Source organism: Streptomyces flavochromogenes (assembly GCF_000717595.1).
GTDB classification, from domain to species: domain Bacteria; phylum Actinomycetota; class Actinomycetes; order Streptomycetales; family Streptomycetaceae; genus Streptomyces; species Streptomyces flavochromogenes.
The window spans coordinates 1-112823 of record NZ_JNZO01000024.1 but is presented as its reverse complement, the minus strand read 5'-3'; the positions used below and the strand labels follow the sequence as shown (position 1 = coordinate 112823).

The following is a 112823-nucleotide window of genomic DNA, read 5'->3' as shown; positions in this document are numbered from 1 at the left end:
ATCTGGACACCTCGGAGGTCAAGGACGTCCGGAGCAGTCGCATCCCGGGCGGGAAGGCGACCGTCGGCGGCGGCATCATCGGCTTCATCGCCCTGATCCTGGGCCTGTTCCTCGGGGTGGGGCCGGACCAGCTCGGACTCTCCTCGGGCGGCGACGAGCCGGTGGCCAGCTCGTCGGGGGCCGCCCAGGTTGCCCAGACCTGCAAGAAGGGCTCCGACGCCAACACCCGCGAGGACTGCCGGATCGTCGCCGTCGTCAACAGCGTCCAGGACTTCTGGCGGAGCGAGTACGCGCGCCGCGGCGGCACGTACGGGAGCGCCGCCACCGTGATGTTCAGCCGGCAGGTCCCGACCGCCTGCGGCTCCGCGACCTCGGCGGTGGGGCCGTTCTACTGCCCCGGCGACCGGCAGGTCTATCTGGACCTGGACTTCTTCGACGAGCTGCGCACCACGTTCGGTTCGAGCGGCGGCCCCTTCGCCCAGGCGTACGTGGTGGCGCACGAGTACGGCCACCACATCCAGAACCTGATGGGGACCCTGAGCCGCGCCCAGGACGGGCGGACCGGCGCGAACTCCAACGCCGTGCGGGTCGAGCTCCAGGCCGACTGCTACGCGGGCGTGTGGGCCCGGCACGCCACGACCACGCCCGACGACCGCACGGGCAGGCCGCTGCTCACGCGGCTGACGGAAGCGGACATCCGGGACGGCCTGGACGCGGCGGCCGCGGTGGGCGACGACCGGATCCAGGAGAGGTTCCAGGGCCGGGTGACCCCGGAGAACTGGACCCATGGCTCCGCGGCCCAGCGCCGGCAGTGGTTCTCCGAGGGCTACCGGACGGGCGACATGGCCCGGTGCAACACCTTCCGCTGATTGCCGACGGGGACTGCCAGACTGAGACCCGGGTCACATTCGACTGAATCGAGAGGAAGTGATCGGGATGGCTGAGGCTCCCCACATCTGTCCGACGCTGACGTACGAGGACGCGAAGGCGGCGATCAGCCTGCTCACGGAGGGCTTCGGCTTCCGCGCCGACGCCGTGTACGAGGCCGAGGACGGCCGCGTGGCGCACGCCGAGCTGTCCTACGGGAACGGCATGGTGATGCTGGGCAGCAAGGGCACCGGCAGCGAGTTCGACAAGCTGATGGCCGACGCCGGCCCGGTCGGTGTGTTCGTGCACGTGGACGACGTCGACGAGCACCACGCGCGGGCGGTGGCCCACGGCGTCGAGATCGTGATGCCGCCCAAGGACCAGGAGTACGGCTCGCGGGACTACATGGCGCGCGACGCCGAGGGCAACATCTGGAGCTTCGGGACCTACACCCCCGGCGCCGCGGAGTAGCCGGGCGCCGGGGACCTCCCCTTCGGGACCCGGGGTCCCGTCACGCTCCCCCGGTGTGGACCTGGAAGGCGGCCCGGCGGACGGCCTTGGCCAGTGCCGGGTCCGGGTGGGCGGCGGCGAGGGCGACCAGGACCTGCACGGTACGGGGGTGGCCGACGGCCCTGATCTCGTCGAGGAGCGCCGGGACGGTGCCCTGCACGGCGGAGTCGAGGTGCCGGACGAGCAGCTCGCTCTCCCCGTGGTCGGCGACGGCCGCCGCCGTGTCCACCCAGAGCCAGGTGGACTCCTCGCGGGTGAGGACCTCCTGGGCGTCGTCCGGGTCGGCGCCCTCGTACTCGGCGAGCCAGAGCAGCGCGTACGGCCGGAGGGAGGGTTCGGCGACGGTGGCCCGCACCTCGGCCTCGGCGGGGGCGCCGACGACCCGGAGCGCCTCGAAGGCGAGCCCGCGCAGCAGCGCGTCCTCGCCGCGGGCGACGGTGAGGAGTTCGGTCACCGCGCTGGAGAGGGTGCGGGCCGCGAGCCAGGCGCGGTACTCGGCGCGGGCGGGGCCGGGGGTGAGCCGGGCACAGCCCCGGAGCATGTCCTCGGCGGACTGCTCGATGTTCCCGGCGGGGCTCTGCGCGGCGACGCAGATCTGCTCCAGCTTGACCCAGACCGCCCAGTTGCCGAGCGGGGTCAGGGTGGCGTGACGCCCCTCCGCACCGGGGTCCAGGGTGAGCGCGCCGACGGCCGCCAGACCTTCGAGCGCCCAGTCGAGCAGGGCCGGGAGCCCGGCGGTGCCGTTCACATCGGGTGCGCCGGTGGTCTCGGCGGACTCCGTGGCCTCGGTGGCCTGCTCGGCCCCCGGGACCTCGCAGCGTTCCTCGCGGAGCTCCTCGACGCGCTGGCCGAGCAGGTCGAGCAGGGCGGGGACGAGGACCGGGCCCTGGGAGAGCTGCAGCAGCGACAGGACCTGCGGGAGGGCCTCGACGACCTCGGCGACGGCGCTCGGCTCGACCCCCTCGGGAGCCGGGTGCACCAGGGACCAGGCGTCGAAGAGGGCGACCCAGCCGCGCAGTACGGCGGAGTCGTCGCGATCCCAGGCATGCAGCCGCCAGCCGGGGCGGGCGGTGTCGCCGTGGAGCTCGACGAGGCCGGCGAGCCGGGCGCGGTCCCAGCCGGCCCGGATCTGTCCGGGCGTCAGGTTCAGTGCGGCAGCGGCCCGTTCCTGGGCGGGGACGGCTCCGGGGCCGCTGCGGGCTGCCGCTGTGGCGCCGCGTTCGACGGCTGCCCAGCGGGCGATCCGTACGGCGTCGGCGAGGACGTGCCGGGCCTGGCGGGCGAGCTCCGCACGGGGCGGAGTGCCCTCGGGCGGCCGCGGCGCCGGCCGGGTGCGCCGGGTCGTCACGGCCCTTCGGGCGGTGGCCAGCGCCCGCGGGCGGACGAGTCGGAGTCTGGAGTTGCGCGCCAATGGTTCATCGGGCTTTCGAGACGTCACGGGGGCAGTCTTCCCGCTGACGGCCCGAAAGCCCAATCGGAATCGGCCGTGCCGTCCCCGGCCCCCGCCGCCGGGCCCTAGAGGAGCGGGGTGAGGAAGCGGCGGAGGGCCTCCTCGTAGCGGACAGGGTCGGCGTTCCACATGGCCGCGTGCGGGGCGTGCCGGACGGTCTGGAGGGATACCAGATCGGGGCGGCGGGCGGCGAGTGCGACGGACGGTTCCCAGGGGGCGATGGTGTCGTCGGGGCCGTGGAAGAGGAGCACGGGGACGCGCAGCGCGCCCGGCGCGGAGGCCTCCTCGAGGAGGTCGCCGTGCCGTCCGGTCCTGCCCTGGGCCGCGCGGACGGCGAGCGGGAGCAGGGGCGCGGGGACATGGCGGGCCGCCGCGAGGTTGCGGAAGGTGGCCTCCCAGGCCAGGACGGGCGAGTCGAGGACGAGGCCGCTGATCCGGTCGCGGACCCCCGACTCGGCGGCGGCGCGCAGGGCCATCGAGGCCCCGGTCCCCCAGCCGTGGAGCACGATCTTCGACGCACCCCGGTGGACGGCGTAGCGGATGGCGGCGTCGACGTCGCGCCACTCGGAGTCGCCGAGGTGGGCGAGGCCGTCCGGGGAGGCGGGTGCTCCCTCGTCGCCGCGGTAGGCGGGGACGAGGACGGGGATCTTGCGGCGGTTGAAGAAGGGGACGACGTTCAGCGGGTGCTCGCGGGTGGTGCCGAGACCGTGCAGGGCGATCACCCAGGTGGTGCGGGGAGCGGCCACCAGCCAGGCGGGCAGGGGGCCGAGCTCGCCGGGGATCTCGACGTCCTCGTGCGCGAGCCCGAGGGCGCTGATGGGCGTGCCGATGTGCAGCTGGGGGGTGAGGCGGACGCGGGAGCCGGGGCCGAGCACCCCGCGCTCGACGCGTTCGAGCCGCCGGACGACGGTGTCCGCGGTGTGCGGGACCCGGTCGAGGACCGGGCCGACGACGGCGTGCTGGCCGTGTCCTTCGATGCCGTACGTACCGGGGCGCAGCGAGGCGAGGCTGCGGGTGAGGGTGATCCGTTCGGGGCCCGTGGCGTGCACGGTGAGTTTGGGGTCCCCGGGCAGGGGACGTCCGGACGGCGCCCTGAGGGCGACGTCGCTGGCGTACCGGCCGGCCGCGAACGCGGCCGCGCCGACACCGAGCAGGGTGGTGACGGCCGCTGCCGTCGCTGTAGCCGGGCGCACGCTCCCAGTCTCGGCAGGGTGGGAGCGGACTGCCACCGGTGGGACCCGTACGGCCCCGGAGGGGAGGCCGGAGTGAGAGGTGCGGACGGGGGTTCGGCGCGCGTGCCTCCCGGGGCCTCCGGGGCCCTCCGGGGAGTGACATGGGTCTCGTCCGCGGGGTCCCCCGGTCGGATGGTTCCGTCCAGGGACCGGAACCGGGTGAGGGAGGAGGAACCGGGGCAGGTCGCATGTGCCCGTTGATGACCTGGATTACCCGGGGTTGCGGGGTGACCGCATCGTGGACAGCTCGGCGGCCGGAGCCGTAACCGGAATCTCTTGACGCCGAATTGGGACACCACAGCGCCCGACCCAGTTCACCTTCCGTTCACTCAGGTTGCTTACGTTCGTCCAGCCACTGACCTCAAACGATTGCCTGGGTAAATGGAACACATCACGCTGCTGCTCGCCATTGTGGTCGTGACAGCTCTCGTGTTCGATTTCACGAACGGTTTCCACGACACCGCGAACGCGATGGCGACGACCATCTCGACCGGTGCTCTCAAACCGAAGACGGCGGTGGCCATGTCCGCCGTGCTGAACCTCGTCGGCGCGTTCCTGTCCGTGGAGGTCGCCAAGACGATCTCCGGCGGGATCATCAACGAAGAGGGCATTCGTACAGAGGTGATCTTCGCCGCGCTGGTCGGCGCCATCCTCTGGAACCTCCTGACCTGGCTGCTCGGACTCCCGTCCAGCTCCTCCCACGCCCTCTTCGGCGGCCTCATCGGCGCCGCGGTCATGTCGGCCGGCTGGTCGGCCGTGAACGGCCCGACCATCGTCACCAAGGTCCTCATCCCGGCCGTCGCCGCGCCGCTCGTCGCCGGCCTCGCCGCGATGGCCGCCACCAGGCTGACGTACAAGATCAAGGCCAACCCCGAGGCGAAGGCCACGGCCAAGGGCTACCGGGCCGGCCAGATCGCCTCCGCCGGTCTCGTCTCCCTCGCCCACGGCACCAACGACGCCCAGAAGACGATGGGCATCATCACCCTCGCCCTGGTCACCCAGGGGGTCGTCGCCCCCGGCTCGAACCCTCCGCTGTGGGTCATCGTCTGCGCCGGTGTCGCCATCGCCCTCGGCACCTACCTCGGTGGCTGGCGCATCATCCGCACCATGGGCAAGGGCCTCACCGACCTCCAGCCGCAGCAGGGCTTCGCCGCCCAGACCAGCGCCGCGACGGTCATCCTCGCCTCCTCGCACCTCGGCTTCTCCCTCTCCACCACCCAGTCCTGCTCGGGTGCCGTGATGGGCGCAGGTCTCGGCCGCAAGGGCGGTGTCGTCCGCTGGTCGACCGCCACCCGGATGTTCGTCGCCTGGGGTCTGACCCTGCCCGCCGCCGCCGTGGTCGGTGCCGGAGCCGAATTCCTCACCAAGCAGGGCCCCTGGGGCATCGCCGCCGTCGCGGTCCTGCTGGTCGCCGGCTCGGGCGTCATCTGGTCGCTGTCCCGCCGCAAGCCGGTCGATCACAACAACGTCACCGCCGACGACCTCGACGCCGAGCCCGCGGGCGTCGTGACCACCGCCATCGCGGCCGTCACCCCGCCGCCGGCCGCCGGTTCCGTCGCCGCCGTCGCGGACGAGGATCTGAAGGCCACCATCCCCGCGCCGGCCCCCACCGACCCGACCGCTCCCCCGGCCCCCGCCGCCGCGGTCTAAGGAACGAACGACATGAAGATCGACTGGGCAGCTCTCGGCTCCGTCTTCGGAGTCAGCCTCGTGGCGACCGTCGCCCTCGTGGGCCTCTTCAGCCTCGGCATCGTCGGCCTGCGTGACCGGCGGGGCGGTCCGCACCTTCGGGTGCGGGCCGCCCCGCCGCCGTGTCTGTGGTGCTTCGCACAGTGACCCGATGCAGGTCAAGGGTGAGTTGACGGCTGTTCTCGGGCCGTGGTGGACTGCCGAGGCCATTACGGCGGCAGCAGAGGAAGTCCGGTGCGAATCCGGCGCGGTCCCGCCACTGTGACCGGATCCGAAGGGTCCGGGAGCCAGGAACTCTCGCCGCCGGTCACGTCGATCCAGGGCGCGGACCCTGAGTGAGGACATGCGCCATGCCCGGCCGCAGCAGTACCCGCCGCCTTTCTCCGGACGGATTCGCGTACGGAGCGGCCGCGGGTCTCGCCGTCGATCTGCTCGTCGGCGATCCGCGCCGCGGACATCCCGTCGCCGCGTTCGGCCGGGCGGCCGCCGCGGTCGAGAACCGCCTCCACCACGACCACCGCGGCTGGGGTGCCCTGTACACCGCCGTCTGCGCCGGCTCCACCGTCGCCCTCGGAGCGCTCGCCGCCCGGGCCGTACGGAACCGGCCGGCCGTCGCCGTCGCCCTGACCGCCGCCTCCGTCTGGGCCGTCGTCGGGGGTACGACCCTGGGACGGGAGGCCCGCGCGATCGGCGGCGCGCTCGCCGCCGGGGACCTCGACGTCGCCCGGGAGCGGCTGCCCCATCTCTGCGGGCGCGACCCGCAGTCCCTGGACGGACCCGCGATGGCCCGCGCGGTCGTCGAATCGGTCGCCGAGAACACCTCCGACGCCGTGGTCGGCGCCCTCTTCTGGGGCGCGGTCGCGGGCGTACCGGGCCTCGTCGGCTTCCGGGCCGTCAACACCCTCGACGCGATGGTCGGCCACAAGTCGCCGCGTCACCGCCGCTTCGGCTGGGCCTCGGCCCGGCTCGACGACGTGGCCGGCTGGCCCGGGGCACGGCTGACGGCCGTCCTCGCGACCGTGGCCGGCGGAGACCCGCGCGGTGCCCTGAACGCCTGGCGGGCCGACGCGGCGAAGCACCCCAGCCCCAACGCGGGCCCCGTCGAGGCCTCCTTCGCGGGCGCCCTCGGCATCCGCCTCGGGGGCACCCTGTCGTACGGCGGCCGGGTCGAACACCGGCCGGTGCTCAACGGAGAGGGGCGGGCCGTCGAGGTGACCGACATCGACCGGGCCGTACGCCTGTCGCGCCGGGTCACCGGACTCACTCTGGCCGCCTGTGTGGGCGGCCGGCTGATCATCGGCGCCCTGGCGGCGTCGACCCGGAAGCGGAGGAACGCATGAGGGGTGGGGGACTGCTCGTCGCCGGGACCACGTCCGACGCCGGCAAGAGCGTCGTGACGGCCGGCATCTGCCGCTGGCTGGTCCGCAAGGGACTGAAGGTGGCGCCGTTCAAGGGGCAGAACATGTCCCTCAACTCCTTCGTCACGAGGGAGGGGGCCGAGATCGGGCGCGCCCAGGCCATGCAGGCGCAGGCGGCGCGGGTGGAACCCACCGCGCTGATGAACCCCGTCCTGCTCAAGCCCGGCAGCGACCGGTCCAGCCAGGTCGTCCTGATGGGCAAGCCGGTCGGTGAGCTCAGCGCCCGCGGCTTCTTCGGGGGGCCCGGGGGGTCGTCCCCCGGGACAGCACTGCGCGGCGGACGTCAGAAGGAGCTCTTCGAGCCGGTGCTCGCGTGCCTGGAGGAGCTGCGGAGCACGTACGACGCCGTGATCTGCGAGGGCGCCGGCAGCCCGGCCGAGATCAACCTGCGGCGCACCGACATCGTGAACATGGGCATCGCGCGGGCCGCGCGGCTGCCCGTCGTCGTGGTCGGCGACATCGACCGGGGCGGGGTCTTCGCCCAGTTCTTCGGCACGACGGCGCTGCTCGCGCCCGAGGACCAGGAGCTGATCGCGGGCTACCTCGTGAACAAGTTCCGCGGTGACGTGACCCTGCTCGAACCGGGCCTGGACATGCTGCACGGGCTCACCGGGCGGCGGACCTTCGGCGTCCTGCCGTACGCCCACGGCCTCGGCATCGACGAGGAGGACGGCCTCCGGGTCTCCCTGCGGGGTGCGGTGCGTGAGTCCGTCGTCGCGCCGCCGGTCGGTGAGGACGTGCTGCGGGTCGCCGTCTGCGCGGTGCCTCTGATGTCCAACTTCACGGACGTGGACGCGCTGGCCGCCGAGCCGGGTGTCGTCGTGCGGTTCGTGGACCGGGCGGAGGAGCTCGTCGACGCGGACCTGGTCGTCGTGCCGGGCACTCGCGGGACGGTCAAGGCGCTCGCCTGGCTGCGGGAGCGCGGGCTCGCCGACGCGCTGGCGCGACGGGCCGCCGAGGGCCGCCCGGTACTCGGCATCTGCGGCGGCTTCCAGGTGCTCGGCGAACACATCGAGGACGAGGTCGAGTCCCGTGCGGGCTCCGTCGACGGGCTCGGTCTGCTGCCCGTACGGGTGCGGTTCGCGCGGGAGAAGACGCTCGCCCGGCCGGTGGGCTCGGCGCTCGGGGAACCGGTCGAGGGCTACGAGATCCACCACGGCGTCGCGGAGGTACGCGGCGGGGAACCCTTCCTCGACGGGTGTCGGGTGGGGTCCGTGTGGGGTACGCACTGGCACGGCTCCCTGGAGAGCGACGGGTTCCGGCGGGCGTTCCTGAGGGAGGTCGCGACGGCGGCCGGACGGCGGTTCGTGCCGGCGCCGGACACGTCCTTCGGGGCGCTGCGGGAGGAGCAGCTGGACCGGCTGGGGGACCTGATCGAGGAGCACGCGGACACGGACGCGCTGCTGCGGTTGATCGAGGAGGGGGCTCCTTCGGGGCTGCCGTTCGTGCCGCCGGGTGCGCCGTGACGCGAGGCCGTCCCACAGGACATCAGCGAACCGAACCGAAGGAGAGGACCACCCGATGAGCACCCGCTATCCGTTCACCGCCGTCGTCGGCATGGACGACCTGCGGCTCGCGCTGCTGCTCAACGCCGTCAGCCCGGCCGTCGGCGGTGTGCTCGTGCGGGGTGAGAAGGGGACCGCCAAGTCCACCGCCGTACGCGCCCTCGCCGAGCTGCTGCCCGCCGTGCCCGTCGTCGCGGGCTGCCGGTTCAGCTGCGATCCGGCCTCGCCCGACCTCGGCTGCCCCGACGGCCCGCACGGGACGGCGCCGGGCACCGAGCGGCCCGCGCGGATGGTCGAGCTGCCCGTCGGCGCCTCCGAGGACCGGCTCGTCGGCTCCCTCGACATCGAGAAGGCGCTCAGCGAGGGCGTCAAGGCCTTCGAGCCCGGTCTCCTCGCCTCCGCCCATCGCGGGATCCTCTACGTCGACGAGGTCAACCTGCTCAGCGACCACCTCATCGACCATCTCCTCGACGCCGCCGCCATGGGGTCCTCCTACGTCGAGCGGGAGGGCGTCTCCGTACGGCACGCCGCCCGCTTCCTGCTCGTCGGGACCATGAACCCAGAGGAGGGCGAACTGCGGCCCCAGCTGCTCGACCGGTTCGGGCTGACCGTCGAGGTCGCCGCGTCGCGCGACCCGCAGCAGCGCGTCGAGGTCGTCCGGCGGCGGCTCGCCTTCGAGGACGACCCCGCCGTCTTCGCCGACCGCTGGGCCGCGGACGAGGCCGCGCTGCGCGAACGGATCGTCACCGCGCGGGCGTTGCTCCCCCAGGTGACGCTCGGCGACGCCGTGCTGCTCCAGATCGCGGCCACCTGCGCCGCCTTCGAGGTCGACGGCATGCGCGCCGACATCGTCATGGCCCGCACCGCGACCGCGCTCGCCGCCTGGGCCGGCCGCACCGAGGTCACCTCCGAGGACGTGCGGCAGGCCGCCCTGCTCGCCCTCCCGCACCGGCGGCGCCGCTCCCCCTTCGACGCTCCCGGCCTCGACGAGGACAAGCTCGACGAGACCCTGGAGGAGTTCAAGGGCCAGGACCAGGAGCCGGACGAGGACCCCGATCCCGACGGTCCCGGTGACGGCGGTCCGGGTGACGGCGGTCCCGGAGGGGGTGTCCCGCCGCAGAGCGACGGGCCCGCCGCCGAGAACTCCCCCGCGCCCGGGGAGACCTCCCCGCCCGCGCCCGCGCCCTCGCCTTCGCCCGAACCCGCCCCGCAGAGCGCCGGTTCCGGTGAGCGCGCCGCCGTCGCCGCCGCCGAGCCCTTCCGTACGAAGGTGCTCAGCGTCCCCGGCCTCGGCGAGGGCGCGGCCGGGCGCCGCTCCCGGGCCCGCACCGAGCACGGCCGCACCACCGGATCCGTACGCCCCCGGGGCACGCTGACCAAGCTGCACCTGGCCGCCACCGTGCAGGCCGCCGCCCCGCACCAGAAGGCCCGTGGGCGGACCGGCCCCGGGCTCGTGGTCCGCCGGGACGACCTGCGGCAGGCGACGCGGGAGGGGCGCGAGGGGAACCTGGTGCTCTTCGCCGTGGACGCCTCCGGCTCGATGGCGGCCCGGCAGCGGATGAGCGCCGTCAAGGGCGCCGTGCTCTCCCTGCTGCTCGACGCCTACCAGCGCCGCGACAAGGTCGGCCTCATCACCTTCCGGGGCCGCGACGCCGAGGTCGCGCTGCCGCCGACCTCGTCCGTCGACGCGGCCGCCGCCCGGCTGGAGAAGCTCCCGACCGGTGGCCGTACCCCGCTGTCGGCCGGTCTTCTCAAGGCCCACGACGTCCTGCGCGTCGAGCGGTTGCGCGACCCCTCACGCCGCCCGCTGCTCGTCGTCGTCACCGACGGGCGGGCGACCGGCGGCGGCGCCGACCCGGTGGCGCTCGCCGCCCGGGCGGCGCGGCTGCACGCCGCCGACGGCACGGCCTCGGTCGTCGTCGACTGCGAGACGGGACCGGTGCGGCTCGGGCTCGCCCGGGAGCTCGCCCGTGAACTCGGCGGCACCGCCGTCACCCTGGACGAGCTGCGCGCCGACTCGATCGCCGGCCTCGTCCGGGACGTACAGGGAAACCGGAAGACCACTGCCAGGAGGGCCGCTTAATGCCGCAGGGACAGCCGACCGTCGTTCCCGACGACGGTCTCACCACCCGTCAGCGCCGCAACCGCGCGCTGGTGATGGTGCACACGGGCGTCGGCAAGGGGAAGTCGACCGCCGCGTTCGGCATGGCGCTGCGCGCCTGGAACCAGGGCTGGCCGATCGGGGTGTTCCAGTTCGTGAAGTCCGCCAAGTGGAGGGTCGGCGAGGAGAACGCCCTCAAGGCGCTCGGCGAGACCGGCAAGGGCGGCACGGTCACCTGGAACAAGATGGGTGAGGGCTGGTCCTGGATCCAGCGCGAGGTCGCCGAGGGCGAGCAGTCGCACGAGGAGAAGGCCCGCGAGGGCTGGGAGCAGGTCAAGCGGGACCTCGCCGAGGAGAAGTACACGTTCTACGTCCTCGACGAGTTCGCGTACCTGCTGCACTGGGGCTGGATCGACACGGCCGAGGTCGTCCAGGTGCTGCGCGACCGTCCCGGGCACCAGCACGTCGTCATCACGGGCCGCAACGCGCCGCAGGAGCTCGTCGACTTCGCGGATCTCGTCACCGACATGTCCAAGGTCAAGCACCCGATGGACGCCGGTCAGAAGGGCCAGCGGGGCATCGAGTGGTAGCACGTCTCGTCATCGCCGCGCCCTCGTCGGGCGCGGGCAAGACCACGGTCGCGACCGGCCTGATGGCCGCGTTCGCCGGCCGTGGTCTGGCGGTCTCGCCCCACAAGGTCGGACCGGACTACATCGACCCCGGCTACCACGCGCTCGCCACGGGGCGGCCGGGCCGCAACCTCGACGCGTACATGTGCGGTACGGGGCTGATCGCGCCGCTCTTCGAGCACGGGGCGCGCGGGTGCGACCTGGCGGTCGTCGAGGGTGTCATGGGCCTGTACGACGGGGCCGCCGACCAGGGCGAACTCGCCTCCACCGCGCAGGTGTCGAAGCTGCTCAAGGCGCCGGTGGTGCTGGTCGTCGACGCGTCCTCGCAGTCGCGGTCGGTGGCGGCGCTCGTGCACGGGTTCGCGTCCTGGGATCCGGAGGTGCGGATCGGGGGCGTGATCCTGAACAAGGTCGCCACGGACCGGCACGAGCACCTGCTGCGGGAGGCGCTCGGGGAGTCCGGGGTTCCCGTTCTCGGGGTGCTGCGGCGGGCGCCGGCCGTGGCTACGCCGTCGCGGCACCTGGGGCTCGTGCCGGTGGCCGAGCGGCAGGCCGCGGCGGTGGAGGCGGTTGCCGCGCAGGCAGAGCAGGTGCGTGCCGGGTGCGATCTGGAGGCGCTGCTCGCGCTGGCGCGCAGTGCGCCCGAGTTGCACACCGAGGCGTGGTCGCCCGAGGTCGCGGGACGACTGCACGCCGGAGGTCCCGTGGCACCCGCCCTCCCCCGGAGTCCGTCCGGGTGTGCCCCCGTCGCCCCGGCGGAACGCATGCCCCCCGTACGGATCGCCGTCGCCGGTGGGGCTGCGTTCACGTTCTCGTACGCCGAGCACGCCGAACTGCTCACCGCCGCCGGCGCCGAGGTCGTCACCTTCGACCCGCTTCGGGACGAAGCCCTTCCCGAGGGGACGACCGGGCTCGTCATAGGCGGCGGATTCCCCGAGATGTACGGCGCGCAGCTGTCCGCCAACGAGCCGTTGCGGAAGGCCGTCGCCGCGCTCGCCGCCTCCGGCGCGCCCATCGCCGCCGAGTGCGCCGGGCTGCTGTATCTCGCGCGGTCGCTCGACGGCACCCCCATGTGCGGGGTGCTCGACGCGGACGCGCGGATGTCCGAGCGGCTCACCCTCGGGTACCGGGACGCCGTCGCCGTGAGCGACAGCGTCCTCGCGCCCGCCGGGGCGCGGATGCGGGGCCACGAGTTCCACCGGACGGTCATCGAGCCGGGCGCCGGGGCGCGGGCCGCGTGGGGGCTGCGCCTGCCCGAGCGGCGGGTCGAGGGCTTCGTGCAGGACGGGGTGCACGCCAGCTATGTCCACACCCACTGGGCGGGGTCCCCGGACGCCGCCGCGCGTTTCGTGGAGCACTGCAGGTGAGATCAGCCGCCGGAGACTCCCACCACGAGCCAGATGAAGCCGACGCCCCCCACCGTGCACAGCAGGGTGGAGCGGGCGGGGTGGGTGTGGTGGGCTTCCGGCAGGATCTCGGCGGCGGCCAGGTAGAGCAGGGCGCCCCCGAAGAACCCCAGATAGCTGCCGAGGAGTTCCACCGGAAGGGTGAACAGCAGGGTGGAGGCGGCGCCGACCAGGGGCGCGAGGGCGTCGGCGACGAGCATGCCGACGGCCTTGCGGCGGGCGTTCCCGTAGAGGCTGGTGATCGTGTACGTGTTGAAGCCGTCGGCGAAGTCATGGGTGATGACGGCGAGGGCGACGGTGGCGCCCATGCCGCCGCCGACCTGGAAGGCGGCGCCCAGCGCGATGCCGTCCATCAGGCTGTGACCGACCATCGCGGCCGCCGCCGTCATGCCGACCTGCGGGACCCTCTCGTCGGCCGCGACACCGTGTGCGGCCCGGCGTACGGCGAGGAGCCGCTCCACGACGTGGGCGAGGAGGAAGCCTCCGACGAAGAGCAGCAGGGCCTCCGGGACTCCGAAGACCTCGTCGCCCGCCGCCTCCATGGCCTCGGGCAGCAGGTCGAGTCCGACGACGCCGAGCATGAGTCCGCCGGCGAGGCCGAGGACGAGGTGGCGCCGGTCGGTGACGCGTCCCGCGACCCAGCCGCCGAAGAGCGTCATGAGGAACGCGCCGAGCGCGACGACTACAGCCATGGGCCTTTGGTATCGGATGGGGTGGCGTCCGCGCACCTCGGTGTCGGCGCCCGGGCCGGGGTCCCGGTGGACGAGGTCCTCGCCCTGGTCGAGGCGGTGCTGCGGGAGGCGGGGCTGACGCGTGCGGACGTCCGCTCGCTCGGCACGCTCGACGCGCGGGCGGCGGAACCGGGGATCGTGGGGGCGGCGGAGGAGCTCGGCGTCCCGGTGCGGGCGTTCACGGCGGAGGAGCTCGCGGCCGTGCCCGTGCCGCATCCGTCGGCGCGGCCGCTGGCCGCGACGGGTACGGCCTCGGTGGCGGAGGCGGCCGCGCTGCTGGCGGCGGGCGGGGGCACGTCCGTCGGGCTGCTCGTACCGAAGCGGAAAGCCCGCCGCGTAACGTGCGCTCTGGCCGGTTCCGTCCCGGTTCGTCCGAACGAAGACGCCCCAGGCGTACGGTTGTTGCCCCGAACTCACGGGTACATCGCTGGCGAGCCTGGCTCACCCCCCACCATCCCCACCCCCCACACGACGGCGGCCATGGACATGCACCTGCATACCGACGCCCACGACCTGCGCCACCACGGTGACGCCGAGGTACGGGACGAGAAACTCATCGATCTGGCGGTCAACGTCCGGACGAACACCCCACCGGACTGGCTGCGGGAGCGGATCGCCGACTCCCTGACCGGACTCGCCGCCTACCCGGACGGCCGGGCCGCGCGCGCGGCCGTGGCCGAGCGGCACGATCTGCCCTCGAACCGGGTGCTGCTCACGGCCGGTGCGGCCGAGGCCTTCGTGCTGATCGCGCGGGCGCTTCCGGTGCGGCGGCCCGTCGTGGTGCATCCGCAGTTCACCGAGCCGGAGGCGGCGCTGCGCGACGTCGGCCACGAGGTGGGCCGGGTGCTGCTGCGCGAGGAGGACGGTTTCCGGCTGGATCCGGCGGCGGTCCCCGAGGACGCGGACCTGGTGGTCATCGGGAACCCCACGAACCCCACGTCCGTGCTGCACCCGGCCGGCTCGATCGCCGCGCTCGCGAGACCCTGGCGGACCCTGGTGGTCGACGAGGCGTTCCTGGACGCGGTGCCGGGCGAGCGCGAGTCGCTGGCCGGGCGGACCGATGTGCCGGGGCTCGTGGTGCTGCGCAGCCTCACCAAGACGTGGGGGCTCGCCGGACTGCGGATCGGGTACGTGCTGGCCGAGCCGGCGACGATCGCCGCCCTGGAGCGGACGCAGCCCCTGTGGCCGGTGTCGACGCCGGCCCTGGTGGCGGCGGAGGCGTGCATGTCGCGGGCGGCGCTCGCGGAGGCCGAGCACGCGGCGCACCGGATCGGGGTCGAGCGGGCCCATCTGCTCGCCGGGCTCGCGGAGTTCGACGAGGTGCGGACGGTGCCGGGATCGGAGGGCCCCTTCGTGCTGCTGCGGATCGACGGGGCGGACGCGATCCGGGAGCGGCTGCGGTCGCTGGGCTTCGCGGCCCGCCGGGGCGACACCTTCCCGGGGCTCGACCGGAACTGGCTGCGGATCGCGGTCCGGGACCGGGTCACGACGAACCGCTTCCTCCAGGCCCTCGACCAGGCCTTGCTGATGGGCGGCTGAGCGGCCGCCGCCGGGCGCCCGACGCGCACCGCGCCACACAAGGGTCCGGGGAGGGCGACGTCGTCACCGTCGCCCTCCCCGGACCCTTGCTTCCGCCGGAGGATCCCCCCGGAGCCTCCGGCCCCGCCCCCGGCCTCGTGCCCCCGCGCGTCCCCCTCGGACCGTCAGCCTCGGGAGCGGGCGCGCGAGCGGGTCAGCGCGAGCGCACCGCCGCCGGCCACGAGGAGCGCGAGCGCCCCGCCCGCGATGTACGGGGTGGTGGAGCTGCCGCCGGTCTCGGCGAGGTTCTGGGTGGGCGTGGTGCCGCCGTTGTCGGTCTTGATGCCGCCGGCGTCGCTCGGCTCGACCGAGGGCTGCTGAGCGGGCTGCTCCGAGGGGCGCTCGCCGGGCTCCTGGGTGGGCTGCTCGGTCGGCTTCCCGGTGGGCTGCTCCGTCGGGGCCGTGCCCTTGGGCGTCTCGCAGGTGGCCTCGGCGAGCGTCACGGTGCCGTTGACCTCGGCGACGCCGAGCTTCAGCGGGTCGACCTCCACCTTGAGTTCGAGGGCGGTCGCCGCCGCCGTACGCGAGGTGGTGGACGTGCGGGACAGGTCGAGGGTCACCTTTCCGACACCGGGCACGTCGACCTGGGTCCGCCCGGCGGTGGACAGGGTGGTCTTCTTGCCGAAGACGGTCACGTGGCCGAGGACGTTGGACTCGGCGACCGGCTTCTTCCCCACCTCGCACAGCGCCTTGGAGGTCACCTTCTGGACCTCGATGAGCGAGAGCAGCGGGATTCCGGGGACGTGGACCCGGGCCTTGACGAGGTTCACGTACCCCTCGGCCTTCTGCTCGTCCACCGTGGCCTTCGAGGTGGCGACGTCGGCGGCCAGGATGTCGATCGGCTTGCCGCCCTCGGCCCCCCGCACCTTCACGGAGAGCGCGGTCTCGTTCTCGGTCTCCGGCGCCTCGACCTCGTTGAGGGAGGCCCGCAGCGGCACGTCGACCGTCTTGTCGAGGAGGGAGACGTCGAGGCCGGTCCGCAGGACGACGGCGGTGGCGCGCCCTTCGCCGCCCGTGGCCTGTGCCGCCGGGGCCGCGAGGAGCACGGGGCCGACGGCCAGGGCGGCGACGGTCGCGGCGGCGGCGGTACGGCGCACGGGCATGCGGAAGGTGTTGCTGTTCAAGATGGTGGAACCCCCACAAGAGACATGGCGTCGCCGGCCGCTCACCACGGGGACGGTGGGTCGGCGCGGCCTCGGCGACTTGAGACACCGGAATCTTTACGCACGGAGAGTGAACCGACAGTCGCCTGACGTGAGTTCACTCCAAAGGGGGGTTTCCGTGTTCATATTCGATTTTTTTCGACACAACCGTTCCCGGGCGTCCCGCGTCTTTCGCACGCGTGGGCACACAGCGGCACCCCTGGGAAGGGTGTGAACGAGCCGCCGTGCGCCGGGGTAACGGATCGTCAACCCGGCGCGTCAGGAGAGGGCGGTCAGCTCGCGCGCCAGTACCCGAGCGCGTGGACGCGCTCCTTGGGCAGCGCGAGTTCCTTGCGCGCGTACGTGGCGAGGGTCCGGGTGGTCGTGGTGTCGCAGGCGATCCAGACGTACGGGTCGGAGTCCGCGAGGGCGGGGAGCTCCGCCTTCACACGGTCGACGAGGTCGGCCCCGTCGTTCCGGCGCGGCACCCGGCGCAGTTCGTGGTGCTCGGGGTCGAGCCGGACCGGAAGCTCCTCGTCGGAGGCGTGCTGGGTCTCGAACCAGACGGTGGCGGGGACGCCCGGGAGCGCGTCGAGCAGGGAGTTGACGGCGGGCAGCGACGCCGGGTCGCCGACCACGAGGAGCCGTCCGGGGCGCGGCTCCGGGGCGTCGAAGCCGGTCCCCTGGAGGGTCGCCTCGACGGTGTCGCCGGGGGCGCAGGCGCGGGCCCAGCGGCTGGCGACGCCGTCGTGGAGGGCGAACTCCAGACCGAAGGTGCCGGCCTCCTGGTCGGGGTCGACCAGGGTGTACGCGCGCTGGTGCGGCTTGCCCGCGTTCTCGAACCAGATCCGGACCCACATCGTGGGGTGGATTCCGGCGGCGGCGAGCAGACCGCCGTCCGTGAAGCGCACCCTGCGGTAGTCCTCGGTGACCTGCTCGGCCCCCGTCACGGTGAACGTGAAGTCCTTGCCCCGCATCAGCTTGAGAACGGCACCCTGCCAGCCGTGACCCACCGCAATCCCCTCCCCTGAACTCCTGTAGATTAATTTAGGTCAGCCTAACCTAAGAAATTCGTAGAAGACATGGCCGAAGACCATGTCCGGAACATGGACGGGATCGGGGTCTCCGTGAGCATCGAGGTCTACCGGGACGCGTGGGGCGTCCCCCATCTGCGCGCCGCGGACCAGGACGAACTCGCCTTCGCGCAGGGCCGGGTCACCGCCCGCGACCGGGCATGGCAGCTGGAGGTCGAGCGGCACCGCGCCCAGGGCACCACGGCCGCCTTCCTCGGCTCCGCCGAGCTCGGCTGGGACACCTTCGCCCGGCGCTGCCGGCTCACCGACACCGCCCGCCGCTGCTTCGAGCGGCTCGAACGCGAGGACGCGCGGACAGCGGCATGGGTACGCGCGTACGTGGACGGGGTCAACGACGGCCTGGCCGAAGGGGCGGGGCGGGCGCCCGAGTTCGCCGAGACCGGCCTCGCGCCCGGCCGGTGGGAGCCGTGGACCCCGCTCGCCGTCTGGCTGACGACCCACATCCTGTTCGCCGGCTTCCCCACCAAGCTGTGGCGCGAGGAGGTCGCCCGGCGGCTCGGCGAGGAGTGGACGGAGCTCTTCGCGACCGACGGACCCGGGACCTCGGGCTCCAACGGCTGGCTGGTCGCGGGCGGACGGACCGCGAGCGGGGCGGCCCTGGTGGCCGGCGACCCGCACCGCTTCATCGAGGCGCCCGGCGTCTACCAGCAGATCCGGCTCGCCTGCCCCGCGTACGACGTGGTGGGCATCGCCGTGCCCGGCATCCCCGGGCTCGCCCACTTCGGCCACACCGGGCCGGTGGCCTGGGCGATCACCAACGCCATGTCGGACTACCAGGACCTCTACCGGGAGCGGCTGCGGCGGCTCCCGGACGGCGGGGTGGAGGCGTACGGCCCCGAGGGCTGGCGCCCGGCGACGACGCACACCGAGACGATCGAGGTCGCGGGCGGTGAGCCGGTCGTGGTCGAGGTGATCGAGACCGACCGGGGTCCGGTGATCATCGGGGTGGACGACGAGCCCGACGGCGCGGCGTCGGAGGGCGCCGCGGAGGACCCGGCCTCGCAGGACCCGGCCCCGGCCTGGGAGAGCGTCGCTCTGCGGTACCCGCCGCGGGTCACCGGCCGGCTCGGATTCGAGGTGCTGCCCGCGCTGCTGCGCGCCCGGACTGTCGCCGACGTGGACACGGCCCTCGACGGCTGGGTCGAGCCGGTCAACGTCGTCCTGGCCGCCGACACCGAGGGCGGTCTGCTGCACCGGATCGCCGGCCTGGTACCCGTACGGCACCGGGCCAACTCGCTGCGGATCGTGCCCGCCTGGGACCCGGCGCACGCATGGGAGGACGCTCCGGCCCCGCTGCCCCGCGCGGAGGTGGACGGTCACGCCGTGATGGCCAACGCCCGGGGCCTCGCCGCGCCGCTGGGCATCGAATTCGCCCCGCCGCACCGGGCGGACCGGATCGACGCGCTCCTCGGCGCCTCGGCGGACTGGACCCCGGAGAGCATCACCGCCGTCCACCGGGACACCGACAACCGCTCGGCGGCCCGCCTCCTTGCGGCCGTGGCGCGGGTGGGCGGGAGCGGGCAGACCGACTCCGGCCCCTCGCCCGTCGAGCTCTCCCCCGCGGCATCCGCCGTCCGCGGCCGGCTGCTCGCCTGGGACCGGCGGATGGACGCGGACAGCACCGACGCCGGTCTCTACGCCGCCGTACGCGGGGCCGTCGTCCGCCGGTTCGCCGCCCACGAGGCCTTCGCGGCGCTGCGAGAGCCCGCGCCGTACCCCGAGGTGTTCCGGCCCTGGCTGGCCCTCGGGCCGCGCGTCGCGTACGCCCTGGAGACCCTGCTCGTGGCCGGGCCCGTGCCCGCCGCGGACGTCGACCGGATCGTGCGCGAGGCGCTCGACGAGGTCGGCGCCGGTGATCCCCCGGCCGCCTGGGGCGTGACCCACCGGCTCGCGCCCTGGCAGGCGCTGCCCGACCCCGACGACGCGCGGTGGCCGGGGCTCGGCGGGGACCACGACTGCGTGTTCTCCACGTCCAGCGTGCCCGGCTGGACCGACCGCAGCGCCCGGGCCTCCGCCGCCCGGTACGTCTGGGACCTCGCCGACCGCGAACGGAGCGGCTGGATCGTGCCGTTCGGCGCGTCCGGCGTGCCCGGCGACCCGCACCACCGCGATCAGCTTCCGCTGTGGCTGAGGGGCGAACTCGCCCCCGTCACCACCGACTGGCAGAACCTCACCAAGGAGCAGGGATGACCACCGCCACCGCCGTTCACGTCCGGAGCATCGACGGCTTCGGCACCGTCACGGTCCGGCCTGTCGAGCCCGAGCGCGACGCCGCGCTCCTGCACGCCTGGGTCAACGAGGAGCGGTCCCGCTTCTGGGGCATGGTCGGCACCACCGTCGAGCAGGTCCGCGACATCTACGCGCACCTCGACTCGCTCACCACCCACCACGGCTTCCTGGTGAGCCTGGACGACGTTCCCGTCGCCCTGCTCCAGACGTACAACCCCGAGGCCGACCGCGTCAGCGAGTGCTACGAGGTGGAGCCCGGGGACGTCGGCGCCCACTTCCTCATGGCGCCGATCACGTCCCCGCAGCCGGGCTTCACCGGCAGGCTCCTGTCCGTGCTCGTCGCCTTCACCCTGCGGGACCACACCCGTGTGGTCGTGGAGCCGGACGCCTCCAACGAGAAGGCGATCGCCCGCATGGTGCGGGCCGGGTTCGAGCTGGGCCCGGAGGTCGTGCTGCCCGAGGTGGACCTGCCGGAGGTCTTCATCCCGGAGAAGAAGGCCCGGCTGGCCTTCCTGACCCGGCGCTGATCGTCCCGGGCGGGTGGGCGGGCGCTACCCCACCACCCGCCCGTTGACGACGACCCGGCGCGGTGCCGCGAGGACGCGGACGTCCGCGCGCGGGTCCTCGCCGTAAACGACGAGGTCGGCCGGGGCGCCCTCCTCCAGGGAGGGACGCCCCAGCCACGCCCTGGCTCCCCAGGCGGTGGCCGCGAGCGCCTCGATCGGCGGGATGCCGGCCTTCGTCAGCTCCTCGACCTCCTCGGCGACCAGGCCGTGGGCGAGGGAGCCGCCCGCGTCGGTGCCGACGAAGACCGGGACGCCCGCGTCGTAGGCGGCGCGCACGGTGTCGTACCGGCGCTCGTACAGCCTCCGCATATGGGCCGACCAGCGGGGGAACTTCTCCTGGCCGCCGTCGGCGAGGTGCGGGAACGTCGCGATGTTGACCAGGGTCGGGACGATCGCGACACCCCGCTCGGCGAAGAGCGGGATGGTGTCCTCGGTGAGGCCGGTGGCGTGCTCGATGCAGTCGATGCCGGCCTCGACGAGGTCGCGGAGCGAGTCCTCGGCGAAGCAGTGCGCGGTGACGCGGGCGCCGAGCCGGTGGGCCTCGGCGATGGCCGCCTCGACCTCGGCGCGCGGCCAGCAGGCGGTGAGGTCGCCGGCCTCGCGGTCGATCCAGTCGCCGACGAGCTTGACCCAGCCGTCGCCGCGCCGGGCCTCGCGGCCGACGTAGGCGACGAGGTCGGCGGGCTCGATCTCGTGGGCGTAGTTGCGGATGTAGCGGCGGGTGCGGGCGATGTGCCGCCCCGCGCGGATGATCTTCGGCAGATCCTCCCGCTCGTCGATCCAGCTTGTGTCCGAGGGCGAGCCCGCGTCCCGGATCAGCAGGGTGCCCGCGTCCCGGTCGGTGAGGGCCTGCTTCTCGCTGGTCGCCTCGTCGACGGGGCCGTGCCGGTCGAGGCCGACGTGGCAGTGCGCGTCGACCAGTCCGGGCAGCACCCAGCCCTCCACGGTGACCGCCTCGGCGGCGGGCCGGTCGAAGGTGACCCGCCCGTCGACGCACCACAGCTCGTCCCGTACGTCCTCGGGGCCGACGAGCACCCGTCCCTTCACGTGCAGCACCGCGTGATCACTCATGTCTGCACTGTACGAGGACGGGACCCGGGCCGGGGAGGCCCCCTCGGTACCCTGATCCGGAGTTCCGCCCGCACGAATCCGAGTCGAAGAAGGCACCGCCGTGACCGTGACACATCCGCTCCTGGACCTGGCCCCGCTGACCGCCGCGCATTTCGCGTCGATCGAGCGGCGGGTGGCCGCGCTGCTCTCCACGGAGCAGGACGTGGTGATCACCCAGGGCGAGGCGCTGCTCCCCCTTGAGGGGTGCATCCGCAGCGGTGCGCGGGCCGGATCGACCGCCCTGAACGTGGTCACGGGGCCGTACGGGCAGACCTTCGGCAACTGGCTGCGGGACTGCGGCGCGACCGTGATCGACCTGGAGGTGCCCTTCCACACGGCGGTGACGGCGGCGCAGGTGGAGCAGGCGCTCGCCGCGCACCCGGAGATCGACTTCGTGTCCCTGGTGCACGCGGAGGCGGCGACCGGCAACACCAATCCGGTGGCGGAGATCGGCGAGGTCGTGCGTGCGCACGGCGCGCTGTTCTACCTGGACGCGGTGGCGTCGATCGGCGCCGAGCCGGTGCTGCCGGACGCCTGGGGCGTGGACATGTGCATCATCGGCGCGCAGAAGGCGATGGGCGGGCCCGCGGGTGTGTCGGCGGTCTCGGTGAGCGCGCGGGCGTGGGAGCGGTTCGCCGCCAACCCGGCCGCGCCGCGCCGCTCGTACCTCTCCCTCCTGGACTGGAAGGAGCGCTGGATCGACGGCGGCCGGAAGACGCTGCTGCACGCTCCGGCGCAGCTGGAGATGCTGGCCCTGGAGGCCTGTGTGGAGCAGATCGAGGCGGAGGGTCTGGACGCCCTGATGGCGCGGCACGCCGCCGCGGCGGCGGCGACCCGGGCGGGCGCGCTGGCCCTGGGCGGCGGCCTCGCGCCGTACGTGTACGAGGCGAAGGACGCGGCGCCGGTCGCGACGACGCTGCGCGTGCCGGCCGGGGTGGACGCCTCGGAGCTGGTGTCGAAGGCGCTGGCCGCCGATCCGTCGCTGCCGCTGATCGCGGGCGGCGGGGCGCTGGCCAAGGAGATGATCCGGGTCAACCACTACGGGGTGGACGCGACTCCGGGCGCCGTGCAGTCCTCGCTTGCCGCCCTGGGCGCCGCGCTGGGCGAGGCGGGCCGCGCGGTGGATCTGGAGGGCGCGCGCCGGGCGGTCACGGAGACCTGGGCGGCCTGATCGATCCGCGTACGCCCGCCCGCGTACGGGACGGGAAAGGGGCGGGGTCCGGTGTCGGGCCCCGCCCCTTCCTCACGTTTCCGGGTGCCCTGGGTGCCTGGGCACTCCGGCCGCTCCGGTTACAGCGCCGGGTAGTCGGTGTAGCCGCGGTGGTCGCCGCCGAAGAAGGTCGCCGGGTCCGGGGTGTTGTAGGGGCCGCCTGCCCGCAGTCGGGCGGGCAGGTCGGGGTTGGCGAGGAACAGCGCCCCGTACGCGACGAGGTCGGCGGTGCCGTCCTCGATCAGGGCCAGCGCCTCGGCGCCGGTCGGGCCCTCGGTGGAGGGGTTGAGGATGAACGTGCCGGAGAAGGCCTTGCGCAGGGCGAGGGTCAGCTCGCGGATCTCTGGCGCGGGCTCCGTGACGTGCAGGTAGGCGATGCCGACGGGGTCGATCGCGGCGACGAGGGCGGGGTAGAGCTCCTCGGTGTCGGTCTCGGCGATGTCGTTGTAGGTGTTGGCCGGGGAGATCCGCAGACCGGTGCGCTCGGGGCCGATCTCGGCGGCGACGGCCTTGACGACCTCGACGGCGAGGCGGATGCGGTTCTCGACCGGGCCGCCCCACTGGTCGGTGCGGTGGTTGGAGCCGGAGGCGAGGAACTGCTGGATCAGATAGCCGTTGGCGCCGTGGATCTCGACGCCGTCGAAGCCGGCGTCGACGGCGTTGCGGGCGGCCTCGGCGAAGCCGGCGATCGTCTCGCGGATCTCGTCGGAGGTGAGTTCGCGCGGGGCGACGAAGTCGATGAGGCCGGTGCCGGCGAAGAGCCGGCCCTTGGGGGCGACGGCGGACGGGCCGACGGGGTGGAGTCCGTCGCCGAGGACGACGGGGTGGCTGATCCGGCCGGCGTGCATCAGCTGGACGAAGATCTTTCCGCCGCGCTCGTGGACGGCGTCGGTGACCTCGCGCCAGGCGGCGACCTGCTCGGCGCTGTGCAGGCCGGGAGTGTTGGGGTAGCCCTGGCCGACGGCGCTGGGCTGGGTGCCCTCGGTGATGATGAGGCCGGCCGAGGCGCGCTGGGCGTAGTACTCGGCGACGAGCGCGGTGGGGGTCCGGCTGTCCCCCTCGGCGCGGCTGCGGGTCATCGGAGCCATCGCGATGCGGTTGGCGAGCCGGGTCCCTGCGAGGTCGACGGGGTCGAAGGCGGTGGTCATGGCTGTCCCCTTCACAGATTTATGTGGTCGGCCAAGTATCTGGTCCGGATGTCACTGTAACCCATTGCTTGGCCAGCCAAGGTAATCTGTGGGAAGACCTTCACGAGGAGCCCGCGATGTCAGGAACCGACCCCGTCTGTACCGAGACGGCGCCCTCCGCCGCCCACGGCGGACCCGTCAGCGTCGCCCTGGCCCGGGTGGCCCGGATGCACCGGATCGCCGCCGGGCGACGACTGCGGGAGCTCGGCCTCTACCCGGGCCAGGAGATGATGATGATGCGGCTCTGGGACTGCGGGCCGGTCCGCCAGTCCGAGCTGATCCAGTCCCTGGGCCTCGACGCCTCGACGGTGACCAAGATGCTCCAGCGCATGGAGCACTGCGGCCTCGTCCTGCGCCGCCCCGACCCCGCCGACCGGCGTGCGGTCCTGGTCGAGGCGACGGACGAGGGCCGGTCGCTGCGCGCCGGCGTCGAGGGCGTCTGGTCCGACCTGGAGCAGGCCTCCCTGAGTGGCCTCGCCCCGGACGACCGGGCCGAGCTGCAGCGGCTCCTCGGCCTCGTGGCGGACAACCTGCGCGAGGAGGCGGGCGAGGCGGGCGAGTGCCCGGCCCCGCCGCGCGGCTGCTGAGCGGGACACCCCGGGAGGGACGGCGCCCGCGCGTACCGAACCCCACGGGCGTACGGCGCGGCCTTGCGCGTACGCACCCCCGCGGGGGCCGTACCCCGGTGTCAGCCCGCCAGGACCTCCAGGGCGCGGTCCACGTCCGCCGCCGTGTTGTACAGGTGGAAGGACGCGCGCAGATTGCCCGCGCGGACGGAGAGCAGGACGTCGGCCTCGCGCAGCGCGTCCTCGCGGTCCCCGAGGCCGGGGACGGCGACGACCGCCGACTCGTCCGTCACCGGCGCGTGGCCGAGGGCGACGAGTCCGGCGCGGAAGCGGGCCGCGAGTCCCTTGACGTGGGCCTCGATCCGATCGATGCCGATCTCCTCCAGGAGCGCAAGCGAGCGGGCCGCCCCGTGGTACGAGAGGAAGGCCACGGGCTCGTCGAACCGGCGGGCGCTGGCGGCCAGTTCGCGGACCGGGCCGTAGCTGTTCACCCACAGCTCCTCGCCGGTGACCCAGTTGGCGTGGATCGCGAGGAGCGAGTCCTGCGCCTCCTCGGTGACGGTGAGGAAGGACGCCCCGCGCGGGCAGAGCAGGAACTTGTAGCCGCCCGCGACCGTGTAGTCCCACTCCCCCGCGCGCAGCGGCAGCCAGCCGGCCGACTGGGTGGCGTCCAGGAGGGTCCGGGCGCCGTGCGCGGCCGCCGCGGCACGGATCGCCGCGAAGTCCGCGGTCCGGCCGTCCGCCGACTGCACGGCCGAGAAGGCGACGAGCGCGGTGTCGGGGCCGATGGACTCGGCGAGCCGCTCAAGGGGCACGAACCGGGTCTTGAGGTCGCCGCGGATCGTGAAGGGGGTGATGACGGAGGAGAAGTCGCCCTCGGGGAAGAGGACCTCGGACCCGGCGGGCAGCGACTGGGCGATCATGCCGCAGTGCACGGCGACCGAGCTCCCGACGGCGACGCGCTCGGGCGCGACGCCCACGAGCCGGGCGTAGCCGGCGCGGGCCTCGTTCACGATCTCGAAGTCCCCGGCGCCGCCCGGGCGGCCGGCGGCGGTCTCCTCCGCGAGGAGCACGACGGCCTCGATCGCGCGGCGGGGCAGCAGCCCGCAGGCGGAGGTGTTGAGGTAGGTGTTCTTGGGCGCGAACTCGGCGCCCCCGAGAGGCTTTTCCAGGGAGTCCATGCCCTCACCCTGGATTCCCCACGATCACCCGTCAATTGGGGTCAATCGTGGGGAATCCCCAAGCCGCTCTTATCTCCGCAGGTGGGAGGGGGCGCGAGCGATCATGAACCGGTCCGTGTGGGGGCGGTCACGCGCCCGGGACCTCGCAGCTGCCGTCGGTGTCGCAGACCGCCGCGTCGCCGCCGACGGTCTGGAGGGCACGGCCCTGCCAGGCCTGCTCGAGGGCCTGGGTGAAGACCTCGGCGGGCTGGCCGCCGGAGATGCCGTAGCGGCGGTCGAGCACGAAGAACGGCACGCCGTTCGCGCCGAGTTCGGCGGCCTCGCGCTCGTCCTCGCGTACGGCGTCGGCGTAGGCGGAGTCGTCGGCGAGGACGCCCCGCACCTCGGCCTCGTCGAGACCGGCCTCGACGCCCAGCGTCACCAGGGTCTCGGCGTCGAAGACGGAGCGCTCCTCGGCGAAGTTGGCACGGTAGGCCAGGTCCAGGAGCTCGTTCTGCAGCCCGCGGTCCTTGGCGAGGTGGAGCAGCCGGTGGATGTCGAAGGTGTTGCCGTGGTCGCGGCCGTCGGTGCGGTAGCCGAGGCCCTCGGAGTGCGCGTTGGACGCGACGTGCGCCTCCATGGCGCGGGCCTCGTCGAGGGTGCGGCCGTACTTCTCGGCGAGCATCTCCAGGACGGGGCCGGTGTCGGCCTTGGCGCGGTTCGGGTCGAGCTCGAAGGAGCGGTGCACGACCTCGATGTCGTCGCGGTGGGCGAAGGCCTCGAGTCCCTTCTCGAAGCGGGCCTTGCCGATGTAGCACCAGGGGCAGGCGATGTCGCTCCAGATCTCGACGCGCATGTGACTTCTCTCCGGGTTCGGCGGTGGGGGTTCGGGGTGTTCCGTCGCGACAACGAACCCGCCGGCGGATTTCATTCCGTTTCCGGTCCCAGTGTGAGCCGGAGCACGAGGTGGTCGCCGTCACGCGGGTTCTCCGGGTCGGGGGTCCAGCCGTGGGCGGCGTAGAAGGCCTGGGCGCGTTCGTTCTTCTCGAAGACCTCCAGGCGGACCTCGGTCACCCCGGCGGACCGCCAGCCGTCGACGCAGGCCGCGTGGAGCTCGGTGCCGACGCCGCCGCGCCAGCGGGCGGGGAGGACGTGGAGCTGGGTGAGGTGCGTGAGGCCGTCACGCTCCCCGTACGCGGCGATGCCCGCGAGCTCCCCGTCCCGTACGGCGCAGAGGACGGCCCCGCGCCCGACGGCGGCGGCCCAGCCTGCCCGGGAGCGGGCGATCTCCTCGGGGCCGAGGAAGTCGGCGTCGGGAAGGTGCCCGCGGTAGTAGGTGGCGCGGGCCTCGGTGTGGAGGGCGACGACGGCGTCGAGATCGGCGGGGGTGGCGAGTCGGATCATGGTTCTTCAGGACGCACGGGAGGGCGGGGCGGTTGCGGCGGCGGTGAGCGCGGGGGCCGGCGGGGTGGTTGCCGCGGGGGTGAGCGCGGGGGCCGGCGGGGTGGGAGCGGGTGCGTCCGCGGAGCGCGCGTCCGCGGCCGTCAGGCGGCTGAAGGAGGAGCGGTAGGCGCTCGGGGTGAGCCCCGTGCGGCCCAGAAGGTGCCGGCGCAGGGAGTCCCCCGTACCGAGGCCGCTCGCGCGGGCCACCCCGTCCATGGCGAGCGAGGTGGTCTCCAGGAGCTCCTTCGCCCGCTCCACGCGCTGGTGCAGCAGCCACTGGAGCGGGCTGACCCCGGTCTCGGCGTGGAAGCGGCGGGAGAGGGTGCGGACGGAGACGCCGGTGTGCCGGGCGAGGTCGGTGAGACCGAGCGGTTCGTCGAGGTGTTCCATCGCCCACGCGCGCGTGGCGGCGAACGAGACCCCTCGCTCGGGCGGCAGCGGGGTCTGGGTGAACTGGGCCTGGCCGCCGGGCCGCACGGGTGCGACGAGGGCGAGCCGGGCGACCGTGTTGGCGACGGCGGCGCCGTAGTCGGTGCGGATGACGTGCAGGCAGAGGTCGATGCCCGCCGCGTATCCGGAGGAGGTGAGCACGGGCCCGTCCTGGACGAACAGCACGTCGTCCTGGAGGTCGACGGCCGGGTGGCGGGCGGCGAGCAGTGAGCTGTACGCCCAGTACGTCGTCGCGGCCCGTCCGTCGAGCAGTCCGGCCTCGGCGAGCGCGAAGGCGCCGGTGCAGATGGAGGCGATCCGGCTGCCTGCCGTGGCGGCGCCGCGCAGCGCGGCGAGGATGCGCGGGTCGGGGTCGGTGTACGAGCCGCTGCCCGCGAGGACCACGGTGTCGGCCCCGGAGACGGCGTCGAGGCCGTGCGGGACGACGAGGTCGAGACCGCCGGTGGTGGTGACGGGCCCGGGGTCGGGGGCGCAGATGACCGTCTCGTACCCGGGTGCGCCGTCGATCTCGACCTTGCCGAACAGCATCTCGGGGATGGCCAGGTTGAACATCGAGACGGGCGGGGCGGCGATCACGGCGACGCGACGGACGCGGGACGGGGGCGCGGACTCGGCTGTCATGTGGCCAGAACCTCCGGGCATATGGCATTCGGGCCACTACTGTACGGCCCCGCCGATCATGAAGCTGGGGGCATGTCCTCAACAGATCTGGCCGAAGCTCCCGTCGCCGCCCCTTCTCCCGCCCGGAAGTCCCCCGGCCCCGCCCTGGCCGCCGCGATGCTCGGCTTCGCGCTCATCACCCTGGACACCTCCGTCGTGAACGTCGCGCTGCCCGCGATCGGCGCCGATCTGCGGGCCGGGATGTCGGGGCTCCAGTGGGTGGTCGACGCGTACACCCTGGCCTTCGCGGCGCTGCTGCTCTCCAGCGGGGCGCTCGCCGACCGGGTCGGGGCGAGCCGGGCGTACGGGATCGGGGTCGTCGTCTTCGTCCTCGCCTCGGCGGCCTGCGGTCTGGCCCCGGGCCTTCCGGCGCTCCTGGCGGCGCGCGCGGTGCAGGGGGTGACGGCGGCCCTGATGCTGCCGGCCTCGCTCGCGCTCGTACGGGAGGCGTACGGCGATCCGGGGCGGCGGGCGCGGGCGGTGTCGCTGTGGGCGGCGGGCGGCACGATCGCGGTGGCGCTCGGCCCGGTGGCGGGCGGGGCGCTGACCACCGCGTGGAGCTGGCGGGGCATCTTCTTCGTCAACCTGCCGCTGGGGCTGCTGGCGCTCGCGCTGCTGAGCCGGGTCGCACGTTCGGAGCGCAGGCCCGCCCCGCTGGACCTGCCGGGGCAGCTGACGGCGATGACGGCGCTGGGGGCGCTGACCTTCGCCGCCATCGAGGGCGGTACGGAGGCGTGGTGGGCGCTGGGACTGGCGGGGGTCTCGTCCGCCGCCTTCCTGCTGATCGAGACGCGGCGGAGGCACCCGGTGGTGCCGCTGGGCCTGTTCCGGAACACGACGGTGGCGGTCGCGGTGGCGGCGGGCTCGGCGAACAGCGTGGCCTTCTACGGGATGCTGTTCGTCTTCAGTCTCTTCTTCCAGCAGGTGCTGGGGCTCTCGGCGCTGGCCGCCGGGCTGATGTTCCTCCCGATGACGGGTCTGCTCGCCGGGGTGAACCTTCTCTCGGCCAGGGTGGCGGCACGGTACGGGGCGCGGCTGCCGATCGTCCTGGGCCAGACGGTCGCGGTGGCGGGCCTGCTCGGCCTGCTCACGGTCGACGCGCACACCCCACGGCTGGCCCAGGCCCTCCTCCTGGTCCCGCTCGCCCTGGGTGCGGGTTTCTCGCTGCCGCCGCTGATCGCCTCGATGATGGAGGCGGTCCCGGCGGACCGCGCGGGCACGGCGGCGGGCCTCCTGAACGCCGTCCGGCAGACGGCCGGCGCCCTCGCGATCGCGGTCTTCGGCTCCCTGGCGGCCGCGTCGACGGAGTCCGCCCTGCGCACGAGCCTGCTGATCAGCGCGTCCTTCCTCGCCCTGACGACCCTGGCCTCCCTGCGGCTGCCGGGCCGCCGGGGCCGCTGAGCGGCTCAGGCCCCCTTGCGGTACTGCCCCGGGGCCAGCCCGTACTCCCGCTTGAAGGCCTTGACGAAGGCGAACTCCGCGGAGTATCCGGAGCGTTCGGCCACCGCGCGGAGCGGGAGGTCGTCCGTGCGCAGGAGGCGGCCCGCCGTCGTCATGCGCCACCAGGTGAGGTAGGCGAGGGGAGACCGGCCGACGAGGGCGGTGAAGCGGCGCGCGAAGGCCGCGCGGGAGAGGCCGCCGAGGGCGCCGAGTTCCTCGACGGTCCATGCCCTGGCCGGTCGCCGTGCAGGGCCCGGAGGACGCCGGCGACCACCGGGTCGCTCAGGGCGGCCGACCAGCCCGTGGAGCGGTCGGCGCATACGCTGGGCCACCACGTGCGCAGCAGGTAGGAAGCAGGGTGTCGAGCAGGGCGGGCACGATGGCGTCGGATCCCGGCTGGGTTCGGCGAGTTCGGCACCGAGCAGGTCGACGGCGGCCCGCAGCCGTGGGTGGGCGCCGACCCGGGCGGGGAGGTGGACGTACGGGGGCAGCCCGGTGAGGAGCGGGTGGGCGCGGGCCCGGCTGAGCTGGTAGGCGCCGCAGAGGAGCAGGGTCTCCTCGGCGCCGACGGGCCCCCGGTCGGGCGCTGTGGGCCAGGAGCCGTCGGCGGCCGGCAGGGCGTCGACGAGCGGGGTGTCGGGCCGGTCCGCGAGGCCGTGGCCGGTGCCGTGGGCGAGCAGGACGACGTCACCGGGGCCGAGTCCGACGGGGGCGTCTCCGTCCGGGGGGATGAGCCAGGCGGTGCCCTGGAGGACGAGGTGGAACCCGGCGCCGCTGCTCGGGGAGAGGCGGAATCCCCAGGGCACGAAGCGGACCGTGCGGGAGGAGTGGGGACGGCCGCGATCCAGACGGCGCTGCGGATCGGCTCGGTGCCGATCGCCACCACGCGCGGCGAGGGCAAGCGGAAGCGGCTCCTGGAGCTCGGGGCTGCGCGACGGCTCCCTGGCGCCGGTGATCGCCGAGACCTTCGACGGTCTGGAGCGGATCACCGACGCCCATCGGCTGATGGAGTCCAACGCCCACCTCGGGAAGATCGTGGTGCGCGTCGGGGGGTGACTGCCGGTGGCAGGGCTCAGTGGCGGGGCAGGCCCAGGGGGTTGCCGTCGCGGAGCTCCGGCGGGAGCAGGTGGCCGGGGGTCGACTGGTAGGTGACCGGGCGCAGCCAGCGCTCGATCGCGGTCGCGCCGACCGAGGTGGCGGTGGAGGTGGTGGCCGGGTAGGGGCCGCCGTGGTGCTGGGCGGCGGCGACGGCGACGCCGGTGGGCCAGCCGTTGACGAGGACGCGGCCAGCGAGCGGGGTGAGTTCGGCGAGGAGCGGGGCGGCGTCCTCGTCCTGTCCCTGCTCGGCGATGTGCAGGGTGGCGGTGAGGTTGCCGGGCACCCGCGCGAGGGCTTCGGTGATCTCCGTGCGGGAGTCGTAGCGGGCGACGACGGTGACCGGGCCGAAGACCTCCTCCGTCAGGTCCCGGTGGTCGCCGTCGACGAGGGTCCGGACCGTGAGCGCCAGGAAGCCCGCCTTGACCGTGTGCGGGTCGCCGGGCACGGGGTGGACCGGTGCGGTGACGCCGTCGTTCATCGCCATCTCGTAGGTGCGGGTGAGGAAGCTGCCCCGCATCCGGTGGTCGAGCATCACGGCCGGCTGGGTGTCGCGCAGGGCCTCCGTCAGCGCCTCCACGAACCGGTCGCCCGCCTCGCCCGAGGGGGCCAGGACGAAGCCGGGCTTGGTGCAGAACTGGCCCGCGCCCATGGTCATGGAGCCCGCGAGGCCCGCACCGATCTCCTCGGCCCGCTCCTCGACGGCGGCGGGGGTGAGCACCACCGGGTTGAGGGAGCCGAGTTCGCCGTGGAAGGGGATGGGGACGGGCCGGGCGGCGGCCGCGTCGAAGAGGGCCCGTCCGCCGCGCACCGAGCCGGTGAAGCCGGCGGCCGCGACGAGCGGGTGGCGGACGAGTGCGACGCCCGCGTCGAAGCCGTGGACGAGGACGACGACGTCCTCGGGGAGGCCCGCCTTGACGGCGGCCCTGCGCAGCAGCGAGGCGCAGAGTTCGGAGGTGGCCGGGTGGTCGGGGTGGGCCTTGATCACCACGGGGCATCCGGCCGCGAGGGCGCTCGCGGTGTCGCCGCCGGGGACGGAGAAGGCGAGCGGGAAGTTGCTGGCGGCGTAGACGGCGACGACGCCGAGCGGGATCTTCCAGCGGCGGAGGTCGGGCCGGGGCGGGATGGCTCCGGGGTCGGGCAGGTCGATCCGGATGTCGAGGAAGGAGCCCTCGTCGACGACCTCGGCGAATGCTCTCAACTGGGCTGCGGTGCGGGCGAGTTCGCCATTGAGGCGGACCGGGCCCAGGGCGGTCTCGGCGTCCGCGTTCTCGACGATCTGCTCGCCGGCCTCCTGGAGGAGGTCGGCGGCGGTGCGCAGGAAGGCGGCCCGTGCGGTCCGGTCGGCGAGGGCCTCACGGACCTCGTGCGCGGCCCGTACGGCCCGGTCGACGTCCTCCGTCGTGGCCTCCACCGCAACCCGCTCGCGCGGCTTCCCCGTCCGGGGGTCCACACTCCACACTGGTTCTGCCGCCACTGCCACGCCCCTGTTCGCTATTCTGAACACAGTTCCCGTAGATGAACGCATCCGTACGGGACTCTAGGGACGGCCCGGCCGTCTCCACAAGGGGCCCTGTCCGGCCGGACGGCCGGCCGGGGACGACGGCACGAGGGAAAAGGGGCGAGGGTCATGGCGACTGCCGACGTGGGCGGAGCGCAGGTGAAGTCCGCGGTGCGGACCGTGGAGCTGCTCGAATACTTCGCCGGACGCCCGGGGATGCATTCGCTCGCCGCCGTCCAGGAGGCCGTCGGCTACCCCAAGTCCAGCCTGTACATGCTGCTCCGCACCCTGGTCGAGCTGGGCTGGGTGGAGACGGACGCGACCGGCACGCGGTACGGCATCGGGGTACGGGCGCTGCTCGTCGGCACCTCGTACATCGACGGCGACGAGGTGGTGGCCGCCTCCCGGCCCACCCTGGACCGGCTCTCCGACGACACCACCGAGACCATCCACCTGGCACGGCTCGACGGGACCAACGTGGTGTATCTGGCGACCCGCCAGTCCCAGCACTACCTGCGGCCGTTCACCCGGGTCGGGCGCCGGCTGCCCGCCCACTCGACCTCGCTCGGCAAGGCACTGCTCGCCACCCACACCGACGACCAGGTGCGCAAGCTGCTCCCGGAGACCCTCCCGGCGCTGACCGAGCACACCATCACCGACCGCGAGCAGCTCATCGAGGAACTGCGCGTCATCCGCGAGCAGGGCATCTCGGTGGACCGCGAGGAGAACACGCTGGGGCTGCGCTGCTTCGGCGTCGCCATCCCGTACCGGACCCCGGCGCGGGACGCGATCAGCTGCTCGGTGCCGGTGGCGCGGCTGACCCCGGCCCACGAGCAGATGATCAAGGACGCGCTCTTCGACGCGCGGGACCGGCTGACGCTGGCGACCCGCCGCCTCTGATCGCACGGTCGCGTGCCCGCGCGCTCGCGCGGTCACGCGCGCTCGGCGAGCGCCTTCTGCCAGACCGGGCTGTCCACGTAGTGGTTGTCGTACTGCTCCGAGGACGCCTTGATCTCCTCGAAGCCCGCCTCGCCCCGCATGACCCGGCCGAGCAGACGCAGGTAGTCGAAGCGGGCCATGCCGGGCGTGAAGACGAACAGCACGTCGGCCTCGGCGCCGGGCGCGGCCGCGAAGGCGTGCGCGGTGCGCGGCGGGACGAGCAGGAAGTCGCCCTTCTCCAGGACGGACAGCTCCTCGCCGACGAGGACCTGGAGCGAGCCGTCGATCACGTAGAACATCTCCGACGCCTTGGTGTGGAAGTGCGCCGGGGCGCCGACCGCTCCCTTCGCGAAGGTGGAGCGGTAGCTGGTGAGCTGTCCGCCGGTGGCGCCGGAGTCGGCGAGCAGGGTCATGACGCTGCTGGGGTCCGCGGTGGTCTCGGCGGTGGCGGCGCGGGTCAGGAGCGGGACGAAGGGCGCGTTCTCGTTCATGATCACTACTCTAGGAGGTCATTGACCCCCTGGAAGGGTTCAATCGATCCAGAAGAACGTGGGTCAATTCTGGCGTCCGCGCCCCTCGGCCGACCCTCGCCTCCCCCGTGCGGCGGAGGCGGATCACCGGCGGGCAGGACGTGGCGTCCGGGGTCCCGGTACGAGCCTGGAGCCATGACCAAGACCGCGCTCCTCCCCGCCCCCCGCGCCGGGAACCGTCCCGGCCCCGCCCGCCGGGCCCTGCGCCTGCTCGCGATCCTCGCCTGCCTCCCGTACATCTCGCTCAAGATCGCCTGGGTCGCGGGCAGCGAGATCGGCATCCCCGCCGGGAGCGTGCTCCTGGAACACCGGCAGATGCTGGCCGTCGCCAACTCGGTCTCGGTACTGGCCGACTTCCTCGTGATCGTCCTCGCCCTGCTTCTCACCCAGCCCTGGGGGCAACGGGTGCCCGCCTGGCTGCTCGCGCTCCCCATGTGGGCGGCGACCGGACTGCTCGCCCCGATCATGACCGGCTACCCCACCCAGCTCGCGGTCGCCGTACTCACCGGCGACGATCAGGCCGCCGCGCCCGCCGAACCCTTCCTGCACTCCTGGGTCTTCGCCGTCGTCTACGGCGGCTTCATCCTCCAGGGCCTCTCCCTCGGGACCCTCTTCGTGCTGTACGCGCACGAGCGCTGGAGCCACCTCTGGAGCGGCCGGCTCGGCGAGCTGCCCGCCCGCGTCTCCGGGCCGGGGGTACGGACCGCCGCCCTGGCCGCCGCGGTCGTCGCGCTCCTCCCCCTCACGACCCACCTGATGTGGCTGTCCGGCTCGACCGAGGGCCTGTCGCTCCAGCAGATCGCCGAGCGCGACGCCGACTTCACCGTGCTGGAGTTCCAGCGGAGCGTGTTCGTCGTCGCCGCCGTGGCCTTCACCCTGTTCCTCGTCCTGCGGCGGCCCGCCCTGCTGAAGGTGCGTACCGTCCTCGCGCTCGCGTGGACCGGCTCGGGCGCGGTGGGCTGCTGGGGCGCCTACATGTCGCTCGTCGCACTGATGCCGGAGACCGATCCCGCCAAGCAGCTCACGGCCCTGACGCAGCTGACCTACGCTGGCGAAATGATCACCGGATTCCTCCTCGCCGCCTGCCTGGCCGCGGTCCTGCGGCGGCGGAGCGCCGAGGCGTGAGACGGTGCGCGGTCGCCCTCCTCGGGCAGCGGGCCAGGCGGCGCTGGCTCCATCTCATCGTGGGCGGCGCCCTGTTCATGCCGTTCTGGATGGTCGGCTCCGTGGTCGTCGGGGCGCTGCTCGGCGCGGGCGGCCTGTTCACCGGAAGCCTCGCGGTGCAGTTCGGGGCGTACGCGGTGGGGCTCCCGCTGGTGGCGATCGCCGCGCTGTTCCCGCTGGCCCGGCCGATGTCGGTGGCGGCGGCACGGGCGCTGTGCGGAGTGCCCGCGGACCGGTTCGCGGACGGCCCGGCCCAGGGCCGGGAGGCGAAGGCCCGGACGGCCGGCTGGTTCACCCTGCACCTGGGCGCCGGGGCGCTGATCAGCGGGGCGACCCTGGCGCTCCCCCCGTTCGCCGCGTCGGTGCTGGCGCTGCCGTTCTCGACGGCGTTGCGGGAGTCGGAGATCGGCCGGCTCTGGGGCCTCGACCGGCCCTGGTGGAGCTGGGCCGCGATTCCCGCGGGGCTCCTGATGCTGCTCGCGCTCGCCGCCGTGGCCGCCGTGACCGGGGCCCTGCTCGCCCGGCAGGCGCCCCGGCTGCTCGGGCCGAGCCCGGCGGACCGGCTCGCGGCGGCCGAGCGGCGTGCGGCGGAGGCGGAGTCCCGCAACCGGCTGGCCCGGGAGCTGCACGACTCGGTCGGTCACGCGCTGAGCGCGGTCACCCTCCAGGCGGGCGCGGCCCGCCGGGTCCTGGACGGCGGCGACGGGGCGGACCTGGAGTTCGTCCGGGAGGCGCTGACCGCGATCGAGGAGACCACCCGCCGCACGGTCGGCGAGCTGGACTGGGTCCTCGGGCTGCTGCGGCGCGACGAGGGCGCCGGGGAAGGACCGGGGCCCGGGCCGGGGCTCGACGCCCTGGCGGCCCTCGTGCGGGGCGCGGGGCCGAAGGTGGCGCTGGCGGTGTCCGGCGACCTCGCCCCCGTACCGGAGACGCTGTCCCGGGAGGCGTACCGGATCGTTCAGGAAGGGCTGACGAACGCGGCCCGGCACGCGGGCGGGGAGCCCGTGACCGTACGGCTCGACGCCCGTACCGAGGAGTTGGAGATCACCATGGAGAACCCCCTGCCCGCGCGGCCGCCGGGCGCCCGCCCGAACGGCGGACGCGGCCTGCGCGGCATCGCCGAACGGGCCCGGCTGCTCGGCGGCACCACCGAGGCCGGTCCGGCGGACGGCGTCTGGCGCCTCGCGGTCAGGATCCCCCGATGAGCGCCCCCGTCAGGATCGTGCTCGCCGACGACGAGCGGATGGTGCGGACGGCGCTGCGGGTCATCCTCGACGCGGAACCCGGCCTTGAGGTGGTCGGCGAGGCGTCCACCGGCGCCGAGGCGGTGTCGGTGGTGCGGGCCGAGCGGCCGGACGTCGTCCTCATGGACGTACGGATGCCGGAGATCGACGGCATCCGGGCCACCGAGCAGATCCTCGCCGGGATGGCGGAGCCGCCCCGGATCGTGGTGGTGACCACCTTCGAGAACGACGCGTACGTCTACGACGCGCTGCGCGTCGGCGCGGCCGGCTTCCTCCTCAAGCGGGCGGCGGCGGAGGAGCTGGTGAGCGCGGTCCGGCTGGTCGCCCGGAGCGACTCGCTGCTCTACCCGGCGGCGGTACGCGGCCTGGCCGCCGAGCACGCCCGCAACCGGCCGCCGGTGGCACCGCCCTGGGTGCCACGGCTCACCGAGCGGGAGGCGGAGGTGCTGCGCCTGGTGGCCACGGGCCTCACGAACGCGGAGATCGCGGGCCGGATGGGCGTCGGCGCGGCCACGGTCAAGACGCACGTGGCGTCGGTCCTGGCGAAGTCGGGCGCCCGCGACCGCACACAGGCGGTGATCCTGGCGTACGAGTCGGGGTTCGTCCGGACGGGGTGACGGCGAGGATCCGGGAGACCGGCTCGCACCGGCGGAATGACGGCCGGCTCGCACCGTCGGAGTGACGGCCAGCGCCCCGGAAGCCGGCTCGCACCGGCGGGGTGACGGCGGCCACACGAGGGCCCGCCCCGGATGAAGGTTCGCTGAGAAACCGGCCACATCCGGAACGTCCTCCACCGAGCCGTTCGTCCCCACAAGTGCGATGAACAAGACGATCAGGCGCACCTCGGTCTTCGTGCTGCTCCTGGTGCTCGCCCTGCTGGGCCGGGCCACCTGGGTGCAGGCGTACGAGGGGAAGGCGCTCGCGGACGACAAGAACAACCGGCGGAAGACGATCGCGCAGTACGCGCAGCCGCTCGGGAACATCGTCGTGGCCGGTGCACCGGTCACCGGCTCGAAGAAGACGGAGGGAACGGACCTCGAGTACCGCCGTACGTACACGGACGGCGAGCTGTACGCGGCGGTGACCGGTTACAGCTCGCAGGCGTACGGCGCCACCCAGCTGGAGGGCATCTACTCCGACGTCCTCGACGGCACCGACGACCGGCTGAAGAACCCCCTCGACGCCCTCACCCGCAAGCAGCAGCAGCCGGGCACGGTCGTCACCACGATCGACCCGGACGTGCAGAAGGCCGCCTACCGGGCGCTCGGGGACACGAAGGGCGCGGCCGTCGCCGTCGACCCGGCCACGGGCCGCGTCCTCGCGATGGTCTCGACCCCGTCCTACGACCCGTCGAAGATCTCGGGGACATCGGACGGCGACGACTGGAAGGCGCTGACCACCGACGAGGACAAGCCCCTGGTCAACCGTGCCCTGCGCCAGCCGCTGCCGCCCGGCTCCACCTTCAAGCTGGTGGTCGCCGCGGCCGCCCTCGAGGACGGTCTGTACGGCTCGGTGGACACGGCGACGAAGAGCCCCGACCCGTACACCCTGCCGAACACCCGGACCGTGCTGAAGAACGAGAACGCGTCCGCGCCCTGCGAGAACGCCACGATCCGCACCGCGCTCCGCTACTCCTGCAACAACGTCTTCGCCAAGATGGCGGCCGACCTGGGGCAGGACAAGGTGAAGGCGATGGCGGAGAAGTTCGGCTTCAACGACGCCGAGCTCGACGTACCGGTCCGCGCCTACGCGAGCGTGTACCCGTCCGGCATGGACAAGGCGCAGACGGCGCTGACCGGCATCGGCCAGTTCGACGTGACCGCCACCCCGCTGCAGATGGCGATGGTGTCGGCGGCGATCGCCAACGACGGTCTGCTGGCCGCCCCGCACATGGTGTCGGAGGTCGTCGACTCGGACGGCGACCCGCTGGCGACCTTCAAGGACGGCGACAGCGAGCGGATCGTGTCCTCGTCGACCGCCGAGCAGCTGCGCAGCGCGATGCGGACCGTGGTCGAGGAGGGCACCGGAACCAACGCGGCCGTCGGCGGGGCCGAGGTCGGCGGCAAGACGGGCACCGCGCAGCACGGTGAGAACAACAGCAAGACGCCGTACGCCTGGTTCACCTCGTACGCGAAGGGCCCGTCCGGGAAGCAGGTCGCCGTCGCGGTGATGATCGAGGACTCGGGCGCGGCCCGCTCCGAGGTCAGCGGCAACGGCCTGGCGGCGCCGGTGGCGCAGAAGATGATGGCGGCGGCGCTGAAGTGAGGCGGCCTGTCCGGTGAAGCGACGTGCGCGGAAGCCGTGAAGTGAGGTGAGCGGGGCCCCGATTGGCCGTCGGGGCCCGTCACACGATATGCAGGGTCACGCTCACGTCCGAGCACGCATTCGAACCGTGAATGCGAACCACCGATCCTGTTCCCCTCGCGGAGGACCGCCGTGCGCCTGCCCCGTTCCCTGTCCGGCTGGACCATGGCGGTCTTCGGCGTGCTCGCCGCCGCACTGGGCGCGGTGGGCCTGGTCGTACCGGACGCCCTGCTCACGGTCATGGGCTTCGAGCCGGTGCCCGACGGCGGGCGCGCGGACGGCGACCACACCCTGGTCTTCCTCACCGCCTCCTCGATGGCCGCGCTCAACATGGGCGTCTACTACGTCCTCGCCGCGCTCGCCGACTGGAAGCCGTTCTTCCGCTGGACGGTCCCCTTCCGGCTCCTCACCTGCGCGGTCTTCACCCTCGCGGTCGTCAGCGGCCGCGCCCCGGCCGGCTTCCTGGGCGTGGGCCTGTGGGAGGGCCTGGGCGCGGTGGTGACGGGGGCGGCGCTGCGGTACGAGAAGCGGGGAGCGGAGAAGTGACGCAACCGCGGCTCGACTCCGTCGCCTGGGACTCCCTGGAGCACGCCTACGGAACGGCGACCGACGTTCCGGGACATCTGCGGGCCCTGTACCGGCCCGAGGACGCCGTCCACGCCGCCGACGCACTCCTCACGAAGGTCTACCACCAGGGCGGCTGCGTCTTCTCGTCCGCCGTGGCGGCGCTGCCGTTCGTGGTCCGGGCGGCCGCCGACCCGGACGTGACGGTACGGCCGGACCTCCTGGAACTGATCGCGTGCCTCGCCTACGACGGGAACCGGGGCACGGAGCGCTGGATCGCCCGCGGCTGGGCGGAGGCCTGGGACCTGGCCGTCACGGCGCTGCTCCCCGTGCTCCACGACGCCTCCCCCGCGGTACGGGCCGGGGTCGTCGAGGCCCTCTCCGAGGCCCGGGGGCGGGCCGACGAGGTGCTGGCCGCCCTGTGGACCCGCTGGCCCCTGGAGTCCGTCCCCGAAGTCCGGCACCGGATCGTGGAGGCGGCCGGTGAACTCTCCGAGCACGCCGACCGGGAGCGGGCCGGGACCGTGCGCCGGCTGTGGGAGCTGACGGAGCCGGGCGCGTACGCCGGTGTGCGGCTGCGGGCCGTGGAGGCGCTGCGGGTCGTCGCCCCCGGCGACGACCCCCGCTACGCGCGCGTGGTGGCCGACGTCCTGAACGGGGGCGACCTCGGCGGCCGTTCGGTCGCCCACGCGGTCGGCCTCCTCGGCGAGGACCGGACCGGGCGCTCCGCCCTGATCGGGCGACTCCTCGGGAGCGGGGACGCGGCGGTCCGGCGCGGGGCCCTGGAGGCGGCGGCCGGGGAGCTGAGCCGGTGGCGCTCGGCCGTACCGGCGCTGCTGCCCGTGGTGGCCGACCGCCTCGACGACCCCGAACCCGACAACCGGCTCTTCGCCGCGCGGGTCCTCGGCATGTGCGGGGCAGCCGCCCGGCCGTGGGCGGACCGGCTGGCCGGCAGGGTCACCGACGAGGGCGAACCGTATCTGCCCGCGCAGGACCACGTCCTGTGGGCACTCGCCCGCATCGGCGACCCGCGCTGCGCGGCCCCGCTGGCGCGCCGCCTCGGCGGGGAACGCCTGGGGTTCGCGTACTTCACGATCCGCTCCGAGGGCTGGTGGACGCACGATATCGGCCTGACCGAGGTACTCGAACCGCTCGCCGCGCACGCCGGGGTGCTGCTTCCGCCGCTGCGGGCCCGGCTCGCGGCCGTGCGCTCGGTCGACGAGGCGCGGACGCTGTGCCAGGTCCTGACGGCCTGGGGCCCGGCGGCGGCGCCCGCCGTGCCCGAACTGAACGCGCTCCTCGGGACCGCCGGCGCCGTCTGGGCGGCGGAGGCGCTCGCGGCGATCGGTCCGGAGGCGGCGGCGGTCGTGGACCGGGCACGGCTGCGGGCCCTGATCGAGACCCCGCCGGAGGGGCAGGGCTTCGCGCCGCGCTCGCTGGCCCTGGCGTACGGCAGGCTGACCGGTGACCGGGGGCCCGCGCTCGCGCTGTTCCTGCCGCACCTGGGCGAGCCGTTCGGCAACGACAACCCGGCGATCCTGCTCGGCGAGCTGGGCGCGGCGGGCGCGCCGTACGTCGGCCGGCTGCGTGAGCTGCTGCGCGCGGACGCGACCGGGTGGCTGCCGCTGCGGGTCGGCGAGGCGCTGTGGCGGATCACCGGCCGCGCCGACGAGGTGGTGCCGGCCCTGGTGGGAGCGATCGAGCCGTACACCGGCGGTGGTGTCCTGCCCGCGGTCACGGCGACGGTCCGGCTGCTCGCCGAGATCGGCCCCGCCGCGGCCCCCGCCGTACCGGCCCTGCGGGCGTTCCTCACCGCGGACGAGCGTCCGGTCGAGCACGGGAGCTGGCGGTCGGTGCCGGACGACGACGAGCTGTGCGAGGCGGCCCGGACGGCGCTGATCGCGATCGAGGCCCGCGAGGAGGACGGCGCCTCCACGGCCCTCTAGGGAAGATGCCCGATCCCCCGGGGCCACCTCAGAGACCAGCCTGTCGCCATGCGCTGGTATCTGACAGGTGTCGTCGTGTCCGGATTCGGTACGACGGCGATGTGGCTGGTCTCCGGGATCTGGGTCAAGTCACTGACGGGCTCCGACAGTCTCGCGGCCCTGGCCGCCTTCGCCCTCTGGGCGCCCGTTCTCCTCGGGCCGCTGCTCGGCACGCTGGCGGACCGGGTGCGGCGGCGGCCGCTCCTGGTCGTCCTCGACCTGGCGGCGGCCGCGCTCCTCCCGGTCCTCCTGTGGGTGGATTCGGCGGACCGGGTGTGGCTGCTCTTCGCCGTCCTGGTCGTGTACGGGGCGCAGGGCGCCGTCCACGAGGCGGCGGAGCAGGCCCTCGTCGCGACCGCCCTGGACGAGAAGCGGCTCGGCACCCTCAACGGGCTGCGGATGACCGCGAACGAGTCCACGAAGCTGATCGCCCCGCTCGTGGCGGCGGGCCTCTTCGCCGCGTACGGCGGTGGCACCGTCGCGCTGCTCGACGCGGCGAGCTTCGCGCTCGCCGCGGGCCTCTTCGCGCTGATGCCCGTACGGGAGGAGCGCCCGGCGCGGCCCGAGTCCCGGCACTGGTGGCGGGAGACCACCGAGGGCGCGCGGCTGCTCCGCGCCTCGCCGGTGCTGCGGCCGCTGGTCGCGACGGGCGCGTTCACGATGCTGCTCGCCGGGGTGAACGGGGCCGCGATCTACGCGGTCGTCGACCGGGGGCTCGGGCACGCCCCCGCGTACGCCGGCGTGCTCTACGCGGTGCAGGGCGCGGGCTCGGTCCTCGCGGGCCTGGTCACCGGCCCGCTGCTTCGCCGGATCCCCGAGCGGTCGCTCGCCGCCGCCGGTCTCGGGCTGTTCGCGGTGGCGATGGGCGTCCGGGCGCTGCCGTACGAGGCGACGGCCCTGGCGGCGAGCGCGGCCATCGGCCTGGGGCTGCCGTGGGTCCTGGTGGCGGTGGTGACGGCCGTGCAGCGGGAGGCACCCCCGGAGGCGGTGGGCCGGGTGGCGGCGACCGCGCACACCCTGGTCATGGCGCCGAACGCGCTGGCCCTCGCCCTCGGCGCGGGCCTGGTCGCCCTGGTCGACGTCCGTGTGCTGCTGCCGCTGCTCGCGCTCGCGGGAACGGGATGGGCGGCGGTGGTCGCGGGGCGGGGGCGGTGCGGGCCCGACCGGGAGACGCGTACCCGGGACGCGTCCGTCCCGGTCGGCTGACGGCCCCCTCTCCGCCGCGCGTCCCGGAGGGGTGTCAGGCCGATCGCCCGGACGCCCCGCGGCGTTCGCGGTGCGGGGCGACCGGTGGGCGGCGAGCATGGAAGAAAGCTCGGGCGCGGCGGGAGGAGGGCAGTGTGACGGCCGGTTCCTTCCCGGGGACGACGGGGCGGGTCGGCGTGCCCCTCGACGGCAAGGGCCTCCTCGACGTCCTGGGGGTCGCCGCCGTCGTCATCGACGCCCACGGCCGGATCGTGCTCTGGAGCCCGCAGGCCGAGGACCTCTTCGGCTTCCGCGCCGAGGAGGCCCTGGGTCAGTACATGGCCCGGCTGGTCGTCGGCACGGACCACCGGGAGGAGGCGATGCGCCTCTTCGGCGAGGTCCTGCGCGAGGGCACGGCCTGGGCGGGCGTCTTCCCCGTACGGCACAAGGACGGCAGTGTTCGGAACGTGGAGTTCCGCAACATGCGGCTCACCGACGACCTGGGGGGTCTGTACGCGCTCGGGATCGCCGCCGACCACTCCGCCGTCGAACGGGTCGAGGCCGAGCTCGCGCTCTCCGACCGGCTCGTGTCCCAGTCCCCGATCGGCCTCGCCGTCCTGGACACCGAGCTCCGCTACGTCCTGGTCAACCCGGCCCTGGAACGCATCAACGGAATCCCGGCCGCGCTGCACCTCGGACGGCGGATCGGCGAGATGGTGCCCGAGGTCGACGCCCCGGCCCTCGAAGCCGCGCTGCGCGCCGTCCTGACGACCGGCACGCCGCTGCTCGACCATCCCACCGTCGGACGGACCCCGGCCGACCCGGACCACGACCACGCCTGGTCGGTGTCCTTCTACCGCCTGGAGGGGCCGGAGGACCGGATCCTGGGGGTCGCCGCCTCCGTGATCGACGTGACCGAGCGGATGCGGGCGGACGCGGACGCCGACCGGTCCCGGCGGCGGCTCGCCCTCATCGCGGACGCCTCGGCGCGGGTCGGCACCACCCTGGAGGTGGAGAAGACGGCCGACGAGCTGGCCTCGGTGGTGGTGCCGGAGCTCGCCGACATCGCCGCCGTCGACGTCCTCGACTCCGTCCTCGCCCTGCGCAGACCCGGCGCGCCGGAGGAGGGGCCCGAACTGTTCCGGGCGCTCGCCGTGAAGGCGGCGGCCCGGACGGACGCCCTGCCGGCGGCGGACCCGCCCGGGGCGATCACCATGTACGGGGCGGACCGGCTCGTCACGCGGTGCGTGCACACCGGGCTGCCCGTCCTGGTGGAACGCGTCGGCCCCGGCGACCTGTCCCGGATCGCGCGGAATCCCGAGGCGGCCGAGCTGCTCGCCCGGGCGGGGGTGCACTCGTATCTGGCGGTGCCGCTGATCGCGCGCGGCGAGGTGCTCGGCGCCCTGGACCTCAAGCGGGACCGCAACCAGCTGCCCTTCGACGGGGACGACGTGCTGCTCGCGACGGAGCTCGCGGCCCGCGCGGCGGTGAGCATCGACAACGCGCGCTGGTACCAGAGCGTGCGGAACTCGGCCGTGACGCTCCAGCGCAGTCTGCTGCCGGGCGCACCGCCGGAGCGGGCGGGTCTGGAGGTCGCGGCCCGCTACCAGCCCGCGCAGGCGTCGAGCGAGGTCGGGGGCGACTGGTACGACGTGATCCCGCTCCCCGACGACAAGACGGCGCTGGTCGTCGGGGACGTGATGGGCAGCGGCATCGACGCGGCGGCGACGATGGGCCGGCTGCGGACCGCCACCTGCGCGTTCGCCGACCTCGACCTCCCGCCCGCCCAGGTCCTGCGGCATCTGGACCGGATCACGGCGGGCCTGGAGCACTACATCGCGACCTGCCTCTTCGCCGTGTTCGACCCGTCGCTCGAACGGTGCCGTCTCTCCAACGCGGGGCATCTGCCGCCGGTACGGGTCCCGGCGGACGGCCCGGCCGAGCTGGTGACCGTACCGCCGGGGACACCGCTCGGGGTCGGCGGCGGCACGTTCCGTACGACCTGGATGCCCTTCCGGCCGGGGGACCGGCTCGTGCTCTACACAGACGGTCTGATCGAGACCCGCCACGAGGCGATCGACGAGCGGCTCGCCCTGCTCGTGGGCCTCCTCGACGACATGCGCGGGCCGCTGGAGGAGACCTGCGACCAGCTCCTCCGGGCACTGCGCCGGCCCGGCGCGCCGGACGACGTGGCGCTGCTCATCGCCCGGAGCACGGGATGACCGCCCGGGACGGGGCACGCGGAAAGGGCCCCGGGGCATCCGGGAAGCACCCCGGTCAACGCGGGACGGGGCTGCGGAGCGTGGCCGGGCAGGTGTTCGCCCTGGAGGCGCTGATCGCGCTCCTGGTGATCGCGGCGGTCGTGTTCGTGACGTTCTACCAGGCGCGCAGCGACACCGAGCGGGACGCCAAGGTCCGCTCGCTCGCGGTCGCCGAGGCCTTCGCGAAGGCGCCCGGCATCGACGCGGCGCTCGCCTCGCCGGACCCGACGGCCGTGCTCCAGAAACGGGCGGAGGAGACCCGGCGGGCGACGGGGGTGGACTTCATCGCGGTCCTGAGCCGGGACGGCGTGCGCTACACCGACTCGGAGCCGCAGCTGATCGGCCGCAGGGTGACCGGCGACCTCAACCGGGCGGTGGTGGACGGCGAGTCCTACACGGAACTGTTCCGTGGCGCGCCCAACGACGCCGTCCGGGCCGTGGTCCCCGTCGTGAACGACCAGGGCCGCATCGTCGGCATGGTCACCAGCGGCGTCGAGGTGGAGAACATCACGGACGCGGTGCGGGACCGGCTGCCGCTGCTCATCGGCGTCGCCGGAGGCGCGCTCGTGCTCGCCGTGGGCGGGGCCGCCCTGGTGAGCCGGCGTCTGCGGCGGCAGACCCACGGCCTCGGCCCGACCGAGATGACCAGGATGAAGGAGCACCACGAGGCGGTGCTGCACGCGGTGCGCGAAGGGGTCCTGATCGTGGGCCCGGACCGCCGGCTGCTGCTCGCCAACGACGAGGCGCGCCGTCTGCTCGGCCTCACGGCCGACATGGAGCGGCTGCACGTCTCGGAACTCGGACTCGACGCCCGTACGGTCGAACTCCTGGAGTCCGGCCGGTCGGCCACGGACGAGGTGCACCGGGCGGGCGACCGGCTGCTCGCGGTGAGCGTACGGCCCACGCTTCCGGCCGGACGGGAGTCCGGCTGCGTGATGACGATGCGGGACACCACCGAGCTGGCCGCCCTGACCGGCCGGGCGGCGGTGGCCCGCGGCCGGCTCCAGCTGCTCTACGAGGCGGGGGTCCGGATCGGGACGACCCTGGAGGTCGTACGGACGGCGGAGGAGCTGGCGGAGGTCGCGGTGCCGCGGTTCGCGGACTTCGCGACGGTGGAGCTGCTCGAACCGGTGCTGCGCGGCGAGGAGCCGCCGCCGTCCTCGCCGGTGAGCACGGAGATGCGGCGGACGGCGCTGAGCGGGCTGCGGCCCGACCAGCCGCTCCAGCCGGTCGGGGACACCATTCGGTTCGACGTCCGCAGCACCCCGATGGCGACGGCCCTGAACGCGGGGCACGCGGTGGCGCAGGCGGAGCTCGCCTCGGCGGAGGGCTGGCGGGAACAGGACCCGGAGGGCGCGGCGCAGGCCCTCGCCTACGGCATGCACTCGCTGCTCACGGTGCCGCTGCTGGCCCGCGGGGTGGTCCTGGGGATGGCGAACTTCTGGCGCGCGGACACGCCCGAGCCGTTCGGCGAGGAGGACCTGTCGTTCGCGGAGGAGCTGGCGGCGCGGGCGGCGGTCGCCATCGACAACGCGCGCCGGTTCACCCGGGAGCACGCGATGGCGGTGACCCTCCAGCGGAGCCTGCTGCCCCGGGTGCTGCCGGACCAGAGCGCGGTGGACGTGGCGTACCGCTATCTCCCGGCGAAGGCGGGAGTGGGCGGCGACTGGTTCGACGTGATCCCGCTGCCGGGCGCGCGGGTGGCGCTCGTCGTCGGGGACGTCGTCGGGCACGGGCTGCACGCGGCGGCCACCATGGGGCGGCTGAGGACGGCGGTGCACAACTTCTCGACCCTCGACGTGCCGCCGGACGAGCTGCTCGGGCATCTCGACGAGCTGACGGCCCGGATCGACGACCGGGAGTCGGAGGGGCCGGACGGCGAGGGGCGGCGGCGGGAGGAGGGCATCACTGGCGCGACCTGCCTGTACGCGATCTACGACCCGGCGTCGGGGGCGTGCACGGTGGCGAGCGCGGGTCATCCCGGTCCGGCCCTGGTGGGTGCGGACGGGCGGGTGGAGTTCCCCGAGCTGGCTCCGGGGCTGCCGCTGGGTCTGGGTCTGGGGGATGTGCCGTTCGAGGCGACGGAGCTGCTGCTTCAGGAGGGCACCAAGCTGGTCCTCTTCACGGACGGGCTCCTGGAGGACCGGGGCCGGGACCTCGACACGGGTCTGGGGCTGCTGCGGTCCACGCTCGCCCGACCGGACCGCAGCCCGGAGCAGACCTGCGCCGACGTCCTCGCGACCCTCCTCTCGCCCACGCCGCGTGACGACATCGCCCTCCTCGTGGCCCGCACCCGGCTGCTCGACCGCGAGCGGATCGCCGAGTGGGAGGTGGCGCGCGACCCGTCGGCGGTCTCTCCGGTGCGGAACGCGGCGGCGGCGAAGCTGTCGGAGTGGGGGCTCGACGGGCTCGCGTTCACGGCGGAGCTGGTCCTCAGCGAACTGATCACGAACGCGGTGCGGTACGGGGCCGACCCGGTCCGGGTACGGCTGCTCCACGACCGGACGCTGATCTGCGAGGTGTCGGACGGCAGCAGCACCTCGCCGCATCTGCGGCACGCGGCGGCGACGGACGAGGGCGGGCGCGGGCTGTATCTGGTGGCGCAGTACGCGGAGCGCTGGGGCACCCGCTACGGCCGGCGCGGCAAGACGATCTGGGCGGAGCTGCGGGTGGGCGCGGACGACGCGGAACCGATCGTGCCGGAGGTCCCGGATCTGGACGCACTGGAGGATCTGGCCTGGTGAGGGGCGTGGCGGGGCTCTCGACGGGCTCCGTGGTATACCAGATCGCGGCATCGCCTTCCGTGCCGTCGACCGCTCCGAGGAGACCCCCGTGACCCCGCCGCCGCCCCGCACCGCGACCCTGTTCCACGACGTACGGCCCTTCGGAGGGCCGGCCGGCGACCTGATCTCCGTGGACGGCGTGCTGGTGCCGCAGGTCCCGGAGGGCGCCGTCGTCGAGCGGGTCGACGGCGGCGGGCGGCTCGCGCTGCCGACCCTGGTCGACGCGCACATCCACCCCGACAAGACGTCCTGGGGCGAGCCCTGGCGCAGCAGGCGACCGGCGGACGGCATCGCCGAGTACGTCGCCGGGGACGTGGAACTCGCCCGCGCGCTGCCGACGCCGGTGGGCGAGCGGGCGCTGCGGCTGATGTCGCACGCGGCGGCCCAGGGCACGCGCGCGATGCGCGCCCACGCGGACGTGGCCCCGGCCTACGGTCTCTCCGGGATCGAGGGGGTGGCCGAGGCGGCGGCGCAGCTGGCCGGGATCGTGGACGTGGAGCTGGTCGCCTTCCCGCAGCACGGCGTGATCCGTACGCCGGGGGTGGCCGAGCTGCTCGCGGAGGCGGCGGCGAGCGGTCTGGTGACGCACATCGGCGGCATCGACCCGGCGGGCTTCGACGCTGAGGGCGCAGCGGCCGGGGGCGACCAGCTCGGCACCGTCTTCGCGCTGGCGGAGAAGCACGGCCTGGGCCTCGACATCCATCTGCACGACCGGGGCGAGCAGGGTCTGGCCCCGCTGCGGGACATCGCGGCCCGCACGCGCGCGCTGGGGCTCCAGGGCCGGGTGAGCGTGGCGCACGCCTTCGCGGTGGCCGGTCTGTCGGGCCGTGCACTCGACGAGACGGCGGACCTCCTCGCGGAGGCGGACATCGCCCTCACGACGGTCGCGCTGTCGGTGACGACGATCCTGCCGTTCCGGCGGCTCGCCGAGCGCGGGGTGCGGGTGGGCCTCGGCTCGGACGGGGTCAGGGACAACTGGAGCCCGTTCGGCAACGCGGACATGCTGCACCGCGCGTGGCTCGCGGCCTGGGCCCTGGACCTGCGGCTCGACGAGGAGCTCGAGGCGTGTTTCCGGCTGGCGGCAGACGGCGGCGCGGCCCTCCTGGGCCTCCCCGAGGCGGACCTCCGCCCCGGCTCGCCTGCCGACTTCATGCTGCTCGACGGGGAGTGCCTCCCCCAGGCGGTGGTGGACCTCCCGCGCCGCGACGTGGTGGTCCGCGCGGGCCGGGTGGTGGCCCGGGACGGCCGCCTGGTCTGACGGGTCGCCCGCAGGTACCCGCCTGGGTACGGGGTGGGGGCGGGGCCCGTTGCGCGGCCCCGCCCCCACCCCGTACCGGATCAGTCGCGTTCCACGTCCACCGTCGTCAGGGAGGCGTACCGCTCCGGGTCCGTGCGCCGGATGCGGAGGGCGACCAGGAGGCCGGCCGCCAGCACCGCGGGGAGCGGTACCAGGAGAGCCGTGTTCACGGCGCCCGTGCGACCGGTCAGGAGGTCGAAGTGGACCACCGCGAGGACGGTGAGGACCGCGAGGCCCGCGCAGGAGACGAGCGGGGCCCAGACCACCCGGGCCGCCGAGAGGCCGTGGCGGTCACGGCGGAAGTAGGCCCAGACGGCGAGCGCGGCGAGGGCCTGCATGCCCATGATGCCGAGGACGCCGACGCTGTTGGTCCAGAGGAAGACCTCGCCGTACGGGTCGGCGGCGAGGAGCGCTCCGGCGCCGACGATCGCCAGGTTGAAGGCGGTCTGGGCGACGACGGCCCCGCCGGGCGAGCCGTGCCTGCCGGAGACCGCGCCGAGCCGGCGGGGCAGCAGGCCCTCGCGGCCGAGGGCGTACAGATAGCGGGCGGCGGCGTTGTGGAAGGCGAGGGTCGCGGCGAAGGCGCTGACGACGATGAGGCCGTGCATGGCGTCCGCCAGCCAGGGTCCGGCGTACGACTCGGCCGCCCGGAAGGTCAGTTCCGGTCCGTCGGCCGCGCGGGCCAGTTCCACGGCCTTGTCGGTGCCGAAGGCGCCCATGACGAGCCAGCAGCCCAGGGAGTAGAAGACCGCGAGGAAGCCGATCGCGATGAAGGTGGCGCGGGGCACCGTCCTGCGCGGCTCGCGCACCTCCTCGGCGAAGATCGCGGTCGCCTCGAAGCCGGTGAAGGCGCCGATGACCAGGACGAACATGCCCGCGACCCCGCCGGCGGCGAGCGTCGAGGGCGCGAAGGACGCGGTGTCGAGGGCGGCCGTGCCGCGTTCGCCGATGATGCCGACGTCCATGACGACGAGCGACAGGACCTCCAGGACCAGGGCGATGCCGAGGACCTTGGCGCTGAGCGTGACCTTCAGCCAGCCGAGCACGCCGACGGCGAGCACGCATACCCCGGAGAGCGGCCACCACGGCACGTCGACGCCCGTGGAGTCGCGGATCGATCCGGCGGCGAAGTAGCCGAAGGCCGCGGCGACCCCGGGCGTGACGAGGTTGTACGAGACGACGGCGACATACGCGGTGCCGACGCCGAGGGTGCGGCCGAGGCCGCGGGCCACGTACGCGTAGAAGGCCCCGGCGTTGCGGACGTGCAGGCTCATCGCCGTGAAACCGGCGGCGAAGAGGGCCAGCAGCGCCCCCGAGATCAGATACGCGAGCGGGGCCCCGGGGCCGCCGATGCCGATGGCGAAGGGCGCGACCCCGGCGAGCACGGTGAGCGGCGCGGCGGCGGCCACGACGAAGAAGACGAGGTCGAAGGTGCCGATCCTGCCGGAGGCGAGCTTCCCCGCCTCCGGCGTCGCCGCCGCCCGGGTCGTACGAGGGGTGGTTCCGGTGCTCATCTCGCTCCTCTTGCGGCCGGTACGAGTGCGGGGTAGGTGTCGTCGACGAAGGGTCCGACGACCCGGCCGCCGTGCAGCACGAGCAGTCGGCGCGGGTGGGAGGCGACGGCCTCGGCGACGGAGCCCGCGGCGACCGCGACGAGGTCGGCGCGGCTGCCCGGGGTGAGGCCGTAGCCGGTGAGCCCGAGCGCGGTGGCGGCGTCGTCCGTGACGAGGGAGGCGGCGGCGCCCAGTTCGGCGTCGGTCATGAGTCCGGCCCTGAGGCCGATGATCGTGGCGCGTTCGAGCATGTCGGCGGTGCCGTAGGGCCACCAGGTGTCGCGGATGTTGTCGGAGCCCGCGAAGACCCGGACGCCGTGCTCGCGCAGCCGCAGGACGGGTGGCATGGGGCCGCTGGGGCCGTTGGTCATGATGGCGACCCCGGCGGCGGCCAGTGCCGCGCAGGTGCGGTCGAGTTCGGCGTCGTCGACGTCGCCGAGGGCGTAGGCGTGGCTGACGGCGACCTTGCCGCCGAGGCCGAGCGCGGCGGTGCGGGCCGCGATGTTCCGCAGCTGGGCGGTGCCGGTCTCGCCGCCGTCGTGGAGGTGCAGGTCGACGCCCTTGCCGTGGCGCTGGGCGAGTCCGAAGACGAGGTCGAGCTGGCCGTCGGCGTCGCCGTCGAACCCGACCGGGTCGAGCCCGCCGATGAGGTCGGCGCCGTCGGTGAGGGCCGCGTCGAGGAGGTCGACGACGCCGGGCGCGGTGACGACCCCGCTCTGCGGGAAGGCGACGAGCTGGATACCGAGCCGGTCGCGGACGGTCTCCCGCACGGCGAGGAGGGCGTGCAGATGGTCGAGGCCGGTGTCCGGGTCGACGTCGACGTGGGAGCGGACGTGGCCGGTGCCGAGGGAGACCATCCGGCAGGCGAGGGCGGCGGCGCGCTCGGCGACGGACACCTCCTCGGTGCGGCGGGACGCGCGCTCGGCGGCGATCTGCTCGCGCAGGGTGGCGGTGGCGCGGTGCGGGCGCCAGGGCGCGCCGAGGAGGGTCTTGTCGAGGTGGGCGTGCCCGTCGACGAGGGCGGGCAGCAGCAGCGCGCCGGCGAGGTCGAGGGCGCCGGGCGGGGTGGGGCGGCCGGGGACGTGGTCCTCGACCGCGTGGACGCGGCCGTCGCGGAGACGGACGTCGACGGTGCGGCCGTCGGGGAGCGTGGCGCGGACGAGGGCGGTGGGCTCGTCGGTCGCGGTGGTCGGCGGGGCAGGGGCCTCGCTCATGGCTTCTCCTTCGCGGGTTCCGTACGGCTCGAAGGGGCCATGGCGAAGTCTCCCCTGGTGAGCGCGGTGCGGCGCCAAGGTATCTGGTATACCGAATACCAAGCAACGGTTGGCTGAGGCCGAATGTGGCGGACCGGGGCCGACGGTTCCCCCGCGCACCGGTCTGCGAAGATCGAAGGAGCACGACATCCACCCGACTGGAGCCCCTTCATGACCGTCCACCGCCCCGCCGCCCGCGGCACCGCCATCGGGGACACCCACCCGTCCCTGCGGGAGCGGGTCTACGTGGAGCTGCGCGAGCGGATCATCGAGGCGGAGTACCCGGCGGGCATGCGGCTCGTGGAGCGGGAGGTCGCCGACGAGCTGCGGGTCTCCCGGGTACCGGTGCGCGAGGCGATGCAGCGCCTGGAGTCGGAGGGCTTCCTCTCGGTGCAGCCGCGCCGGGGTTCGGTGGTGGCGGACTTCGGCCCGGAGGACGCCGAGTACCTCTTCGACGTACGGGAGAACCTGGAGGGCCTGGCCGCGCGGCTCGCCGCCCGGCACGCGAGCCCCCCGCAACTGCGGGATCTGGAACGGCTGCTGGCGCGGGCCAGGAAGGCGGCGGAGTCCGGACGGCTCCGCGAGGCCGTCTCCCTCAACGCCGACTTCCACCGGCAGATCGTCGAACTTTCCGGCAACCCGCTCCTGGTGGACCTGATGGCGCCGCTCGACTCACGGCTGCGGCGGCTCTTCCGGCTCACCTCGGCGCAGTCGGACGGCGAGCCGATGTGCGGGGCCCACGAGCGGCTCTACGAGGCCGTCCGCGACCGCGACGAGGACGGCGCGGAGGCACTGGCCCGCGCTCATGTCGCGGACACCCGCGCCTCCGCCGCCCGCCTGTTGGCCGCTCCCCCGGGGGAGCCGGAGAAGGCGTCCTAGGGGGGCGTCCGGCCCCGCCGGCAGGCCACCCGCGCAACACCCCCGGGGTCTCTAGCCCAGCTTCCGCAGGGCCGTCCGGACGGCGGCCAGGTCCTCGTCCGGGGCCAGCCCGGCGTGGTAGAGCCGCAGTTCGGTGGCGCCCGCCTCGCGGGCCCGCTCGGCCTCGTCGGCCAGCCGGCCGGGCGCGCCTCCCATGCCGGTGACGACGGACAGGTTCGCCGCGAGGACGGTGCCCGCGCGCGCGTGGGCCGAGAATTCCGCGACCCGGTGCGGCCGGGCGACCACCCCGTCCGCGAGGCCCAGGACATGCGCCGGGTCGGTTCCGGTGTCGGCGCCGCAGCGGTACGGGTCGGGGTCGGCGTGCAGCAGGACCCGGAAGCCGGGCGGGGCCGCGGCCCGTACGGCGGCCACGGCGGCCTCCTGGAAGGTGCGGGCGGCCCCGGCACGCCAGGCCCCGGCCGGAGCCTCCAGGGCACCGAGGTCGCCCGGCGGACCCGATCCGGCCCATACGGGCTCCAGGGCGCCCCGCACGGCGGCGGCCAGCTCGTCGGGATCGGCGCCCTCGTCCCCGTACCCCTCCCGGCAGGAGGGGCAGAAGCAGAGCGACATCAGGTACTGCTCGCGCTCGCCGAGGGCGACGCCGCCGGTCTTGTCGTGGGCGTGGAGATGGGCGAGGCCGTACCAGCCGCAGGACTCCAGTTCGGTGCCGGCGGCGCCGGGCCGTACGGCGGCCTCGGCGGCCAGGTCCACGAGGAGGGCGCGGACCTCCGGATGGGCGACGCAGGGCGCCCAGGGGTAGCGGTCGCCGTAGGCGTTGACGACGGAGGTCTCCGGATGTTCGGCGCCGAGGCGGGAGTTGTGCGCGAGCACGACCCAGCTGTGCACCTCCAGGCCGGTGGGCGCGAGGGCCTCGGCGGCCCGCCCGAAGGCGTCGCCGGGGGCCCACTCCCCCGCCGGGTACGGGCGGAGCGCCCGGCCGGCCCAGCGGTCCGGGTCCGGCGGGTAGAGCACGGCGGCGTGCTCGGCGGTGACGATCCGGTGGGCGGGGTGACGGGGGGTCAGCGCCCGGGTGGAGTGGTAGGCGGCGGCGAGGGTGACCTGTGCGAGACCGAGCTCGGCGAGGAGCCCGGGTGCGGCGGGGTCGCCGTCGACGTCCCAGGGGTAGACGAAGGCACCGGCGCGCATGCCTCCGCCCCCGCCGTCGGTGCCGGCGGTCCCGGCGGTCGCCGCGTCCCCGCTCACGCGCCGAGCTCCTTCAGGGCGGCGCGTCCCTGCTCGACGAGCAGCATGAGGGCGTCGACGTGCTCGGGAGCGGGTTCGCTCAGCGGCGGCCGTACGTGTCCCACGTCCAGGCCTCCACGTCGCACCGCCGCCTTGACGAGCGAGACGGCGTACCCCTGTCCCTGGGCGCGGAGTTCGACGAGCGGCCGGTAGAAGTCGTCGACGAGCCGGTTCACGGTGGTGTCGTCGCCGGTGGTGAGCGCGCGATGGAAGGCGAGGGCGACGTCGGGGGCGAAGCAGAAGACGGCGGAGGAGTAGAGGGTGACGCCGATGCCCCGGTAGGCGGGGACGGTGAGTTCGGCGGTCGGCAGGCCGTTGAAGTAGAGCAGGTCGAGGCCCTCGGCGCGGACGGCGCTGACGATCCGCTGCATCAGGTCGAGGTCGCCGAGGCCGTCCTTGAGGCCGATGATCCCGTCCGTGCGGGCGAGGGCGACGGCGGTGGCCGGGGTGAGGATCGCGTTGTCGCGCTGGTAGACGATGACGTCGAGCGAGGTCGCGGCGGCGAGTTCGGTGTAGTGGCGGAGCAGTCCCGCCTGGTCGGCGACGACGAGGTACGGCGGCATGGCGAGGAGTCCGTCGGCGCCGGCCTCCTCGGCGAGCCGGGCGTACCGGACGGCGAGGGCGGTGCCGTAGCCGGCGCCCGCCACGACGGGGACGCGGCCGGCGGTCTCCTCGACGGCCGCGGCGACGCAGTCCCGGAACTCCTCGGGGGTGAGGGCGTGGAATTCGCCGGTGCCGCAGCAGGCGAACACGGCGGCGGCGCCCGCGTCGACGCCCGCGCGCACATGGGCGCGGAAGGTGTCGAGGTCGACGGAGCCGTCCGGCGCGAAGGCGGTGACGGGAAAGAACAGCAGGCCGTCGAGCCGGCCGGCGAGCGGGGCAGTGGTCACGGTCGCTCCCAGGGAAGTCCGTCGTGCAGGGCCATCTCGTGCACAGTTATGACTGTCATCCATATTCTTGAACGCTGACGCTCCGCACGCTAGAACAGCACGGAAGGGCCGGTCAAGGAGAGAACGCGCCCTGTCGCACACTCTTGACGCTCCGTCGGGCCGCTCCCTAGCGTGTCCACGGTTGTGAATTCCACTCACGTGAATGCCACGGTATGCAGTTGAATGCCACCGCATGCCGCTCGACGGAGGAGATCCCCTTCATGGCCGTACCCCGCACCGTCCTGCTCACCGGCGCCGCCGGAGGCGTCGGCACGCTGATGCGGGAGCTGCTGCCCCCGCATGGCTACGAGCTCCGCCTCCTGGACGTCGCCCCCGTGCCGGGGGCGCCGGACGCGATCGTCGCCGACCTCGCGGACCGCGCGGCACTGCGCGAGGCGGTCCGGGGCGTCGACGCGATCGTGCACCTGGCGGGCATCTCCCTGGAGTCGACCTTCGACAAGATCATGGCCGCCAACATCGCCGGGACGTACAACCTCTACGAGGCCGCCCGCGAGGAGGGCGTCCCGCGCGTGGTGTTCGCCTCCAGCAACCACGCCGTCGGCTTCACCCGGCAGCCGCGCGAGGGCGACCCGCTCGTGCCGGTCGACACCCCGCACCGCCCCGACACCTTCTACGGCCTGTCGAAGTGCTTCGGCGAGGACCTGGCACAGCTCTACTGGGACCTGCACGGCGTCGAGACCGTCTCGGTCCGCATCGGCTCCTGCTTCCCCGAACCCACCTCGGTCCGGATGCTGTCGATGTGGCTCAGCCCGGCCGACGGCGCCCGGCTCCTGCACGCCGCGCTCACCGCCGAGGACGTGGCCCACACGGTCGTCTACGGCTCGTCCGCCAACACGCGCGCGTGGTGGGACCTCTCCTCGGCCCGGGCGCTCGGCTTCGCCCCGCAGGACGACTCCGAGGTCTACGCGGAGAAGCTCATCGCCGAGAAGGGCTTCCCGCCGGAGGACAGCGCCGACGCCCTCTACCTGGGCGGCCACTTCTGCGTGTCCCCGCCCCAGTGGCCGCACTGATTCCGCGCGACCCCGCACCGGCGACCGCACCGAACGACAGGAGCATCCCCATGGACCACCGCCCGCTCGCCCTCGTGACCGGCGTCGGCCGTACGGTCGGCATCGGCGCGGGCATCGCCGACCGCCTCGCGGAGTCCGGCTGGGATGTCGCGTTCACGTACTGGACCCCGTACGACCGGCGCATGGAGTGGGGCGAGGAACGGGGCGCGGCCGCGGCCCTCGCCGAGCGGCTCGCCGCGCGGGGTGCCGCCTGCACGGCCGTCGAGGCAGACCTCGCCGACCCCGAGGCACCCGCGCGCGTCTTCGACACGGCCGAGGAGCGGCTCGGGCGCCCGGTCACGGCCCTCGTCATGTGCCACTGCGAGTCGGTCGACTCCGGGCTCCTCGACACCACCGTCGAGAGCTTCGACCGCCATTTCGCGGTCAACACGCGCGCGTCCTGGCTGCTGATCCGGGAATACGGCCGACGGTTCACCGGCCCTTCCGGGGCCGGCCGCGTCGTCGCCCTGACGAGCGACCACACCGTGGGGAACCTCCCGTACGGGGCGAGCAAGGGCGCTCTCGACCGCATCACGCTGGCCGCCGCGCGCGAGCTCGCGCACCTCGGGGTCACCGCCAACGTCGTCAATCCGGGTCCGATCGACACCGGCTGGATGACGGAGCCGCTCCGGGAGGAGATGGTGCGGCAGACGCCGCTCGGCCGCCTCGGCACCCCTCGGGACACCGCGCACCTGGTGGACTTCCTCTGCTCGCCCGAGGGGCAGTGGATCAACGGGCAGCTGCTGATGAGCAACGGAGGCCTCGCCTGAGGCTTCCCGGCGCACGGGCGGGAGCGAGCAGGGGTACGCAGGACCCGGCCGGACTGATACGGGGGAGCCGGCCGGGGCCCGGGTCACGGTGCACGCTGGCGCCGGACCTGCTCACCGTAGGCCCGCACGAAGATCATCGCGAGCCGCGGAACGCGGCCTCTGTCCGGAATGCGCGGCGGGTTGATGCATGGAACGCCGCCGGTCAACGAATTACGCGCCCCCTGCGCGCCCCGGCGTACGCCGGACCTGCGGCGCCGTCCGCACGGCCCCCGCGCCGCCCGTGCGGACAGCCCCTCAGCGGCACCCGCGCAATGTCTCCGACGGCGACTCGCCGAACTTCTCCCGGTAGCGCGCCGCGAAACGACCCTGGTGGGCGAAGCCCCAGCGCCAGGCCACCTCGCTCACGCCCACCTCGTCCGGCGCGGCCGCCCGCAGCTCCTCGCGGGCCCGGTCGAGGCGGACCTCCCGCACGTACGCCATCGGCGACATCCCCACGTACTCGCGGAACGACTCCTGGAGGCGGCGCACGCTCACCCGGGCCAGGGAGGCCAGCTCGGTGGTCGTGAACGGATGCTCGGGCCGCTCCCGCACCGCGTCCATCACGCGCTTGACCGGGGCCGGCCGCCGCGGCTCCCCCGGGTGCGCGAGCGCCTCGCGCCAGGGGTGCTCGGCGGCCAGGAGCAGCCCGTTGAGCAGCGCCTCCTGCAGAGGACGCGCCACCAGCTCGTGCCGGGCGAGGCCTTCGCCGGCGAGCGCCTCCGCTGCGACCTGGCGGGCGAACCGCACCCAGCTCAGACCGGGACCACGCGTGATGTCCAGGCCGGGCGCGAAGACGAGCGGGCCCCTGGGCGGGCGGCCGGTCAGCGCCTCCAGGCGCTCGCGCAGCTCGGCCGCCCCGACCTTGACCGACAGGGTCCGGCAGTCTCCGGTCCAGCGGTCGAGGAAGGTGTCGCCCGCCGGGTCGAGCAGCAGGGCCTCGGTCTCCGTCGCGACGATCGAGGCCCCGCCCTGGCGCATCTCCATCCGCCCGCTGAGCGGTGCGTTCAGGTGGTACGCGCCCAGCTCCCCGAAGCTCATCCGCACATCGGCCCCGCAGCTCAGGTCACCGATGACCAGGGGGCCCAGCACGACCGTGTCGAAGCGCGCCGCGAAGGGGCGACGCTCACGATCGACGAGGTCCATCCGGTTCGCGTAGTAGCGGGCGTCGAGCTCCACGCGCGCCTCGTCCACGTCCTCTGTCCGAAAACAGCTCCCGTCGACCCTGCCCACAGCGCCCCCCAGCCCCGCCGGTTCCACCGGCCCCTCCGCCCCCACTGCACCCATGGGTCGAAAGAATATTCATATGACGGATCTGACCGGGAACGGCAGGATGCCCGGCATGCCACGACCCCATGGATTCACGTACGAACAGCGCCGGGACGGCTCGGTGGTCCTCACCCACCTGGGTCGCGCCGCGGGCGTGCTGCGCGGCGCCCGCGCGGAGAAGTTCCTCGCCGAGGTCGAGTCGGGCGACTCCCAGCTCGTCATGGCCCGGTGGACGGGCTCGTACCGCTTCGGCAACGAGCGGCAGGCCAGGAACCACCCCCGTAATCAAGGTGGCCGAACCGGCCGAGGGTAAGGGAACGGCAAAGGTGCCCGGTTCGTTAGCCCAGGCATGACCGCTATGACCCCCGGCTCGAACATCCCTCTCACCGCCGCGCGCGTGGCGGTGGACGTCGCCGCCCCGGTGCGGCTCGACGTCTCGGGCCTGCTGCTCGGCGCCAACGGCAAGGTGCGCTCGGACGACGACTTCATCTTCTACAACCAGCCGTCCGGCCCCGGTGTCACCTACCGCTCCGGCGGCGGTGCCGCCCCCGACGCGATCCTGGTGGACACCGGCGCCGTCCCGGCCGGCATCGAGAGGATCGTCGTCACCGCGAGCCCCGACGCCGCGGGCCAGACCTTCCAGGGCATCGAGCCCACCGCCACCCTTCGCAACGCGGACGACGGCACCGTCCTCGCCACCTTCACCCCGCCGCAGCTGGCCACCGAGACGGCACTCGTCGTCGTCGAGATCTATCTGCGCAACGGCGGGTGGAAGGCCCGTGCCGTCGGCCAGGGCTATGCGAACGGCCTGGCGGGCATCGCGACCGACTTCGGCGTCTCGGTGGACGACGAGCCCGCCGCCCCGGCCGCCGCCGCCCCCGTCGCCCCGCCCGCCCCCGTCGCCCCTCCGGTGGCACCCCCGGCCCCGCCCGCGCCGCCCGTCGCCCCGGTGGACCCCCGGATCGCGGCCGCCACGCCGCCCGCTCCCCCGGCCCCCGCCCCCTCCGGCAAGATCAACCTCGACAAGGGCCGGGTCAGCCTCCAGAAGAACCAGACGGTGTCCCTGGTCAAGGGCGGCCGTCCGCTGCTCTCCCAGGTCAAGATGGGCCTCGGCTGGGAGCCCGCGTACCGGGGCAAGGACATCGACCTGGACGCCTCCGTCATCGCGTACGGCCCGCAGCGCAACCACCTGGACAGCTGCTACTTCGGCAAGCTGTCCATCCTCAACGGCTCGGTGAAGCACTCCGGCGACAACCTCACCGGTGAGGGCGCGGGCGACGACGAGGTGATCGTCGTCGACCTCGGCCGGCTGCCCGCCGACGCCACCGGTCTGGTGTTCACGGTGAACTCGTTCTCCGGGCAGAAGTTCACCGAGGTCGCCAAGGCCTACTGCCGGCTGATCGACGCGGCGACGGGCGAGGAGCTGGTCCGCTTCGACCTGACCACCGCCGAGCCGCAGACCGGCGTGATGATGGCCAAGCTGATCAAGCAGTTCTCCGGCGAGTGGGAGATGACGGCGATGGGCGAGTTCGTGAAGTCGCGGACCGTCCGGGGCATGGTGAAGCCGGCCGCCCAGGCACTCTGAGCGGCCGGGTTCCCGGATCAGAACAGGGCGCTGTACGCGTTGAGGGCGGGCTGGCCGCCGAGGTGGGCGTAGAGCACGGTCGAGTCCCGGCCGATCTCTCCCCGGTCCACCAGATCGATCAGTCCCGCCATCGACTTCCCCTCGTACACGGGATCGGTGACCATGCCCTCGGTGCGGGCGGCGAGCCTCATCGCGTCGAGGGTCGCCTCGTCCGGGATGCCGTACACGCCGGCGTGATAGCGCTCGTCCAGCTCGACGTCGGCCGCCGTCACCGGCCGCTCGACGCCGATGAGAGCGGCGGTGTCCCGGGCGATCCGGGTGACCTGCTCGTGCGTCGGCCCCGGCTTCGCGGAGGCGTCGACGCCGATGATGCGGCGGGCCGGTCCGCCCACCTCCTCGGCGAGCGCGGCGAAGCCCGCGACCATCCCGGCCTGGGTGGAGCCGGTCACCGAGCAGACGACCACCGTGTCGAAGAAGACGCCGAGTTCGCTCTCCTGCTCCGCCACCTCGTACGCCCAGTTCGCGAAGCCGAGCCCGCCGAGCCGGTGGTCCGAGGCCCCTGCCGGGATCGCGTACGGCTTGCCTCCGCTCTCCTCGACCTCCCGCAGGGCCAGCTCCCAGCTCTCCTTGAAGCCGATCCCGAAGCCCGCCTTCACCAGGCGTACGTCGGCGCCCGCGAGGCGGCTGATCAGGATGTTGCCGACCTTGTCGTAGACGGAGTCGGGCCAGTCGACCCAGCTCTCCTGGACGAGGACGCAGCGCAGCCCGGCACGGGCGGCGACGGCGGCGACCTGACGGGTGTGGTTGGACTGGACGCCGCCGATGGAGACCAGGGTGTCGCAGCCCTGGGCGAGGGCGTCGGCGACCAGGTACTCCAGCTTGCGGGTCTTGTTCCCGCCGTACGCCACACCGGAGTTGCAGTCCTCGCGCTTGGCCCAGAGGGTGGCGCCGCCGAGGTGGTGGGTGAGCCGTTCGAGGGGGTGGACCGGCGAGGGCCCGAAGAGGAGCGGGTAGCGGTCGAAGTCGGTGATCGGCAAAGCGGCTCCCGGTGAGTGACGGCTGCTGGTCGACGGTGGCGCGGGGGACGGGCACGGCCGGACGGGGGACCGGCGCACGGGCCGGACGTCGGGACGGGCTCACGGGCCGGACGCGGGGACGGGCTCACGGGCCGGACGCGGGCCGGAGGTGGGCCGAACGCGCTACGGAGCCGCGGACCCGTGCGACGAGGAGGAGGCGGGCGGCGTGGGCGCCGGAATGCCCGTCACCTCCGCCACCTCGATGGCGTCGTCCGCCAGCTGCTCCAGGGCCGCCCAGATCTCCGTGGTGACCCGTACCGCCTCCGCCGCGTCGCCCGCCGCGCACGCGTCGATGAGCCGGGCGTGCAGCTCGGCCGAGCCACAGCTCCCGGCGTCGCCGAAGAGGCGCCGCTCGACACGGCGGATCAGGGGGGTGTACCGCGCGATCGTGGCGGCGGCCGCGTGGTTGCCGCTGGCGACGACGAGGACCTGGTGCAGCTCGTCGTCGGCGTGGAGGGCGGCCTCGACGTCGGAGGCGCGGACGGCCGCGGCGAAACGCTCGTTGGCCTCGCGCATGGCCCGGATGCCCTCGGGCCCGAGCAGGGGTACGCCGGTCCTGGCGGCGAGTTCGTGCATCACCCGCACCACCGAGGCGGCGTCCCGGACGACCCGGCTGACCGGCCGGGTGACCCGGGTGTAGCTCTGCGGCTTGGACTCGACGAGCCCCTCGTCGCCGAGCCGGGCCAGGGCCTCGCGCACGGGCGCGCGCGAGAGCCCCAGCCGGTCGGCGAGGTCGGCGTCCTTGAGCGGAGCGCCGGGGGCGAGGTCGCCGCGCACGATGGCCTCGCGCAGCGCCTCGTAGGCCCGGTCACGCAGCAGGGTCCGGCCCACGGGCCGTAATGCGTCCATGGACTGACATGTTAGATGTCAGTCCATGGAGCTGACCAGAGGTCAGAAGTGAAGGACCGGTGCGGGTCAGCGGCGCGGCTGGCGGCGCCAAGGGCCGGTGATCGCCACCATGATGCCCGGGTCCTGGATGTTGGCGAACAGCGTGTCACCGTCGGGCGAGAAGGTCACGCCGGTGAACTCGCTGCCGTTGAGGTCGTTGCGGGCGATCGGGTAGGTGCGGCCCGAATCGGTGGCGCCGAAGAGGTGCTGGACGCCCTCGCCGTCCTCGGCGATGACGAGCCCGCCGTACGGGGAGACGGTGATGTTGTCGGGGCCGTCGTAGGCGCCGTCCACGTCCGGGTTCGCGTTCACGCCGAGCAGCACCTTGAGGGTGAGGGTGCGCCGCTTGGGGTCGTAGAACCAGACCTGGCCGTCGTGCGCGGCACCGGGGCTCTCCTCGCGCGCGTAGGAGGAGACGACGTACGCGCCGCCGTCGGCCCACCACATGCCCTCCAGCTTGCGGGCGCGGGTGATCACTCCGTCCGTGAACTGCTTGCGGACGGAGACGGTGCGGCCGTCACGGTCCGGGACGTCGACCCAGTCCACGCCGTAGACGGTGCCGATCCGGGTCGCCCGGGAGAGGTCGTCCACGAAGCGGCCCGCGGAGTCGATGCACTTGGCGGCCTGGAGCACACCCGCGTCGTCGGCGAGGGTACGGAGCTTGCCACGGCCGTGCTCGAAGCCTTTCGGCGGCACCCAGCGGAAGAGCAGCCCGTTGGGGTTGGAGGCGTCCTCGGTGAGGTAGGCGTGGCCGCGCCCGGGGTCGATGACGACGGCCTCGTGGTCGTACCGGCCGAAGGCCTTGATCGGCTTCGGGGCGCGGTTGGCGCGGCGGTCGCGGGGGTCGACCTCGAAGATGTACCCGTGGTCCTTGGTCATGCCGTTGACGCCGGCGCGGTCCGAGTTCTCCTCGCCCGTCAGCCAGGTGCCCCAGGCGGTGCTGCCGCCGGCGCAGTTGGTGGAGGTGCCGGCGATGCCGACCCACTCGGCGACGGTGCCGTCACGGTGCACCTCGACGACCGTGCAGCCGCCGGCCGCGGCCGGGTCGTAGACGAGCCCCTCGGTGAGCGGGACCGGGTGGTCCCACTTGTCGCGGGTGCCCTTGAGCTCGTGGTTGTTGACCAGGTACGTGGTGCCGCGCGGTCCGGCGAAGGCCGCGGTGCCGTCGTGGTTGGAGGGCGTGTACTCGCCGGACTCCAGCCGGGTCACACCGCTGTGGGTGATGACGCGGTACGAGAACCCGGCGGGCAGGGCGAGCATCCCCTCGGGGTCGGCGACGAGTTCTCCGTACCCGAGCCGGTGGCCGTGTCCATGACCATGGCCGTGGCCGGCTCCGTACGTCTCCAGGTCGTCGGAGGCGAGGGCCTCGGGCGCGGTGGCGAGAGCACCGACCACACCGGTGAGGGCGAGGCCCGCACCGGCGACTGCGGACTGCTTCGTGAACTCTCTGCGGTTGAGGGGCATGTGTGGTGTTCTCCCTGTGCTGGCCCGGATGTCGCGGGCCACCCTCCCGCGCCGCCACGAACACCGCCTGAACGCCACGGGAACACCGCCGGGCGCACAGCCCGGCGGCCCCGGCCGCCCGAACCCGACCGACGGCCCCGGCCACGCCCGCCCGGTGTGGCCGCCGTCCCCCGCGGTCGGCTCCCCGACCGCGCTCCCGACCGCTCCGCGCGGCTACGCCCCCGACCGCGACCGGGCCTTGAAGGCCGCCTTGCGGGCCTCCTTCGCCGCGCTCTTGTCGCGGTGCAGACGTCCCATCGCCTCCAGGACCTCCGCGGTCGCGGGGTGCTCCACCCGCCAGGCCGCCTCGAAGAAGCCGCCGTGGCGCCCCGTGAGCCCCTCGATCAGCTCCTGGAGCTCCTCCAGGTCGCCGTCCGCGTCGAGCTGGGCCGCGATCGTGTCGATCGCCAGCCAGAAGATCATCGACTCCGGCGGCGCGGGCACGTCCGCCGCGCCCCGCTCGGCGAGCCAGACCCGCGCGAGGCCGCCGAGTTCCGCGTCGTCCAGGACCTCCCGTACGGCGGGCTCCGCCTCCGCGCCCACCAGGGACAGCGTCTGCTGGCAGTGGAGCCGGCGCAGCGGCGAGCCGGCGTCCGAGCCGCGTGCGGCGTGCAGCAGCTCGCGGGCGGCGGCGAGCGGGACGCGGCCGGTCAGCCAGGCGGCGGTCTCCTCGCGGGCGGCGTCCTCCGGGTAGCCGGCGATCCCGTCGAGCAGCGCGTCGGCGCCCTTGTCGGCGAGGTCGCCGACGGCGGGGGCGTCCACACCGGCCTCCAGCATCCGGGCCCGGACGCCGTAGAGACCGAGTTCGGTGAGCCGGACCATGCCGTACCGGGTGACGTCCTCGTCGTCGATGGGCGGTGCGGGCTCCTCGCCCTCGTCGGCCATCAGCGCCTCGTCGACGGGCTGGTACTCGACGAGTCCGATCGGTTCGAGCAGCCGGAACTGCTCGTCGAGCCGCATCATCGCGTCCGAGACCTGCTCCAGGACGTCGTCGGTCGGTTCGCCCATGTCGTCGGGGACGACCATCGACGCGGCGAGCGCGGGCAGCGGCACCGGGCCCTCGCCGGGCCCGCCCTCGCTGACGGTGAGCAGGTAGAGGTTGCCGAGGACGCCCTCCAGGAACTCGGCCTCGATCTCGGGGTCCCAGTCGAGCGACTCGATGTCGATCTCGCCGTCCTCGCCGACGATCGCGTCCAGGTCGTCGAGGACCGGGGCGACGGCGTCGGCGAAGACCGCGTCGAAGCCGTCCAGCCAGAGCGCGAGGACGTCCTGGGGCGAACCGGTCGTGACGACCGCGAGGTTGTCGCCCGCCGAGGCCCGCCCGGGGGCGTCACCCGCCTCGTCCTCCTCGCCGTCCTCGACGTTCACCAGGCCGGTGTCGACGGCGAGGCGCCAGGCGTCGCCCGCCGAGATCTCGCCGTCCTCGTCGTCGGCGAGGCCCAGGACCTCGACGGCCTCGGGCAGTTGCTCGTCGACGAGCTCGCCGCCGGCGTCGACCCGGATGTCGGGTCCGGCCCAGCGGGCGAGCCGTACCGCGTTCGCGAGGAGGGGGGCCGCCAGCGCGTCCCGCGCCAGCTCCGCGTCCGCACGCAGCCGAACGGGGGGAAGGGTGGGGTGCTCCGCTGACATCTGGGGGGTCTCCTCGACGCGTCCGTGGGTGAAGGATGGCGGGTGAAAAGGGCTCGGAGACGGGCTCGGAGCGCGGCTCTCAGCGTAGACGCATCCGGGGGGACGTCCGTCGGTTCACGTTTCCGTCAGCCTTCGTACACCCGTCGACTCTTGACAAGTTGGGCGCCCTGCACAGAGATTGACGCGCGTAGATTCATCTGCCGTTCCTCCAAGCACCCTCGGAGTCCCCTGATGCCTTCCTCCATACCGAGATCTGCCGGCCGCACCGTCGCGCGCTCCGCCGCGGTCTCCGCCGTCGTCGCCGCCGCCCTCGCCGCGGGTCTGCTGGCCGGTTCGACGAACGCCGCCGCCGATGACGCGGCCGGTGTCCGCATCCACGACATCCAGGGCACCACGCGCGTCTCGCCGCTCGTCGGCAAGCAGGTCACCGGCGTGACGGGAATCGTCACCGGCGTCCGCACCTACGGCTCGCGCGGCTTCTGGATCCAGGACCCCGAGGGCGACGCCGATCCGGCCACCAGCGAGGGCCTCTTCGTCTTCACGAGCTCCGTCCCCACGGTCTCCGTCGGCGACGCGGTCAGCCTGAGCGGCACGGTCACCGAGTACGTCCCCGGTGGGCTGAACTCCGGCAACCAGTCGCTGACCCAGCTCTCCAAGCCGGTCGTCACCGTGGTCTCGCAGGGCAACGCCGTCCCGGCCCCCGTGACCATCTCGTCCTGGTCCGTCCCCGACGCGTACGCCCCCGAGGGCGACCCGGCCGCCGCCGGCTCGATCAACGGCCTGGCCCTGGACCCGGAGACGTACGCCCTGGACTACTACGAGTCCCTTGAGGGCGCCAACGTCCGGATCGGCTCCTCGCGCGTGGTCGGCGCCACCGACCCGTACTCCGAGCTGTGGGTCACGGTGAAGCCGTGGGAGAACCGCAACCGGCGCGGCGGCACGGTCTACGGCTCGTACGAGTCGCAGAACACCGGCCGGCTCCAGATCCAGTCGCTGACCCCGATCGCGCAGCAGCCCTTCCCCAAGGCGAACGTCGGCGACCGGCTGACCGGCACCACCGAGGGCCCGCTCGACTTCAACCAGTTCGGCGGCTACACGATCACCGCCCGCACCCTCGGCACGGTCGCCGACCGCGGCCTGGAGCGCGAGTCCACGGACAAGCAGCACAAGAACGAGCTGGCCGTCGCCACGTACAACGTGGAGAACCTCGACCCGAGCGACCCGCAGGAGAAGTTCGACGCGCTCGCGAAGGCGGTCGTCACCCACCTCGCCTCGCCCGACATCCTCGCCCTGGAGGAGATCCAGGACAACAACGGCGCCAAGAACGACGGCACGGTCGCCGCCGACCAGACGGTGAAGAAGTTCACGGACGCGATCGTGGCGGCCGGCGGCCCGGCGTACGAGTGGCGCTCGGTCGACCCGGAGAACAACAAGGACGGCGGCGAGCCCGGCGGCAATATCCGTCAGGTCTTCCTCTTCAACCCCGAGCGGGTCTCCTTCACGGACCGCGCGGCCACCGACGCGACCTCCGCCACCGGCGTGACGGGCCGCAAGGGCCACGCCGCCCTGACGGTCTCCCCCGGGCGGATCGACCCGGCGAACACCGCCTGGGAGAGCAGCCGCAAGCCGCTCGCGGGCGAGTTCGTCTTCCGCGGCCGTACGGTCTTCGTGATCGCCAACCACTTCGGTTCGAAGGGCGGCGACGAGTCCATCGTCTCGCACCACCAGCCGCCGGTCCGCTCGTCCGAGGCGAAGCGGCTGCTCCAGGCGCAGTCCGTCAACGGCTTCGTGAAGCAGCTCCTCGCGGTCGAGAAGCAGGCCGACGTCCTCGTCGTCGGTGACATCAACGACTTCGAGTTCTCCGGGACGACGGAGGCGCTGACCGACGGCGGCGCGCTGTACCCGGCCGTGAAGTCGCTGCCGCGCAGCGAGCGCTACTCGTACGTCTTCCAGGGCAACAGCCAGGTGCTCGACCAGATCCTGACGAGCCCCGGCGTGCACCACTTCGAGTACGACAGCGTCCACATCAACGCAGAGTTCGCCGACCAGGACAGCGACCACGACCCCCAGGTCCTGCGCTTCCGCCCGTAGTCACCCGGGGCGGCCCGGCGCGGTGACGAGCAGCTCCGGGCCGTCCGGCCGTGTCACACGCCCGCGCTCAGGCTGAGCGCGGGCGTGTACCGCTTCACCCGGCTGCCCACGAGCCCCGGGTAGTGGTGCGCCCGCGCCCAGGCCTCGCTCGTCCGGGCGTCCTCGGCCGACCACGCCACGTGGGCCCGCCCGCTCTCCCCCTCAGCGTAGTTCAGGACCCGGCCGCCGTCGGTCGACAGATGGAAGTGGACGCTGGTCCCGCCGTGCCCCGGCCGCAGCGCCGCGTCCTCGTCCAGGGCGGTGAGCACGGTGTCCACCCAGGCCCGCCGGCGCCCCGCGTCGGGCCCGTCGAAGTCGGCCTCGACGATCGCGACGACCCCGGGCAGTTCCCCCGTGCTCGTCGTGCCGAGGACGGCGGAGCGGTGGATCGGCGCGTAGCGGCGGAGCTCCACCCGCTCGATGCCGGGCACGGCGGCGTCGATCTCGGCGTTCCGGTCGTCACGGTAGGTGCGGACGAAGTCCTCGTAGGCCTGCTCGGCGGTCCACTGCGAGTAGTGCAGCAGTGTGTCCCCGTCGGTCCCGGCGTAGACGCTGTACGAGAGCAGCCCGAGGTCGGGCCATTCCCTGTTCTCCCAGGCCTTGCGGATGGCGTCGACGGCCGCGCGCTGGCGCTCGGGGGTGCCGACCCGCCAGGTGCTGACGAGGACGGCGCCGACTCCGGGGCGGTGGAGGTCGGGGCGGGCATCGGGGTGGGCGACGGCGTTCATGAGCATCTCCTGCTCCTCGGGGGTTCCTCGGACGGCTCCACCGTCGTCCCTCAACCTTGGTCGAGGTCAACCCCCGCTCGCGTGCGAGACTGCGCGCCATGATCCTTCGTGACCTGACCCTGCGCCCCGCGACCCGTGCCGAACTTCCGGCCGTCCTCGCGCTCCTGGCCGACGAGGACACCGTCGTGGACCCCGCCTCGGTGACCGTCACCGAGGCGTACGAGCGGGCCTTCGCGGACATCCGGGACGATCCGCGCAACGAGCTGCTGGTCCTGACGGACGGTGAGCTGGTCCTGGGCTGCCTCCAGGTCACGTACATCCCTGGGCTCGGCCGGGGCGGCGCCGAGCGGGCCCTGGTCGAGGCGGTCCGGATCCGGGCCGACCGGCGCGGCGGCGGACTCGGCCGGGAACTGATGGAGCGGGCCGCGGCACGCGCGCGGGAACGCGGGTGCGCGCTGGTCCAGTTGACCAGCGGCAAGCGGCGGACGGACGCCCACCGCTTCTACGCCTCCCTGGGGTACGCGTGCAGCCACGAGGGCTTCAAGCTCGCGCTGTGACGGCGCGGGTCCGGCCTGCTCGGCAAGGGCCCCTAGCCGAGCAGGTGGCCGCCGCCGTCCACGAGGAGCACCTCGCCGGTGATGTACGCGGAGTGGGCCAGATCGTGGACGGCCCCGGCGATGTCCTCGGCCCGGCCGACGCGGCGCAGCGGGACCACCTCGGCCACGTGCGCCTTGGCCTGGTCGGCGCCCTCGACCCCGTCGAACCAGGGGGTGTCGATGAGGCCGGGCGCGACCGCGTTGACCCGGACGTCGGGGCCGAGGGCCTTGGCGAGGAGCTGGGAGGAGACGTTGACGATGGCGCCGCGGGTCTTCCGCAGGTGCGGGACGGCGGCGGTGACGGTCTGCCAGACACCGATGACATTGACGTCGTAGAGGTGGCGCCAGACCTCGGGCGATGCGGCTTCGAGGTCGTCGTGCGCAATGAACCGCGTGGTGCCCGCGCAGTTGACGAGGAGGTCGAGGCGGCGGCCGAGGGTCTCCACGGCCCGCGCCACGAGGGCCCCCGCCTGAGTCTCGTCGGAGACGTCCGCCTGGAGGTAGACGGCGCCGGGCAGTTCGGCGGCGAGGCGTTCGCCCGCCTCGACGGAGCGGGCGGAGTTGACCACGACCCGGTATCCGGCCCCGGCGAGACGCCGGGCGACGGCGGCGCCGATGCCCGAGGACGAGCCGGTGACGAGGGCGACGCGCCCGCCGTCGGTGCTGTGTGAGCTCATGCTGTGCTGTTCTCCATGTCCCCCTGTCGCGCCCGTCGATCATGTCAGAGCCCTCACACTTAAGTGACCGTGATCTTTCAGCCGAAGCAGATCTAAGTGGACCTTCACCGTCCAATCCGCCCAGACTTCGGGGATGAGCACTTCCCTCTCCCGCCCGGCGCGTCCCTTCGGCCGCGCGCTCTGCGCGATGATCACCCCCTTCACCCCGGACGGCGGGCTCGACCTCGACGAGGCCGGCAAGCTGGCCGCCCGGCTCGTCGGCGAGGGCTGCGACGGTCTGGTCCTCAACGGAACCACCGGTGAGTCGCCGACCACCACCGACGCCGAGAAGACCGCACTCGTCCGCGCCGTCCGGGAGGCCGTGGGCCCCGGCCCCTCGGTCCTCGCGGGCGTCGGCACCGCCGACACCCGCCACACCGCCGAACTGGCCCGCCAGGCCGAGGCGGCGGGCGCGGACGGTCTGCTCGTCGTCACCCCGTACTACAGCCGCCCTCCGCAGTCGGCCGTCGAGGCCCACTTCCTGAAGGTCGCGGACGCGACCGGTCTCCCGGTGATGGTCTACGACATCCCCGGCCGCACCGGCACGCGCGTCGAGACCCCGACGCTGCGGCGGCTCGCCGAGCACCCGCGGATCGTGGCGGTCAAGGACTGCGCCTACGACCTGCTGGGCTCGGCGCGGGTGATCGCGGAGACCCCGCTCGCGTACTACTCGGGATGCGAGGAGATGAACCTGCCGCTGTACGCGGTCGGCGGCGCCGGCTATGTCAGCACGGTGGCGAACGTGACGCCCCGTCAGCTACGCGCGGTCCTCGACGCCTTCGACGCGGGCGACACGGCGGAGGCGGCCCGGCTCAACGCCCGGCTGCTGCCGCTCGCCGAACGGATGATGGCCGCGGGCCTGCCCGGCACGGTGACCGTCAAGGCGCTGCTCGGCGGCCCGGTGCGCGAACCGCTGCAGCCCGCCGACCGGGAGTCGGTCGACGGGCTGCGTGGTCTGTACGAGGCGCTGCTTCAGGCGGAGTCGGTGGTGTAGGTCCGGCCGAGGATCGCGGCGTGCTCCAGGACGTCCTCCAGCGGGTCGTCGATCTGACCCGTGTGGAGCGAGAGGCTGGGCCCGTTGGTGACGGTGGGCCCGTTGTGGGTGTGCGTCTCGTCCGCCGCGGCCGTCCCGGCCGGTAGCAGGACCGCCGCCACCGTGAGCACTCCTGCGACCATGGGCTTCGTCCTCATGTCGACTCCTCGCCTTGTCTGCCTGCAGTGACCCTGCGTTCTGTTAACGCAGAGTCACCGGATCAGTTGTGGCTGTGGAGGATGTCGTTCAGCCCGCCCCAGACCGCGTTGTTCGGGCGGGCCTCGACGGCGCCGGTGACCGAGTTGCGGCGGAACAGGATGTTCGAGGCGCCGGAGAGGTCGCGGGCCTTCACGATCTCGCCGTCGGGCATCGTGACCCGCGTGCCGGCGGTGACGTACAGACCGGCCTCGACGACGCACTCGTCACCGAGCGCGATGCCGACGCCCGCCTCGGCGCCGATCAGGCAGCGCTCGCCGATCGAGATGACGACGTTGCCGCCGCCCGACAGGGTGCCCATGGTGGAGGCGCCGCCGCCGATGTCGGAGCCGTTGCCGACGACGACACCGGCGGAGATCCGGCCCTCGACCATCGAGGTGCCGAGGGTGCCGGCGTTGAAGTTGACGAAGCCCTCGTGCATGACGGTGGTGCCGGCCGCGAGGTGCGCGCCGAGGCGGACCCGGTCGGCGTCGGCGATCCGGACCCCGGCGGGCGCGACGTAGTCCGTCATCCGCGGGAACTTGTCGATGCTGGTGACGGCGAGGTGCAGGCCCTCGGCGCGCGCGTTGAGGCGGACCTTGTCGATGTCGTCGACGGCGACCGGACCGAGCGAGGTCCAGGCGACGTTGGCGAGGAGGCCGAAGACGCCGTCCAGGCTCTGGCCGTGCGGCTTGACCAGGCGGTGGCTGAGCAGGTGCAGACGCAGGTAGGCGTCGTGGGCGTCGAGCGGCTTCTCGTCGAGCGAGGAGATGACGGTACGGACGGCGACCACCTCGACGCCGCGGCGGGCGTCCACGCCGAGGGCCTTGGCGGCGCCTTCGCCGAGGGCGTTCACGGCCTCGTCGGGGGTGAGCCGCTCGGTGCCGGCGGGGCCGGGCGCCTCGGTCAGCTCGGGGGCGGGGAACCAGGTGTCGAGAACGGTGCCGTCGCCGGCGATGGTGGCGAGGCCGGCGGCGACGGCGCCGGTGGTGCGAGGAGCAGTGGTCATGACGGAAAACCTAACCGGCGGGGCCCCGCGTGGGCCAACCGGTCTCAGGTGTCGGTCGAGCGTATGGGCGGTTCCGACGAGCGCGGGAGGGCCCGCTTCGGTCCTTCCTTCAGGCCGGGTACGGCACGTGCCCGGCTCTCCTCCGGCTCCCGCTCACGACGGGCGCAGCACCCGCGTCAGCATCACGCGCGCGTACTCCTCGTCGTACGGCTCGCCGGTGAGCAGGGACTGGAGGCAGATCCCGTCGACGAGGGCGACGAGGGCGCGCGCGGTGCCGGGGTCGGTGCGGCGGGAGAGGACGGAGACCACGGTCTCGGCCCACTCGGCGGCCACCGGCCGGAGCGCGGGGCGGCGCAGGGCGCCGAGGTAGAGCTCGTACTCCAGCTCCACCGCGGCGCGGTCGCCGCCCATCCACTCCCCCATGAAGCGGGCGAGCGCGGCGGCGAGGTCGGTGTCCGGCGCGCCGAGGGCGGAGTTCTCGCGGAGCAGCCGCTCGAAGCCCTCGTTGGCCTTGCGGAGCGCGGCGACGAGCAGTTCGTCGAGGGAGGCGAAGTGGTACGTGGTGGAGCCCAGCGGCACATCGGCCTCGGCGGCCACCGTGCGGTGGCTGAGCCCGGCGATCCCGGAGCGTCCCGCGACCCGGAGGGCCGCGTCGACGATCCGGTCGCGCCGGTCGGGGTCGTGGCGACGGGGGCGGGCCATCAGTGGGCGCCGCCCAGGTTGAGGACGGCGACGCCGGCGATGATGAGGACGATCCCGGCGATCTTGGCGAGGCTGAGGGTCTCGCCGAGGAAGAGGATGCCGATGGCGGCGACGGCGGCGGTGCCGACGCCGGACCAGATGGCGTACGCGGTGCCGACCTGGAGGGTCTTGAGCGCCTGCGCCAGGAGGGCGAAGGCGACCACGTAGCCCACGCCGGTGACGACCGAGGGCCAGAGCTTGCTGAAGCCCTCGCTGTACTTCATGGAGGTGGTGGCGAGTATCTCGGCCACGATGGCGCCCGCGAGCAGTCCGTAACCCATGCGTACGAGCGTACACAACGATGCGTACGGCCGTACACAACGCCGACCGATACGGTGTCCCGCATGACGATTCCCCCAGGGCCGCCGCCCTACGGTCCCCCAGGACCACCGCCGCCCTACGGCTACGGCTATCCGCCGCCGCCCCCACCGCCGAAGCCCGGCGTGATACCCCTGGCGCCGCTCTCCTTCAGCACGATCCTGACCGGCGCCTTCGCGGCCTTCGGCCGCTACTGGAAGCAGCTCCTCGGAGTGGCTGCGGTGATCTACCTCGGCGCCCTGCTGGTCGCCGGAGCGGCGATCGGCATCGCGTACGCGATCGTCGGCGACGTCTTCCCCGCCGTGTTCGACCTGCCCGCGGGCCAGGAGCCGCAGTGGGACGACATCCGGCCGCTGCTCATCGCCTTCGTCTGCGTCTGGCTGGCCGCCATGATCGCGATGATCTGCGCGAACGCCCTGGTGGCGGCGGCCTGTCCGGCCGTGATCCAGGAGGCGGTACTCGGCCGCCCCACGACCTTCGGCGCGATCTGGCGACGGGCCTGGGACCGGATGCCGGCCGTGCTCGGCACCGTGTTCCTGACGAGCGCGACGCTGCTGATCCCGATGCTCCTGCTCCTGGGCGCCTTCGTCGCGATGATGGTCGCGTTCTTCGACGAGCTGTCCGACGCAGGCGTCGGAACGGACTCCGACGTCTCGTTCGTCCTTCCCCTGACCCTGTTCCTGGTGGCGCTGGCGACCGTGCCGTTCGCCGTCTGGATCTGGGTGAAGTTCAGCCTGGCCCCTGCGGCGGCCGTGATGGAGGGCCAGGGCCCGGTCGCCTCGATGCGCCGCTCCTCGCAGCTGGTCCGCGGTGACTGGTGGCGCGTCTTCGGCTGTCTGCTCGCCGCCGGGATCATGGCGTCCGTCGTCGGCATGCTGATCCAGCAGGTCCTCTCCACCGTGGCGTCGGCCCCGCTGGCGCTCTCCGACTTCTCCGGCGAGGAATCCGCCACCATGGTGGCGTCCCTGAGCGTGATCTTCACCTTCCTCATCCTCGGCCAGCTGGTCAGCCAGGCGGTCGTCTCCGTCTTCCCGCCGCTGGTCACGGCGCTGGTCTACGTCGACCAGCGGATCCGCAAGGAGAACCTGGCCCCGGAGCTGACCCGCGCGGCCGGACACGGCTAGCCACGGACCATGCGAAACGGCCGTGCCCCGAAGGGCACGGCCGTCTCATGCGTGGTGGTGTCTCAGACGTTGAAGCCGAGCGCGCGCAGCTGCTCGCGACCGTCGTCCGTGATCTTGTCCGGGCCCCACGGGGGCATCCAGACCCAGTTGATCTTCAGTTCGCTGACGATGCCGTCCGTCGCGGACTTCGCCTGGTCCTCGATCACATCGGTCAGCGGACAGGCCGCCGACGTCAGGGTCATGTCCAGCGTCGCGATGTTCGACTCGTCGATGTGGATGCCGTAGATCAGGCCCAGGTTGACGACGTCGATGCCCAGCTCGGGGTCGACGACGTCGTACAGCGCCTCACGGACTTCCTCCTCGGAGGCCGGCTTCATCGTGGCCTCGACGTTCTCGGTCATGCCGACTTCCTCTCCGCCGCGTCGCCCAGAGCCTGGGCGGTCGCGTCCTTCCACGCCATCCAGCTGAGCAGCGCGCACTTCACACGGGCCGGGTACTTGGAGACTCCGGCGAACGCGACCGCGTCCTCCAGGATCTCCTCCATCGCGTCGTCGGGCTCGATCTGGCCCTTGGACTGCATCAGCTCCAGGAAGGTGCCCTGGATCTTCTGCGCGTCCGCCAGCTCCTTGCCGACGAGCAGCTCGTTGAGGACGGACGCCGAGGCCTGGCTGATGGAACAGCCCTGGCCCTCGTACGACACGTCCTCGATGCGCGAGCCGTCGTACTTCACCCGGAGCGTGATCTCGTCGCCGCACGTCGGGTTGACGTGGTGCACCTCGGCGTCGCCGTCCCGAAGACCGCGCCCGTGCGGGTGCTTGTAGTGGTCCAGGATGACGTCCTGGTACATCGAATCCAGCTTCACGAGCCGTCCCCTAGCCGAAGAAGTTCCGTACGTGCTCCAGACCCGCGACCAGGGCGTCGACCTCGGCCGGGGTGGAGTACAGATAGAACGACGCCCGCGTGGTCGCAGGAATTCCGTACCGCAGGCAGACCGGCCGCGCGCAGTGGTGGCCGACCCGGACCGCGATGCCCTCTTCGTCGAGGACCTGGCCCACGTCGTGCGGGTGGATGTCGCCGAGCGTGAAGGAGATCGCCGCGCCGCGGTCCTCGGCCGTGGTGGGGCCGATGATCCGCAGGTCCGGAACCTCCTGGAGGCGCCGGACGGCGTACTCGGTGATCGCGTGCTCGTGGCGCGCGATGTTCTCCATGCCGATCGCCGAGAGGTAGTCCACGGCCGCGCCGAGGCCGACGGCCTGGGCGATCGGGGGCGTACCCGCCTCGAACTTGTGCGGGGCCGGCGCGTACGTCGAGGAGTGCATCGAGACGGTCTCGATCATCTCGCCGCCGCCCAGGAAGGGCGGCAGGTCCTCGAGCAGCTCCTGGCGGCCCCAGAGGACGCCGATGCCCGTCGGGCCGCACATCTTGTGGCCGGTGAAGGCCACGAAGTCGGCCTGGAGCGCCTGCACGTCCAGGACCATGTGCGGGGCGGCCTGGGAGGCGTCGATGCAGACGAGCGCACCGACCTCCTGGGCGCGACGGATGATCGTCTCGACCGGGTTGACCGTGCCCAGCAGGTTCGAGACCAGCGTGAACGAGACGATCTTGGTCTTCTCGGTGATGACCTCTTCGATGTTGGAGAGGTCCAGACGGCCGTCGTCGGTGAGGCCGAACCACTTCAGCTTCGCGCCCGTGCGCTGCGAGAGCAGCTGCCACGGCACGATGTTGGAGTGGTGCTCCATCTCCGTGATGGCGATCTCGGTCTCGTGGTCCACGCGGTAGGGCTCGTCGGCCCAGCCCAGCATGTTGGCCACCAGGTTGAGCGACTCCGAGGCGTTCTTGGTGAAGATCACCTCGTCGCGGCTCGGCGCGTTGATGAAGGCCGCGACCTTGTCACGAGCGCCTTCGTACAGCGCCGTCGCCTCCTCGGCGACCGTGTAGACGCCGCGGTGGACGTTGGCGTTGTGACGCTCGTAGTACGTGTTGAGCGCGTCGAGGACCTGCCGCGGCTTCTGCGAGGTCGCCGCGGAGTCGAGGTACACGATCTTCTTGCCGTCGTGGACCACGCGATCCAGGAGCGGGAAGTCCTTGCGGATCGCCTCGGTGTCGAGGAGGCCGGAGAGCCCCTGATGGGCAGATGTCACGCGGATGCGCCACCCTTCGTGCTGTAGGCCTCGTAGCCCTCGTTCTCCAGCTTGTCGGCGAGCTCGGCGCCGCCGGACTCGACGATGCGGCCCCCGGAGAAGACGTGCACGAAGTCGGGCTTGATGTAGCGGAGGATCCGGGTGTAGTGGGTGATCAGCAGGGTGCCGACCTCACCGGTCTCGCGGACCCGGTTGACGCCCTCGGAGACCTGGCGCAGCGCGTCGACGTCCAGGCCGGAGTCGGTCTCGTCGAGGATCGCGATCTTCGGCTTGAGGAGCTCCAGCTGGAGGATCTCGTGGCGCTTCTTCTCACCGCCGGAGAAGCCCTCGTTGACGTTGCGCTCGGCGAAGGCCGGGTCCATCTGGAGCTGCTCCATCGCGGACTTGACCTCCTTCACCCAGGTGCGCAGCTTGGGGGCCTCGCCGCGGATCGCGGTGGCGGAGGTGCGCAGGAAGTTGGAGACCGAGACACCGGGGACCTCGACCGGGTACTGCATGGCCAGGAAGACGCCGGCGCGGGCGCGCTCGTCGACCGACATCTCCAGGACGTCCTCGCCGTCGAGGGTGACGGTGCCGCCGGTGACCGTGTACTTCGGGTGGCCGGCGAGCGAGTACGCCAGGGTCGACTTGCCGGAGCCGTTGGGGCCCATGACGGCGTGGGTCTCGCCCTGCTTGATGGTCAGGTCGACACCCTTGAGGATCTCGCGGGGGCCGTTCTCGGCCTCGACGGAGACGTGCAGGTTGCGGATTTCAAGCGTTGCCATGGGTGACTCAGGACTCCTGGGTGACGGAGACGAGCACATCGTCCCCTTCGATCTTTACGGGGTATACGGGGACGGGGCGCGTCGCGGGAAGGCCGGAGGGCTTGCCGGTGCGGAGGTCGAAGCTGGAGCCGTGCAGCCAGCACTCGATGGCGCAGTCCTCGACCTCGCCCTCCGAGAGGGAGACGTTCGCGTGCGAGCAGATGTCGTTGATCGCGAACACCTCGCCCTCGGTGTGCACGACCGACACCGGCGTGCCGTCGACCTCGACCCGCTTCGGGGTGTCGGCCTCCAGCTCGCTCAGCGCGCAGACTCGGACGAAGGCCATCAGACGGAGGCCTCCAGCTCGGCCTCGATCTTGGCGAGGAGGCGCTCCTGGACGTCCGGCAGACCGATCTGCTGGACGAGCTCCGCGAAGAAGCCGCGGACGACGAGGCGACGGGCCTCGGCCTGCGGGATACCGCGGGACATCAGGTAGAAGAGCTGCTCGTCGTCGAAACGGCCGGTGGCCGACGCGTGACCGGCGCCGGCGATCTCGCCGGTCTCGATCTCCAGGTTCGGTACGGAGTCGACCCGGGCGCCGTCCGTGAGGACCAGGTTCCGGTTGAGCTCGTACGTGTCCGTGCCCTCGGCCGCGGCCTGGATGAGCACGTCGCCGATCCAGACGGCGTGCGCGTCCTGGCCCTGCAGCGCACCCTTGTAGGCCACGTTGGACTTGCAGTGCGGGGTGTTGTGGTCGACCAGGAGGCGGTGCTCCTGGTGCTGGCCGGCGTCGGTGAAATACAGACCGAACAGCTCGGCCTCGCCGCCGGGCGCCGCGTACGAAACCCGCGGGTGGATGCGGACGACGTCGCCGCCGAAGGTGACGATGACCGACTTGAAGGAGGCGTCGCGGCCGACCAGCGCGTTGTGCTGGGCGACGTGGACGGCCTTCTCGTCCCAGTCCTGGACGGAGACGACGGTCAGCTTGGCGCCGTCGCCCAGGACGTAGTCGACGTTGGCGGCGAGCACCGCGTCGCCGGAGTGGTCGAGGACCACGACGGCCTCGGCGAAGGCGCCGAGCTCGATGACCTGGTGGCCGAAGGCGACGCCGCCCTGGCCGTGCACGCTGATGCGGATCGGCTCGGTGAGCACCGCCTCCTTGGCGACGGTGACGACCGAGGCCTTCTCGAAGGAGGAGTACGCCTGCGCGGCGACGCGGTCGACGGGCGTGCCGGCCTTGCCGAGACGCTCGTCGTCACGGCCGACGGTCTCCACGGTGACGCCCTCGGGGGCCTCGATCTCCACCTTGACGCCCTCGCCGGACGCGACGGCGGTGCCGTCGTGGAGGCCACGGAGGCGGCCGAGCGGGGTGAACCGCCACTCCTCCTCGCGGCCGTGCGGGACGGGGAAGTCCGCGACGTCGAAGGACGGGGGCGCGCTCATGCGCGTGGCGACGGTGGACTCGGCGGCCACCGCGATCGAGCCCGCGGTGGTGGAGCCCGCGGGGATGTTCTGAGCCTCAGCCATGGCTGTCGTGTTGCTCTCTTCCTGCGTTAAAGAAATCAGTCGCTGCGTAGGACGGGGGCGGGGTGGGGCGTCAGCCCACCGAGCCCTCCATCTGCAGCTCGATCAGCCGGTTGAGCTCCAGGGCGTACTCCATCGGGAGTTCCTTGGCGATGGGCTCGACGAAGCCGCGGACGATCATCGCCATGGCCTCGAACTCGGTGAGGCCGCGGCTCATCAGGTAGAAGAGCTGGTCCTCGGAGACCTTGGAGACGGTGGCCTCGTGGCCCATGGAGACGTCGTCCTCGCGCACGTCCACGTAGGGGTACGTGTCCGAGCGGGAGATCGTGTCGACGAGCAGCGCGTCGCAGAGCACGTTGGACTTGGCGCCCGGGGCACCCTCACCGATCTCGATGAGACCGCGGTAGGAGGTGCGGCCGCCGCCTCGCGCCACCGACTTGGAGACGATGTTGGAGGAGGTGTTCGGGGCCATGTGGACCATCTTGGCGCCGGCGTCCTGGTGCTGGCCCTCGCCCGCGAAGGCGATGGAGAGGGTCTCGCCCTTGGCGTGCTCGCCCATCAGGTAGACGGCCGGGTACTTCATGGTGACCTTGGAGCCGATGTTGCCGTCGACCCACTCCATGGTGGCGCCCTCGTAGGCGACGGCGCGCTTGGTCACCAGGTTGTAGACGTTGTTCGACCAGTTCTGGATGGTCGTGTAGCGGCAGCGGCCGCCCTTCTTCACGATGATCTCGACGACGGCGCTGTGCAGCGAGTCCGAGGAGTAGATCGGCGCGGTGCAGCCCTCGACGTAGTGGACGTAGGCGTCCTCGTCGACGATGATCAGCGTCCGCTCGAACTGGCCCATGTTCTCCGTGTTGATACGGAAGTAGGCCTGGAGCGGGATCTCGACGTGCACGCCCTTCGGCACGTAGATGAACGATCCGCCGGACCAGACGGCGGTGTTCAGGGAGGCGAACTTGTTGTCGCCGACCGGGATGATCGTGCCGAAGTACTCGCGGAAGAGTTCCTCGTGCTCCTTCAGCGCGGTGTCGGTGTCGACGAAGATGACGCCCTGCTCCTCCAGGTCCTCGCGGATCTGGTGGTAGACGACCTCGGACTCGTACTGGGCGGCGACACCGGCGACGAGGCGCTGCTTCTCCGCCTCGGGGATGCCGAGCTTGTCGTACGTGTTCTTGATGTCCTCCGGCAGGTCCTCCCAGGACTCGGCCTGCTTCTCGGTGGACCGCACGAAGTACTTGATGTTGTCGAAGTCGATGCCGGAGAGGTCGGAGCCCCAGGTCGGCATGGGCTTCTTGTCGAAGAGACGCAGACCCTTGAGACGCAGCTTCAGCATCCACTCGGGCTCGTTCTTCTTCGAGGAGATGTCGCGGACGACGTCCTCGTTCAGACCGCGCTTGGCGGTGGCACCGGCGGTGTCGGAGTCGGCCCAGCCGTACTCGTACCGACCCAGGCCCTCGAGCTCGGGGTGGCTGATCTCGGTGGTCATGCGGGGTTCCTCCCGGCCGTGCTTGCGGATGCTGATTCGGTGGTCTGTGGGGCGCTGTGCGGGATGAACGTGGTGCAGACGCCGTCACCATGCGCGATGGTGGCCAGACGCTGGACGTGCGTTCCCAGGAGGCGGGAGAAGAATTCCGTCTCCGCCTCGCACAGCTGTGGATACTGCTCGGCGACGTGGGCCACCGGGCAGTGGTGCTGGCAGAGCTGCTCGCCGACCGGCGCGTTCCGCGCAGTGGCAGCGTACCCGTCGGCGGTCAGGGCCTTGGCAAGCGCCTCGGTCCGTCGCTCGGGTTCCACGGCCTCGACGGCTTCGCGGTAGGCGTCCGCCTGGGCCTCGATCCGGTCGCGGGCGAAGGCGGCCACGGCCGCTTCCCCGCCGGCGTTGCGCTCGATCCACCGGAGCGCCTCGACGGCGAGCGAGTCGTACGACTGGTCGAAGGCGTCCCGGCCGCAGTCGGTGAGCGCGAAGACCTTCGCGGGGCGGCCGCGGGCGCGCGCCCCGTAGACGCGCTGCTCGCGTGCTTCGACCACGTTGTCGGCGACCAGCGAGTCGAGGTGACGGCGGACGGCCGCCTGGGTGAGGCGGAGCCGTCCGGCGAGATCGGCGACGGTCGACGGCCCGTGGTCCAGGATCGACCGCGCGACCCGGTTGCGCGTCGAACGCTCACGGGTCGCGAGTTCCTCCATCGGAGCCGCGCCAACGTTTTTCACAACGCCATTGTTGCGTAATTAATCTCGGACTGACAAGCCGCGCCGGACGCGGCGACGGTGCGGTGCGTCACTCAGGTAAGGCTTACCTGACCTGCAGAAATGATCATTCGTAGGATGAATCACGCCCCTCGGCCCCTGCTCCCCGAGCACCGGATCCGGCCGCCCGGTGAGGCAGTACGTGCAGGCCACAGGGGCTCCGCCGCCCACGTCGCCGCCCGGCACGACGAACCGGAGATCGCGCCCCTGATCACCCGAACCGGACGTTCCGGGGACCCGGGCCCCGCGCCGGGCGGCCCCCGGGGCCTCTCTAGACTTCCCGTCATGCGAAACGAGTCCGTCGGGTCCGCCGTCCAGGTCCGTGGCCTGGTCAAGCGGTACGGCAACAAGACCGCCGTCGACGGCCTCGACCTCGACGTGCGGGCCGGCACCGTGACCGCCGTCCTCGGCCCCAACGGCGCCGGCAAGACCACCACCATCGAGACCTGCGAGGGCTACCGGAAGCCCGACGACGGCACCGTGCGCGTCCTCGGCCTCGACCCGGTCGCCGACGCGGCCGCCCTGCGCCCCCGGATCGGCGTCATGCTCCAGTCCGGCGGCGTCTACTCCGGCGCCCGCGCCGACGAGATGCTCCGCCACATGGCGAAGCTGCACGCCCACCCGCTGGACGTGGACGCGCTGATCGAACGCCTCGGCCTCGGCTCCTGCGGCCGCACCACCTACCGGCGCCTCTCCGGCGGCCAGCAGCAGCGCCTCGCGCTCGCCATGGCCGTCGTCGGCCGCCCCGAGCTCGTCTTCCTCGACGAGCCGACCGCCGGACTCGACCCGCAGGCCCGCCGCGCCACCTGGGACCTCGTGCGCGAGCTGCGCGCCGACGGCGTGACCGTGGTCCTCACCACCCACTTCATGCAGGAGGCGGAGGAACTCGCCGACGACGTCGCCATCGTCGACGCCGGCCGGGTCGCCGCCCAGGGCAGCCCCGAGCAGCTGTGCCGCGGGGGCGCCGAGAACACCCTCCGCTTCACCGGCCGCGCCGGACTCGACCTGGGCTCGCTGCTCAAGGCACTGCCCGACGGCTCCTCCGCGGCGGAGCCGCTCCCGGGCACGTACCGGATCACCGGCACGGTCGACCCGCAGCTGCTGGCCACGGTCACCAGCTGGTGCGCCCAGCACGGCGTCATGCCCGACGGCATCTCCGTCGAGCGCCACACTCTCGAGGACGTCTTCCTCGAACTGACGGGCAAGGAACTGCGGTCGTGAGCACTGATTCGGTCGTGAGCACCGGTACGTACGCCCCGAAGCCGGGCGCCGCCCCCGTCGGCCGGATGATCGCGGCACAGACGGCCCTGGAGACCCGCATGCTGCTCCGCAACGGCGAGCAGTTGCTCCTCACCGTGATCATCCCGTCGCTGCTCCTGGTGCTCTTCTCCACCGTCGACATCATCGACACGGGCACCGACAAGGCGGTCGACTTCCTCGCCCCCGGCATCCTGGCGCTCGCCGTCCTGTCGACCGCGTTCACCGGCCAGGCCATCGCGACCGGTTTCGAGCGGCGGTACGGGGTGCTCAAGCGCCTCGGCGCCTCGCCGCTCCCCCGCTGGGCGCTGATGACCGCCAAGACGCTCTCCGTCCTGGTGACCGAGGTCCTCCAGATCGCCCTCCTCACGGCGATCGCCCTGGGCCTCGGCTGGTCGCCGCACGGAGACCCCCTGTCGGTGCTGCTCCTCCTGGTCCTGGGCACGGCCGCCTTCTCCGGCCTCGGCCTGCTGATGGCGGGCACGCTGAAGGCGGAGGCCACCCTGGCCGCCGCCAACCTGGTCTTCCTGCTGCTCCTGGTGGGCGGCGGCGTCATCGTCCCGCTGGCCAAGTTCCCGGACGCGGCCCGCTCGGTCCTGGAGCTGCTCCCGATCTCGGCCCTCTCCGACGGCCTGCGCGCGGTCCTCCAGGACGGCGCGGCCCTGCCCTGGGGCGACGCGCTGACCCTCGCGGTCTGGGCCGTCCTGGGCCTCGGCGCGGCGGCGAGGTTCTTCCGCTGGGAGTAGCGGCGGGGTCCCAGAGGGTGACGTTTCCCGACAAGGCACCCCTCGTGAAAGCGTGCACAAGCCCCGGCCTACGATAGGGCGCGTGCTGACCCCCCTCGCCTCCATCGCCAGGCGCTGGACTCCGTCCCCCAGGACGCTCCGGCGCGCCGCGCTCTCCGCCGTCGTGATGAGCGTGCTCATCATCGTCACCGGTGGCGCGGTCCGGCTGACCGGTTCCGGTCTCGGCTGCGACACCTGGCCGAAGTGCACCGACGACAGCCTGATCGTGACGCCCGAGCAGGGCTACCGCGGCGTGATCGAGTTCGGCAACCGGATGCTGACCTACGTCCTGTCGGCCGCGGTCGGCTGGGCGATCATCGCCGCCCGGTCCACCAAGCCGTGGCGGCGCGGGCTGACCCGGCTCGCCTGGGCCCAGTTCTGGATCGTGATGAGCAACGCCGTCATCGGCGGCATCACGGTGTGGATGGGCCTCAACCCGTGGACGGTCGCCGGCCACTTCCTGGCCGCGAACGCGCTGCTCACCGTCGCCGTCATCACCTGGCACCGGACCGGCGAGGGCGACACCGCCGCCCGCCCGCGCGTGCCGCGCCCGGTCCGCAAGCTGTCCTGGGCGATCACGGTCGCCTCGGGCCTGCTGATCGCCCTCGGTACGACGGTGACCGGCGCCGGCAAGCACGCCGGTGACAGCAGTGACGTACCGCGCATGCCGTGGGACTGGACGGACGCCGCGCACCTCCACGCCATCAGCGCCTGGGTCGTCTGCGCCCTGGCGCTCGCGATGTGGCTGGTCCTGCGCGTCGTGGACGCCCCGCTCGACACCCGGGCGCGCGCCCGCGACCTGCTGATCGTGCTGCTCGCGCAGGGCGTCATCGGCTACGTGCAGTACTTCACCGGGGTCCCCGAGCTTCTGGTGGCCGCCCACATGCTCGGCTCGTCCCTGATGTGGATCGCGGTCCTGCGCCTGGCCCTGAGCCTGCGCGAGCGCCCGGTCCCCGCGGCGGACATCCCGGCCCAGGCCGACCCCGCGCTCGCGACCGCCTGAGCGTTCGCGGACCGCGCCACGGACCGCCCCGACCGGCCCGGACCCCCACCGCATCGGCGGGGGTCCGGGCCGGTCCGCGTGTACCGACCGGGCCCGGCCCGAAGGACACGCCCGGCAGGTCCTAGACGGACTGATCCACCGGTACGGACGCGGGGACGCGCAGCAGCGCCTCGGGCAGGTAGCCCGAGCGGACCCCCGGCTCCCAGCCGTGCGCCAGGTGCGCGAGCGCGGCCAGGGCGACGGCGCCCGTCGGCAGCAGGGTCCTCGGCTCCGGGTCGGCTCCGACGCTCGCGCGGTGCTCCTCGAGCCGGGCCGCGAGCGCCCGCTCGAAGGCCTCGCGGTCGTCGTCGAGCAGGACGCGCAGCAGCCGCTGGTCGGGGTCGAGTGCACCTGCCCCGTCGAGGGCCCGCGCCGCCACCGCGCGCTCCTCCGCACCGGGCCGCTCGACCGGGACGGGACCGGGTACGGAGCCGGGGTACCGGCCGCGGACGACGGTCAGGTACGCGCACAGCGCGTCCATCTCGGCGAGGTCGGCGGGCTCCGAGACCGAGTCGAACCGCGAGTACGGCACGCCGGAGCGGATCGCGGGCGCGTAGTCCTCCCGGAGCAGCGGGCCGATCACCCGCCGCCGCTCCCAGGCCAGCCCGCTGATCAGGCAGAGCCGGAACGTCTCGATCCAGTTCCGGGCGGTGGGCACCCGGTGCCCCTGGTCCCGCCCCTCGTCGTACAGCTGCTCGGCGCTGGTCAGGATCGTGTTGACGAGGGGCAGCGGGACCTCCCAGTCCCCCTCCGGGAAGCAGCCGGTGCCCAGCACGCCGAGGGCGCACTCGGCGGCGGTGAGCAGTGCTTCCCGCGAGGCGTCCGCCTCCAGTGCGGGGTCCTCGACGGTGCGGGCCCCGACGTGGTCGAGGAGGTCGTCGCGCAGCTCTCCGAGCCGTACGAGCGACATGTCGCCGGTCCGAAGGTCCATCCAGCAGTCGAGGGTCCGCCCGCGGACGGTCCGGAGCGCCTGCTCGATCCTCGCCCCGTCGACCTCGTGTCGTGTCTCGTCCCGCACGCTTCGCTCCCCGATGTGTTCGATCTTGCTCGGGAACGCTATCAACGGGGTCCGACAGGGGCTCACGCCAGCCGGTAGACCCGCCGCGCGTTCCCCGCCGCGATCATCGTGGCGACGCGCTGGGCGTCCGTACGGGACCAGGCGCCGTCCCTCACCCATTCGCCGAGCACCCGGGTGAGGGCGGCGCGGAAGACGTTCGCGGCGACCACATGGAGCTCGGGCAGGCCGTGGGCGCCGCTGGAGAACAGCAGCTTGCCGAACGGAGCCCGCTCCAGGACCTCGGCGAGGACGGCCGCCGCCCGCGCCCCGGTGTGCGCGAGGACGGGGCCCAGGTCGGCGTGGACATGCGGGTGTACGCCGGTCAGGTGCGCGGCGGCGCGGTGGTACGGGTAGGAGTGGAGCAGCACCAGGTCGGTGCCGAGCCCCGCGGTGGCGGCGGCGAATCCGGCGAGCGCGGCCGGGTCCCGGTTCCCGGCGTGCAGCTGCAGGGGGCGGCCGGCGGTGACCGCGATCCACAGCAGATGGCGCAGCAGGACGGGGTCGGTGAGCGGGCCGCCGGCCGGGCGTCCGGCGAGCCAGCGCCCGGCGGCGCCGCGTACCTCTCCGGGTCCCGGAGGTTCGGGCGTGTACGTGAGGCCTCGGCGTACCCCCGCCACCGAGGCGAAGGCCACGGCGTGGACGGCGGCCCCGTGGACGGCCTCGGCGAGGTTGGCGAGGAAGGCCTCGACGGTCCCCGAGGTGTCGGCGACCTGCTCGGCGAGGGGTTCGAGGCGGACGATCTCATGGGCCTCTGCGGCGCCGGTGACGCCGAGCTCGGCCGGTCCCGTGAGGTCGTCGGGGAGCCCGGTGTCGACGAGGTAGGCGGCGATCCCGGAGGCCCGCAGGAGGCGCCGTCCCGCCTCGGCGACGCCCAGTTCGCGGCGGCGCGCGAGATACCGGGCCGGGGGGCAGTGCGCTTCGAGACCCAGCAGCGGCGGGCACCATCGGCGGACGGCGAAGCCGGTCTGGGTGTCGAAGAAGGTGGTGCCCGCGGCGGGCAGCGCGCCACTCCCGCCGAGCTGGGCGCCGAGGCGGGCCTCGAAGGTGCCGAGGCCGAGCTCCGTACGGAGCACCCCGTGGCAGTACTGGTCCACCAGGCTCGGCGTGTCGATCATCTCGGGGGGCTCCCTGCGTGGCCGTGTCTCTTCTCCACACGTCCTAACGGGTGAGCCCCGCGCGAGGTTGTTGCCTCAGCTGTTGGAGGGGCCGCCGATCTGGATACCGGCCATCCGGGTCCACTCGTACGGGCCGGTGGCGACCTTGGCGGCGAACTCGCCGTCGAACTCCTCGTGGAGGGTGAGGCCGGCCTTCTCGGCGGCCTGGCGCGCGATCTCGTACGTCGGCGCGACGAGGTCGCCCCAGCCGCCGTCGGTGCCGACGAGGACGATCCGGGTGCCCGCCTGACCGATGTGCGCGAGGTGTCCCTCGGAGCCGCCGTGCTCCTTGGAGAAGGCCTTGATCTCCTTGGCGAGCCTGGCCGCCTTGCGCGCTTCCTGCTTCGTTTCTGCCATGAAAGGGATGCTACCGAGGGGTAGATCTACTGGCGACGGCCGGGTCACGTGGCCTATCCCACGTGACCCGGCCGCCGGCCGTGCGGATCATCTGAGCGGAGACATCGGTCGAGACGTCCCGGAAAGTCCTTCGTGGGGTGTTCCCACGGGGGTCCCTAACGGAGGAACGGGTCCACCGCGACCGCCACGAAGAGCAGCGAGACATAGGTGATGGACCAGTGGAAGAGGCGCATCTCCTTGAGCTTCGCGCCGGTGGCGCCCGCCTTGGCCCGGTTGAGCAGGCCGTGCGCCTCCCAGAGCCACCAGCCGCCGGTGAGCAGGGCGACCGACAGGTAGAACCAGCCGGTGTAGCCGAGCGGCGTGAGCAGCAGCGAGACGGCGACCATCACCCAGCTGTACGCGACGATCTGCTTGGCGACGACCTTGTTGGAGGCGAGGACCGGGAGCATCGGCACGCCGGCGCGGGCGTAGTCGTCCTTCACCTTCATCGACAGCGGCCAGTAGTGCGGCGGCGTCCAGAAGAAGATGACGGCGAAGAGGATGACCGCCGCCCAGGACATCGAGTTCGTGACGGCCGACCAGCCGATGAGGACCGGAAGACAGCCGGCGATCCCGCCCCAGACGATGTTCTGCGTGGTGCGGCGCTTCAGGATCATCGTGTAGACCACGACGTAGAAGAGGAGCGCGCCCAGCGAGAGGGCGGCCGAGAGCCAGTTGACGAGCAGGCCGAACCAGAGCGTGGAGACCACGGCGAGGGTGAGGCCGAAGACCAGGCCCTCGCGCGGCGTCAGGACGCCGGTGACCAGCGGACGCTGGGAGGTGCGGTCCATCAGCGCGTCGATGTCGCGGTCGATGTACATGTTCAGCGCGTTGGCGCCGCCCGCGGACAGGTAGCCGCCGAAGCAGGTGGCGAGCACCAGCCACAGGTCGGGCACGCCCTGTTCGGCGAGGAACATCACCGGAACGGTGGTGATGAGCAGCAGTTCGATGATCCGCGGCTTGGTCAGCGCCACATATGCCTTGACACGGGCCCCGAACGGCCGATGGCCCCCCGGGCTGGGAGTCAAGACGACCCCTGCGGGTCGGGACTCGACGGCCGTCACGCACACCCCTGACAGAGAATTTCCCAGCAAGCTCCCCGGATGAAGGCGGGGCGAAGCTTGCGCGTACCACGCCACTGTAGACGTTGCCCAGACGCCGATCTTCGCGGGGGTGGGGTCGTGTTGAGGGGGTGTGTCCCAAGGCGTGGACGCCCTTCGGGAGGCGAACTCACACGGGCGGCGGCAGTCTTGCCGTGTCCGCTCATTTGAGGGGCATGCACACGAAAAGAGGGACGTTCCGGCGGGGGTAGGCTCGACAACGCCGGTACACCCTCAGTCACCGGCTTCAGACATGTGGAGAGGAGCCCTGACCCAGGGTGAGCACTAAGCCGACCACCACAGACCTCGAGTGGACCGAGTTGGACCAGCGGGCCGTCGACACCGCCCGCATCCTGGCGGCGGACGCCGTACAGAAGGTCGGCAACGGCCATCCCGGTACGGCGATGAGCCTGGCGCCCGCCGCGTACACCCTCTTCCAGAAGGTGATGCGGCACGACCCGGCCGACCCCGAGTGGGTCGGGCGCGACCGGTTCGTCCTCTCCGCGGGACACTCGTCCCTGACCCTCTACACCCAGCTGTACCTGGGTGGCTTCGGGCTCGAGCTGGACGATCTGAAGGCCTTCCGCACCTGGGGCTCGAAGACCCCCGGCCACCCGGAGTACGGTCACACCGCCGCGGTCGAGACCACCACGGGCCCGCTGGGCCAGGGTGTCGCCAACGCCGTGGGCATGGCGATGGCCGCCCGCTACGAGCGCGGTCTGTTCGACCCGGAGGCCGCCGACGGCACCTCGCCGTTCGATCACCGCATCTACGCGATCGCCGGTGACGGCTGCCTCCAGGAGGGCATCTCCGCGGAGGCGTCCTCGCTCGCCGGCCACCAGAAGCTCGGCAACCTGATCCTGCTGTGGGACGACAACCACATCTCGATCGAGGGTGACACCGAGACGGCCGTGTCCGAGGACACGATGAAGCGGTACGAGGCGTACGGCTGGCACGTCCAGCGCGTCGAGCCGCAGGCCAACGGCGACCTGGACCCCGCCGGTCTCTACGCGGCGATCAAGGCCGCCGAGGCCGAGACCGGGCGTCCGTCGTTCATCGCGATGCGCTCGATCATCGCCTGGCCCGCCCCGAACGCGCAGAACACCGAGGCCGCGCACGGCTCGGCGCTGGGCGACGAGGAGATCGCGGCCACCAAGCGCGTCCTCGGCTTCGACCCGGAGCAGACCTTCGAGGTCACCGACGAGGTCATCGCGCACACCCGTTCGCTCGGCGACCGCGGCCGTGAGGCCCGCACCGCGTGGGAGAAGTCGCTCGCCGAGTGGCGTACGGCCAACCCGGAGCGTGCCGCCGAGTTCGACCGCATCCAGGCGAACGAGCTGCCGGCCGGCTGGGCCGACAAGCTCCCGGTCTTCGAGCCGGGCAAGGGTGTCGCCACCCGTGCCGCCTCGGGACAGGTCCTCAAGGCGCTCGGCGCGGTCATCCCGGAGCTGTGGGGCGGCTCGGCCGACCTCGCCGGCTCCAACAACACGACGATCGACAAGGACTCGTCGTTCCTGCCCGAGGGCAACCCGCTGCCGGAGGCCGACAAGTACGGCCGCACGATCCACTTCGGCATCCGCGAGCACTCCATGGCCGCGGAGATGAACGGCATCGCGCTGCACGGCAACACGCGCATCTACGGCGGCACCTTCCTGGTGTTCTCCGACTACATGCGCAACGCCGTCCGTCTGTCGGCCCTGATGCACCTCCCGGTGACGTACGTCTGGACCCACGACTCGATCGGTCTGGGCGAGGACGGCCCGACGCACCAGCCGGTGGAGCACCTGGCCTCGCTGCGCGCGATCCCGGGTCTCAACGTGGTCCGTCCGGCCGACGCCAACGAGACGGCCATCGCCTGGCGCGAGATCATGCAGCGCCACACGAAGGTCTTCGGCAAGGGCGCCCCGCACGGTCTGGCGCTGACCCGCCAGGGTGTGCCGACGTACGCCCCGAACGAGGACACCGTCAAGGGCGGCTACGTGCTGTTCGATGCCGAAGGCGGCGCCCCGGAGGTCGTGCTGATCGGCACGGGCTCCGAGGTGCACCTGGCCGTCGAGGCCCGTGAGCAGCTCCAGGCCGCCGGTGTCCCGACCCGGGTGGTCTCGATGCCGTCCGTGGAGTGGTTCGAGGAGCAGGACCAGGCGTACAAGGACTCCGTCCTGCCGCCGTCGGTCAAGGCCCGTGTCGCGGTCGAGGCCGGTATCGGTCTCACCTGGCACCGCTACGTCGGGGACGCCGGCCGGATCGTCTCCCTGGAGCACTTCGGTGCCTCGGCGGACGCGAAGGTCCTGTTCCGCGAGTTCGGTTTCACGCCGGAGGCCATCGTCGCCGCCGCCCGGGAATCGATCGACGCCGCCGCGCGCTGATCCGCATACGTACGACTTAATGGAGATGGAATTCTCATGACAGACGCTCTCAAGCGCCTCTCCGACGAAGGCGTCGCGATCTGGCTGGACGACCTCTCGCGCAAGCGGATCACGTCCGGCAACCTGGCCGAGCTCATCGACCAGAGCCACGTGGTGGGTGTGACCACGAACCCGTCGATCTTCCAGAAGGCCATCTCGCACGGTGACGGTTACGAGCAGCAGCTCGCCGACCTCGCCGCCCGCAAGGTGACCGTCGACGAGGCCATCCGGATGATCACGACGGCGGACGTCCGCGACGCCGCCGACATCCTGCGGCCGGTCTTCGAGGCGACCGACGGCCAGGACGGCCGCGTCTCCATCGAGGTCGACCCCCGTCTCGCCCACGAGACGACCGCCACCATCGCCGAGGCCAAGCAGCTGGCCTGGCTGGTGGACCGTCCCAACACGCTCATCAAGATTCCGGCCACCAAGGCGGGTCTGCCGGCGATCACCGAGGTCATCGGCCTCGGCATCAGCGTCAACGTGACGCTGATCTTCTCGCTGGAGCGCTACCGCGCGGTCATGGACGCCTACCTGGCGGGCCTGGAGAAGGCCCGCGAGCGCGGCCTCGACCTCTCCAAGATCCACTCGGTGGCCTCCTTCTTCGTGTCCCGTGTGGACTCGGAGATCGACAAGCGCCTGGACGCCCTCGGCACCGACGAGGCCAAGGCCCTCAAGGGCAAGGCCGCCCTGGCCAACGCGCGTCTGGCGTACGAGGCGTACGAGGAGGTCTTCTCCTCGGAGCGCTGGGTCTCCCTCGACAAGGCGCAGGCCAACAAGCAGCGTCCGCTGTGGGCCTCGACCGGCGTCAAGGACCCGGCGTACAAGGACACCCTGTACGTCGTGGACCTGGTCGCCCCGGGCACGGTCAACACCATGCCGGAGGCCACCCTGGAGGCCACCGCCGACCACGGCGTGGTCGCCGGCGACACCGTGCGCGGCACCTACGACCAGTCGCGGGCCGAGCTCGCGGCCGTCGAGAAGCTGGGCATCGCCTACGACGACGTCGTCCAGCTCCTGGAGGACGAGGGCGTCGAGAAGTTCGAGGCGTCCTGGAACGACCTTCTCAAGTCCACCGAGGCGGAGCTCTCGCGCCTCGCACCTTCGGAGGCGTAAGCACTTTGAGCGCAGTCCACGGAGCCAACCCGCTCCGTGACGCCGCAGACCGACGGCTCCCGCGTATCGCGGGGCCGTCGGGTCTGGTGATCTTCGGCGTCACGGGCGATTTGTCCCGTAAGAAGCTGATGCCTGCCGTCTACGACCTGGCCAACCGCGGCCTGCTGCCGCCGGGCTTCTCGCTCATCGGCTTCGCCCGCCGGGAGTGGCAGGACGAGGACTTCGCGCAGGAGGTCCACGACGCCGTCGAGCAGCACGCGCGCACCCCGTTCCGCGAGGAGGTGTGGCAGCAGCTGATCCAGGGGATGCGTTTCGTCCAGGGCGACTTCGACGACGACGACGCGTTCGAGCAGCTGAAGGACACCATCGAGGAGCTGGACAAGGCGCAGGGCACGGGCGGCAACTTCGCCTTCTACCTGTCGGTCCCGCCGAAGTTCTTCCCCAAGGTCGTCCAGCAGCTCAAGAAGCACGGGCTCGCCGACCAGAAGGACGGCTCCTGGCGCCGCGCGGTCATCGAGAAGCCCTTCGGCCACGACCTGGTCTCCGCCAAGGAGCTCAACGAGGTCGTCCACGAGGTCTTCCCGCCCAACGAGGTCTTCCGGATCGACCACTACCTCGGCAAGGAGACCGTCCAGAACATCCTGGCGCTCCGCTTCGCCAACACCCTCTTCGAGCCGATCTGGAACCGGTCGTACGTCGACCACGTGCAGATCACCATGGCCGAGGACATCGGCATCGGCGGCCGCGCCGGCTACTACGACGGCATCGGCGCCGCCCGTGACGTCATCCAGAACCACCTGCTCCAGCTGCTCGCACTGACCGCGATGGAGGAGCCCGCCTCCTTCGACGCCGACGCGCTGGCCGCCGAGAAGACCAAGGTCCTCGGCGCGGTGAAGCTGCCCAAGGACCTGGGCAAGTCCACGGTCCGCGGCCAGTACGCGGCCGGATGGCAGGGCGGCGCGAAGGCCGTCGGCTACCTGCAGGAAGACGGTATCGACCCCCAGTCGAAGACCGACACGTACGCGGCCATCAAGCTGGAGATCGACAACCGCCGCTGGGCGGGCGTCCCCTTCTACCTGCGCACCGGCAAGCGGCTCGGCCGCCGCGTCACCGAGATCGCGGTCGTCTTCCAGCGCGCCCCGCACTCCCCCTTCGACTCCACCGCGACCGAGGAACTCGGCCGCAACGCCATCGTCATCCGGGTCCAGCCGGACGAGGGCGTGACGGTGCGGTTCGGCTCCAAGGTGCCCGGCACCCAGATGGAGATCCGGGACGTGTCGATGGACTTCGCCTACGGCGAGTCCTTCACGGAGTCCAGCCCCGAGGCGTACGAGCGGCTCATCCTCGACGTCCTGCTCGGCGACTCCAACCTCTTCCCGCGCGTCGAGGAGGTCGAGCTGTCCTGGAAGATCCTCGACCCGATCGAGCAGTTCTGGGACAAGCACGGCAAGCCCGCGCAGTACCAGTCCGGGACCTGGGGTCCGGTCGAGGCGGACGAGATGCTCGCACGAGACGGACGGAGCTGGCGCCGGCCATGAAGACCGACCTGACGGACACCACGTCCTCCAAGATCAACAAGGCGCTGGTGCTCGGGCGGCGGGCGATCGGTACGCCGGCCGTCGGCATGGTGCTCACCCTCGTCATCGTCACCGACGAGGAGAACGCCTACGACGCGCTGAAGGCTGCGAACGAGGCGTCCCGCGAGCACCCCTCGCGGACCCTCGTCGTCATCAAGCGGGTCTCGCGCTCCCCGCGGGACCGCTCCAAGGCACGGCTCGACGCCGAGGTCCGTCTCGGCGCCGACGCCAGCACCGGTGAGACGGTGGTCCTCCGGCTGTACGGCGAGGTCGGCGACCACGCCCAGTCGGTGGTCCTGCCGCTGCTCCTCCCGGACGCCCCCGTCGTCGTCTGGTGGCCGGTGAACTCGCCGACCGACCCGGCGAAGGACCCGCTGGGCGCCCTCGCCCAGCGCCGGGTGACCGACACGTACGCCGCCGAGCAGCCCATCCACGAGCTGACCGCGCGCGCGGACGCGTACACCCCGGGCGACACGGACCTCGCGTGGACCCGGATCACCCCGTGGCGTTCGATGCTCGCCGCCGCGCTCGACCAGGTCGTGTGCGAGGTGACCTCCGCCGAGGTCGAGGGCGAGGAGTTCAACCCGAGCGTCGAACTGCTCGCCATGTGGCTGGCGGAGCGACTGAACATCCCGGTGCGCCGCTCGGCGTCGACGGGTCCCGGCCTCACCTCCGTACGGATGGAGACCAGCTCCGGCCCGATCGTCCTCGACCGGCCGGACGGCTCGCTCGCCACGCTCTCCATCCAGGGGCAGCCCGACCGTGCGGTGGCGCTCAAGCGCCGCGACACGGCCGAGCTGATCGCGGAGGAGCTGCGCCGGCTGGACCCGGACGACACCTACGCGACGGCGCTCAAGTTCGGCCTGGAGCGGCTCGACGAGGAGGCGGCCGTCACCGCCCCCGAGGTCGTCGTCGAGACGGTCGCGGAGACCGTCGTGGAGTCGGCCGCCCCGGCCGCCCCGGCAGCCAAGCCCGCCGCGAAGAAGGCCCCGGCCAAGAAGGCGGCGGCCAAGTGAGCACGCCGCAGCTGGTCGTCCACCGCGACAAGGAGCTGATGGCCGAGGCCGCGGCGGCCAGGCTGATCACGAAGATCGTGGACGCCCAGGCCGCCCGCGGCTCCGCCTCGGTGGTACTCACCGGCGGGCGCAACGGCAACGGACTGCTGGCGGCGCTCGGTTCGGCGCCGGCGCGGGACGCGATCGACTGGTCACGGCTCGACCTGTGGTGGGGCGACGAGCGGTTCCTGCCCGAGGGCGACCCCGAGCGGAACGTCACCCAGGCCCGGGAGGCGCTGCTCGACCGGGTGCCGCTCGACCCCTCGCGGGTGCACGCCATGCCGGCCTCGGACGGCCCGTACGGCTCCGACGTCGACGCGGCCGCGGCCGCGTACGCGGAGGAGCTGGCCGCCGCCGCGGGCCCCGGTGACCACGGCGGGGTGCCGACCTTCGACGTCCTGATGCTGGGCGTCGGCCCGGACACCCATGTGGCCTCGCTCTTCCCGGAGCTGCCCGCGGTCCGCGAGACCGAGCGGACGGTGGTCGGCGTGCACGGCGCGCCCAAGCCGCCGCCGGTGCGGGTCTCGCTGACCCTTCCGGCGATCCGGGCGGCGAAGGAGGTCTGGCTCCTCGCCGCCGGTGAGGACAAGGCGAAGGCGGCGGCGATCGCGCTGTCGGGCGCGGGCGAGGTGCAGGCCCCGGCGGCGGGCGCCTACGGCCGCTCGCGCACGCTGTGGCTGCTGGACGCGGCCGCGGCATCGGAGCTGCCGCGGAGTCTGTACCCGCCGGCGTCCGCCTGACGCGACGCCTCGGAGGCCCGGTTCACCCCTCGGTGGACCGGGCCTCCGTCGTCGGTACGGGTTCGAGGAAGGGCGTGAGCAGGTCCGGAACGGCCCCGGCGGCGAAGGTCAGGCCCTGGCTCTGGCCCGCGTCGAGGATGTCGTACGCGCCCGCTCCGGCCGCCGTGGTGGCGGTGAGGGTCAGCACGCCGGCCCGCCGCTGGAAGTACGACTGCTTGACGGTCCAGCCGATGACGCCGGAGCGCTGGAGGGCGACCGTGGCCCGCCGGACCGTACCCGAACGGGTCACCAGATAGGCGCCGCTGACGCCGTGTCCGAGAGCGCGGTACGCGTCGAGGGCGAACAGCACGGCGACCGGGCAGAGGACGGCCGCGCAGCCGGCCGCCACGTACAGCAGGACCGGGGTGAGGAGCAGCCCGAGGAGGACGAGGACCGCCACGGGCACCAGGACGCTCCCCAGCGCCCAGCGCACCCTCCGCGTGCGGGCGGCCCGGGGGTGGGCGGCGAGGGGCGCTCCGGTGGGCGGCTCCGGCTCGCGCAGGACCTGGGCGGCGACCCGGTCGGCCACCGCCCGCTCCGCGGCCGGCAGCAGGGTCTTGAGGTCGGTGTGCTTGTCCTCGTCGTCCTTGACGAGCCCGGTGGCGACGGCGTCGACACGGGCCGCCCCGAACGCGCGGACGCCGAGCGGCTCGACCAGCTCGATGCCCCGCAGCCTGCGTTCCTCTATGGAGACGGAGCGGGCGGTGAAGAGCCCGCGGGAGACCCGCAGGGTGCCGCCGGACTCGCGCTCCAGACGGTAGTTCCACCACATCTCGACCCACAGGCCGAGGGCGCCGACGGCTCCGGCGACGGTGGCGAGGAGGACCAGCACGAGGATCATCCAGGGGATGGAGACGTCCTGGAACCGGTCCCCTATCCAGTCGATGACCTCCCCCTGGGCGCCGAACCACTCGCTGACCTGCATGACCGCTCCGGCCGCCGCGCCGCCGAGGGCGGGGGCGAGGAAGGAGACGGGGGCGTAGCGGATCCAGCGCGGGTCGAGCGTCGCGAGAGAGGGGTCGTGGTCCGGGGCCTCGGGGGTTGCGGCGGAGCGGGTGAGCAGCTCGTGGCGCAGCCGTTCCCCCTCGGCCCGGGTGACCAGGTCGAGTTCGAGCGTGGATTCGCTGCCGCCGGTGTGCTCACCGGTGCCGATGCGGACCTTGACGAGGCCGAGGACGCGCTGGAGCGGGTTGGCGGTGAGGTCGACGCTGCGGATGCGCTCACGGGCGAGCGAGCGGCGCTGGACGACGACGAGCCCGGTGTGGAGTTCCGCCCTTTCGGTGCCGATCCGGTAGCGGGTGCGGCGGAGGCGGACGGTCTCGGCGGCGATGTCGGCGAGCAGGGCGAGGGTGACGCCCGCGGCGACCCAGAGGGCGGCCTGCCACAGGGGGCGCCGCCCGGCCAGGGCGAAGATGACGGGCAGCGCGGCGCCGACGAGGACGCCGCCGAAGAGGACGACCCGGACGAGGACGGTGCGGGGATCGAGGCGGAGCCAGTCCGAGTCCCGGTTCCCGTCCGTGGCCGCGCGGGGTGCGGTCCCGGTGGCCGGGCCGGGCGCCGTCCCGGTCGCCTCGTCCGCCGTCTCGCTCATGTGGCGTCGCCGGGGGTGGCCTGGGTGATGACGGTCAGCCGCTCGGCCAGCTCGGCGGCCAGCTCGTGGTCGAGGCCCTCGATCCGGATCGCACCCTTGGAGGAGGCCGTGGTCACCGTGACGGTGGCGAGCCGGAAGCCCTGCTCCAGCGGGCCGCGCGAGGTGTCGACCGTCTGGATCCGGGACATCGGCGCGATCCGCCACTCCTGCCAGAGGGCCCCCGTGCGGACGTAGACGGCGTCCTCGGTGACCTCCCAGCGGTGCACCCGGAACCACCAGGCGGGGAAGAACGCGGTGCAGGTGAGGCCCAGGGCCGCCACGGCCCCGGCCGAGACCAGCAGCCAGAACCGGGCGGGCCCGATGAGGGCGCCGAGGAGGCCGAGGACCACCGCCGGTACGGCGGTGGTCGCCAGGAGCCGGCTCCGCCACCAGGCGACGGCCCGCTCGTCCACGGCGTTCCTGGGCGGCCGCAGCCGCACCGCGTTCTCCCCCGTCACGGCTCTACCGTCCGCGCAGCGTGCGGTAGGCGGACACGAGTCCGGCGGTGGAGCTGTCGAGGTGCTCGCCGCCCTCGCCCTCCGTCAGGACCGGCTCGATCCGCTTGGCGAGGACCTTGCCGAGTTCGACGCCCCACTGGTCGAAGGAGTCGATGTTCCAGACGGCGCCCTGGACGAACACCTTGTGCTCGTACAGCGCGATGAGCTGGCCGAGGACGGACGGCGTGAGCGCGTCGGCGAGGATCGTGGTGGTGGGGTGGTTCCCCTGGAAGGTCTTGTGCGGGACGAGCTCCTCGGGGACACCCTCCGCCCGTACCTCGTCGGGGGTCTTGCCGAAGGCCAGCGCCTGCGTCTGGGCGAAGAAGTTCGCCATGAGCAGGTCGTGCTGGGCGACGAGGCCCGGCAGCAGGTCGTCGACCGGGCGGGCGAAGCCGATGAAGTCGGCCGGGATGACCTTGGTGCCCTGGTGGATCAACTGGTAGTAGGCGTGCTGCCCGTTGGTGCCGGGGGTGCCCCAGACGACCGGGCCGGTCTGCCAGTCGACCCGGTTGCCCTCGCGGTCCACCGACTTGCCGTTGGACTCCATGTCGAGCTGCTGGAGGTAGGCGGTGAACTTGGAGAGGTAGTGCGAGTACGGCAGGACGGCGTGCGACTGGGCGTCGAAGAAGGCGCCGTACCAGACCCCGAGGAGGCCGAGGAGCAGCGGGGCGTTCTCCTCGGGCGGAGCCGTGCGGAAGTGCTCGTCGACGAGGTGGAAGCCGTCGAGCATCTCGCGGAAGCGCTCCGGGCCGATGGCGATCATCAGGGAGAGGCCGATGGCGGAGTCGTACGAGTAGCGGCCGCCGACCCAGTCCCAGAACTCGAACATGTTCGCGGTGTCGATGCCGAACTCCTCGACCTTCTCGGCATTGGTCGAGAGGGCGACGAAGTGCTTGGCGACGGCGTCCTGGTCGGCCCGCAGGCCGGTGAGGAGCCAGTTCCGCGCGGAGGTGGCGTTGGTGATCGTCTCGATGGTGGTGAAGGTCTTCGAGGCGACGATGAACAGCGTCTCGGCCGGGTCCAGGTCGCGGACGGCCTCGTGGAGGTCGGCGCCGTCGACGTTGGAGACGAAACGGAACGTCAGGTCCCGTTGGGTGTAGGAGCGCAGGACCTCGTAGGCCATGGCGGGACCGAGGTCGGAGCCGCCGATGCCGATGTTGACGATGTTCTTGATCGGCTTGCCGGTGTGGCCGGTCCACTCACCCGCGCGGACCTTGTCGGAGAACGCGCCCATCTGGTCCAGGACGGCGTGGACGCCGGGGACGACGTTCTCCCCGTCGACGTCGATCACGGCTCCGCGGGGGGCGCGGAGCGCGGTGTGGAGGACGGCGCGGTCCTCGGTGATGTTGATCTTCTCGCCGCGGAACATGGCGTCGCGGAGCTCGGCGACGCCGGTGACGGCCGCCAGTTCGCGCAGCAGGGTCAGCGTCTCGTCGGTGACGAGGTGCTTGGAGTAGTCCAGGTAGAGGTCGCCGACGCGCAGGGCGTAGCCGGTGCCACGCTCCGCGTCGGCGGCGAACAGGTCGCGCAGCCGGGTCTCGCCCAGCTGCTCACGGTGCTTGCCGAGGGCCGCCCACTCGGGCAGCCGGTTGAGCCTGGTGCGGCCTTCGTTGTTCATCTCGGACATCGCCCACTTCTTCTCGTACTGCTTGTCTGCCCCGCTGCCTCTCCAACCTAATTGATCAGGGGGGCGAGTGACGCGACGGCGAGCGCGAACAGGGCCGCCGCGAGCAGCGCCGGAGTGAGCGGTCCCCAGCCGGCGGCCGCCGCACCGCCCAGCACGGCGCCGAGCGGGGCACCCGCGACGGCGAGGGTGCGGAAGGCGGCGGCGATGCGGCCGAGCATGCCCTCGGGCGCGCGCTCCTGCATGAGGGTCGTCTGCTGGACGTTCCACACGGTGCCCATGAAGCCGAACACCGCCATGGCCCCGATGGACACCGCGAGGACGGGCACCGTCCCCAACAGGCCCAGGCAGCCGGTCTGGACGGTCCCGGCGAGGAACACCGCGCGTACCCGGCCCGTCCGTTCGGCGATCCGGCGGGCCAGGAAACCGCCGGCGACCCCGCCGACCGCGAAGGCGGTGATGGTGGCCGCGTAGCCCGTGTTCCCGGCGTGGAGACCGTCGGTGACCAGGACGACGAGCGTGGCGATGAGGGCGCCCATGCCGATGTTGCAGAGGGTGGTGGCCGTGCAGAGCCACCGCAGGGAGCGGTCCGCGCGCAGTACGGCGAGCCCTTCGGCCATCTCGGCCCGGAGGGTCGATCCGGCGGGGCGGGGCGGCCGCTCGGGCGCCCCGGTCCGCAGCGAGGCGATGAGTAGCGCGGCCAGGACGTAGGTGGCGGCGTCCGCGGCGTACGGCACGGCGGGCCCGGCGAGGAGCAGCGCGGGCACCAGGGGTGCGGCGAGGAGCCCGCCCGCGAGCTGCTGACCGGTCATCAGGCGGGCGTTGGCCCCGGCCAGGGTATCGGCGGGCACGAGGGAGGGAAGCAGCGCGGTGGCGGCGTTGTCGAAGAGGGTCTGCAGGGTGGTGAGCGCGAAGGCGAGGACGAGGAGCAGGGCGATGCCGGCGTGTCCGAGTGCGACGGCGACGGCGAACCCGGCCATGAGCGCGCCGCGGACGAGGTCGACGGCCCACATGGCCCGTCGCTGGTCGACGCGGTCGGCGACGGCGCCGCCGAGCAGCCCGAAGAGCAGCCAGGGCAGATGGCCGCAGGCGGTGACGGAGGCGATGAGGAGGGGGTCGTCGGTGAGCGAGGCGGCGAGCAGCGGCATGGCGGCGGTGCGCAGGGAGTCGCCGAAGCGGGAGACGACCGCGGCCGTCCACAGCCTCCCGAACCCGCCCCGCCAGGCGGGCGCGGCCTTGCCGCCCGCTGTCGCCGTCATCGTCATGATGTGCTCCCCCACCCGCCCGCCGGATCCGAGGATCCCCTCCCGGCCGACGTTAGTGGGCACCACCGACAACGGGCCTTCTCGCGTGCGGAGATGCCGGGACGCGGACGCGTGGAGACGCCGAACGGGCCTTGTCCGCGAACCGGGTTCGCGGGCAAGGCCCGTCCGTCACAACGTCACACCACGTTCAGATCTCGCCGCGCAGCTTGGCCAGCGCCTCGGCGAGGATCGCCTCGCCGTCCGCGTCGCTGCGCCGCTCACGCACGTAGGCGAGGTGGGTCTTGTACGGCTCCGTGCGCGGCGGGTCCGGCGGGTTGTCCCGGTCCTGACCGGCCGGGAAGCCGCACCGTGGGCAGTCCCAGGTCTCGGGGATCGCCGCTTCGCTGGCGAAGCTCGGCTGCGTCTCGTGCCCGTTCGAGCACCAGAAGGAGATGCGGGCGCGCGGCGCCGATTCGCCGCGCTCGGCCTCGCCCATCGGCCCCGCCCCGACCCGGCTTCCCCGGATCGCGTTGCCACTTGCCACGGTCGTAACTCCCTGCGTGATGGTGCTCGAAGATGCCCCAGTCTACGTAAGGCCCAACGCGCGTCCAGTGTTCGGAGTTACCCGTCCAACTTCATCAGCAGACCAAGTACCACAATGCAGGCGAACCAGAGCAGACCGACCACGACGGTGATGCGGTCCAGGTTGCGCTCGGCGACCGAGGAGCCACCGACGGAGGACTGCATTCCGCCTCCGAACATGTCGGAGAGGCCGCCACCCTTGCCCTTGTGCATCAGCACGAGCAGCATGAGCAGCCCGCTGAAGACGATGAGGGCGATCGAGAACCCCATAACCACGGCTGGACCAACTTCCTCGGACTTATACGGACGGGGGCCGGGCACCTGCCCGACCCCCGCAAGGGTACGACGTAACTCCGCTACCGCATACTCACTGGTCGCGGAAGCGGACGATCTTGACGAACTCGTCGGCGTCCAGGGCCGCGCCGCCCACCAGGGCGCCGTCGACGTCCGGCTGCGCCATGATCGCGCCGACGTTGCCGGACTTGACCGAGCCGCCGTACTGGATGCGGACCTTGTCGGCCAGCTCCTGCGAGTACAGCTCCGCGAGGCGGCCTCGGATCGCTCCGCAGACCTCCTGGGCGTCGTCGGGGGTGGCGACCTCGCCGGTGCCGATGGCCCACACCGGCTCGTACGCGATCACGATGGTCTCGGCCTGCTCGGCCGGGACGTCCTTCAGACCGCCGTCGAGCTGGGCGAGGGTGTACTCGACCTGGTTGCCGGCCTTGCGGATGTCCAGGCCCTCGCCGACGCAGAGGATCGGGGTCACGCCGTGCTTGAAGGCGGCCTTCACCTTGGCGTTGCAGACCTCGTCGTTCTCGGCGTGGTACTGCCGGCGCTCGGAGTGGCCGACGGCCACGTAGGCGCACTTCAGCTTGGACAGCATCAGGCCCGAGATCTCGCCGGTGTAGGCACCGGAGTCGTGCGCCGAGATGTCCTGGGCGCCGTACTTGATCTTGAGCTTGTCGCCGTCGATCAGGGTCTGCACGGACCGCAGGTCGGTGAAGGGAACCAGGACCGCGACCTCACAGGCGTCGTAGTCCTTGTCGGTCAGGGCGAAGGCGAGCTTCTGGACGTGGGCGATGGCCTCGAGGTGGTTGAGGTTCATCTTCCAGTTCCCCGCCATCAGCGGGGTGCGGGTGCTGCTCATGAAAGGGTCAGTCCTCCAGTGCGGCGAGGCCGGGAAGCGTCTTGCCCTCGAGGTACTCGAGGGAGGCGCCGCCGCCGGTCGAAATGTGGCCGAATGCCTTCTCGTCGAAGCCCAGGATGCGGACGGCGGCGGCGGAGTCGCCACCACCGACGACCGTGAAGGCCGGGGAGTCGACGAGCGCCTGGGCGACGGCCTTGGTGCCCTCGGCGTAGTCGGGGTGCTCGAAGACGCCCATCGGACCGTTCCAGAAAACGGTGCCGGCGTCGGCGAGCTTCGAGGCGTAGAGCTTACGGGTCTCCGGACCGATGTCCAGGCCCTCCTCGTCCGCCGGGATGGCGTCCGCGGCGACCGTGGTCGGGTTGGCCGGAGCCTTGGTCTTCAGGTCCGGGAACTCGTCCGAGACCAGCACGTCGACGGGGAGGACGAACTCCACCCCGCGCTCCTTGGCGCGCTTCAGGTAGTCCAGGACCGCCGGGACCTGGTCCTCCTGGAGCAGCGAGATGCCGACCTCGTGGCCCTGGGCCTTGAGGAAGGTGTACGCCATGCCGCCGCCGATGAGGATGCGGTCGGCCTTCTCCAGGAGGTGGTCGATCACTCCGAGCTTGTCGGAGACCTTGGCACCGCCGAGCGCGACCACGTACGGCCGCTGGACGTCGTCCGTGAGCTTCTTCAGGACGCCGACCTCGGTGGCGATGAGGTAGCCCGCGGCGTGCGGCAGGCGCGCCGGGAGGTCGAAGACCGAGGCGTGCTTGCGGTGCACGGCGCCGAAGCCGTCGCCGACGTAGACGTCGGCGAGGGCGGCGAGCCTGTCCGCGAACGCGCCGCGCTCGGCGTCGTCCTTGGAGGTCTCGCCGGCGTTGAAGCGGAGGTTCTCGATCACGGCGACCCCGCCGTCGGAGAGGCCCGCGACGGTGGCGGTGGCGGACTCGCCGACCGTGTCCGTCGCGAAGGCCACCTCGGCGCCGAGGAGCTCGCCGAGCCGCGCGGCGGCCGGGGCGAGCGAGAACGCCGGGTCCGGGGCGCCCTTCGGGCGGCCCAGGTGCGAGGCGACCACGACGCGGGCACCCGCGTCGGCGAGCGCCTTGACCGTGGGCACGACGGCGCGGATGCGGCCGTCGTCGGTGATGGTGGTGCCGTCGAGCGGCACGTTGAGATCGGCGCGGACGAACACCCGCTTGCCGGAGACGCCTTCGGCGAGAAGCTCGTCGATCGTCTTCATCTGTCACAGACTCCTTGGTACGCGGTGGAGCACACAAACAGGGCTCGCACAGCGCGGCGTTGCGCTGCCCGAGCCCTGCTCACATCGAAAGCCTGCCCTGAAGTCTAGAGCTGGCCGCCGACGAAGACGGTGAGGTCGACGAGACGGTTGGAGTAGCCCCACTCGTTGTCGTACCAGCCGAGGATCTTGACCGTGTTGCCTTCCTGGACCATGGTCAGGGAGGCGTCGAAGGTGCAGGACGCCGGGTCGCTGACGATGTCCGAGGAGACGATCGGGTCCTCGGTGTAGAACAGGATGCCCTTGAGGTCGCCGTCGTCGGCGGCCTTCTTGAACGCGGCGTTGACCTCGTCCTTGGTGACCTCGCGGTCGAGCGTCACGACCAGGTCGGTCGCGGAACCGGTCGGGACCGGGACGCGCATGGCGATGCCGTCCAGCTTGCCCTTGAGCTGCGGGAGGACCAGGGCGGTGGCCTTGGCGGCGCCCGTCGTGGTCGGGATGATGTTCTCCGCGGCGGCACGGGCGCGGCGCAGGTCCTTGTGCGGGAAGTCCAGGATGCGCTGGTCGTTGGTGTACGCGTGGACCGTGGTCATCAGGCCCTTGACGATGCCGAAGTTCTCGTCGAGAACCTTCGCCATCGGCGCGACACAGTTGGTGGTGCAGGACGCGTTCGAGATGACGTTGTGCTGCGCCGGGTCGTACTTGTCCTGGTTGACGCCCATCACGATGGTGATGTCCTCGTCGCTGGCCGGAGCCGAGATGAGGACCTTCTTGGCGCCGCCGGCGATGTGCTTCTCGGCGTCGGCCTTCTTCGTGAAGATGCCGGTCGACTCGATGACGATGTCGACGCCCAGCTCGCCCCAGGGGATGTCGGCGGGGTTGCGCTCGGAGAGCACCTTGATGGTGCGGCCGTCGACGGTGATGGTGTCGGCGGTGTGGGTCACCTCGGCCTTGAGACGGCCCAGGATGGTGTCGTACTTCAGCAGGTGTGCCGTGGTCGCGGTGTCACCCAGGTCGTTGACAGCCACGATCTCGATGTCAGCACCCTGCTCAAGGAGCGCGCGGAAGTAGTTCCGGCCGATGCGGCCAAAGCCGTTGATGCCTACGCGGATCGTCACGAACCGATCTCCTCGTTAGGTACGCCGGTGTGCTCGACGCCGGCGAGATTTTTGTTTTTTGGGATGTCCCCGACCGCTTACGACCCTACCCCCACAGGACCCCGGTAGTGACATCGCGCGCATCCGTACGAGCCCGGAAAGTGAGGGAAAACGGCCGACGGCCCGTACCTACCGGCGGGTACGGGCCGTCGTGGGACCTTTGTCCCCACTACTCTCCGTCAGCGGCGGAGCACCCCGAGGGCGCGGCCGACGAGGCGTGCCCGCTCGCTCGCGCCGGGCACCTGCTCAAGGCCGTAGCCGAGGAGGACGGTGTCACGCGTGGTGACCGCGGCCTGCGAGTGGAAGAGCGCCGCGGAGCGTGCCCAGTCGGAGCCGTTGCCGGGGCTTCCTGCGGGCGCGCCCGGTACGGTCCACGCGCCGAGGGCGGTCTCGAAGCCCTCCGCCTCGGTGGTGGTCCCGGTGACGAGGCGGGTGTCGTCGACGAAGGCGCCCATCTCTCCCGTACCGGGGTCGGAGATGTAGGAGACCGAGAGCTCGACCTTCTTGCCGGCCCAGGCGCTCAGGTCGACGGAGGCCTGCCGCCAGCCGTTGGACGGGCCGGTGAAGGCGTTCCAGGAGCCGGTGGTGCCGGTGGTGGCGCAGCCGTCCTCGCCGACGGTGAGGTAGTGGGCGAGGAAGGGGTGGCCCCGGACGTAGTAGCCCTCGCCGCAGTCCGCGGGGGCCTCGGTGGAGGTGCCGCCGTTGCGGTCGGGCAGGGTCGTCCAGTCGTCCTGGCCGACGGTGTGGGCCTCGACGACGAGGTTGTCGTAGCCGGGCTCGGTGTCGTAGCTGACCTGGAAGTCCAGCCGCGGTGTGTCCGCCGCGGTGACGCCGGTGAGGTCGACGGTCCTGCTGAGCCGGGCCCAGGTGTCGTCGGCGTGCTTGACGGCCGCGAAGGTGGCGCCCTCGGCGGGCTCGAACGGCATCCGGATGCCCGGGTAGGAGCCGGCGGAGGCGCTGCTCGCGAACTGCGGGAACTCCTTCGGCTTCAGGGTGTCCGAGGTGACGGTGTAGGCGCCCGCGTTGTCCAGCGGGTTGTCGGCGGAGGCGCCGAGGCTCGCGCCGATGCCCTTGAAGGCGCCGCTGCCGGCGAAGGCGGGCGGGTTCTTGAGGCCGGCCCGGTGGTAGGCGCCGAGGTAGTACTGGGCGAAGTCGTTGGTCTCGGCCAGGCCGACCTGGGTGAGCCCGCCGGACTTCTCGCCGGTGTTGATCAGCTTGCCGCCCTCGTTGAGGTAGGCGCGGACGGCGAGCTGGGCGGCTCCGGAGGGCCGCTCGGCGCCGGTGTACCAGACGACGGTACGGAAGTGGGAGAGCACGCCGAGTGCGTCCGGGGTGCCCTGGGTGGCGACGTCCCAGACGGCGGCCCTGCGTCCGTTGTCGGCGAGCGCCTTCACATAGGCGGCGGTGTGCTTCGCGGCGGTGGTGCCGCCCTCGTCGGCGAGGACGAGGACGTCTCCGCGGGGCCGCTCGGCCACCGTGTAGGTGAAGGGGGCGGAGGCGGTGGCCCGGCCCTCCCGGGTGCGGGCGGTGAACCAGACCTCGACGGAGTCGCCGGTCCGGGCACCCTCGACCTCGGCGCGGTACTCGTCGAAGTAGAGGTTGTCCTCGCCGCCGTAGGTCTCGCCGCCCTTCCAGGCGTCGAGCTCCTCGCTGTGGGTGCGGCCGCCGTTGATCCGGTACTTCAGGGTCTTGCCGCGCAGCGACTTGCGCGCGGTGACCGCGATCTCCTGCTCCTCGCCGCGGGCGTAGGAGGTGGTGAAGGTCTTCGGTGTGAAGTCGGGGGCGTCGATGCCGACCGGGGAGACGGGCCGGTCCGGGTGCGCGGCGGTCTCGGCGACGGCGAGCGCGAAGGGGATGTTCTTGGCGAACTCGGCCTGGATCAGTTTCTCGTCGTCCGGGAAGGTGAAGACGGAGGCGCAGTCGGCCGGGTTCCAGGCGTCGTTGGGGTCGACCCGGGAGGCGGTGGCACAGGTCGACATCTCCGGGGTGAACATCTGCATGTCGTTGACGTTGGCGGCGTGGCCGTCCGCCTCGCCGTTGGTGATGTACAGCTCCGAGGAGACCTGCGGCCGGTATCCGGGCACGGCGGAGTTCTGCGGGGTGCCGGCGAGGGCTTCGAGGGCCACGTCGTCGGGTGTGTCGGTGGCGACCTGCCAGCCCACGCCGTACAGCAGGAGCTGGGCGGCCGAGTGGTAGTTGATGCCGTACGCGAAGCCGATGCGCTTCTGGAAGGCGTCGAGGGCCTTGGTCTCCGGCTCCGACATGGGGCCCTTGCCGCGGAAGGTCTCGTCGGCCGGGTCGGGCGAGGAACCCTCGTTGTCGTAGCCCCACTTGTAGGCGAAGTTGCGGTTCAGGTCGACGCCGTCACCGGCGGCGATCCGGCCGTCGCCGTCGTTGTCCCGGAGGTTCTTGCGCCACTGGCGGTTGGCGGGGTCGGCGTGCGTGTGGTCGTAGCCGTCCGGGTTGGCGGAGAGCACGAACCACAGCTCGGTGGAGTCGACGATCCGGGTGATCCGCTCGTCCTTGCCGTACCCGTCGAGGTAGTGGTGCATCAGCCGCCGGGTCATCTCCGGGGTGATCCACTCGCGGGCGTGCTGGTTGGACATGTACAGCGTGGCCGGCTTGGAGCCGTCCTTGACCCGCGGGGCGCCCTTGCTGACCTTGAGGGCGAGGATGTCCTGGCCGTTGACGGTCTTGCCGAGGGAGACGACCTTGGTGATCCCGGGGTTCGCCCGGGCGGTGTCCAGGATCTCCTGCTTGAGGCCGTTCGGCCCTCCGTACGGGCGGAAGACGCCGTCCCCCGCGGCGGCCACCCGCTTCTCGGCGGAGGCGGTCAGGCTGTGCTCGGCGAGCTCGACACCCTGGCCGCGCAGCTGCCCGGCCTGCCGGCCCGTGAGGAAGAGCTCGACCGTCGCGGAGCCCTTCGCGGGCACCCGCTCGGTCAGTTCATGGGCGTCGGCGCCGGCTTCCAGGAGCAGCGGAACCTGCTCCTTGGTGACGTCGGCGCGCCATACGGAGAGGCCGTCACCGCCGTCCCGGTCGTCCGGCTGCTGCGCTCCGGCGACGGGTGCCGCCGCCACGCCCGCGATCAGCAATGAAGCCGCTGCGAGGATCGATCTCGCTCTGCGTCTCATGAGCCCCCCTTGTCATCGTCTGCCACGAAGGTGAACAGACGCCAGGCTCATGGGCGTCCATGGGCCTGTCAAGGGTGCCTCGCGGGTGTACGAAAAAGCTGCCGGCGCCTCAGAAAGGCACCGGCAGCCCGGAGTTCGGATTTCCGTACGAAGGCGGAACCGGTCAGCCGACCAGGCTGTCGTCCAGCTCCTCGGTGAGGTTGGACTCGGTCCCGGGAATGCCCAGGTCCTGCGCCCGCTTGTCGGCCATCGCCAGCAGCCGGCGGATCCGGCCGGCCACCGCGTCCTTCGTCAGCGGCGGGTCGGCGAGCGCGCCCAGCTCCTCCAGGGAGGCCTGCTTGTGCTCCATGCGGAGCCGGCCGGCCGCCGCGAGGTGCTCGGGCACCTCCTCCCCGAGGATCTCCAGGGCGCGCTGCACCCGGGCCCCGGCGGCGACCGCGGCGCGGGCCGAGCGGCGCAGGTTGGCGTCGTCGAAGTTGGCCAGGCGGTTGGCGGTGGCGCGGACCTCGCGCCGCATCCGCCGCTCCTCCCAGGCGAGCACCGACTCGTGTGCGCCGAGCCGGGTCAGCAGCGCGCCGATCGCGTCGCCGTCGCGGACGACGACCCGGTCCACTCCCCTTACCTCACGGGCCTTCGCCGCGATGGAGAGCCGGCGCGCCGCGCCGACCAGGGCGAGCGCCGCCTCCGGACCCGGGCAGGTCACCTCGAGGGAGGAGGACCGGCCGGGCTCGGTCAGCGAACCGTGCGCGAGGAACGCGCCCCGCCAGGCCGCCTCCGCGTCACAGGTCGCCCCGGAGACCACCTGCGGAGGGAGGCCCCGGATGGGGCGGCCCCGGCCGTCCACGAGACCCGTCTGCCGGGCCAGCTGGTCGCCTCCGGCCACCACCCGCACCACGAAGCGCGAGCCGCGCCGCAGCCCGCCGGGGGCCATCACGATCAGTTCCGAGCTGTGCCCGAAGATCTCCAGGATGTCCCGCTTGAGCCGGCGCGCCGCCATCGCGGTGTCCAGCTCCGCCTCGATCACGATGCGGCCGCTCACCAGGTGCAGCCCGCCCGCGAACCGCAGGATCGACGAGACCTCTGCCTTCCTGCAGCAGGTCCGGGTGACGGGAAGCCGGGAGATCTCGTCCTTCACCGCTGCCGTCATCGCCATGGGCCGATCCTTCCATGCATCCGAAAAATACGGTCGTACGCGGCGGCCAACAGCTCCGGATCATGCTTCGCGGAGCCGTCGGGCCCGGCCACCGGCGCCAGCTCGACCGCGGCACCGAGCCGCTTGGCGGCATCGGCGAGGGACTCGCGGTCGGGCACGGCGGCCTCGTCGGCCAGCACCACGTCCAGGGCGAGTTTAGGGGCGTGTCGTCCCAAAACCTCCAAATGACGCTGCGGGGAGAAGCCCTCGGTTTCTCCGGGCTGCGGCGCGAGGTTCAGCGAGAGCACCTTCCGCGCCTTCGTCTCGGCCAGCGCGTCGAGCAGCTCGGGCACGAGCAGGTGCGGGATCACCGAGGAGAACCAGGAGCCGGGACCGAGGACCACCCAGTCCGCGTCCAGGACCGCCTCGACCGCCTCGGGCACCGCCGGCGGGTCGTTCGGCACGAGGTGCACGGACTGCACCTCGCCCGGCGTGAGCGCCACCGTCGCCTGACCGCACACCGTGTCCACGTCGTCCGGACGCTCCGGATCGTGCCCCTTGACCAGGGCCTGGAGCTCCAGGGGTACGGCGGACATGGGCAGCACCCGGCCATGGGCGCCGAGCAGCCGGCCCACCAGGTCGAGGGCCTGCACGGGGTCGCCGAGCTGCTCCCAGAGGGCGACGATCAGCAGATTGCCGACGGCGTGGCCGTTGATCTCGCCCTTGGACTGGAAGCGGTGCTGGATGACCCGGGCCCAGGTCTGGCCCCAGTCGTCGTCGCCGCAGAGCGCGGCGAGCGCCTTGCGGAGGTCGCCCGGGGGCAGCACGCCCAGCTCCTCCCGGAGCCGGCCGCTGGAGCCCCCGTCGTCGGCGACGGTGACGACGGCGGTGAGGTCGCCGGTGATCCGGCGGAGGGCGGCGAGGGAGGCGGAGAGGCCCATCCCGCCGCCCAGCGCGACCACCTTCGGCTGGGCGGCGCGCCTGCGGAGCGTACGCCGCACCGAGAGGGTGGAGGCACGTCGACGGTACGGCTTCACTCGCGCCCCATGTCCCGGTGCACGACGACGGTCTCGACCCCTTCGGCGGCGATACGGGCGGCGAGCCGCTCGGCGGTGGCCACGGAGCGGTGCTTGCCGCCGGTGCAGCCCACGGCGATGGTCACGTACCGCTTGCCCTCGCGGCGGTAGCCGGCGGCGATCAGCTGGAGGAGCTCGGTGTAGCGGTCGAGGAACTCCTTGGCGCCGGGCTGGTTGTAGACGTAGTTCGACACCTCCTCGTTGAGGCCGGTGAAGGGGCGCAGCTCGGGGACCCAGTGCGGGTTCGGCAGGAAGCGCATGTCGACGACGAGGTCGGCGTCGACCGGCAGGCCGTACTTGAACCCGAAGGACATGACGGTGGCCCGCAGCTCGGGCTCCTCGTCGCCGGCGAACTGGGCGTCCATCTTGGCGCGCAGCTCGTGGACGTTGAGGCTGGAGGTGTCGATCACCAGGTCGGCGTCGCCGCGCAGCTCGCGCAGCAGGTCGCGCTCGGCGGCGATGCCGTCGGTGATCCGGCCGTCGCCCTGGAGCGGGTGCGGCCTGCGCACCGACTCGAAGCGCCGGACCAGGGCGTCGTCGGACGACTCCAGGAAGACGATCCGGCGGGTGACCTGCTTGGCGTCCAGGTCGGCGAGGGACTCCCTGAGGTTGTCGAAGAACTGCCGGCCGCGGACGTCCACGACGACGGCGATCCGGGCGACATTGCCCTGGGAGCGGGCGCCGAGCTCCACCATGGTGGGGATCAGCGCGGGCGGCAGATTGTCCACGACGAACCAGCCGAGGTCCTCCAGACACTTCGCCGCGGTGGACCGGCCGGCTCCGGACATGCCGGAGATGATCACCAGCTCGGGAATGGCCGCCTCGGCGCCGTTGTCGCCGGGGGTCTCCTTCGTGCCCGTACTCACGTGTCCTGCTCCGTCTTCTCGGTCGTGCTGGTCTTGCGGTTCGTTCCGGTCCTGCTCGTGCGCGGTCATGCCGTGCCGCCCCCGTCGTCTTCCATGATCTCTCCTGTCGCCGTGTTCACGGCAGGTGCGGCCGGGGCCGCCTGTGCGAGGGCCACGACGACCGCCTCGGCGGTCTTCCGGCCCATGCCGGGGACCTCGCAGATCTGCTCGATTGTCGCCTGCCGGAGCCGCTTCACCGAGCCGAAATGCTTGATCAACGCCTGTTTCCGGGTGTCGCCGAGACCGGGCACCGCGTCGAGAGGGCTGGTCCGGATACGTTTCGCCCGCTTGGACCGCTGGTAGCGGATGGCGAAGTCGTGAGCCGTGTCACGTACCCGCTGGAGGAGATACAGGCCCTCGCTGGAGCGGGGCAGCACCACCGGGTCGTCGTCGCCGGGCAGCCACACCTCCTCCAGCCGCTTGGCGAGCCCGCACACCGCGATGTCGGAGATCCCGAGCTCGTCGAGGGCGCGGCGGGCCGCCGCGACCTGCGGCTGCCCGCCGTCGACCACGACGAGCTGCGGCGGGTAGGCGAACCGCTTGGGCCGCCCGGCCTCGTCCGGATCCTCGACGACACCCTCGGGATCCCACTCCCCCGTCTTCTCCTTCTCCGCGAGATAGCGGCGGAAGCGGCGGCCGATCACCTCGTGCATGGACCGGACGTCGTCCTGGCCCTCGAAGCCCTTGATCTGGAAGCGGCGGTACTCGCTCTTGCGGGGCAGCCCGTCCTCGAAGACCACCATCGAGGCCACCACGTCCTCCCCCTGGAGGTGCGAGATGTCGAAGCACTCGATCCGCAGCGGCGCCGACTCCAGGTCCAGGGCCTCGGCGATCTCCTCCAGGGCCCGGGAGCGGGTGGTCAGGTCGCTGGCGCGCTTCGTCTTGTGCAGGACGAGCGCCTGCTGGGCGTTGCGCGCGACGGTCTCCATCAGGTCCTTCTTGTCGCCGCGCTGCGGGATCCGCAGCGAGACGTTGGCCCCGCGGCGGCCGGAGAGCCAGGCGGTGACGGCCCCGGCGTCCTCGGGCAGCGCCGGGACCAGGACCTCCTTGGGCACCGTGTCCCCGCTCTCCTCGCCGTACAGCTGCTGGATCGCGTGCTCGACGAGCCCGGCCGTGTCGACGGCCTCGACCTTGTCGGTGACCCAGCCGCGCTGGCCGCGGACGCGTCCGCCACGCACGTGGAAGATCTGCACGGCGGCCTCCAGCTCGTCCTCCGCGAGCGCGATCAGGTCGGCGTCGGTGGCGTCGGCGAGCACGACCGCGCTCTTCTCCATGGCCCGGCGCAGCGCCTCTATGTCGTCGCGCAGCCGCGCGGCCTTCTCGTACTCCATGTCCTCGGCCGCGAGCATCATCTGCTTCTCCAGCCGGCGGATGTACGTACCCGTACGGCCGGCCATGAAGTCGCTGAACTCCTCGGCCAGTTCGCGGTGCTCCTCCGGTGTGACCCGGCCGACACAGGGTGCCGAGCACTTGCCGATGTACCCGAGGAGACAGGGCCGCCCGGCGGAGGCGGCGTTGCGGAAGACACCCGCGGAGCACGTGCGCACCGGGAAGACCCGCAGCATCAGGTCGACGGTCTCGCGGATCGCCCACGCGTGCGCGTACGGCCCGAAGTAGCGCACGCCCTTCTTCTTGTGGCCGCGCAGGACCTGGACGCGCGGGAACTCCTCGTTCATCGTCACGGCGAGATACGGGTAGCTCTTGTCGTCCCGGTATTTGACGTTGAACCGGGGGTCGTACTCCTTGATCCAGGAGTACTCCAGCTGGAGCGCCTCGACCTCGGTCGACACGACGGTCCACTCCACGGACGCCGCGGTGGTCACCATGGTGGCCGTCCGCGGGTGCAGGCTCGTGAGCGGCTGGAAGTAGTTGGCCAGCCGCTGCCGGAGGGACTTCGCCTTCCCCACGTAGATCACCCGGCGGTGCTCGTCGCGGAACTTGTAGACCCCCGGGGAGTCGGGGATCTGACCCGGCTTGGGGCGGTAGCTGGAGGGGTCTGCCATGCTCCCCACCCTACTGGCGGGCACCGACACTCCGGCCTCGCGCGCTCGTTGGCGAAGCATGGCGAATCAGGTGGCTGGACGGCTGGCGGACCGGGTGTGCGTGATCACGGGCGCGGCGAGCGGAATCGGACGGGCGACGGCGGAGCGGTTCCTCCGGGAGGGCGCGCGGGTGATCGCCGCCGACCTCGACGGGGACCGGCTCGCGACGCTGGAGGGAGTGGTCCCGGTGACCGGGGACGTGTCCCGTGACCAGGACGCCCGGCGCATGATCACCACGGCGGTGGACCGCTTCGGGCGGCTGGACGTCCTGGTGGCGAACGCGGGCGTGATCCCCCTGCTCTCCGTCACGGAGGCCGAGGGCTCGGACTTCGACCGGGTCATGGCGGTGGACGGCCGGGGAATGTTCCTGACCTGCAAGTACGCGATCGAGGCGATGCTCGCCTCGGGCGGCGGGTCCATCGTCTGCACGTCATCGATCTCGGGGGTCGCCGGACAGGCCCGGCAGGCGGTCTACGGCCCGGCGAAATTCGTCGCCACCGGCCTGACCAAGCACCTGGCGGTGGAATGGGCGGAACACGGGATCCGGGTGAACGCGGTGGCCCCGGGCACGATCGAGACGGAACGGGTGGCGGCGGCGCGGGTGGAACCCGGCGGGCCCGAGTACCTGGCCGAGGTGGAGCGGGGCCATCCGATGGGCCGCTTCGGGACGCCGGAGGAGGTGGCGTCGGCGATCGTGTTCCTGGCCTCGGAGGAGGCGTCCTTCATCACGGGCGCGATCCTCCCGGTGGACGGCGGCTACTTGGCCCGCTGACGGCAGGCGCCACGCCCCACCACACCCCCGACCGCGCGGTCCGCACGCCGTGGGCGCAGGCCACGCCTTCCCACCGGCCACGCGGGCCGCAACCGCGCCGCCCTCGCCCACCGCCGTGTGCCCACCCGTCCCGCTGGGGCGGGACGGGTGGGCACACGGGACGGCGCCCTCTGGCGGCGCCTCCGCCCCTCGCGCCTGGACCCGCACCCCAAGCACGGTGCACAAGGGGTGCGGGTCAAGGCCCGGAAGCCCAGGCCCGGCAAAGGGCGCCGTCCGTTGTGTCACGGTCGGAGTGGCGGCCCGGCGGAGGGGGCGGCCGCGCTCAGGGCCCGGGGGTCAGGGCTCCCGGGTGGTGGCTCGGCGCCGCCGGATCGCCGCCGCCGACATCAGCAGCAGGGCCAGCCCCGCACCCACCCCCGCCGTAGTCGAAGCCACCGTCACCGCCGGCCCATCCCCGGAGCCACGCCCCGGCGCGGCCACCGGCGCGGCCGCCGGTTCAGCCGCCCGCGGCTCGCCGTACCCGCCCGCCGCCCCCTTCCTCGCGTACGCCGAGCCGGGCAGCTTGTCCCCGTACGCACGGACCACCCGGTCCCGGTAGGCGGCCAGGCTCGTCCCGTTCCGGCCGACCGCCCGCACCGCGTCCTCGTCCAGCGGCAGCACCTTCGCCCCCTTCTGGACGTACCACGCGTCGATCTGCGGCTCGCGGAACACCAGGCCTCCGCCGCCCAGTTCCGCGTACCGGATCTCGTCGTCACCGGTGGCGATGTTGACGACCTGCCAGCCGCCCGGCTGCTCGACCGTCCACAGCGAGGCCTTCCGGCCGTCCGAGGACACGGCCCGGCTGGCCCGGAACTCGACCCGGGCGACAGGCACCCCCGGCTTCCCGGCGACGAAGTCCGGGGAGAGGATCCGTACCGGCACCGACCTGCCCTCGACGCGCGGCGCGGCCGCCGAGCGGGCGACGGCGCCGTCCCGGGCGAAGAACCGGGACAGGGTCTCCAGGGTCCCCGGCGCGGAGGCGGCCTGTTCGGGGGTGGGCGCGGGCGGCAGGGACTCGGCCGCGTCCGCGGGAAGCGCGCCGAGCAGGACGAGCGCGGCGGTGGTGAGGAGCCCCGCGCCCGTGGCACGTGCGTTCATCGTCGTCACGCCCCTATCCGGTAGAGCGAGTGGGTCCAGGAGAAGGAGTTGTTGTCGACGTACCAGGCGTGCGAGGCCCAGTTGTAGCGGTTGCTGGAGGGCCAGGGATCGCCCCAGTAGACCCAGCTGTCGGCGTCGTCGTAGCCGTAGATCACGTGCATGTGGCCGCCGCCGCTCGACCACTGGATGCGGGTCTCGACGGGCCGGTCGGCGTTGATCTCGGTCTGGACGGTGGAGTAGCGCAGCCAGCCGGTCACGTAGGAGCCGGGGGTGATGCCGGCCCAGCTCAGTCCGGTCTGGACGTTGCCGAGGGTGGCCTGGTTGTTGGGGCAGTCGTAGCCCTGCTGGCGGTTGAAGGCGGCGTTGCAGAACTGGTTCTGGCTGTAGTTCCGGCCGAACCAGGTGGCGATGGTGTTGCCGCCGGCCGCCCAGCACCAGTTGGTCTTCTGCTGGGCCTGCATGGTGATGTTCAGCCGCTTGGAGCCGAGGGCTGCGGCGTCCTCGCCGGCGGGTGCGGCGGACGCCGAGGTGGTGGGGACGAGGAAGAGGGCGGCTGCGGCGAGTGCCGCGAGGTTCGGCTTTCTTGTGCGCATCGCGTTCCTCCCTGGAGCGGG

At 72.8% G+C, this 112823-nt stretch carries 101 protein-coding genes, 1 pseudogene and 1 riboswitch (1 of these 103 running past the window's edge); of the genes and pseudogenes, 45 read left to right on the top strand and 57 right to left on the bottom strand.

The genetic code is table 11. From position 1 onward, the window contains the following. Window positions 1-869: the 3' portion of a KPN_02809 family neutral zinc metallopeptidase gene (gene ypfJ / locus IF00_RS0127770; RefSeq protein WP_030322664.1), read on the top strand. Its footprint begins 22 nt before the window's first position; 869 of the gene's 891 nt are visible here — the last part of the coding sequence; its start codon lies off the left edge, out of view; its stop codon occupies window positions 867-869. A gap of 67 nt (window positions 870-936) precedes the next feature. Then, on the top strand, window positions 937-1338 hold the full coding sequence (locus IF00_RS0127765) for a VOC family protein (protein ID WP_209439799.1): 402 nt from the start codon (window positions 937-939) through the stop codon (window positions 1336-1338). Window positions 1339-1378: 40 nt separating this feature from the next. On the opposite strand, the gene IF00_RS0127760 is transcribed toward IF00_RS0127765, so the two are convergent. Together IF00_RS0127760 and IF00_RS0127755 are read right to left on the bottom strand one after the other, a co-directional pair. Beyond that, entirely contained in the window at window positions 1379-2815 is a 1437-nt protein-coding gene (locus tag IF00_RS0127760) for a hypothetical protein (RefSeq protein WP_078944872.1), read from the bottom strand. A gap of 77 nt (window positions 2816-2892) precedes the next feature. Further along, window positions 2893-4020, bottom strand: coding sequence for an alpha/beta hydrolase (locus IF00_RS0127755; RefSeq protein WP_030322658.1), 1128 nt, complete (start codon window positions 4018-4020; stop codon window positions 2893-2895). A gap of 420 nt (window positions 4021-4440) precedes the next feature. Here IF00_RS0127755 and IF00_RS0127750 point away from each other — a divergent pair, with 420 nt between their 5' ends. From IF00_RS0127750 to IF00_RS0127720, 7 genes are all read left to right on the top strand, one after another. Beyond that, window positions 4441-5709, top strand: a complete 1269-nt coding sequence (locus IF00_RS0127750) for an inorganic phosphate transporter (protein WP_030322656.1) — start codon at window positions 4441-4443, stop codon at window positions 5707-5709. Between the two features lie 12 nt (window positions 5710-5721). Further along, window positions 5722-5895, top strand: coding sequence for a hypothetical protein (locus IF00_RS45780; protein WP_158710526.1), 174 nt, complete (start codon window positions 5722-5724; stop codon window positions 5893-5895). A 29-nt stretch (window positions 5896-5924) separates the two neighbouring features. After that, window positions 5925-6064: riboswitch (cobalamin riboswitch) on the top strand. Window positions 6065-6098: 34 nt separating this feature from the next. Continuing rightward, window positions 6099-7088: a cobalamin biosynthesis protein gene (locus IF00_RS0127740; protein WP_030322651.1), complete on the top strand. Its 990-nt coding sequence runs from the start codon at window positions 6099-6101 to the stop codon at window positions 7086-7088. After that, window positions 7085-8632 carry a cobyric acid synthase gene (locus IF00_RS0127735; RefSeq protein ID WP_030322649.1) on the top strand — a complete coding sequence of 516 codons (1548 nt, stop codon included), beginning with the start codon at window positions 7085-7087 and terminating at the stop codon, window positions 8630-8632. Before IF00_RS0127740 ends, IF00_RS0127735 begins: the two co-directional genes overlap by 4 nt. A gap of 55 nt (window positions 8633-8687) precedes the next feature. Next, window positions 8688-10754 (top strand): putative cobaltochelatase, encoded by a 2067-nt coding sequence (locus tag IF00_RS0127730; RefSeq protein WP_030322648.1) that lies wholly within the window; start codon window positions 8688-8690, stop codon window positions 10752-10754. Then, window positions 10754-11362 carry a cob(I)yrinic acid a,c-diamide adenosyltransferase gene (gene cobO, locus IF00_RS0127725; protein WP_030322647.1) on the top strand — a complete coding sequence of 203 codons (609 nt, stop codon included), beginning with the start codon at window positions 10754-10756 and terminating at the stop codon, window positions 11360-11362. Before IF00_RS0127730 ends, cobO begins: the two co-directional genes overlap by 1 nt. Next, window positions 11356-12768 carry a cobyrinic acid a,c-diamide synthase CobB gene (locus IF00_RS0127720; RefSeq protein ID WP_030322645.1) on the top strand — a complete coding sequence of 471 codons (1413 nt, stop codon included), beginning with the start codon at window positions 11356-11358 and terminating at the stop codon, window positions 12766-12768. The genes cobO and IF00_RS0127720 overlap by 7 nt, the downstream gene beginning before the upstream one ends. A 2-nt stretch (window positions 12769-12770) precedes the next feature. Here the strand turns inward: IF00_RS0127720 and IF00_RS0127715 are convergent, their stop codons facing one another. Then, entirely contained in the window at window positions 12771-13499 is a 729-nt protein-coding gene (locus IF00_RS0127715) for a ZIP family metal transporter (protein WP_030322643.1), read from the bottom strand. A 21-nt stretch (window positions 13500-13520) separates the two neighbouring features. Here IF00_RS0127715 and cobC point away from each other — a divergent pair, with 21 nt between their 5' ends. Further along, window positions 13521-15077 carry an Rv2231c family histidinol phosphate aminotransferase CobC gene (cobC, locus tag IF00_RS0127710; protein ID WP_078944871.1) on the top strand — a complete coding sequence of 519 codons (1557 nt, stop codon included), beginning with the start codon at window positions 13521-13523 and terminating at the stop codon, window positions 15075-15077. 164 nt (window positions 15078-15241) lie between these two features. On the opposite strand, the gene IF00_RS0127705 is transcribed toward cobC, so the two are convergent. Beyond that, entirely contained in the window at window positions 15242-16240 is a 999-nt protein-coding gene (locus IF00_RS0127705; protein ID WP_030322634.1) for an SCO1860 family LAETG-anchored protein, read from the bottom strand. A gap of 311 nt (window positions 16241-16551) precedes the next feature. After that, complete coding sequence (locus IF00_RS0127700; RefSeq protein WP_030322633.1) at window positions 16552-17271, bottom strand: siderophore-interacting protein; 720 nt, start codon at window positions 17269-17271, stop codon at window positions 16552-16554. 93 nt (window positions 17272-17364) lie between these two features. Here IF00_RS0127700 and IF00_RS0127695 point away from each other — a divergent pair, with 93 nt between their 5' ends. Then, window positions 17365-19542 (top strand): penicillin acylase family protein, encoded by a 2178-nt coding sequence (locus tag IF00_RS0127695; protein WP_030322625.1) that lies wholly within the window; start codon window positions 17365-17367, stop codon window positions 19540-19542. Beyond that, a complete protein-coding gene (locus IF00_RS0127690) occupies window positions 19539-20108 on the top strand; it encodes a GNAT family N-acetyltransferase (RefSeq protein WP_030322623.1) in 570 nt (189 codons plus the stop codon). The genes IF00_RS0127695 and IF00_RS0127690 overlap by 4 nt, the downstream gene beginning before the upstream one ends. A gap of 24 nt (window positions 20109-20132) precedes the next feature. On the opposite strand, the gene IF00_RS0127685 is transcribed toward IF00_RS0127690, so the two are convergent. Next, entirely contained in the window at window positions 20133-21218 is a 1086-nt protein-coding gene (locus tag IF00_RS0127685; protein WP_030322621.1) for an amidohydrolase family protein, read from the bottom strand. Window positions 21219-21324: 106 nt separating this feature from the next. Here IF00_RS0127685 and IF00_RS0127680 point away from each other — a divergent pair, with 106 nt between their 5' ends. Then, window positions 21325-22428, top strand: a complete 1104-nt coding sequence (locus IF00_RS0127680) for a pyridoxal-phosphate-dependent aminotransferase family protein (RefSeq protein WP_030322619.1) — start codon at window positions 21325-21327, stop codon at window positions 22426-22428. A 119-nt stretch (window positions 22429-22547) separates the two neighbouring features. Here IF00_RS0127680 and IF00_RS0127675 read toward each other — a convergent pair whose 3' ends face one another. Further along, window positions 22548-23615: an alkene reductase gene (locus tag IF00_RS0127675; protein ID WP_030322617.1), complete on the bottom strand. Its 1068-nt coding sequence runs from the start codon at window positions 23613-23615 to the stop codon at window positions 22548-22550. A 116-nt stretch (window positions 23616-23731) separates the two neighbouring features. Between IF00_RS0127675 and IF00_RS0127670 the strand changes: the two genes are divergently transcribed. Then, window positions 23732-24241: a MarR family winged helix-turn-helix transcriptional regulator gene (locus IF00_RS0127670; RefSeq protein ID WP_030322615.1), complete on the top strand. Its 510-nt coding sequence runs from the start codon at window positions 23732-23734 to the stop codon at window positions 24239-24241. Window positions 24242-24342: 101 nt separating this feature from the next. On the opposite strand, the gene IF00_RS0127665 is transcribed toward IF00_RS0127670, so the two are convergent. From IF00_RS0127665 to IF00_RS0127650, 4 genes are all read right to left on the bottom strand, one after another. Next, window positions 24343-25401, bottom strand: a complete 1059-nt coding sequence (locus IF00_RS0127665; RefSeq protein WP_030322610.1) for an aminotransferase class V-fold PLP-dependent enzyme — start codon at window positions 25399-25401, stop codon at window positions 24343-24345. A 127-nt stretch (window positions 25402-25528) separates the two neighbouring features. Next, window positions 25529-26236 carry a DsbA family oxidoreductase gene (locus tag IF00_RS0127660; protein WP_030322608.1) on the bottom strand — a complete coding sequence of 236 codons (708 nt, stop codon included), beginning with the start codon at window positions 26234-26236 and terminating at the stop codon, window positions 25529-25531. Between the two features lie 71 nt (window positions 26237-26307). Then, window positions 26308-26784, bottom strand: a complete 477-nt coding sequence (locus IF00_RS0127655; protein WP_030322604.1) for a GNAT family N-acetyltransferase — start codon at window positions 26782-26784, stop codon at window positions 26308-26310. A gap of 6 nt (window positions 26785-26790) precedes the next feature. Continuing rightward, entirely contained in the window at window positions 26791-27894 is a 1104-nt protein-coding gene (locus tag IF00_RS0127650) for a GlxA family transcriptional regulator (protein WP_051820642.1), read from the bottom strand. Window positions 27895-27966: 72 nt separating this feature from the next. Here IF00_RS0127650 and IF00_RS0127645 point away from each other — a divergent pair, with 72 nt between their 5' ends. Further along, complete coding sequence (locus IF00_RS0127645) at window positions 27967-29334, top strand: MFS transporter (protein WP_030322597.1); 1368 nt, start codon at window positions 27967-27969, stop codon at window positions 29332-29334. 5 nt (window positions 29335-29339) lie between these two features. On the opposite strand, the pseudogene IF00_RS41615 reads toward IF00_RS0127645, so the two are convergent. After that, window positions 29340-30221: pseudogene (locus tag IF00_RS41615) on the bottom strand (AraC family transcriptional regulator). Between the two features lie 103 nt (window positions 30222-30324). Between IF00_RS41615 and IF00_RS44055 the strand changes: the two are divergent. Next, window positions 30325-30429, top strand: a complete 105-nt coding sequence (locus IF00_RS44055) for a zinc-binding dehydrogenase (protein ID WP_245234653.1) — start codon at window positions 30325-30327, stop codon at window positions 30427-30429. A gap of 16 nt (window positions 30430-30445) precedes the next feature. Here the strand turns inward: IF00_RS44055 and IF00_RS0127635 are convergent, their stop codons facing one another. Further along, a complete protein-coding gene (locus IF00_RS0127635) occupies window positions 30446-31945 on the bottom strand; it encodes an aldehyde dehydrogenase (NADP(+)) (RefSeq protein ID WP_280922627.1) in 1500 nt (499 codons plus the stop codon). A 153-nt stretch (window positions 31946-32098) separates the two neighbouring features. Between IF00_RS0127635 and IF00_RS0127630 the strand changes: the two genes are divergently transcribed. Then, a complete protein-coding gene (locus tag IF00_RS0127630; protein WP_030322593.1) occupies window positions 32099-32869 on the top strand; it encodes an IclR family transcriptional regulator in 771 nt (256 codons plus the stop codon). A 32-nt stretch (window positions 32870-32901) separates the two neighbouring features. Here IF00_RS0127630 and IF00_RS0127625 read toward each other — a convergent pair whose 3' ends face one another. Then, the gene (locus IF00_RS0127625) at window positions 32902-33399 is read right to left on the bottom strand and encodes a cupin domain-containing protein (protein ID WP_030322591.1); all 498 of its coding nucleotides are present in this window, start codon (window positions 33397-33399) and stop codon (window positions 32902-32904) included. A 174-nt stretch (window positions 33400-33573) separates the two neighbouring features. On the opposite strand from IF00_RS0127625, the gene IF00_RS0127620 reads away from it, so the two are divergent. The 10 genes from IF00_RS0127620 (at window position 33574) to IF00_RS0127575 (ending at window position 48186) form a co-directional block, all read left to right on the top strand. Then, a complete protein-coding gene (locus tag IF00_RS0127620; RefSeq protein WP_030322590.1) occupies window positions 33574-34563 on the top strand; it encodes a hypothetical protein in 990 nt (329 codons plus the stop codon). Next, window positions 34560-35807, top strand: a complete 1248-nt coding sequence (locus IF00_RS0127615) for a sensor histidine kinase (protein ID WP_030322588.1) — start codon at window positions 34560-34562, stop codon at window positions 35805-35807. The genes IF00_RS0127620 and IF00_RS0127615 overlap by 4 nt, the downstream gene beginning before the upstream one ends. Then, entirely contained in the window at window positions 35804-36463 is a 660-nt protein-coding gene (locus IF00_RS0127610; protein ID WP_030322586.1) for a response regulator transcription factor, read from the top strand. The genes IF00_RS0127615 and IF00_RS0127610 overlap by 4 nt, the downstream gene beginning before the upstream one ends. 202 nt (window positions 36464-36665) lie before the next feature. Further along, window positions 36666-38111, top strand: coding sequence for a peptidoglycan D,D-transpeptidase FtsI family protein (locus tag IF00_RS0127605; RefSeq protein WP_030322584.1), 1446 nt, complete (start codon window positions 36666-36668; stop codon window positions 38109-38111). A gap of 204 nt (window positions 38112-38315) precedes the next feature. Then, complete coding sequence (locus IF00_RS0127600; RefSeq protein WP_051820644.1) at window positions 38316-38696, top strand: hypothetical protein; 381 nt, start codon at window positions 38316-38318, stop codon at window positions 38694-38696. Then, window positions 38693-40660, top strand: coding sequence for a hypothetical protein (locus IF00_RS0127595; protein ID WP_030322578.1), 1968 nt, complete (start codon window positions 38693-38695; stop codon window positions 40658-40660). Before IF00_RS0127600 ends, IF00_RS0127595 begins: the two co-directional genes overlap by 4 nt. A 48-nt stretch (window positions 40661-40708) precedes the next feature. Continuing rightward, window positions 40709-41905 (top strand): MFS transporter, encoded by a 1197-nt coding sequence (locus tag IF00_RS0127590; protein ID WP_051820641.1) that lies wholly within the window; start codon window positions 40709-40711, stop codon window positions 41903-41905. A 134-nt stretch (window positions 41906-42039) separates the two neighbouring features. Then, window positions 42040-44106, top strand: coding sequence for a SpoIIE family protein phosphatase (locus IF00_RS0127585; protein ID WP_030322575.1), 2067 nt, complete (start codon window positions 42040-42042; stop codon window positions 44104-44106). After that, window positions 44103-46889 (top strand): SpoIIE family protein phosphatase, encoded by a 2787-nt coding sequence (locus tag IF00_RS0127580; RefSeq protein ID WP_030322573.1) that lies wholly within the window; start codon window positions 44103-44105, stop codon window positions 46887-46889. The genes IF00_RS0127585 and IF00_RS0127580 overlap by 4 nt, the downstream gene beginning before the upstream one ends. Before the next feature lie 88 nt (window positions 46890-46977). Beyond that, window positions 46978-48186 (top strand): amidohydrolase, encoded by a 1209-nt coding sequence (locus tag IF00_RS0127575; RefSeq protein WP_030322571.1) that lies wholly within the window; start codon window positions 46978-46980, stop codon window positions 48184-48186. An 80-nt stretch (window positions 48187-48266) separates the two neighbouring features. On the opposite strand, the gene IF00_RS0127570 is transcribed toward IF00_RS0127575, so the two are convergent. After that, on the bottom strand, window positions 48267-49739 hold the full coding sequence (locus IF00_RS0127570; RefSeq protein ID WP_030322569.1) for an APC family permease: 1473 nt from the start codon (window positions 49737-49739) through the stop codon (window positions 48267-48269). Beyond that, on the bottom strand, window positions 49736-50992 hold the full coding sequence (locus IF00_RS0127565) for an amidohydrolase (protein WP_051820640.1): 1257 nt from the start codon (window positions 50990-50992) through the stop codon (window positions 49736-49738). Before IF00_RS0127565 ends, IF00_RS0127570 begins: the two co-directional genes overlap by 4 nt. Window positions 50993-51202: 210 nt before the next feature. On the opposite strand from IF00_RS0127565, the gene IF00_RS0127560 reads away from it, so the two are divergent. Next, window positions 51203-51910, top strand: a complete 708-nt coding sequence (locus tag IF00_RS0127560) for a GntR family transcriptional regulator (RefSeq protein WP_030322566.1) — start codon at window positions 51203-51205, stop codon at window positions 51908-51910. A 51-nt stretch (window positions 51911-51961) separates the two neighbouring features. Here IF00_RS0127560 and IF00_RS0127555 read toward each other — a convergent pair whose 3' ends face one another. After that, window positions 51962-53095, bottom strand: coding sequence for a hypothetical protein (locus IF00_RS0127555; protein ID WP_030322565.1), 1134 nt, complete (start codon window positions 53093-53095; stop codon window positions 51962-51964). Window positions 53096-53148: 53 nt separating this feature from the next. Further along, complete coding sequence (locus IF00_RS0127550) at window positions 53149-54081, bottom strand: 5-dehydro-4-deoxyglucarate dehydratase (protein ID WP_030322563.1); 933 nt, start codon at window positions 54079-54081, stop codon at window positions 53149-53151. 260 nt (window positions 54082-54341) lie between these two features. On the opposite strand from IF00_RS0127550, the gene IF00_RS0127545 reads away from it, so the two are divergent. Both IF00_RS0127545 and IF00_RS0127540 read left to right on the top strand, forming a co-directional pair. Further along, complete coding sequence (locus tag IF00_RS0127545) at window positions 54342-55151, top strand: NAD-dependent epimerase/dehydratase family protein (protein WP_030322561.1); 810 nt, start codon at window positions 54342-54344, stop codon at window positions 55149-55151. 50 nt (window positions 55152-55201) lie between these two features. Next, window positions 55202-55960 (top strand): SDR family oxidoreductase, encoded by a 759-nt coding sequence (locus IF00_RS0127540; protein WP_030322558.1) that lies wholly within the window; start codon window positions 55202-55204, stop codon window positions 55958-55960. A gap of 294 nt (window positions 55961-56254) precedes the next feature. Here IF00_RS0127540 and IF00_RS0127535 read toward each other — a convergent pair whose 3' ends face one another. Continuing rightward, a complete protein-coding gene (locus IF00_RS0127535; protein ID WP_037639180.1) occupies window positions 56255-57190 on the bottom strand; it encodes an AraC family transcriptional regulator in 936 nt (311 codons plus the stop codon). A gap of 148 nt (window positions 57191-57338) precedes the next feature. Here IF00_RS0127535 and IF00_RS0127530 point away from each other — a divergent pair, with 148 nt between their 5' ends. Both IF00_RS0127530 and IF00_RS0127525 read left to right on the top strand, forming a co-directional pair. After that, entirely contained in the window at window positions 57339-57578 is a 240-nt protein-coding gene (locus IF00_RS0127530; RefSeq protein ID WP_030322556.1) for a hypothetical protein, read from the top strand. Between the two features lie 36 nt (window positions 57579-57614). After that, window positions 57615-58850: a TerD family protein gene (locus tag IF00_RS0127525; RefSeq protein ID WP_209439798.1), complete on the top strand. Its 1236-nt coding sequence runs from the start codon at window positions 57615-57617 to the stop codon at window positions 58848-58850. Between the two features lie 17 nt (window positions 58851-58867). Here the strand turns inward: IF00_RS0127525 and IF00_RS0127520 are convergent, their stop codons facing one another. The 4 genes from IF00_RS0127520 to IF00_RS0127505 all read right to left on the bottom strand — a co-directional run bounded on the left by IF00_RS0127520 (window position 58868) and on the right by IF00_RS0127505 (window position 63946). After that, entirely contained in the window at window positions 58868-59887 is a 1020-nt protein-coding gene (locus tag IF00_RS0127520) for a 1-aminocyclopropane-1-carboxylate deaminase (protein ID WP_030322554.1), read from the bottom strand. Between the two features lie 162 nt (window positions 59888-60049). Beyond that, complete coding sequence (locus IF00_RS0127515; protein ID WP_030322553.1) at window positions 60050-60775, bottom strand: GntR family transcriptional regulator; 726 nt, start codon at window positions 60773-60775, stop codon at window positions 60050-60052. Window positions 60776-60841: 66 nt separating this feature from the next. Then, a complete protein-coding gene (locus IF00_RS0127510; RefSeq protein WP_030322552.1) occupies window positions 60842-62278 on the bottom strand; it encodes an alkaline phosphatase PhoX in 1437 nt (478 codons plus the stop codon). Between the two features lie 213 nt (window positions 62279-62491). Next, the gene (locus IF00_RS0127505; RefSeq protein WP_030322550.1) at window positions 62492-63946 is read right to left on the bottom strand and encodes a hypothetical protein; all 1455 of its coding nucleotides are present in this window, start codon (window positions 63944-63946) and stop codon (window positions 62492-62494) included. Between the two features lie 231 nt (window positions 63947-64177). On the opposite strand from IF00_RS0127505, the gene IF00_RS0127500 reads away from it, so the two are divergent. Continuing rightward, window positions 64178-66037 carry an endonuclease/exonuclease/phosphatase family protein gene (locus IF00_RS0127500; RefSeq protein WP_030322548.1) on the top strand — a complete coding sequence of 620 codons (1860 nt, stop codon included), beginning with the start codon at window positions 64178-64180 and terminating at the stop codon, window positions 66035-66037. Window positions 66038-66090: 53 nt separating this feature from the next. Here the strand turns inward: IF00_RS0127500 and IF00_RS0127495 are convergent, their stop codons facing one another. Beyond that, the gene (locus IF00_RS0127495; RefSeq protein WP_037639189.1) at window positions 66091-66804 is read right to left on the bottom strand and encodes an antibiotic biosynthesis monooxygenase; all 714 of its coding nucleotides are present in this window, start codon (window positions 66802-66804) and stop codon (window positions 66091-66093) included. Window positions 66805-66902: 98 nt separating this feature from the next. Here IF00_RS0127495 and IF00_RS0127490 point away from each other — a divergent pair, with 98 nt between their 5' ends. Then, entirely contained in the window at window positions 66903-67361 is a 459-nt protein-coding gene (locus IF00_RS0127490) for a GNAT family N-acetyltransferase (RefSeq protein WP_030322545.1), read from the top strand. Window positions 67362-67393: 32 nt separating this feature from the next. Here the strand turns inward: IF00_RS0127490 and IF00_RS0127485 are convergent, their stop codons facing one another. Beyond that, the gene (locus IF00_RS0127485) at window positions 67394-68077 is read right to left on the bottom strand and encodes an SDR family NAD(P)-dependent oxidoreductase (protein ID WP_030322544.1); all 684 of its coding nucleotides are present in this window, start codon (window positions 68075-68077) and stop codon (window positions 67394-67396) included. A 133-nt stretch (window positions 68078-68210) separates the two neighbouring features. On the opposite strand from IF00_RS0127485, the gene dapA reads away from it, so the two are divergent. Next, a complete protein-coding gene (dapA, locus tag IF00_RS0127480; protein ID WP_030322543.1) occupies window positions 68211-69110 on the top strand; it encodes a 4-hydroxy-tetrahydrodipicolinate synthase in 900 nt (299 codons plus the stop codon). Here dapA and IF00_RS0127475 read toward each other — a convergent pair. From IF00_RS0127475 to IF00_RS0127460, 4 genes are all read right to left on the bottom strand, one after another. Next, window positions 69089-69307, bottom strand: a complete 219-nt coding sequence (locus tag IF00_RS0127475; RefSeq protein ID WP_030322542.1) for a hypothetical protein — start codon at window positions 69305-69307, stop codon at window positions 69089-69091. The two genes, dapA and IF00_RS0127475, sit on opposite strands and share 22 nt — an antisense overlap. 62 nt (window positions 69308-69369) lie before the next feature. After that, complete coding sequence (gene dapD / locus IF00_RS0127470) at window positions 69370-70353, bottom strand: 2,3,4,5-tetrahydropyridine-2,6-dicarboxylate N-succinyltransferase (protein ID WP_030322541.1); 984 nt, start codon at window positions 70351-70353, stop codon at window positions 69370-69372. Between the two features lie 153 nt (window positions 70354-70506). Further along, window positions 70507-71055, bottom strand: a complete 549-nt coding sequence (locus IF00_RS0127465; protein WP_030322538.1) for a TetR/AcrR family transcriptional regulator — start codon at window positions 71053-71055, stop codon at window positions 70507-70509. After that, on the bottom strand, window positions 71055-71375 hold the full coding sequence (locus IF00_RS0127460) for a DMT family transporter (protein ID WP_030322537.1): 321 nt from the start codon (window positions 71373-71375) through the stop codon (window positions 71055-71057). Before IF00_RS0127460 ends, IF00_RS0127465 begins: the two co-directional genes overlap by 1 nt. Window positions 71376-71438: 63 nt before the next feature. Here IF00_RS0127460 and IF00_RS0127455 point away from each other — a divergent pair, with 63 nt between their 5' ends. Beyond that, window positions 71439-72536 carry a DUF7847 domain-containing protein gene (locus tag IF00_RS0127455; protein WP_030322536.1) on the top strand — a complete coding sequence of 366 codons (1098 nt, stop codon included), beginning with the start codon at window positions 71439-71441 and terminating at the stop codon, window positions 72534-72536. A gap of 62 nt (window positions 72537-72598) precedes the next feature. Here IF00_RS0127455 and IF00_RS0127450 read toward each other — a convergent pair whose 3' ends face one another. The 8 genes from IF00_RS0127450 to IF00_RS0127415 form a co-directional block, all read right to left on the bottom strand. After that, window positions 72599-72937 carry a metal-sulfur cluster assembly factor gene (locus IF00_RS0127450; RefSeq protein WP_030322533.1) on the bottom strand — a complete coding sequence of 113 codons (339 nt, stop codon included), beginning with the start codon at window positions 72935-72937 and terminating at the stop codon, window positions 72599-72601. After that, window positions 72934-73398, bottom strand: a complete 465-nt coding sequence (gene sufU, locus IF00_RS0127445) for a Fe-S cluster assembly sulfur transfer protein SufU (RefSeq protein ID WP_030322530.1) — start codon at window positions 73396-73398, stop codon at window positions 72934-72936. Before sufU ends, IF00_RS0127450 begins: the two co-directional genes overlap by 4 nt. 10 nt (window positions 73399-73408) lie before the next feature. Then, window positions 73409-74677 (bottom strand): cysteine desulfurase, encoded by a 1269-nt coding sequence (locus IF00_RS0127440; protein ID WP_030322528.1) that lies wholly within the window; start codon window positions 74675-74677, stop codon window positions 73409-73411. Beyond that, complete coding sequence (gene sufC, locus IF00_RS0127435) at window positions 74674-75441, bottom strand: Fe-S cluster assembly ATPase SufC (RefSeq protein WP_030322526.1); 768 nt, start codon at window positions 75439-75441, stop codon at window positions 74674-74676. The genes IF00_RS0127440 and sufC overlap by 4 nt, the downstream gene beginning before the upstream one ends. Before the next feature lie 7 nt (window positions 75442-75448). Next, window positions 75449-75766, bottom strand: coding sequence for a bifunctional 3-phenylpropionate/cinnamic acid dioxygenase ferredoxin subunit (locus tag IF00_RS0127430; RefSeq protein ID WP_030322524.1), 318 nt, complete (start codon window positions 75764-75766; stop codon window positions 75449-75451). Then, complete coding sequence (gene sufD / locus IF00_RS0127425) at window positions 75766-76947, bottom strand: Fe-S cluster assembly protein SufD (RefSeq protein WP_030322522.1); 1182 nt, start codon at window positions 76945-76947, stop codon at window positions 75766-75768. The genes IF00_RS0127430 and sufD overlap by 1 nt, the downstream gene beginning before the upstream one ends. 70 nt (window positions 76948-77017) lie before the next feature. After that, on the bottom strand, window positions 77018-78433 hold the full coding sequence (sufB, locus tag IF00_RS0127420; RefSeq protein ID WP_030322521.1) for a Fe-S cluster assembly protein SufB: 1416 nt from the start codon (window positions 78431-78433) through the stop codon (window positions 77018-77020). After that, window positions 78430-79155: a helix-turn-helix transcriptional regulator gene (locus IF00_RS0127415; RefSeq protein ID WP_030322519.1), complete on the bottom strand. Its 726-nt coding sequence runs from the start codon at window positions 79153-79155 to the stop codon at window positions 78430-78432. Before IF00_RS0127415 ends, sufB begins: the two co-directional genes overlap by 4 nt. Window positions 79156-79476: 321 nt before the next feature. Here IF00_RS0127415 and IF00_RS0127410 point away from each other — a divergent pair, with 321 nt between their 5' ends. The 3 genes from IF00_RS0127410 to IF00_RS0127400 all read left to right on the top strand — a co-directional run bounded on the left by IF00_RS0127410 (window position 79477) and on the right by IF00_RS0127400 (window position 82236). Next, window positions 79477-80412 carry an ABC transporter ATP-binding protein gene (locus tag IF00_RS0127410; RefSeq protein ID WP_030322517.1) on the top strand — a complete coding sequence of 312 codons (936 nt, stop codon included), beginning with the start codon at window positions 79477-79479 and terminating at the stop codon, window positions 80410-80412. A 14-nt stretch (window positions 80413-80426) separates the two neighbouring features. Further along, window positions 80427-81194: an ABC transporter permease gene (locus IF00_RS0127405; RefSeq protein ID WP_030322515.1), complete on the top strand. Its 768-nt coding sequence runs from the start codon at window positions 80427-80429 to the stop codon at window positions 81192-81194. Between the two features lie 73 nt (window positions 81195-81267). Beyond that, entirely contained in the window at window positions 81268-82236 is a 969-nt protein-coding gene (locus tag IF00_RS0127400; RefSeq protein WP_106975890.1) for a COX15/CtaA family protein, read from the top strand. 121 nt (window positions 82237-82357) lie between these two features. Here IF00_RS0127400 and IF00_RS0127395 read toward each other — a convergent pair whose 3' ends face one another. The 4 genes from IF00_RS0127395 to IF00_RS0127380 form a co-directional block, all read right to left on the bottom strand. Further along, window positions 82358-83293, bottom strand: a complete 936-nt coding sequence (locus IF00_RS0127395; protein WP_030322512.1) for an immunity 49 family protein — start codon at window positions 83291-83293, stop codon at window positions 82358-82360. Between the two features lie 62 nt (window positions 83294-83355). Next, a complete protein-coding gene (locus tag IF00_RS0127390) occupies window positions 83356-84447 on the bottom strand; it encodes an amidohydrolase family protein (protein WP_030322510.1) in 1092 nt (363 codons plus the stop codon). Between the two features lie 75 nt (window positions 84448-84522). After that, window positions 84523-84843 (bottom strand): hypothetical protein, encoded by a 321-nt coding sequence (locus tag IF00_RS0127385; protein WP_030322507.1) that lies wholly within the window; start codon window positions 84841-84843, stop codon window positions 84523-84525. A 155-nt stretch (window positions 84844-84998) separates the two neighbouring features. Next, on the bottom strand, window positions 84999-85946 hold the full coding sequence (locus IF00_RS0127380; protein WP_030322505.1) for a heme o synthase: 948 nt from the start codon (window positions 85944-85946) through the stop codon (window positions 84999-85001). A 314-nt stretch (window positions 85947-86260) separates the two neighbouring features. Here IF00_RS0127380 and tkt point away from each other — a divergent pair, with 314 nt between their 5' ends. The 5 genes from tkt to pgl are packed head-to-tail and all read left to right on the top strand — an operon-like array spanning window position 86261 to window position 92875. After that, window positions 86261-88348 carry a transketolase gene (gene tkt, locus IF00_RS0127375; RefSeq protein WP_030322502.1) on the top strand — a complete coding sequence of 696 codons (2088 nt, stop codon included), beginning with the start codon at window positions 86261-86263 and terminating at the stop codon, window positions 88346-88348. Between the two features lie 36 nt (window positions 88349-88384). Beyond that, on the top strand, window positions 88385-89503 hold the full coding sequence (tal, locus tag IF00_RS0127370; protein ID WP_030322500.1) for a transaldolase: 1119 nt from the start codon (window positions 88385-88387) through the stop codon (window positions 89501-89503). A gap of 5 nt (window positions 89504-89508) precedes the next feature. Continuing rightward, window positions 89509-91041: a glucose-6-phosphate dehydrogenase gene (zwf, locus tag IF00_RS0127365; RefSeq protein WP_030322498.1), complete on the top strand. Its 1533-nt coding sequence runs from the start codon at window positions 89509-89511 to the stop codon at window positions 91039-91041. Continuing rightward, complete coding sequence (opcA, locus tag IF00_RS0127360; protein ID WP_030322496.1) at window positions 91038-92096, top strand: glucose-6-phosphate dehydrogenase assembly protein OpcA; 1059 nt, start codon at window positions 91038-91040, stop codon at window positions 92094-92096. Before zwf ends, opcA begins: the two co-directional genes overlap by 4 nt. After that, a complete protein-coding gene (gene pgl, locus IF00_RS0127355; RefSeq protein WP_030322495.1) occupies window positions 92093-92875 on the top strand; it encodes a 6-phosphogluconolactonase in 783 nt (260 codons plus the stop codon). Before opcA ends, pgl begins: the two co-directional genes overlap by 4 nt. A gap of 22 nt (window positions 92876-92897) precedes the next feature. On the opposite strand, the gene IF00_RS0127350 is transcribed toward pgl, so the two are convergent. From IF00_RS0127350 to uvrC, 14 genes are all read right to left on the bottom strand, one after another. Next, entirely contained in the window at window positions 92898-94505 is a 1608-nt protein-coding gene (locus IF00_RS0127350; RefSeq protein ID WP_078944868.1) for a PH domain-containing protein, read from the bottom strand. Beyond that, window positions 94502-95002, bottom strand: a complete 501-nt coding sequence (locus tag IF00_RS0127345; protein ID WP_030322492.1) for a PH domain-containing protein — start codon at window positions 95000-95002, stop codon at window positions 94502-94504. The genes IF00_RS0127350 and IF00_RS0127345 overlap by 4 nt, the downstream gene beginning before the upstream one ends. A gap of 4 nt (window positions 95003-95006) precedes the next feature. Then, window positions 95007-96659 carry a glucose-6-phosphate isomerase gene (gene pgi, locus IF00_RS0127340; protein ID WP_030322491.1) on the bottom strand — a complete coding sequence of 551 codons (1653 nt, stop codon included), beginning with the start codon at window positions 96657-96659 and terminating at the stop codon, window positions 95007-95009. Between the two features lie 56 nt (window positions 96660-96715). Further along, window positions 96716-97930, bottom strand: a complete 1215-nt coding sequence (locus tag IF00_RS0127335) for an MFS transporter (protein ID WP_030322490.1) — start codon at window positions 97928-97930, stop codon at window positions 96716-96718. Between the two features lie 187 nt (window positions 97931-98117). Beyond that, window positions 98118-98453, bottom strand: coding sequence for an RNA polymerase-binding protein RbpA (locus IF00_RS0127325; protein WP_078944867.1), 336 nt, complete (start codon window positions 98451-98453; stop codon window positions 98118-98120). A gap of 77 nt (window positions 98454-98530) precedes the next feature. Further along, window positions 98531-98761: a preprotein translocase subunit SecG gene (gene secG, locus IF00_RS0127320; RefSeq protein WP_017238647.1), complete on the bottom strand. Its 231-nt coding sequence runs from the start codon at window positions 98759-98761 to the stop codon at window positions 98531-98533. Window positions 98762-98858: 97 nt separating this feature from the next. Continuing rightward, window positions 98859-99638 carry a triose-phosphate isomerase gene (tpiA, locus tag IF00_RS0127315; protein WP_030322488.1) on the bottom strand — a complete coding sequence of 260 codons (780 nt, stop codon included), beginning with the start codon at window positions 99636-99638 and terminating at the stop codon, window positions 98859-98861. Window positions 99639-99645: 7 nt separating this feature from the next. Beyond that, a complete protein-coding gene (locus IF00_RS0127310) occupies window positions 99646-100857 on the bottom strand; it encodes a phosphoglycerate kinase (RefSeq protein ID WP_030322486.1) in 1212 nt (403 codons plus the stop codon). Between the two features lie 104 nt (window positions 100858-100961). Beyond that, complete coding sequence (gene gap / locus IF00_RS0127305; protein WP_030322485.1) at window positions 100962-101972, bottom strand: type I glyceraldehyde-3-phosphate dehydrogenase; 1011 nt, start codon at window positions 101970-101972, stop codon at window positions 100962-100964. A 218-nt stretch (window positions 101973-102190) separates the two neighbouring features. Then, complete coding sequence (locus IF00_RS0127300; protein ID WP_030322483.1) at window positions 102191-105145, bottom strand: M14 family metallopeptidase; 2955 nt, start codon at window positions 105143-105145, stop codon at window positions 102191-102193. 163 nt (window positions 105146-105308) lie between these two features. Continuing rightward, window positions 105309-106298 (bottom strand): DNA-binding protein WhiA, encoded by a 990-nt coding sequence (whiA, locus tag IF00_RS0127295; RefSeq protein WP_030205188.1) that lies wholly within the window; start codon window positions 106296-106298, stop codon window positions 105309-105311. After that, window positions 106289-107314 (bottom strand): gluconeogenesis factor YvcK family protein, encoded by a 1026-nt coding sequence (locus IF00_RS0127290; RefSeq protein ID WP_030322482.1) that lies wholly within the window; start codon window positions 107312-107314, stop codon window positions 106289-106291. Before IF00_RS0127290 ends, whiA begins: the two co-directional genes overlap by 10 nt. Beyond that, window positions 107311-108288: an RNase adapter RapZ gene (gene rapZ / locus IF00_RS0127285; RefSeq protein WP_030322480.1), complete on the bottom strand. Its 978-nt coding sequence runs from the start codon at window positions 108286-108288 to the stop codon at window positions 107311-107313. Before rapZ ends, IF00_RS0127290 begins: the two co-directional genes overlap by 4 nt. Further along, a complete protein-coding gene (gene uvrC / locus IF00_RS0127280; protein WP_030322479.1) occupies window positions 108285-110261 on the bottom strand; it encodes an excinuclease ABC subunit UvrC in 1977 nt (658 codons plus the stop codon). The genes rapZ and uvrC overlap by 4 nt, the downstream gene beginning before the upstream one ends. 70 nt (window positions 110262-110331) lie before the next feature. Here uvrC and IF00_RS0127275 point away from each other — a divergent pair, with 70 nt between their 5' ends. Continuing rightward, a complete protein-coding gene (locus IF00_RS0127275) occupies window positions 110332-111072 on the top strand; it encodes an SDR family NAD(P)-dependent oxidoreductase (RefSeq protein ID WP_245234652.1) in 741 nt (246 codons plus the stop codon). Window positions 111073-111408: 336 nt separating this feature from the next. Here IF00_RS0127275 and IF00_RS0127270 read toward each other — a convergent pair whose 3' ends face one another. Then, the gene (locus IF00_RS0127270; protein WP_051820643.1) at window positions 111409-112209 is read right to left on the bottom strand and encodes a hypothetical protein; all 801 of its coding nucleotides are present in this window, start codon (window positions 112207-112209) and stop codon (window positions 111409-111411) included. 5 nt (window positions 112210-112214) lie between these two features. After that, window positions 112215-112802 carry a papain-like cysteine protease family protein gene (locus IF00_RS0127265; protein WP_063740696.1) on the bottom strand — a complete coding sequence of 196 codons (588 nt, stop codon included), beginning with the start codon at window positions 112800-112802 and terminating at the stop codon, window positions 112215-112217. Window positions 112803-112823: the final 21 nt, after the last annotated feature.

Excerpts from the sequence above, each read along its gene's own strand:
- IF00_RS0127765 (WP_209439799.1), top strand. The coding sequence starts at position 937 with ATGGCTGAGGCTCCCCACATCTGTCCGACGCTGACGTACGAGGACGCG.
- IF00_RS0127750 (WP_030322656.1), top strand. The coding sequence starts at position 4,441 with ATGGAACACATCACGCTGCTGCTCGCCATTGTGGTCGTGACAGCTCTC.
- IF00_RS45780 (WP_158710526.1), top strand. The coding sequence starts at position 5,722 with ATGAAGATCGACTGGGCAGCTCTCGGCTCCGTCTTCGGAGTCAGCCTC.
- IF00_RS0127740 (WP_030322651.1), top strand. The coding sequence starts at position 6,099 with ATGCCCGGCCGCAGCAGTACCCGCCGCCTTTCTCCGGACGGATTCGCG.
- IF00_RS0127735 (WP_030322649.1), top strand. The coding sequence starts at position 7,085 with ATGAGGGGTGGGGGACTGCTCGTCGCCGGGACCACGTCCGACGCCGGC.
- IF00_RS0127730 (WP_030322648.1), top strand. The coding sequence starts at position 8,688 with ATGAGCACCCGCTATCCGTTCACCGCCGTCGTCGGCATGGACGACCTG.
- cobO (WP_030322647.1), top strand. The coding sequence starts at position 10,754 with ATGCCGCAGGGACAGCCGACCGTCGTTCCCGACGACGGTCTCACCACC.
- IF00_RS0127715 (WP_030322643.1), bottom strand. The coding sequence starts at position 13,499 with ATGGCTGTAGTCGTCGCGCTCGGCGCGTTCCTCATGACGCTCTTCGGC.
- IF00_RS0127695 (WP_030322625.1), top strand. The coding sequence starts at position 17,365 with ATGGACGGGATCGGGGTCTCCGTGAGCATCGAGGTCTACCGGGACGCG.
- IF00_RS0127690 (WP_030322623.1), top strand. The coding sequence starts at position 19,539 with ATGACCACCGCCACCGCCGTTCACGTCCGGAGCATCGACGGCTTCGGC.
- IF00_RS0127685 (WP_030322621.1), bottom strand. The coding sequence starts at position 21,218 with ATGAGTGATCACGCGGTGCTGCACGTGAAGGGACGGGTGCTCGTCGGC.
- IF00_RS0127675 (WP_030322617.1), bottom strand. The coding sequence starts at position 23,615 with ATGACCACCGCCTTCGACCCCGTCGACCTCGCAGGGACCCGGCTCGCC.
- IF00_RS0127670 (WP_030322615.1), top strand. The coding sequence starts at position 23,732 with ATGTCAGGAACCGACCCCGTCTGTACCGAGACGGCGCCCTCCGCCGCC.
- IF00_RS0127665 (WP_030322610.1), bottom strand. The coding sequence starts at position 25,401 with ATGGACTCCCTGGAAAAGCCTCTCGGGGGCGCCGAGTTCGCGCCCAAG.
- IF00_RS0127660 (WP_030322608.1), bottom strand. The coding sequence starts at position 26,236 with ATGCGCGTCGAGATCTGGAGCGACATCGCCTGCCCCTGGTGCTACATC.
- IF00_RS0127655 (WP_030322604.1), bottom strand. The coding sequence starts at position 26,784 with ATGATCCGACTCGCCACCCCCGCCGATCTCGACGCCGTCGTCGCCCTC.
- IF00_RS0127650 (WP_051820642.1), bottom strand. The coding sequence starts at position 27,894 with ATGACAGCCGAGTCCGCGCCCCCGTCCCGCGTCCGTCGCGTCGCCGTG.
- IF00_RS0127645 (WP_030322597.1), top strand. The coding sequence starts at position 27,967 with ATGTCCTCAACAGATCTGGCCGAAGCTCCCGTCGCCGCCCCTTCTCCC.
- IF00_RS0127630 (WP_030322593.1), top strand. The coding sequence starts at position 32,099 with ATGGCGACTGCCGACGTGGGCGGAGCGCAGGTGAAGTCCGCGGTGCGG.
- IF00_RS0127625 (WP_030322591.1), bottom strand. The coding sequence starts at position 33,399 with ATGAACGAGAACGCGCCCTTCGTCCCGCTCCTGACCCGCGCCGCCACC.
- IF00_RS0127620 (WP_030322590.1), top strand. The coding sequence starts at position 33,574 with ATGACCAAGACCGCGCTCCTCCCCGCCCCCCGCGCCGGGAACCGTCCC.
- IF00_RS0127610 (WP_030322586.1), top strand. The coding sequence starts at position 35,804 with ATGAGCGCCCCCGTCAGGATCGTGCTCGCCGACGACGAGCGGATGGTG.
- IF00_RS0127605 (WP_030322584.1), top strand. The coding sequence starts at position 36,666 with ATGAACAAGACGATCAGGCGCACCTCGGTCTTCGTGCTGCTCCTGGTG.
- IF00_RS0127600 (WP_051820644.1), top strand. The coding sequence starts at position 38,316 with ATGGCGGTCTTCGGCGTGCTCGCCGCCGCACTGGGCGCGGTGGGCCTG.
- IF00_RS0127590 (WP_051820641.1), top strand. The coding sequence starts at position 40,709 with ATGCGCTGGTATCTGACAGGTGTCGTCGTGTCCGGATTCGGTACGACG.
- IF00_RS0127580 (WP_030322573.1), top strand. The coding sequence starts at position 44,103 with ATGACCGCCCGGGACGGGGCACGCGGAAAGGGCCCCGGGGCATCCGGG.
- IF00_RS0127570 (WP_030322569.1), bottom strand. The coding sequence starts at position 49,739 with ATGAGCACCGGAACCACCCCTCGTACGACCCGGGCGGCGGCGACGCCG.
- IF00_RS0127565 (WP_051820640.1), bottom strand. The coding sequence starts at position 50,992 with ATGAGCGAGGCCCCTGCCCCGCCGACCACCGCGACCGACGAGCCCACC.
- IF00_RS0127560 (WP_030322566.1), top strand. The coding sequence starts at position 51,203 with ATGACCGTCCACCGCCCCGCCGCCCGCGGCACCGCCATCGGGGACACC.
- IF00_RS0127555 (WP_030322565.1), bottom strand. The coding sequence starts at position 53,095 with ATGCGCGCCGGTGCCTTCGTCTACCCCTGGGACGTCGACGGCGACCCC.
- IF00_RS0127545 (WP_030322561.1), top strand. The coding sequence starts at position 54,342 with ATGGCCGTACCCCGCACCGTCCTGCTCACCGGCGCCGCCGGAGGCGTC.
- IF00_RS0127540 (WP_030322558.1), top strand. The coding sequence starts at position 55,202 with ATGGACCACCGCCCGCTCGCCCTCGTGACCGGCGTCGGCCGTACGGTC.
- IF00_RS0127530 (WP_030322556.1), top strand. The coding sequence starts at position 57,339 with ATGCCACGACCCCATGGATTCACGTACGAACAGCGCCGGGACGGCTCG.
- IF00_RS0127525 (WP_209439798.1), top strand. The coding sequence starts at position 57,615 with ATGACCGCTATGACCCCCGGCTCGAACATCCCTCTCACCGCCGCGCGC.
- IF00_RS0127515 (WP_030322553.1), bottom strand. The coding sequence starts at position 60,775 with ATGGACGCATTACGGCCCGTGGGCCGGACCCTGCTGCGTGACCGGGCC.
- IF00_RS0127510 (WP_030322552.1), bottom strand. The coding sequence starts at position 62,278 with ATGCCCCTCAACCGCAGAGAGTTCACGAAGCAGTCCGCAGTCGCCGGT.
- IF00_RS0127505 (WP_030322550.1), bottom strand. The coding sequence starts at position 63,946 with ATGTCAGCGGAGCACCCCACCCTTCCCCCCGTTCGGCTGCGTGCGGAC.
- IF00_RS0127500 (WP_030322548.1), top strand. The coding sequence starts at position 64,178 with ATGCCTTCCTCCATACCGAGATCTGCCGGCCGCACCGTCGCGCGCTCC.
- IF00_RS0127495 (WP_037639189.1), bottom strand. The coding sequence starts at position 66,804 with ATGAACGCCGTCGCCCACCCCGATGCCCGCCCCGACCTCCACCGCCCC.
- IF00_RS0127490 (WP_030322545.1), top strand. The coding sequence starts at position 66,903 with ATGATCCTTCGTGACCTGACCCTGCGCCCCGCGACCCGTGCCGAACTT.
- IF00_RS0127485 (WP_030322544.1), bottom strand. The coding sequence starts at position 68,077 with ATGAGCTCACACAGCACCGACGGCGGGCGCGTCGCCCTCGTCACCGGC.
- dapA (WP_030322543.1), top strand. The coding sequence starts at position 68,211 with ATGAGCACTTCCCTCTCCCGCCCGGCGCGTCCCTTCGGCCGCGCGCTC.
- IF00_RS0127475 (WP_030322542.1), bottom strand. The coding sequence starts at position 69,307 with ATGAGGACGAAGCCCATGGTCGCAGGAGTGCTCACGGTGGCGGCGGTC.
- dapD (WP_030322541.1), bottom strand. The coding sequence starts at position 70,353 with ATGACCACTGCTCCTCGCACCACCGGCGCCGTCGCCGCCGGCCTCGCC.
- IF00_RS0127465 (WP_030322538.1), bottom strand. The coding sequence starts at position 71,055 with ATGGCCCGCCCCCGTCGCCACGACCCCGACCGGCGCGACCGGATCGTC.
- IF00_RS0127460 (WP_030322537.1), bottom strand. The coding sequence starts at position 71,375 with ATGGGTTACGGACTGCTCGCGGGCGCCATCGTGGCCGAGATACTCGCC.
- IF00_RS0127455 (WP_030322536.1), top strand. The coding sequence starts at position 71,439 with ATGACGATTCCCCCAGGGCCGCCGCCCTACGGTCCCCCAGGACCACCG.
- IF00_RS0127450 (WP_030322533.1), bottom strand. The coding sequence starts at position 72,937 with ATGACCGAGAACGTCGAGGCCACGATGAAGCCGGCCTCCGAGGAGGAA.
- sufC (WP_030322526.1), bottom strand. The coding sequence starts at position 75,441 with ATGGCAACGCTTGAAATCCGCAACCTGCACGTCTCCGTCGAGGCCGAG.
- IF00_RS0127430 (WP_030322524.1), bottom strand. The coding sequence starts at position 75,766 with ATGGCCTTCGTCCGAGTCTGCGCGCTGAGCGAGCTGGAGGCCGACACC.
- sufD (WP_030322522.1), bottom strand. The coding sequence starts at position 76,947 with ATGGCTGAGGCTCAGAACATCCCCGCGGGCTCCACCACCGCGGGCTCG.
- sufB (WP_030322521.1), bottom strand. The coding sequence starts at position 78,433 with ATGACCACCGAGATCAGCCACCCCGAGCTCGAGGGCCTGGGTCGGTAC.
- IF00_RS0127410 (WP_030322517.1), top strand. The coding sequence starts at position 79,477 with ATGCGAAACGAGTCCGTCGGGTCCGCCGTCCAGGTCCGTGGCCTGGTC.
- IF00_RS0127390 (WP_030322510.1), bottom strand. The coding sequence starts at position 84,447 with ATGATCGACACGCCGAGCCTGGTGGACCAGTACTGCCACGGGGTGCTC.
- IF00_RS0127385 (WP_030322507.1), bottom strand. The coding sequence starts at position 84,843 with ATGGCAGAAACGAAGCAGGAAGCGCGCAAGGCGGCCAGGCTCGCCAAG.
- tal (WP_030322500.1), top strand. The coding sequence starts at position 88,385 with ATGACAGACGCTCTCAAGCGCCTCTCCGACGAAGGCGTCGCGATCTGG.
- opcA (WP_030322496.1), top strand. The coding sequence starts at position 91,038 with ATGAAGACCGACCTGACGGACACCACGTCCTCCAAGATCAACAAGGCG.
- IF00_RS0127350 (WP_078944868.1), bottom strand. The coding sequence starts at position 94,505 with ATGAGCGAGACGGCGGACGAGGCGACCGGGACGGCGCCCGGCCCGGCC.
- pgi (WP_030322491.1), bottom strand. The coding sequence starts at position 96,659 with ATGAACAACGAAGGCCGCACCAGGCTCAACCGGCTGCCCGAGTGGGCG.
- IF00_RS0127335 (WP_030322490.1), bottom strand. The coding sequence starts at position 97,930 with ATGACGATGACGGCGACAGCGGGCGGCAAGGCCGCGCCCGCCTGGCGG.
- secG (WP_017238647.1), bottom strand. The coding sequence starts at position 98,761 with ATGGGGTTCTCGATCGCCCTCATCGTCTTCAGCGGGCTGCTCATGCTG.
- tpiA (WP_030322488.1), bottom strand. The coding sequence starts at position 99,638 with ATGAGCAGCACCCGCACCCCGCTGATGGCGGGGAACTGGAAGATGAAC.
- IF00_RS0127310 (WP_030322486.1), bottom strand. The coding sequence starts at position 100,857 with ATGAAGACGATCGACGAGCTTCTCGCCGAAGGCGTCTCCGGCAAGCGG.
- IF00_RS0127300 (WP_030322483.1), bottom strand. The coding sequence starts at position 105,145 with ATGAGACGCAGAGCGAGATCGATCCTCGCAGCGGCTTCATTGCTGATC.
- whiA (WP_030205188.1), bottom strand. The coding sequence starts at position 106,298 with ATGGCGATGACGGCAGCGGTGAAGGACGAGATCTCCCGGCTTCCCGTC.
- rapZ (WP_030322480.1), bottom strand. The coding sequence starts at position 108,288 with ATGACCGCGCACGAGCAGGACCGGAACGAACCGCAAGACCAGCACGAC.
- uvrC (WP_030322479.1), bottom strand. The coding sequence starts at position 110,261 with ATGGCAGACCCCTCCAGCTACCGCCCCAAGCCGGGTCAGATCCCCGAC.
- IF00_RS0127270 (WP_051820643.1), bottom strand. The coding sequence starts at position 112,209 with ATGAACGCACGTGCCACGGGCGCGGGGCTCCTCACCACCGCCGCGCTC.
- IF00_RS0127265 (WP_063740696.1), bottom strand. The coding sequence starts at position 112,802 with ATGCGCACAAGAAAGCCGAACCTCGCGGCACTCGCCGCAGCCGCCCTC.